Source organism: Terasakiella sp. (genome assembly GCF_048267425.1).
Taxonomy (GTDB): Bacteria; Pseudomonadota; Alphaproteobacteria; order Rhodospirillales; family Terasakiellaceae; genus Terasakiella.
In genome coordinates this window covers 173,014-288,356 of record NZ_JBLWXN010000005.1, presented here as the reverse complement: position 1 = coordinate 288,356, position 115,343 = coordinate 173,014, and the positions used below count along the sequence as shown (strand labels likewise).

115 protein-coding genes and 5 tRNA genes (2 of these 120 only partly in view) are annotated in these 115,343 nt (G+C 45.9%); 60 read left to right on the top strand and 60 right to left on the bottom strand.

The window, feature by feature from the left end:
* From ACN0VA_RS10605 to rnhA, 7 genes are all read left to right on the top strand, one after another.
* Positions 1-311, top strand: the 3' portion of a protein-coding gene (locus tag ACN0VA_RS10605) for a DUF6933 domain-containing protein (protein WP_417821122.1). It extends 217 nt beyond the left edge of the window; 311 of the gene's 528 nt are visible here — the last part of the coding sequence; its start codon lies off the left edge, out of view; it ends in the stop codon at positions 309-311.
* Between the two features lie 28 nt (positions 312-339).
* Positions 340-630, top strand: a complete 291-nt coding sequence (locus ACN0VA_RS10600) for a hypothetical protein (RefSeq protein WP_417821121.1) — start codon at positions 340-342, stop codon at positions 628-630.
* A gap of 624 nt (positions 631-1,254) precedes the next feature.
* Positions 1,255-1,800, top strand: a complete 546-nt coding sequence (locus tag ACN0VA_RS10595; protein ID WP_417821120.1) for a recombinase family protein — start codon at positions 1,255-1,257, stop codon at positions 1,798-1,800.
* A gap of 736 nt (positions 1,801-2,536) precedes the next feature.
* Positions 2,537-2,824 carry a Rha family transcriptional regulator gene (locus ACN0VA_RS10590; RefSeq protein WP_417821119.1) on the top strand — a complete coding sequence of 96 codons (288 nt, stop codon included), beginning with the start codon at positions 2,537-2,539 and terminating at the stop codon, positions 2,822-2,824.
* Positions 2,825-2,964: 140 nt separating this feature from the next.
* Positions 2,965-3,234, top strand: coding sequence for a hypothetical protein (locus ACN0VA_RS10585; RefSeq protein WP_417821118.1), 270 nt, complete (start codon positions 2,965-2,967; stop codon positions 3,232-3,234).
* Positions 3,182-4,486 (top strand): hypothetical protein, encoded by a 1,305-nt coding sequence (locus ACN0VA_RS10580; protein WP_417821117.1) that lies wholly within the window; start codon positions 3,182-3,184, stop codon positions 4,484-4,486. The genes ACN0VA_RS10585 and ACN0VA_RS10580 overlap by 53 nt, the downstream gene beginning before the upstream one ends.
* An 87-nt stretch (positions 4,487-4,573) precedes the next feature.
* A complete protein-coding gene (gene rnhA / locus ACN0VA_RS10575) occupies positions 4,574-5,017 on the top strand; it encodes a ribonuclease HI (protein WP_417821116.1) in 444 nt (147 codons plus the stop codon).
* Positions 5,018-5,548: 531 nt separating this feature from the next.
* Here the strand turns inward: rnhA and ACN0VA_RS10570 are convergent.
* Positions 5,549-5,625: transfer RNA gene (locus tag ACN0VA_RS10570), tRNA-Arg, on the bottom strand.
* Positions 5,626-5,647: 22 nt separating this feature from the next.
* Positions 5,648-5,944, bottom strand: coding sequence for an ETC complex I subunit (locus ACN0VA_RS10565; protein WP_417821115.1), 297 nt, complete (start codon positions 5,942-5,944; stop codon positions 5,648-5,650).
* Between the two features lie 182 nt (positions 5,945-6,126).
* On the opposite strand from ACN0VA_RS10565, the gene ACN0VA_RS10560 reads away from it, so the two are divergent.
* The gene (locus ACN0VA_RS10560) at positions 6,127-8,154 is read left to right on the top strand and encodes an ATP-binding protein (protein WP_417821114.1); all 2,028 of its coding nucleotides are present in this window, start codon (positions 6,127-6,129) and stop codon (positions 8,152-8,154) included.
* Positions 8,155-8,171: 17 nt separating this feature from the next.
* Here the strand turns inward: ACN0VA_RS10560 and ACN0VA_RS10555 are convergent.
* Both ACN0VA_RS10555 and ACN0VA_RS10550 read right to left on the bottom strand, forming a co-directional pair.
* Positions 8,172-8,248 (bottom strand) — tRNA-Pro (locus ACN0VA_RS10555).
* A 56-nt stretch (positions 8,249-8,304) separates the two neighbouring features.
* On the bottom strand, positions 8,305-8,913 hold the full coding sequence (locus tag ACN0VA_RS10550; protein ID WP_417821113.1) for a DUF192 domain-containing protein: 609 nt from the start codon (positions 8,911-8,913) through the stop codon (positions 8,305-8,307).
* 119 nt (positions 8,914-9,032) lie between these two features.
* Between ACN0VA_RS10550 and ACN0VA_RS10545 the strand changes: the two genes are divergently transcribed.
* From ACN0VA_RS10545 to ACN0VA_RS10500, 10 genes are read left to right on the top strand one after another with little or no spacing between them, the layout of a single operon-like run.
* Entirely contained in the window at positions 9,033-9,521 is a 489-nt protein-coding gene (locus ACN0VA_RS10545; RefSeq protein ID WP_417821112.1) for a Na+/H+ antiporter subunit E, read from the top strand.
* The gene (locus ACN0VA_RS10540) at positions 9,521-9,817 is read left to right on the top strand and encodes a monovalent cation/H+ antiporter complex subunit F (RefSeq protein WP_417821111.1); all 297 of its coding nucleotides are present in this window, start codon (positions 9,521-9,523) and stop codon (positions 9,815-9,817) included. The genes ACN0VA_RS10545 and ACN0VA_RS10540 overlap by 1 nt, the downstream gene beginning before the upstream one ends.
* Positions 9,817-10,176 (top strand): monovalent cation/H(+) antiporter subunit G, encoded by a 360-nt coding sequence (gene mnhG / locus ACN0VA_RS10535; protein WP_417821110.1) that lies wholly within the window; start codon positions 9,817-9,819, stop codon positions 10,174-10,176. The genes ACN0VA_RS10540 and mnhG overlap by 1 nt, the downstream gene beginning before the upstream one ends.
* Before the next feature lie 29 nt (positions 10,177-10,205).
* A complete protein-coding gene (locus ACN0VA_RS10530; RefSeq protein WP_417821109.1) occupies positions 10,206-10,760 on the top strand; it encodes a DUF4040 domain-containing protein in 555 nt (184 codons plus the stop codon).
* Positions 10,757-11,176, top strand: coding sequence for a Na(+)/H(+) antiporter subunit B (locus ACN0VA_RS10525; RefSeq protein ID WP_417821108.1), 420 nt, complete (start codon positions 10,757-10,759; stop codon positions 11,174-11,176). Before ACN0VA_RS10530 ends, ACN0VA_RS10525 begins: the two co-directional genes overlap by 4 nt.
* 3 nt (positions 11,177-11,179) lie before the next feature.
* Positions 11,180-11,548 carry a cation:proton antiporter subunit C gene (locus ACN0VA_RS10520; RefSeq protein WP_417821107.1) on the top strand — a complete coding sequence of 123 codons (369 nt, stop codon included), beginning with the start codon at positions 11,180-11,182 and terminating at the stop codon, positions 11,546-11,548.
* Positions 11,548-13,026, top strand: coding sequence for a monovalent cation/H+ antiporter subunit D family protein (locus ACN0VA_RS10515; protein ID WP_417821106.1), 1,479 nt, complete (start codon positions 11,548-11,550; stop codon positions 13,024-13,026). The genes ACN0VA_RS10520 and ACN0VA_RS10515 overlap by 1 nt, the downstream gene beginning before the upstream one ends.
* The gene (locus tag ACN0VA_RS10510) at positions 13,023-14,510 is read left to right on the top strand and encodes a monovalent cation/H+ antiporter subunit D family protein (protein ID WP_417821105.1); all 1,488 of its coding nucleotides are present in this window, start codon (positions 13,023-13,025) and stop codon (positions 14,508-14,510) included. Before ACN0VA_RS10515 ends, ACN0VA_RS10510 begins: the two co-directional genes overlap by 4 nt.
* Positions 14,507-14,758: a hypothetical protein gene (locus ACN0VA_RS10505; protein ID WP_417821104.1), complete on the top strand. Its 252-nt coding sequence runs from the start codon at positions 14,507-14,509 to the stop codon at positions 14,756-14,758. The genes ACN0VA_RS10510 and ACN0VA_RS10505 overlap by 4 nt, the downstream gene beginning before the upstream one ends.
* Positions 14,748-16,460 (top strand): Na(+)/H(+) antiporter subunit D, encoded by a 1,713-nt coding sequence (locus tag ACN0VA_RS10500; protein WP_417821103.1) that lies wholly within the window; start codon positions 14,748-14,750, stop codon positions 16,458-16,460. The genes ACN0VA_RS10505 and ACN0VA_RS10500 overlap by 11 nt, the downstream gene beginning before the upstream one ends.
* A gap of 73 nt (positions 16,461-16,533) precedes the next feature.
* On the opposite strand, the gene ACN0VA_RS10495 is transcribed toward ACN0VA_RS10500, so the two are convergent.
* The 5 genes from ACN0VA_RS10495 to ACN0VA_RS10475 all read right to left on the bottom strand — a co-directional run bounded on the left by ACN0VA_RS10495 (position 16,534) and on the right by ACN0VA_RS10475 (position 20,721).
* Positions 16,534-17,109: a Panacea domain-containing protein gene (locus tag ACN0VA_RS10495; RefSeq protein WP_417821102.1), complete on the bottom strand. Its 576-nt coding sequence runs from the start codon at positions 17,107-17,109 to the stop codon at positions 16,534-16,536.
* Positions 17,110-17,204: 95 nt separating this feature from the next.
* Positions 17,205-17,657 carry a hypothetical protein gene (locus tag ACN0VA_RS10490; RefSeq protein WP_417821101.1) on the bottom strand — a complete coding sequence of 151 codons (453 nt, stop codon included), beginning with the start codon at positions 17,655-17,657 and terminating at the stop codon, positions 17,205-17,207.
* Between the two features lie 155 nt (positions 17,658-17,812).
* The gene (locus tag ACN0VA_RS10485) at positions 17,813-18,340 is read right to left on the bottom strand and encodes a hypothetical protein (RefSeq protein ID WP_417821100.1); all 528 of its coding nucleotides are present in this window, start codon (positions 18,338-18,340) and stop codon (positions 17,813-17,815) included.
* A gap of 14 nt (positions 18,341-18,354) precedes the next feature.
* Entirely contained in the window at positions 18,355-20,193 is a 1,839-nt protein-coding gene (locus ACN0VA_RS10480) for an AsmA family protein (protein WP_417821099.1), read from the bottom strand.
* Positions 20,194-20,322: 129 nt separating this feature from the next.
* Positions 20,323-20,721, bottom strand: a complete 399-nt coding sequence (locus ACN0VA_RS10475) for a rhodanese-like domain-containing protein (RefSeq protein ID WP_417821098.1) — start codon at positions 20,719-20,721, stop codon at positions 20,323-20,325.
* Between the two features lie 99 nt (positions 20,722-20,820).
* Here ACN0VA_RS10475 and trmFO point away from each other — a divergent pair, with 99 nt between their 5' ends.
* Positions 20,821-22,173, top strand: a complete 1,353-nt coding sequence (gene trmFO, locus ACN0VA_RS10470) for a methylenetetrahydrofolate--tRNA-(uracil(54)-C(5))-methyltransferase (FADH(2)-oxidizing) TrmFO (protein ID WP_417821097.1) — start codon at positions 20,821-20,823, stop codon at positions 22,171-22,173.
* 15 nt (positions 22,174-22,188) lie between these two features.
* On the top strand, positions 22,189-23,406 hold the full coding sequence (locus ACN0VA_RS10465; RefSeq protein WP_417821096.1) for a threonine ammonia-lyase: 1,218 nt from the start codon (positions 22,189-22,191) through the stop codon (positions 23,404-23,406).
* Here ACN0VA_RS10465 and ACN0VA_RS10460 read toward each other — a convergent pair.
* Positions 23,403-24,233, bottom strand: coding sequence for a phytoene/squalene synthase family protein (locus tag ACN0VA_RS10460; RefSeq protein ID WP_417821095.1), 831 nt, complete (start codon positions 24,231-24,233; stop codon positions 23,403-23,405). The genes ACN0VA_RS10465 and ACN0VA_RS10460 overlap by 4 nt on opposite strands.
* Positions 24,234-24,302: 69 nt before the next feature.
* Between ACN0VA_RS10460 and ACN0VA_RS10455 the strand changes: the two genes are divergently transcribed.
* From ACN0VA_RS10455 to ACN0VA_RS10440, 4 genes are all read left to right on the top strand, one after another.
* Complete coding sequence (locus ACN0VA_RS10455; RefSeq protein WP_417821094.1) at positions 24,303-25,025, top strand: squalene/phytoene synthase family protein; 723 nt, start codon at positions 24,303-24,305, stop codon at positions 25,023-25,025.
* Entirely contained in the window at positions 25,022-25,858 is an 837-nt protein-coding gene (locus ACN0VA_RS10450) for a squalene/phytoene synthase family protein (protein ID WP_417821093.1), read from the top strand. Before ACN0VA_RS10455 ends, ACN0VA_RS10450 begins: the two co-directional genes overlap by 4 nt.
* A complete protein-coding gene (locus tag ACN0VA_RS10445; protein WP_417821092.1) occupies positions 25,851-26,972 on the top strand; it encodes a hydroxysqualene dehydroxylase in 1,122 nt (373 codons plus the stop codon). Before ACN0VA_RS10450 ends, ACN0VA_RS10445 begins: the two co-directional genes overlap by 8 nt.
* A gap of 98 nt (positions 26,973-27,070) precedes the next feature.
* On the top strand, positions 27,071-27,673 hold the full coding sequence (locus tag ACN0VA_RS10440; protein WP_417821091.1) for a superoxide dismutase: 603 nt from the start codon (positions 27,071-27,073) through the stop codon (positions 27,671-27,673).
* Positions 27,674-27,750: 77 nt separating this feature from the next.
* Here ACN0VA_RS10440 and ACN0VA_RS10435 read toward each other — a convergent pair whose 3' ends face one another.
* Genes ACN0VA_RS10435 through yajC form a run of 4 tightly spaced genes read right to left on the bottom strand, consistent with a single transcriptional unit; the run spans position 27,751 to position 31,088 of the window.
* The gene (locus ACN0VA_RS10435; RefSeq protein WP_417821090.1) at positions 27,751-28,131 is read right to left on the bottom strand and encodes an Mth938-like domain-containing protein; all 381 of its coding nucleotides are present in this window, start codon (positions 28,129-28,131) and stop codon (positions 27,751-27,753) included.
* Positions 28,131-29,084, bottom strand: coding sequence for a protein translocase subunit SecF (secF, locus tag ACN0VA_RS10430; protein WP_417821089.1), 954 nt, complete (start codon positions 29,082-29,084; stop codon positions 28,131-28,133). Before secF ends, ACN0VA_RS10435 begins: the two co-directional genes overlap by 1 nt.
* A 14-nt stretch (positions 29,085-29,098) precedes the next feature.
* Complete coding sequence (gene secD / locus ACN0VA_RS10425; protein WP_417821088.1) at positions 29,099-30,658, bottom strand: protein translocase subunit SecD; 1,560 nt, start codon at positions 30,656-30,658, stop codon at positions 29,099-29,101.
* A gap of 31 nt (positions 30,659-30,689) precedes the next feature.
* Entirely contained in the window at positions 30,690-31,088 is a 399-nt protein-coding gene (gene yajC, locus ACN0VA_RS10420) for a preprotein translocase subunit YajC (protein WP_188659927.1), read from the bottom strand.
* Positions 31,089-31,222: 134 nt separating this feature from the next.
* Here yajC and ACN0VA_RS10415 point away from each other — a divergent pair, with 134 nt between their 5' ends.
* Positions 31,223-32,080 (top strand): ATP-binding protein, encoded by an 858-nt coding sequence (locus ACN0VA_RS10415; protein WP_417821087.1) that lies wholly within the window; start codon positions 31,223-31,225, stop codon positions 32,078-32,080.
* Here the strand turns inward: ACN0VA_RS10415 and ACN0VA_RS10410 are convergent.
* Both ACN0VA_RS10410 and xth read right to left on the bottom strand, forming a co-directional pair.
* Positions 32,077-32,430, bottom strand: a complete 354-nt coding sequence (locus tag ACN0VA_RS10410) for a VOC family protein (RefSeq protein WP_417821086.1) — start codon at positions 32,428-32,430, stop codon at positions 32,077-32,079. The two genes, ACN0VA_RS10415 and ACN0VA_RS10410, sit on opposite strands and share 4 nt — an antisense overlap.
* Positions 32,431-32,434: 4 nt before the next feature.
* Positions 32,435-33,205: an exodeoxyribonuclease III gene (gene xth, locus ACN0VA_RS10405; protein WP_417821085.1), complete on the bottom strand. Its 771-nt coding sequence runs from the start codon at positions 33,203-33,205 to the stop codon at positions 32,435-32,437.
* 50 nt (positions 33,206-33,255) lie between these two features.
* Between xth and ACN0VA_RS10400 the strand changes: the two genes are divergently transcribed.
* The gene (locus tag ACN0VA_RS10400; RefSeq protein WP_417821084.1) at positions 33,256-33,942 is read left to right on the top strand and encodes a hypothetical protein; all 687 of its coding nucleotides are present in this window, start codon (positions 33,256-33,258) and stop codon (positions 33,940-33,942) included.
* A gap of 6 nt (positions 33,943-33,948) precedes the next feature.
* Here the strand turns inward: ACN0VA_RS10400 and ACN0VA_RS10395 are convergent, their stop codons facing one another.
* Positions 33,949-34,716: an SDR family NAD(P)-dependent oxidoreductase gene (locus ACN0VA_RS10395; RefSeq protein WP_417821083.1), complete on the bottom strand. Its 768-nt coding sequence runs from the start codon at positions 34,714-34,716 to the stop codon at positions 33,949-33,951.
* A gap of 109 nt (positions 34,717-34,825) precedes the next feature.
* Here ACN0VA_RS10395 and ACN0VA_RS10390 point away from each other — a divergent pair, with 109 nt between their 5' ends.
* Complete coding sequence (locus tag ACN0VA_RS10390; RefSeq protein WP_417821082.1) at positions 34,826-35,701, top strand: LysR family transcriptional regulator; 876 nt, start codon at positions 34,826-34,828, stop codon at positions 35,699-35,701.
* 7 nt (positions 35,702-35,708) lie between these two features.
* On the opposite strand, the gene erpA is transcribed toward ACN0VA_RS10390, so the two are convergent.
* Entirely contained in the window at positions 35,709-36,041 is a 333-nt protein-coding gene (erpA, locus tag ACN0VA_RS10385; protein WP_417821081.1) for an iron-sulfur cluster insertion protein ErpA, read from the bottom strand.
* 104 nt (positions 36,042-36,145) lie between these two features.
* On the opposite strand from erpA, the gene ACN0VA_RS10380 reads away from it, so the two are divergent.
* The 16 genes from ACN0VA_RS10380 (at position 36,146) to ACN0VA_RS10305 (ending at position 51,431) form a co-directional block, all read left to right on the top strand.
* Positions 36,146-37,336 carry a deoxyguanosinetriphosphate triphosphohydrolase gene (locus ACN0VA_RS10380; RefSeq protein ID WP_188659910.1) on the top strand — a complete coding sequence of 397 codons (1,191 nt, stop codon included), beginning with the start codon at positions 36,146-36,148 and terminating at the stop codon, positions 37,334-37,336.
* Positions 37,333-39,084 (top strand): arginine--tRNA ligase, encoded by a 1,752-nt coding sequence (argS, locus tag ACN0VA_RS10375; RefSeq protein WP_417821080.1) that lies wholly within the window; start codon positions 37,333-37,335, stop codon positions 39,082-39,084. Before ACN0VA_RS10380 ends, argS begins: the two co-directional genes overlap by 4 nt.
* A complete protein-coding gene (locus ACN0VA_RS10370) occupies positions 39,084-40,148 on the top strand; it encodes an SPOR domain-containing protein (RefSeq protein WP_417821079.1) in 1,065 nt (354 codons plus the stop codon). Before argS ends, ACN0VA_RS10370 begins: the two co-directional genes overlap by 1 nt.
* Positions 40,132-41,169 carry a beta-N-acetylhexosaminidase gene (gene nagZ / locus ACN0VA_RS10365; protein ID WP_417821078.1) on the top strand — a complete coding sequence of 346 codons (1,038 nt, stop codon included), beginning with the start codon at positions 40,132-40,134 and terminating at the stop codon, positions 41,167-41,169. Before ACN0VA_RS10370 ends, nagZ begins: the two co-directional genes overlap by 17 nt.
* Position 41,170: 1 nt before the next feature.
* Complete coding sequence (locus ACN0VA_RS10360; protein ID WP_417821077.1) at positions 41,171-41,863, top strand: site-2 protease family protein; 693 nt, start codon at positions 41,171-41,173, stop codon at positions 41,861-41,863.
* A 6-nt stretch (positions 41,864-41,869) separates the two neighbouring features.
* The gene (locus tag ACN0VA_RS10355) at positions 41,870-42,667 is read left to right on the top strand and encodes a segregation and condensation protein A (protein ID WP_417821076.1); all 798 of its coding nucleotides are present in this window, start codon (positions 41,870-41,872) and stop codon (positions 42,665-42,667) included.
* On the top strand, positions 42,668-43,309 hold the full coding sequence (gene scpB / locus ACN0VA_RS10350; protein WP_417821075.1) for an SMC-Scp complex subunit ScpB: 642 nt from the start codon (positions 42,668-42,670) through the stop codon (positions 43,307-43,309). It abuts the gene before it with no gap.
* A 109-nt stretch (positions 43,310-43,418) separates the two neighbouring features.
* On the top strand, positions 43,419-45,077 hold the full coding sequence (locus ACN0VA_RS10345) for an ABC transporter permease (RefSeq protein ID WP_417821074.1): 1,659 nt from the start codon (positions 43,419-43,421) through the stop codon (positions 45,075-45,077).
* A 12-nt stretch (positions 45,078-45,089) separates the two neighbouring features.
* A complete protein-coding gene (locus ACN0VA_RS10340; protein WP_417821073.1) occupies positions 45,090-46,145 on the top strand; it encodes an ABC transporter ATP-binding protein in 1,056 nt (351 codons plus the stop codon).
* Positions 46,146-46,239: 94 nt separating this feature from the next.
* Positions 46,240-46,467: a twin-arginine translocase TatA/TatE family subunit gene (gene tatA, locus ACN0VA_RS10335; protein WP_417821072.1), complete on the top strand. Its 228-nt coding sequence runs from the start codon at positions 46,240-46,242 to the stop codon at positions 46,465-46,467.
* A 33-nt stretch (positions 46,468-46,500) separates the two neighbouring features.
* Positions 46,501-46,896: a Sec-independent protein translocase protein TatB gene (gene tatB, locus ACN0VA_RS10330; protein ID WP_417821071.1), complete on the top strand. Its 396-nt coding sequence runs from the start codon at positions 46,501-46,503 to the stop codon at positions 46,894-46,896.
* Between the two features lie 11 nt (positions 46,897-46,907).
* A complete protein-coding gene (tatC, locus tag ACN0VA_RS10325) occupies positions 46,908-47,729 on the top strand; it encodes a twin-arginine translocase subunit TatC (protein WP_417821070.1) in 822 nt (273 codons plus the stop codon).
* A gap of 12 nt (positions 47,730-47,741) precedes the next feature.
* Positions 47,742-49,019 carry a serine--tRNA ligase gene (serS, locus tag ACN0VA_RS10320; protein ID WP_417821069.1) on the top strand — a complete coding sequence of 426 codons (1,278 nt, stop codon included), beginning with the start codon at positions 47,742-47,744 and terminating at the stop codon, positions 49,017-49,019.
* A complete protein-coding gene (gene surE, locus ACN0VA_RS10315; RefSeq protein WP_417821068.1) occupies positions 49,016-49,786 on the top strand; it encodes a 5'/3'-nucleotidase SurE in 771 nt (256 codons plus the stop codon). Before serS ends, surE begins: the two co-directional genes overlap by 4 nt.
* Positions 49,783-50,418 carry a protein-L-isoaspartate(D-aspartate) O-methyltransferase gene (locus ACN0VA_RS10310; protein ID WP_417821067.1) on the top strand — a complete coding sequence of 212 codons (636 nt, stop codon included), beginning with the start codon at positions 49,783-49,785 and terminating at the stop codon, positions 50,416-50,418. Before surE ends, ACN0VA_RS10310 begins: the two co-directional genes overlap by 4 nt.
* Before the next feature lie 38 nt (positions 50,419-50,456).
* Positions 50,457-51,431 (top strand): peptidoglycan DD-metalloendopeptidase family protein, encoded by a 975-nt coding sequence (locus ACN0VA_RS10305; protein ID WP_417821066.1) that lies wholly within the window; start codon positions 50,457-50,459, stop codon positions 51,429-51,431.
* Between the two features lie 46 nt (positions 51,432-51,477).
* On the opposite strand, the gene ilvD is transcribed toward ACN0VA_RS10305, so the two are convergent.
* The 7 genes from ilvD to ACN0VA_RS10270 all read right to left on the bottom strand — a co-directional run bounded on the left by ilvD (position 51,478) and on the right by ACN0VA_RS10270 (position 60,454).
* Positions 51,478-53,331, bottom strand: coding sequence for a dihydroxy-acid dehydratase (ilvD, locus tag ACN0VA_RS10300; protein ID WP_417821065.1), 1,854 nt, complete (start codon positions 53,329-53,331; stop codon positions 51,478-51,480).
* Positions 53,332-53,418: 87 nt separating this feature from the next.
* On the bottom strand, positions 53,419-53,934 hold the full coding sequence (locus tag ACN0VA_RS10295) for a hypothetical protein (RefSeq protein WP_417821064.1): 516 nt from the start codon (positions 53,932-53,934) through the stop codon (positions 53,419-53,421).
* Between the two features lie 77 nt (positions 53,935-54,011).
* Complete coding sequence (locus tag ACN0VA_RS10290; RefSeq protein WP_417821063.1) at positions 54,012-54,533, bottom strand: hypothetical protein; 522 nt, start codon at positions 54,531-54,533, stop codon at positions 54,012-54,014.
* 85 nt (positions 54,534-54,618) lie between these two features.
* Entirely contained in the window at positions 54,619-57,255 is a 2,637-nt protein-coding gene (locus ACN0VA_RS10285; RefSeq protein ID WP_417821062.1) for a valine--tRNA ligase, read from the bottom strand.
* A gap of 105 nt (positions 57,256-57,360) precedes the next feature.
* On the bottom strand, positions 57,361-58,080 hold the full coding sequence (locus ACN0VA_RS10280) for a DUF2497 domain-containing protein (RefSeq protein ID WP_417821061.1): 720 nt from the start codon (positions 58,078-58,080) through the stop codon (positions 57,361-57,363).
* A 96-nt stretch (positions 58,081-58,176) separates the two neighbouring features.
* Positions 58,177-59,559, bottom strand: coding sequence for a TolC family outer membrane protein (locus tag ACN0VA_RS10275; RefSeq protein ID WP_417821060.1), 1,383 nt, complete (start codon positions 59,557-59,559; stop codon positions 58,177-58,179).
* A 241-nt stretch (positions 59,560-59,800) separates the two neighbouring features.
* Positions 59,801-60,454 (bottom strand): protein-L-isoaspartate O-methyltransferase family protein, encoded by a 654-nt coding sequence (locus tag ACN0VA_RS10270; protein WP_417821059.1) that lies wholly within the window; start codon positions 60,452-60,454, stop codon positions 59,801-59,803.
* A gap of 265 nt (positions 60,455-60,719) precedes the next feature.
* Between ACN0VA_RS10270 and ACN0VA_RS10265 the strand changes: the two genes are divergently transcribed.
* The 4 genes from ACN0VA_RS10265 (at position 60,720) to ACN0VA_RS10250 (ending at position 61,738) form a co-directional block, all read left to right on the top strand.
* Positions 60,720-60,793, top strand: a tRNA-Cys gene (locus ACN0VA_RS10265).
* Positions 60,794-60,802: 9 nt separating this feature from the next.
* Positions 60,803-60,878: transfer RNA gene (locus ACN0VA_RS10260), tRNA-Asn, on the top strand.
* 38 nt (positions 60,879-60,916) lie between these two features.
* Positions 60,917-60,992 (top strand) — tRNA-Asn (locus ACN0VA_RS10255).
* A 281-nt stretch (positions 60,993-61,273) separates the two neighbouring features.
* Positions 61,274-61,738 carry a helix-turn-helix domain-containing protein gene (locus ACN0VA_RS10250; protein ID WP_417821058.1) on the top strand — a complete coding sequence of 155 codons (465 nt, stop codon included), beginning with the start codon at positions 61,274-61,276 and terminating at the stop codon, positions 61,736-61,738.
* A 55-nt stretch (positions 61,739-61,793) separates the two neighbouring features.
* On the opposite strand, the gene ACN0VA_RS10245 is transcribed toward ACN0VA_RS10250, so the two are convergent.
* Positions 61,794-61,973: a hypothetical protein gene (locus ACN0VA_RS10245; RefSeq protein ID WP_417821057.1), complete on the bottom strand. Its 180-nt coding sequence runs from the start codon at positions 61,971-61,973 to the stop codon at positions 61,794-61,796.
* 87 nt (positions 61,974-62,060) lie between these two features.
* Positions 62,061-62,789 carry a LuxR family transcriptional regulator gene (locus tag ACN0VA_RS10240; RefSeq protein WP_417821056.1) on the bottom strand — a complete coding sequence of 243 codons (729 nt, stop codon included), beginning with the start codon at positions 62,787-62,789 and terminating at the stop codon, positions 62,061-62,063.
* Between the two features lie 224 nt (positions 62,790-63,013).
* On the opposite strand from ACN0VA_RS10240, the gene ACN0VA_RS10235 reads away from it, so the two are divergent.
* The 3 genes from ACN0VA_RS10235 to ACN0VA_RS10225 all read left to right on the top strand — a co-directional run bounded on the left by ACN0VA_RS10235 (position 63,014) and on the right by ACN0VA_RS10225 (position 67,991).
* Positions 63,014-63,745, top strand: a complete 732-nt coding sequence (locus tag ACN0VA_RS10235; RefSeq protein WP_188659821.1) for a Crp/Fnr family transcriptional regulator — start codon at positions 63,014-63,016, stop codon at positions 63,743-63,745.
* A 141-nt stretch (positions 63,746-63,886) separates the two neighbouring features.
* Positions 63,887-66,556, top strand: a complete 2,670-nt coding sequence (locus tag ACN0VA_RS10230; RefSeq protein ID WP_417821055.1) for a GNAT family N-acetyltransferase — start codon at positions 63,887-63,889, stop codon at positions 66,554-66,556.
* A 112-nt stretch (positions 66,557-66,668) separates the two neighbouring features.
* Positions 66,669-67,991 carry a TolC family protein gene (locus ACN0VA_RS10225; protein ID WP_417821054.1) on the top strand — a complete coding sequence of 441 codons (1,323 nt, stop codon included), beginning with the start codon at positions 66,669-66,671 and terminating at the stop codon, positions 67,989-67,991.
* A 60-nt stretch (positions 67,992-68,051) separates the two neighbouring features.
* Here ACN0VA_RS10225 and ACN0VA_RS10220 read toward each other — a convergent pair whose 3' ends face one another.
* Entirely contained in the window at positions 68,052-69,998 is a 1,947-nt protein-coding gene (locus ACN0VA_RS10220; RefSeq protein WP_417821053.1) for a methyl-accepting chemotaxis protein, read from the bottom strand.
* A 170-nt stretch (positions 69,999-70,168) separates the two neighbouring features.
* Positions 70,169-72,412, bottom strand: coding sequence for a CHASE2 domain-containing protein (locus ACN0VA_RS10215; RefSeq protein ID WP_417821052.1), 2,244 nt, complete (start codon positions 72,410-72,412; stop codon positions 70,169-70,171).
* 181 nt (positions 72,413-72,593) lie between these two features.
* Here ACN0VA_RS10215 and ACN0VA_RS10210 point away from each other — a divergent pair, with 181 nt between their 5' ends.
* The 4 genes from ACN0VA_RS10210 (at position 72,594) to ACN0VA_RS10195 (ending at position 77,405) form a co-directional block, all read left to right on the top strand.
* Complete coding sequence (locus tag ACN0VA_RS10210; protein WP_417821051.1) at positions 72,594-74,390, top strand: peptidase domain-containing ABC transporter; 1,797 nt, start codon at positions 72,594-72,596, stop codon at positions 74,388-74,390.
* A complete protein-coding gene (locus tag ACN0VA_RS10205; RefSeq protein ID WP_417821050.1) occupies positions 74,387-75,676 on the top strand; it encodes an HlyD family type I secretion periplasmic adaptor subunit in 1,290 nt (429 codons plus the stop codon). Before ACN0VA_RS10210 ends, ACN0VA_RS10205 begins: the two co-directional genes overlap by 4 nt.
* Before the next feature lie 112 nt (positions 75,677-75,788).
* Complete coding sequence (locus ACN0VA_RS10200) at positions 75,789-76,586, top strand: motility protein A (protein WP_188659800.1); 798 nt, start codon at positions 75,789-75,791, stop codon at positions 76,584-76,586.
* A gap of 24 nt (positions 76,587-76,610) precedes the next feature.
* Positions 76,611-77,405, top strand: coding sequence for an OmpA/MotB family protein (locus ACN0VA_RS10195; RefSeq protein WP_417821049.1), 795 nt, complete (start codon positions 76,611-76,613; stop codon positions 77,403-77,405).
* Positions 77,406-77,476: 71 nt separating this feature from the next.
* Here the strand turns inward: ACN0VA_RS10195 and ACN0VA_RS10190 are convergent, their stop codons facing one another.
* The 12 genes from ACN0VA_RS10190 to ACN0VA_RS10135 all read right to left on the bottom strand — a co-directional run bounded on the left by ACN0VA_RS10190 (position 77,477) and on the right by ACN0VA_RS10135 (position 91,181).
* Positions 77,477-78,298 (bottom strand): MBL fold metallo-hydrolase, encoded by an 822-nt coding sequence (locus ACN0VA_RS10190; RefSeq protein ID WP_417821048.1) that lies wholly within the window; start codon positions 78,296-78,298, stop codon positions 77,477-77,479.
* Between the two features lie 81 nt (positions 78,299-78,379).
* Entirely contained in the window at positions 78,380-79,102 is a 723-nt protein-coding gene (locus ACN0VA_RS10185; protein WP_417821047.1) for an SAM hydrolase/SAM-dependent halogenase family protein, read from the bottom strand.
* Positions 79,099-79,887: a sterol desaturase family protein gene (locus ACN0VA_RS10180; protein ID WP_417821046.1), complete on the bottom strand. Its 789-nt coding sequence runs from the start codon at positions 79,885-79,887 to the stop codon at positions 79,099-79,101. Before ACN0VA_RS10180 ends, ACN0VA_RS10185 begins: the two co-directional genes overlap by 4 nt.
* On the bottom strand, positions 79,887-80,744 hold the full coding sequence (locus ACN0VA_RS10175) for a DMT family transporter (RefSeq protein WP_417821045.1): 858 nt from the start codon (positions 80,742-80,744) through the stop codon (positions 79,887-79,889). Before ACN0VA_RS10175 ends, ACN0VA_RS10180 begins: the two co-directional genes overlap by 1 nt.
* A 46-nt stretch (positions 80,745-80,790) precedes the next feature.
* Positions 80,791-81,480 carry a phosphate regulon transcriptional regulator PhoB gene (phoB, locus tag ACN0VA_RS10170; protein WP_417821044.1) on the bottom strand — a complete coding sequence of 230 codons (690 nt, stop codon included), beginning with the start codon at positions 81,478-81,480 and terminating at the stop codon, positions 80,791-80,793.
* A 6-nt stretch (positions 81,481-81,486) separates the two neighbouring features.
* Positions 81,487-82,197, bottom strand: coding sequence for a phosphate signaling complex protein PhoU (phoU, locus tag ACN0VA_RS10165; protein WP_417821043.1), 711 nt, complete (start codon positions 82,195-82,197; stop codon positions 81,487-81,489).
* 14 nt (positions 82,198-82,211) lie between these two features.
* Positions 82,212-83,072, bottom strand: coding sequence for a phosphate ABC transporter ATP-binding protein PstB (gene pstB, locus ACN0VA_RS10160; protein ID WP_417821042.1), 861 nt, complete (start codon positions 83,070-83,072; stop codon positions 82,212-82,214).
* 17 nt (positions 83,073-83,089) lie between these two features.
* Positions 83,090-84,376, bottom strand: coding sequence for a phosphate ABC transporter permease PstA (gene pstA, locus ACN0VA_RS10155; protein WP_417821041.1), 1,287 nt, complete (start codon positions 84,374-84,376; stop codon positions 83,090-83,092).
* Positions 84,369-85,751: a phosphate ABC transporter permease subunit PstC gene (pstC, locus tag ACN0VA_RS10150; protein WP_417821040.1), complete on the bottom strand. Its 1,383-nt coding sequence runs from the start codon at positions 85,749-85,751 to the stop codon at positions 84,369-84,371. Before pstC ends, pstA begins: the two co-directional genes overlap by 8 nt.
* An 85-nt stretch (positions 85,752-85,836) precedes the next feature.
* Positions 85,837-86,892 (bottom strand): PstS family phosphate ABC transporter substrate-binding protein, encoded by a 1,056-nt coding sequence (locus tag ACN0VA_RS10145; protein ID WP_417821039.1) that lies wholly within the window; start codon positions 86,890-86,892, stop codon positions 85,837-85,839.
* Positions 86,893-87,032: 140 nt separating this feature from the next.
* Complete coding sequence (locus ACN0VA_RS10140) at positions 87,033-88,127, bottom strand: ATP-binding protein (protein ID WP_417821038.1); 1,095 nt, start codon at positions 88,125-88,127, stop codon at positions 87,033-87,035.
* Positions 88,128-88,214: 87 nt separating this feature from the next.
* Positions 88,215-91,181 carry an EAL domain-containing protein gene (locus ACN0VA_RS10135; protein WP_417821037.1) on the bottom strand — a complete coding sequence of 989 codons (2,967 nt, stop codon included), beginning with the start codon at positions 91,179-91,181 and terminating at the stop codon, positions 88,215-88,217.
* Positions 91,182-91,336: 155 nt separating this feature from the next.
* Between ACN0VA_RS10135 and ACN0VA_RS10130 the strand changes: the two genes are divergently transcribed.
* Positions 91,337-93,283 (top strand): PAS domain S-box protein, encoded by a 1,947-nt coding sequence (locus ACN0VA_RS10130; RefSeq protein WP_417821036.1) that lies wholly within the window; start codon positions 91,337-91,339, stop codon positions 93,281-93,283.
* Between the two features lie 15 nt (positions 93,284-93,298).
* Positions 93,299-93,679 carry a response regulator gene (locus ACN0VA_RS10125; RefSeq protein WP_417821123.1) on the top strand — a complete coding sequence of 127 codons (381 nt, stop codon included), beginning with the start codon at positions 93,299-93,301 and terminating at the stop codon, positions 93,677-93,679.
* Here ACN0VA_RS10125 and ACN0VA_RS10120 read toward each other — a convergent pair.
* Genes ACN0VA_RS10120 through ACN0VA_RS10095 form a run of 6 tightly spaced genes read right to left on the bottom strand, consistent with a single transcriptional unit; the run spans position 93,669 to position 98,271 of the window.
* Positions 93,669-94,301: a response regulator gene (locus tag ACN0VA_RS10120; RefSeq protein WP_417821035.1), complete on the bottom strand. Its 633-nt coding sequence runs from the start codon at positions 94,299-94,301 to the stop codon at positions 93,669-93,671. The two genes, ACN0VA_RS10125 and ACN0VA_RS10120, sit on opposite strands and share 11 nt — an antisense overlap.
* A gap of 48 nt (positions 94,302-94,349) precedes the next feature.
* Positions 94,350-94,952, bottom strand: a complete 603-nt coding sequence (gene bioD / locus ACN0VA_RS10115) for a dethiobiotin synthase (protein WP_417821034.1) — start codon at positions 94,950-94,952, stop codon at positions 94,350-94,352.
* Complete coding sequence (locus tag ACN0VA_RS10110; RefSeq protein WP_417821033.1) at positions 94,953-95,711, bottom strand: methyltransferase domain-containing protein; 759 nt, start codon at positions 95,709-95,711, stop codon at positions 94,953-94,955.
* Positions 95,712-95,714: 3 nt separating this feature from the next.
* Positions 95,715-96,338: an alpha/beta fold hydrolase gene (locus tag ACN0VA_RS10105; protein ID WP_417821032.1), complete on the bottom strand. Its 624-nt coding sequence runs from the start codon at positions 96,336-96,338 to the stop codon at positions 95,715-95,717.
* Complete coding sequence (gene bioF / locus ACN0VA_RS10100) at positions 96,335-97,507, bottom strand: 8-amino-7-oxononanoate synthase (RefSeq protein ID WP_417821031.1); 1,173 nt, start codon at positions 97,505-97,507, stop codon at positions 96,335-96,337. Before bioF ends, ACN0VA_RS10105 begins: the two co-directional genes overlap by 4 nt.
* Entirely contained in the window at positions 97,504-98,271 is a 768-nt protein-coding gene (locus tag ACN0VA_RS10095) for an alpha/beta fold hydrolase (protein ID WP_417821030.1), read from the bottom strand. Before ACN0VA_RS10095 ends, bioF begins: the two co-directional genes overlap by 4 nt.
* A 91-nt stretch (positions 98,272-98,362) precedes the next feature.
* Here ACN0VA_RS10095 and hisI point away from each other — a divergent pair, with 91 nt between their 5' ends.
* Entirely contained in the window at positions 98,363-98,767 is a 405-nt protein-coding gene (gene hisI, locus ACN0VA_RS10090) for a phosphoribosyl-AMP cyclohydrolase (protein ID WP_417821029.1), read from the top strand.
* 3 nt (positions 98,768-98,770) lie between these two features.
* On the opposite strand, the gene ACN0VA_RS10085 is transcribed toward hisI, so the two are convergent.
* Both ACN0VA_RS10085 and mnmC read right to left on the bottom strand, forming a co-directional pair.
* Positions 98,771-99,412: a DUF1826 domain-containing protein gene (locus ACN0VA_RS10085; RefSeq protein WP_417821028.1), complete on the bottom strand. Its 642-nt coding sequence runs from the start codon at positions 99,410-99,412 to the stop codon at positions 98,771-98,773.
* Complete coding sequence (mnmC, locus tag ACN0VA_RS10080) at positions 99,409-101,340, bottom strand: bifunctional tRNA (5-methylaminomethyl-2-thiouridine)(34)-methyltransferase MnmD/FAD-dependent 5-carboxymethylaminomethyl-2-thiouridine(34) oxidoreductase MnmC (RefSeq protein WP_417821027.1); 1,932 nt, start codon at positions 101,338-101,340, stop codon at positions 99,409-99,411. The genes ACN0VA_RS10085 and mnmC overlap by 4 nt, the downstream gene beginning before the upstream one ends.
* An 87-nt stretch (positions 101,341-101,427) precedes the next feature.
* Here mnmC and ACN0VA_RS10075 point away from each other — a divergent pair, with 87 nt between their 5' ends.
* Complete coding sequence (locus tag ACN0VA_RS10075) at positions 101,428-103,713, top strand: alpha/beta fold hydrolase (protein WP_417821026.1); 2,286 nt, start codon at positions 101,428-101,430, stop codon at positions 103,711-103,713.
* 2 nt (positions 103,714-103,715) lie between these two features.
* On the top strand, positions 103,716-105,392 hold the full coding sequence (locus tag ACN0VA_RS10070; RefSeq protein WP_417821025.1) for a long-chain-fatty-acid--CoA ligase: 1,677 nt from the start codon (positions 103,716-103,718) through the stop codon (positions 105,390-105,392).
* Between the two features lie 151 nt (positions 105,393-105,543).
* Here ACN0VA_RS10070 and ACN0VA_RS10065 read toward each other — a convergent pair whose 3' ends face one another.
* The 10 genes from ACN0VA_RS10065 to ACN0VA_RS10020 all read right to left on the bottom strand — a co-directional run bounded on the left by ACN0VA_RS10065 (position 105,544) and on the right by ACN0VA_RS10020 (position 114,599).
* Entirely contained in the window at positions 105,544-107,187 is a 1,644-nt protein-coding gene (locus ACN0VA_RS10065) for a cytochrome c oxidase subunit I (protein ID WP_417821024.1), read from the bottom strand.
* 17 nt (positions 107,188-107,204) lie between these two features.
* Positions 107,205-107,936 carry a cytochrome c oxidase subunit II gene (gene coxB, locus ACN0VA_RS10060; protein ID WP_417821023.1) on the bottom strand — a complete coding sequence of 244 codons (732 nt, stop codon included), beginning with the start codon at positions 107,934-107,936 and terminating at the stop codon, positions 107,205-107,207.
* On the bottom strand, positions 107,933-108,697 hold the full coding sequence (locus tag ACN0VA_RS10055) for an SCO family protein (RefSeq protein ID WP_417821022.1): 765 nt from the start codon (positions 108,695-108,697) through the stop codon (positions 107,933-107,935). The genes coxB and ACN0VA_RS10055 overlap by 4 nt, the downstream gene beginning before the upstream one ends.
* A gap of 99 nt (positions 108,698-108,796) precedes the next feature.
* Positions 108,797-109,558 (bottom strand): cytochrome c oxidase subunit 3, encoded by a 762-nt coding sequence (locus tag ACN0VA_RS10050; protein WP_417821021.1) that lies wholly within the window; start codon positions 109,556-109,558, stop codon positions 108,797-108,799.
* A gap of 90 nt (positions 109,559-109,648) precedes the next feature.
* Positions 109,649-110,509 carry a heme o synthase gene (gene cyoE / locus ACN0VA_RS10045; protein ID WP_417821020.1) on the bottom strand — a complete coding sequence of 287 codons (861 nt, stop codon included), beginning with the start codon at positions 110,507-110,509 and terminating at the stop codon, positions 109,649-109,651.
* Positions 110,510-110,617: 108 nt separating this feature from the next.
* Complete coding sequence (locus ACN0VA_RS10040; RefSeq protein WP_417821019.1) at positions 110,618-111,067, bottom strand: hypothetical protein; 450 nt, start codon at positions 111,065-111,067, stop codon at positions 110,618-110,620.
* Positions 111,054-112,358, bottom strand: a complete 1,305-nt coding sequence (locus ACN0VA_RS10035; protein ID WP_417821018.1) for a cbb3-type cytochrome c oxidase subunit I — start codon at positions 112,356-112,358, stop codon at positions 111,054-111,056. Before ACN0VA_RS10035 ends, ACN0VA_RS10040 begins: the two co-directional genes overlap by 14 nt.
* A 6-nt stretch (positions 112,359-112,364) precedes the next feature.
* Complete coding sequence (locus ACN0VA_RS10030) at positions 112,365-112,796, bottom strand: DUF420 domain-containing protein (RefSeq protein ID WP_417821017.1); 432 nt, start codon at positions 112,794-112,796, stop codon at positions 112,365-112,367.
* Positions 112,797-112,799: 3 nt separating this feature from the next.
* Complete coding sequence (locus ACN0VA_RS10025; RefSeq protein WP_417821016.1) at positions 112,800-113,810, bottom strand: COX15/CtaA family protein; 1,011 nt, start codon at positions 113,808-113,810, stop codon at positions 112,800-112,802.
* Between the two features lie 9 nt (positions 113,811-113,819).
* Positions 113,820-114,599 (bottom strand): DUF2189 domain-containing protein, encoded by a 780-nt coding sequence (locus tag ACN0VA_RS10020; protein ID WP_417821015.1) that lies wholly within the window; start codon positions 114,597-114,599, stop codon positions 113,820-113,822.
* Between the two features lie 167 nt (positions 114,600-114,766).
* On the opposite strand from ACN0VA_RS10020, the gene ACN0VA_RS10015 reads away from it, so the two are divergent.
* Positions 114,767-115,072, top strand: coding sequence for an Hpt domain-containing protein (locus ACN0VA_RS10015; RefSeq protein ID WP_417821014.1), 306 nt, complete (start codon positions 114,767-114,769; stop codon positions 115,070-115,072).
* Here the strand turns inward: ACN0VA_RS10015 and ACN0VA_RS10010 are convergent.
* A protein-coding gene (locus tag ACN0VA_RS10010) for a response regulator (RefSeq protein WP_417821013.1) crosses the window boundary here: on the bottom strand, positions 115,069-115,343 show its 3' portion. The gene runs 109 nt beyond the window's last position; 275 of the gene's 384 nt are visible here — the last part of the coding sequence; its start codon lies off the right edge, out of view — the gene reads right to left on this strand; it ends in the stop codon at positions 115,069-115,071. The two genes, ACN0VA_RS10015 and ACN0VA_RS10010, sit on opposite strands and share 4 nt — an antisense overlap.

Genomic DNA, 115,343 nt, shown 5'->3' with positions numbered 1-115,343 from the left:
AAACTGTAGACCTATTTCGGGTACGCCTTGAGCAGATCACAAAACGCAAGCCCTCGGCTGACTTCACAGTCTGTAAGAATACTTCACGTTCTGTCATTGGCTGCATGAATGAGCTTGTCCATACAGTCATTTACGTTTCTGAGCGTATGCTTCAAGAGGACGGGGTGAAGTTTGAAGAAATAGAAGACTACTGGAATAACGGCATTATCAAAATGCAACGGCCTGTAGACAGCTTCAATGAGATGCTTGGGAAAGACAATGGGCCGATACTAAAAGAAACCTCAGTCCCGCATTTGCGTATTGTTGAGTAGTGTTTACGGCTTAACTAAGGAGAACCAAATGCCTTATTTAGTAGAGATTGACACAGATAAAGGATGTGACGCCTACAGTGTTGCTCAGAATGCCCTACCTAAAGGTCATAAGAAGAAATTAGCTAAAATGAATAATACCTTCTTATTCGATACTTTCTTTGACTTTTGTAATAGGGTTCATACATTAAACCCTGATTTTGTTGTTCTTAATATTGATAAAGAAACCTTCGCACAGTTTGAAAAGAACATGGAAGGTCAATTTTTCATAGCATGGGAATTTAAGAGACCTACGCTGACAGTAGCTTGTGATAGGACTTAAACACATCAGGTACTACCCTAGCAGACACAGAGCCAACCAAAGAAGAATGCCACAGATAGCCAAATTTAGAGCATAACGTCCGCTTCAACCCACAGCATAGGACCGAAGCCGAGCCTAAAGATATAACCTAAAGTAGCTACTTAAAGTTAAGCCTAAGGTTTAGCTTAAGGCGTCTTCCTTATTCCATCATTCATTAATGATAATATCCATAAGATAAACAGCATAAAGCAGACGTAAGGCTCTTCTGATGTCTTCTTTTAAAGTTGCTTTATTAAAGTCTTTGTTTTTGTGTTGAGTAGTAGCCCTAGGTGGCTCCTCCGCAAGCTGATTAATTTAGGGTCAAAAATGTGAGTGGGTATAATTAATATGGCGGTGGTTGGTTTTACCCCGTTGGGTACCCCTTCGGTATTTACCCACAGCATAGGATTATTATTGTTTTTGTCTTCATTTTCTTATGTCGTGGATTTACCTTTAACTCTTTGTCTACCTAACGTCATAGCAGGGTATACCTTGCTGTTACACTATGATATTACAGATAAAGTGTAAAAATAGGGTTGACATCGTATTGATGTTACACTTAAGATTCTGCATCTAGAACCTGTTATTACATTTATGGGGTGTGTTATGGCTATCTACGGCTATGCAAGGGTATCGACTACAGATCAAGACTTGTCGATACAACAAGAAGCATTGGCGAAAGCAGGATGTGAGATAATTAGGTCTGAAAAAGTAAGCGGGACCAGCCGACAAGGAAGGACTGAGCTTGAGACGCTCCTAGAATTTCTACGCAAGGGTGACACACTGGTTGTCACTAGGATTGATCGGCTTGCTCGTTCTATTAAAGACCTTCAAGACATAGTGTTGTCATTGAAAGATAAGGGTGTCTTACTCAAGGTAACAGAACAACCTATTGATACAGCCACAGCAGCAGGAAAGGCATTTCTTGATATGTTGGGCGTTTTTGCTGAGTTTGAAACAAATTTGAGAAAAGAACGGCAGCTTGAAGGTATCGCTAAGGCCAAAGCCAAGGGTATCTATAAAGGTGGTGTGAAGACAATCGCCAGAGACAAAGTTAAGGAATTGCACAGCAACGGTAAGACCCCAACCCAAATAGCTAATGAGTTGGACGTGTCCCGTATGTCTGTCTATCGAATACTCAAGGAGGCTTAAAGCCATGAATAAGCAGGATAAAGCATTCATTAAAGAAATGTTCGCACTCTTTCTAATGGGCGCTGCAACCGCTGGCTGGCTTTGGGTCGCTCATTTACTGGGCTGAACATCCATCTAAACAACTATCATTTATCAGATTTGCAACACTCCCATGTTGTCTAAGGGGTCGGACCTAAGTGTCCGGCCTCTTTCTTTATGTGTGGGTGTTTGCAAGAACCGACATGGGAAAACAATATGCAAAACAGAAAGAAGCCTCAAGACTTACCTAGTGTGGGTGATATCCAAGTAACTGCGGCACCTGTATCTATGCGAACAATATGATTGATGACGCTTTTCCTGATGAATTGTTTACAGAAGGGCGTGTCGTTCATAAAGATATCTCAAAGCATTAAGAAAAAGCTTAAACAGATCAAAGAAATGGGTGACAGACCTGCAACTCGTAAAGCGAGACAAGGTTTGAACAGTCTCTAGTTTTAACCCACAGCATAGGACTTTAAATTTCTCATTGCGCACTCAAAAGCGTTTTGGGATTGGCCCCAAGTTTTCCGTTTTTGGTTAGCTTCGGGCACCTTCTTTTAAAGTAACTTTATAAATCAACTGTCTGCTTATGAATCTATGAAGTAATCCTTTTTCTGAAACGGCAGTTACGTTCCAACCCATATCAAGAATGCAAGTTTATAATCTCAAAGGCCTGCTTTGGGAACCTACTATCATGTCAACTAAAGGAGAGATTACCATGACAAATCAAAACTTATTATCTATCTCAAGCCTTGATGCAGCGAAACACTTTAACGTATCGCACTCAGAGTTTCTAAAGACACTCAAAGGTGTTTTAAAAGATTCAACATTGAAAGAAAAGAAGGCGAATTTTACCAAGTTCAAGATTGATTCTAAACTTGCGTATCTAATGACAAGAACAGGTTACACTTTAGTTGCTATGCGTTTAGAGACAGTAGAGGCATATGATTTTAAGGTAAAAATGATTAAGCGTTTTAATGAAATGGAATCTCATTTGGGCCTCTAGTAATACGAACATTCCTTTAGTCGGTCTTTAAGTGACCGGATTGCACGCGGGAGGTTAGACCAAAGTGTCCGATTCTTCTTTCTGTATCCGGTTCTTAATCCGTCTATTTTATCTGAAACGGCAGTTATGAAAGGAAACACATGCTCGACAATGATGTAACACGAACACAGGTAAAACGTAGCTTCACAAACAAGACTAGAAATGTTGTTTTGAGCTTGCCTCATTATCGCTTGATGTCAGACATCCAAGGTATTTATCAAAGTAAATATCAAATTAAGAAAATCTCCCTGTCCACTATGACAAGACGTGCCTTAGAGTTGCTGAAGGTCCACTTAAACGCAGAGCATAATATTTACCTTGAGCGCCAGCGTACAGAAGACGCTAAACAAGGTAAGCTTAATCCTTGTTAAAATGGGGAGTGATAAACATTTCAACCCCTATTTGAGATCAAAATCAGAGGCTCTGAACAGTCTTATAAATACAATTCAGTTTAGCCTTGATGTTTACTCAAAGCGGTCACGTCACCGGGCTAGAAAGCAGGCGGACCAAAGCAATTACAGACAACAACTTGATACTATTATCTCCAACCTTGTTCACTGCTATTTATCTAAAACTTACCAGCGCATAGCGATATCTCGTTCAGCAAAGGATTATGTCAAAAGTCGATATCGGCCTGACAGCATAACCAAGAATATTCCTAGGCTGCTTGATGTTCTCGTTAAAGCTGGCTGGATTAAACAACAGCTTGGTCAATGGAAGGGGCTTAGGACTACTGTATGGCCTTCACGCCAGCTCGAAGTTCGCTTAAAGCACAAAGGGATATCCTTCAGTGACTTACAGACTATTGGTAAGCCTGAGACTATCATCTTAACCACATTGGATATGACCAAGCAAAGACAACAAGGGCAACCTCAACCTAAGAAGCTTAAGGATTACACAGAGACAGACCTGACAATTAATCTCCGTTCCGAGATGACCGTAATCAATAAACACCTTCAATCTTACGAAGTTACTTTAAGAGGCCCTCAGAACTATGATTTGACCAATAGAATGTTGGTTAGACGGTTTAATGATCAATATCTGAACCGGGACTTTCTTGGAGGTGGGCGTTTATGGGGTGGTGCTTGGCAATACATGACCAAAGCAGATCGAAGACAGCGTCTATTTATTAATGGGTGTTCAATTGCTGAGGTTGATTACAGACAAACCATGCCCTGCTTAATGTACATCCTCAAGCAACGACCTATCCCTGACGGTGATCTTTATGACATCAATGGATATGATCGAACAGGGATTAAGGCGATCTTTAATGCCATGACCTTTAAGGATGAACTCTTGTGGTTTCCAAAGGAGACAAAGAAATTTTTTGAACCTGAAGTCTGTATCCAAGATGTAACCCAAGCCATAAAGGAAAGACATAAAACTATTCGTTCATTGTTTTATTCCGGCATTGGGCACCGTTTACAATATCTCGAAAGCTCAATTCTGGTTGAGGTGATTCTGGCATTAGCAAATCAAGGTATTCCCTGTTTACCCATCCATGATGCTATTTTATGTCGTGAAAGTGACAAGGAAATAGTCAAAGGTACAATGAAACAAGTCTCTCTAGACCATACTGGTTATGAGTTAGAGGTAAGTATCACTGGCAATAACAACACCTGAAGGTTCCCACCCTAAGCAACACTTAGGTTACTACTTAGCATATGGGGAACCCGTAAGGTTTATAAAGTAACTTTAAAAAGGAGAAATATGGAAACATTACAAATCTACACAGACGGTTCTTGCAGTGGCAATCCCGGTCCCGGTGGCTGGGGGGCCGTTTTGATCAAAGGAAACAAGAGGAAGGAGTTACGAGGAGGAACAAAGCATACAACCAACAACCGAATGGAGCTTACAGCCGCTATACGTGCGCTAAGTTCTCTTAAGCGTAGCTATAAATCTATTTCAGTTTACACCGACAGCCAGTATGTCAAGAACGGTATCACCAAATGGATTAAGGATTGGAAAAAGAAAGGATGGAAAACTGCTAATCGAAACTCCATCAAAAATATTGATCTTTGGTTCCAACTTGATGAACTATGTTCTAAGCACAAGATCAACTGGATTTGGGTCAAAGGTCACTCAGACCACATAGAAAATGAACGTGCTGATACTCTAGCAAGGCTGGGCATGCAGCGTTTTATCTATCATTAACCCAGCAAGAAGAGACTCTAAGTACTGCTAAGGGCTTTTTTTGTTACATCCACCTAGAAATTAAGCCAGCTTAGTTATGCTAGGCTACACACCTACCAAAGGAAATAAGAATGGATGAAAAATCCACACCCACAAAGGGCACTCAATTAAGAGCTCCTAAAGACACACTTGTGCCATTCCCTATGGACGCTATTAAAGCCAAATGTCGAGAATGCTCAAACGGTGTTCCTTCAGAAGTTCGTTATTGTCCATGCACAGATTGTGCGCTTTGGCTGTTTAGATTTGGGTGCAACCCGAAGAACAGCACAAGGGGCGCTCAAGAAATCTTTGAGCAATAATTAAGGTAGTCCCTGAGCGTAAGCTTGGGGGCTATCTATTTTGTTTCTTCGAATCGAATACATTCCCCCTACCCTGCATAAAGAAAAAGCCCCCAGTGCGAACACTGAGGACTATAAAAAGTACCTACATTATGTACCTACTTTTTGTAGGCAGTCCTTTATAAGTCATTGTTTTTAAAGGACTTAAGAATGCTGGCGCGCCCAGAAGGATTCGAACCCTCGACCGTCCGCTTAGAAGGCGGATGCTCTATCCAGCTGAGCTATGGGCGCTAAATCTAATCAAGCACCGAAATTAATAAACGATGCGATTTAATGCAAAGTTATCGGCATAGTTTTTAATTTGCAATTTGCGTGCTTTGGGCTCTTTTACCACGTAAGAAAGCCCTTTTTTCTTGGCAAAGGCAATGGCTTGTTCTTTGCTTTCAAATTTCATTTGCAGCTGTTTGCGGGTATCGCCACCGCCTGTCCAGCCCATAAGGTCATCTGCGCGTTCCGCAGCAATAGGCATGAATTCCAAAATCCAGGTCTTTGTTTTTGCGCGACCGGATTGCATGGCATTCTTGGCGGGTTGGTAAATACGAACGTCCATAGTCAAACACCTTCCATATCTTTTCAGCCAATTGTATCAGCAGTCTTGGGTGAATGCCCCAATCTCGTCACGGCGTCAAATAAAAATTGCTTTAATTCTCTAAAAATATGCTTTTATAAACTATATGTCATGTATGAATTTGTCATCACATGCAGCATTGAGTAAGTCTATGGGTGTAATAAGTGATTGTCAGGGATGTGTGTAAGTTATCCAAACTATATGAGTTCTCACAAGCGGCAATATTTGTAGATTTAACGGGAGATATTCTGGACGTAAACCAGAATGTGCTGTCTCTGTTCGGTTATCAGGAAACCGATTTTCCAAAGCTTACATTAGGGACATTTTTTTCAAATCAAATCGTTCGCTTGATCAAAGATGGTTTATCTACAGGAACGCTCAAAAACAATAATTTCATCAAAAGCTTGTCAAAGCGTGAAGTTGAAACCCTGACTAAAAACTCAACTCTTTTGTTCTTGAGAGTAAATGTGTGTTTCTTACCCGCTGCAGATGCTGATGATGGCACTATTGCAGCCATCCTGATCAGGGAGACGTCCTTGGGCATCCAAGGGGAAAAAGAAAAAACCCTTTCCGAAGAAATTTTAAATGAAGCCATTGAAACCATAACAGACGGTTTTGTCATATATGATTGGCATGACCGCCTTTTTATTTGCAATCAGGCTTATCTCGAAACCTATAAAACCTCGGCCCCTGCGATTAAAAAAGGCGCTTCATTTGAAAGTATTATCCGTTATGGAATGGAGAAAGGCCAATACCCACAAGCCGGTGATACCTTAGAAGCACGCGAAAGCTGGTTAAAAGAACGGTTGAAGAAGCACCGGAATCCAACAAGAACGGTCGTTCAGAAGACAGATACAGGTGCATGGTTGAAGATTGATGAACGTGTCACTAAATCCGGTATGATTGTTGGTGTTAGAACAGATATTACTGATTTGAAAGATGCTGAAGAAAAGCTGTTGATCAATCAAAAAGAGTTGGAGCGCCAAAAACAAGATTTAGAACGACTTGCGCAAAGATATCTGTTGGAAAAAGAACGTGCCGAGGCGGCATCTAAAGCCAAAAGTGAATTTTCAGCTATCATCAGCCATGAATTACGTACCCCATTAACGGGGATTATGGGGATTGCTGACCTGCTACTTTCTTCGGATATGTCGGTTGAGCATAAAAAGTTTGTTGAAGGGCTGAAATCTTCTTCCAACAATTTATTATTATTGCTTAATGATATTCTTGATTATTCAAAATTTGAAGCAGAGCACATTCAATTTGAATATACCGTTTTTGACCTGCATCGTTTGATTGATGACCTTGTTGTATCGTTAACACCGACCATTCAGGAAAAGGGTATTACCCTGCGATATGAAAATTACGGGACAAGTTCCGACGTCATTTTAAAAGCCGATAAAACACGCCTGCGTCAAGTGCTCTTAAACTTCATTACAAATGCGATTAAATTTACGCAAAAAGGTGGGGTCGTTATTCGCTTACAGCAAGAAAAAGATGACGACAACCAAACACATTTGCGATTCGAGGTGGAAGATACCGGTATCGGTATTGCAGAAGACCAAAAAGAACGATTGTTTAAACCCTTTAGCCAAGGGGACAGTTCCACAACACGAAAATATGGTGGCACCGGCTTAGGGTTGGCGATTTCCAAAAAACTTGTAGACGCAATGGATGGCGAAATCGGTTTTTATAGTATTGAAAATAAGGGAAGTACGTTTTGGTTTGAAGCCAATTTTGAAAAAGGTCTGCTATCTGATTTATCACATGATCGTCTTTCGACCTTGGAAGTCAGTACAGAAGAAGAAAAAACAAACGGAGTGAAGCTTCTGCTTGCTGAAGATAATGACGTGAATAGAAAGGTCATTACAACGGTTCTGCGCAAGATGGGCTATGATATTGAAACGGCTGTTAATGGGCGTGAAGCATATGAAAAGGCTACAAATGGCGGTTTTGATCTCATTTTAACAGATTTGCAAATGCCGGAAATGGATGGTTGTGACGCCGCGATTAAAATTCGCCAACTTCCGGGGGATAAAGGACAAGTGCCTATTATCGCTTTAACAGCAGATGTGAAAGCCGAACAAAATGAACGTTATCTTAAGGCGGGTATAAACGCCTTTATTTCCAAACCCGTCGAATGGGTTCAGTTAGATGAAGTTATACAGAAATATAAAAACTGGAAAAAATAAGCTTTTCTAAAAAAAGCTGGTCGGGGAGACAGGAATTGAACCTGCGACCCCATGCACCCAAAGCACGTGCGCTACCAGGCTGCGCTACTCCCCGACGGCCGAAAACTATGAAGTTTCAGATCATAATGCAAGATAAAAATTAAAAAAAAATCAGTTTGGTAAAATCACCAGATCACCAACTTTAATTCCGTGGTTTTCCGCAGACCCCGCCGGAAGTTCCAGAACGGCTGAAATCTGCCCTCCCGAATGGATTTGGCGTGTGGAATTCGGCTGCGTTTTTTCTTCGATAAAACGAATACGGCCCATTTTATTTATAAAAAACATGTCCAGCGATAGGGGCGTATTTTTCATCCACATGGTGACCAACGTCGGTTTCTGGTAAATAAAGAGCATGCCTGTGTTATGTGGAAGCGACGTCCGATACATAAGGCCCTTTGCTTTTTCTGCCGGTGTAATAGCGTACTCTACCTTGAATTGAACGGTGCCTGATTGAGTTTTTATCTTTAGCTTCCCGCTGCCTGCTGCTTGTGTGGGAGTGGCCAAGATCGTTAAACAGATGGCAGTAAGAAGAGTACAAAGGAAAAGACCGCATTTTTTCAAGGGAAATACTCCGAATCCAATGGAATTTTGATGACATTTAAGCAAACATAAGCGGGGATTAGCAAGTTGAATAATAAGCTTGATCCTTCGTATTACGTAAAACTCAGTAGAAACACCCTCAAAAAGCAAAGAAAATGGGCTTCTTGCATGATCTAGCATTCAACGGCGCGTTTTAGATATTGATATCCCTTAACGAATTGTTATCTTTTAGGAACTGATGCATCGGTCTGAGTTCCATTCAGACTAACAACCATAATAACACAGTCAGGGGAAATCCTGTGGCAAGCTCTATTAGCCTTTGGGTCTTTTTGTATGCCTTCTGGTTTCTGCTTTCCGGACATACCGAGCCTTTGTTGCTCGGGTTCGGGGCGGTTTCCTGTACGCTTGTCGTTTACATCGCCCATCGTATGGATGTAATCGACCATGAAGGACACCCATCTCACCTCTCTCTCAAAATTCTCCCTTACTGGGCGTGGTTATCCTGGGAGATTGTAAAAGCGAATATCGATGTCGCGAAAGTTATCCTGTCACCAAAACTGCCGATCAGTCCGGTGATGTTTAAGACCAAAGCCAATCAAAAACGTGAATTAGGTCAGGTGATCTATGCCAATTCCATTACGTTGACACCGGGAACCGTTACGGTAAATCTCGAAGATGGTATTTTAGAAGTACACGCGCTGACTATTCAGGGTGCCAAGGATGTACTCAACGGCGAGATGGACCGACGCGTTTGTCAGGTTAAAGGTGAGATGGAGGGCAAGTACTGATGTATATTGCAGCTGTTGTCGCAATCTTAATCGCGATTGCTCTGGGGTTGGTGCGCGCCTCTCTCGGGCCGACAATCTATGATCGTATTCTGGCAGTAAACAAGATCGGTACATTGACCGTTTTGTTAATTGCGGTTCATGGTTTTTTAGCTGGTCGTCCAGAGTTTCTGGATATCGCACTTGTGTACGCGCTCATTAACTTTATCGGTACCATTGCGGTTTTGAAATATTTCCATTTTAAAGATCTGGGGCATGATGGACGCGATTCAAATGAAGCCCACAAGGAGGACGCATAATGATTGAGATGGTCCTCACCGGTTTTAGCTGGTTTTTTATTCTGTTGGGTAGTGCCATCATTTTGATTGGCGCAATCGGTGTTATACGCTTGCCCGATGTTTTTACCCGATCCCATGCCGCTGGTATGATTGATACAATGGGCGCAGGTATGCTCTTAATAGGTCTTATGTTTCAATCAGGTGGATTTAATCTGGTTCTGGTCAAACTAGTTATGATCGGACTTGCGCTGTTTTTCACAAGTCCGGTTTCAAGTCATGCGCTTGTTCGTGCGGCCATAACTGACGGTGCTAAACCACTTCTTAAAGAAGGCGTTGAACTGGAAGGCGCCCTAAAAGATGAAGGAGACAAGTCATATTAGAGATTATTGACATAGTCTTACTATTCTTTATGGCAGTAACGGCAATCGTTATCTTGCGTATAAAGAATTTGTTTACAGTGGTCATGTTGGGCGGCATATACAGTTTGCTGTCTGCACAGATGTTTGTAAACTTGGACGCCGTGGATGTCGCCTTTACAGAAGCAGCCGTTGGTGCGGGGGTTTCAACCGTACTGATGCTGGGTACACTTGCGCTGACATCACGTGAAGAAAAAAGTGAAAAGAAATCCTCTCGGACTTTTTGGCTCCCTCTTGTTGTCGTTTTTTCAACCGGTGTTGCATTGATATATGGAACGTTGGATATGCCAGATTATGGTGATCCGAATGCGCCTGTACATCATCACGTTGCCCCGCGTTATCTACTGGATTCAGAAGGTGAAGTCGGCATGCCCAACATTGTGACGTCTGTTCTGGCCTCTTATCGGGGGTTTGATACCTTGGGCGAAACAACGGTGGTCTTTACAGCCCTTGTCGGGGTGCTCATCCTGTTGGCAACGCGACGTCGGCGAAAAGACAATGATGCCCCAACCTTGGCAGATCTGGAAGAACAGGAGGATGACGCATGATGAAACGCAAACCCATTTTACGGGTTACATCTAAAGTCTTTATGCCGTTTATTCTGCTTTTTGCCCTTTATGTTCAATTTCATGGTGATTTTGGGCCGGGGGGTGGTTTTCAGGCGGGCGTTATTTTTGCATCTAGTTTTATTCTATATGCCCTTATTTTCGGCTTGCATGATGCCAAAATGGTTATGCCTGCCCGCGTGCTAGAAGTTCTGGCCGCACTCGGTGTCTTATTGTATGCCGGTGTCGGTGTCGTCAGTTTTTTTGTTGGGGATAATTACCTCAATTACAATTCTTTGGCACACGATCCCTTACATGGCCAGCATTATGGTATTTTGTTGGTTGAATTGGGCGTTGGAACAACTGTTTTTGCCGCGATGACCCTTATTTTCTATACCTTTGCGGGACGGGGGCGCTAAAGGATGCAATATCACGAAATGATTAACCCCGGCCTTTATAACTATTGGATCGTTATCTTTTTGATGATGATCGGTTTTTATATAGTTATTGCGCGGGGCAATCTGGTTAAAAAGCTGGTTGGTTTGAATATCTTTCAAACCTCGGTTTTTGTTCTGTACATCAGTATGGGTAAAGTTGTGGGTGGGACCGCACCGATTTTTGGTGAAGGTTTCGAGGTCTTTTCAAATCCCCTTCCCCACGTCTTAATTCTGACAGCGATCGTGGTTGGTGTTGCGACAACGGCTTTGGGTTTATCCCTTGTCGTTCGCATTCGCGAGGCATATGGCACGATTGAAGAAGAAGATATTCACGCTCAGGAGGAAGACTTTTAATGACGGCCCATCTTCCTATTCTGCAAATTTTGATCCCCTTGATGGCGGCACCTTTATGTGTCGTGTTCAGACATCGCGATATCGCATGGATCATTGTTTTGCTGGTCAGCCTGATTTCCTTTGCGATCTCGATAATGATCTTGGATCAGGTACTCACACAAGGTGTGATCTCTTATTTCATGGGCGATTGGCCCGCTCCTTGGGGGATTGAGTTTAGGATTGATGCAGTCAATGCATATATTCTATTAATCGTTTCTGCCATTGGGGCTATTGTCGCCTTTTATGGGCGTCATAGTGTCACACGCGAAGTTCCACGTGATCTTATTTATTTGTTTTATACGGCATTTTTGCTGTGTTTAACGGGTTTGCTTGGGATGACGGCAACAGGTGATGCGTTTAACCTGTTTGTTTTCCTCGAAATTTCTTCCCTGTCTACCTACGCAATGATTTCATTGGGGAAAGACCGTCGTGCTTTGACGGCTTCCTATCAATACCTCATCATGGGGACACTCGGGGCGACGTTCTATGTGATTGGTCTTGGTCTTCTTTATATGATGACTGGCACTCTGAACATTGTGGATTTACATGCCAAGCTTCTGGATATGGATGGATCCATCCGTACATTACAAGCCGCACTGGCCTTTTTGACCGTTGGCTTAAGCTTGAAGCTGGCCCTGTTCCCATTGCATTTATGGTTACCTAATGCCTATACCTATGCCCCCAGCAGCGTGACAGCGTTTTTGGCGGCAACGGCAACCAAGGTGGCTGTCTATGTTATGTTGCGCGTGTTCTTCACGATTTTTGGTGTCGATATCTTAGAAGAAACCGGTCTTGCACCTATCTTAATGACATTGGCGATTTCCGGTATGTTCGTTGCCTCCACGGTTGCGATTTTCCAAAATAATATGAAACGATTGCTGGCTTATTCTTCGGTGGCGCAAATCGGTTATATCATGTTGGGGATTAGCTTCCTGAATGTAACGGGTGTGTCTGCGGGTATTGTTCACTTGTTAAACCACGCCGTTATGAAATGTGCGGCTTTCCTTGCTATGGGATGCTTTATGTATCGCGTGGGGTCCGTACGTATCGAAGATTTGCATGGTATCGGTAAAAAGATGCCGTGGACGATGGCTGCTTTTGTGGTCGCAGGCCTCAGTTTGATCGGTGTGCCTTTGACCGTTGGTTTTATTTCCAAATGGTATTTGATCCAAGCAGCTATGGAAGCAGAGATGATGCCAATTGCCTTGCTGATTTTGCTTAGTTCTTTATTGGCTGTTGTTTACGTCTGGCGCTTTATCGAGGTTGCCTACTTTAAGGAACCTGCAAATCCGTCTCTCAAGATCAAAGAAGCACCACTCTCCATGTTAATTCCTTTATGGATCATGGCGGGCGCTTCCATCTACTTCGGAGTTGATACCGATATGACACTTGGTGTTGCACAACTCGCCGCAGAAATGCTGGTTGGAGGTGCGCCATGAGTATGGAACTTTCAATCATTCTCGCTATGGCTATTCCGGCTGTTGGCGCGGTTTTGATTGCTTTGAGCGGGCGCATGGCCAATTTGCGTGAAACAATTACCTTGATGACCGCGATTGCCTTGTTCCTGAATGTGTTAAACCTGCTTGGTCCGGTTTTGGATGGGGAACGCCCGGAAGTTCATTTATTGGACATGTTCCCGGGATTGGCGATTGCCTTTAAGGTAGAACCATTAGGTATGATGTTTTCCTTAATCGCTTCAGGCCTGTGGATTTTGAATTCCATCTATTCCATTGGCTATATGCGGGGCAATAAAGAGAAACACCAAACACGTTTCTATATCTGTTTTGCGATTGCTATTTCGGCTACACTGGGGCTGGCGTATTCCGCCAACCTTTTGACATTATTCATTTTCTATGAAGTGTTGACCTTCTCTACCTATCCGCTTGTTTCCCACAAAGGAAACGAAGCCGCAGTCAAAGGCGCGCGTACCTATTTGGGTATTCTGGTCACAACTTCCGTGGCTTTCCTGTTCTTTGCAATTGCATGGACTTACAGTGCAACCGGGACGTTGGATTTTGTCGATGGCGGTATTTTGGGCGGCAAGGTTGAAGGCCCGTTGATGGGCTTGCTTCTGATGCTGTTTATTTACGGGATCGGTAAGGCTGCGGTTATGCCGGTTCACCGTTGGTTGCCTGCTGCAATGGTTGCACCAACACCGGTTTCGGCATTGCTGCATGCGGTTGCGGTTGTGAAATCCGGTGTTTTTACCGTCGTTAAGGTCATTGTCTATACATTCGGTATCGATAATCTGGTCACTTCCGGTTCCGCGGATTGGTTGGTATATGTATCGGGCTTTACCATTATTGCCGCCTCTATGGTTGCGTTGCGCCAAGACAACCTGAAGCGTCGATTGGCTTATTCAACAATTTCGCAATTGTCCTATGTGGTTCTGGCGGCAGCCATCCTGACCCCCATTTCTGCTGTTGGGGCTGCGTTGCATATTGCCGCGCATGCTTTTGGGAAAATTACTTTGTTCTTTGCGGCCGGTTCGATTTATACGGCGGCGCATAAGACGGAAGTGAGCCAACTAAATGGTATTGGCTGGAAAATGCCGATTACGATGACGGCCTTTGCCATTGGTGCGTTGTCCATGATTGGATTGCCGCCAACGGCAGGCTTTGTCTCGAAATGGTATATCATTCAAGGGGCCATGAGTTCGGAAAACTTTGTGGCATTGGGGGTTGTTATCCTCAGTACTTTGCTGAATGCCGGCTATTTCTTGCCGATTATTTATGCTGCTTTCTTCAGACAAGCTGAACCCAAAGGGGCACATGATCATGGGGGACACCATGACAATCATGGTGAAGCACCATTGCCGATTGTCATTGCCATTACATCGACGGCGACATTGACAATCCTGATGTTTTTCTTCCCGGATGTTGCCTTGGAATTGGCGCAACAAATGATTGGGGGTATCCAATGAGCGACCAACATGACGTTCACTGGCTTTGCCGTCCGGCAACCATAAAAAAACTATGGATCGTTGGTATTGCTATTTTGGTTCTAACCGTTGCGTTGGAACTGACAATCCACCCTCATCCTTATTTCGGGATCGATGGCTGGTTTGGCTTTAACGCATGGTTCGGCTTTTTCTCCTGCGCAGCAATGGTTTTGTTTGCCAAATTGTTGGGCATTTTCCTAAAACGGAAGGACACCTACTATGATGATTAACAGTGCCCTTCCCCCTGGGCTTATCTTGATTGTCGGTTCATTGTTTTTGCCGGCTCTGGTTGGCAATGCACGCAAGACGTTGATGCTGCTTTTGCCGGTTCTGACCATGTATTTCATTTGGGCTGTCCCGGATGGCGTCCAATTAACCGTACCATTTTTGGATTACACGCTCGAACCGTTGCAAGGTGACAAGCTGTCGCGCCTGTTCGCAACCATCTTTACGTTAATGGCATTTGTCGGCGGCATTTTTGCACTCAATCAAAAAAGCCAGATTGAACTTCTGTCCGCTTACGCTTATGCCGGTGGTGCCGTTGGTGTCGCAATGTCGGGTGATTTGGTTAGTGTTTTCATCTTTTGGGAATTTATGGCAGTTGCCTCTACATTGGTGATCTGGTCTGCGCGCACGAAGGAAAGCTATCGCGCCTCCATGCGTTATGCGATTGTCCACCTGTTTGGCGGTGTAATTTTGATGATCGGGGTGATCGGTCAAATCTATCACTCTGGTTCTGTTGAATTTGGCGCGATGAAGGCGGATAGCTGGTGGACATGGATGTTGTTGGCCGGGTTCTTGATTAACGCAGGCGCCCCCCCCTTTTCAGCATGGCTTCCGGATGCTTATCCCAGTGCCTCGTGGTCTGGCAGTGTCTTCTTGTCAGCCTTTACCACCAAGACAGCCGTTTATGTTTTGATCCGGAGTTTCCCCGGCGAAAATGTTCTGATCTTTGTCGGCCTTTATATGGTGTTTTACGGTATTATTTACGCGCTTCTGGAAAATGATATGCGCCGTATTCTCGCCTACTCCATCATCAACCAGGTTGGTTTTATGGTAACAGGGATTGGCATCGGCACGGACTTGGCCATCAATGGCGCAGCTGCTCATGCCTTCGCTCATATCATCTATAAGGCATTGTTGCTGATGTCGGCCGGTGCGGTTATGTACGAGATCAACAAGCGTAAATGTACCGATCTTGGCGGGCTTTATAAGGCCATGCCGCTGACCATGATTTGTGGGACCATCGGTGCGCTTGCAATCTCCGGATTCCCGTTAACATCGGGTTTCACGACAAAGACCATGATTGCGTCTGCGGCTGCTGATCAACATATTGCCTATGCTTGGTTCCTGCTGGAAGCGGCTTCTGCCGGTGTTTTCCTGCATGCCGGTATCAAGTTCCCATGGTTTGTTTTCTTCCAACGCGCACCCGGGTATGTGGAGCGTGAATTTGGTGCAAAACCGAAAGATCCGCCATTTAACATGCGTTTGGCAATGGTGATCTTTGCTGCATTGTGCGTGGGCCTTGGGGTTTATCCTGATCCGCTTTATGCGATCTTGCCAAATCCGGTTGATTTTGTGCCTTATACATCGACCAAAGTCATTCACATGTTGGAATTGTTGCTGTTCTCAGGCTTTGCCTTCTTCGTCTTGTTAAAGATGATGAAACGGACATTGACGATTACGTTGGATTTCGATTGGTTTTACCGCAAGTTCTTTAATCTGCTTCACGAAGAATTTGTCGTTCGTCACGGTGGGGCTGCGTTTGCCAAATTCCGTCAGGCTTGTTTGAAACGTGTTGATATGATTATCAATCATATTTTCAAACATCATGGCCCGCATGGCATTTTGGCCCGTACATGGCCAACCGGTAGTATGGTTCTGTGGGTTGCAATCCTGCTTGGTCTGTATTTGCTGGTCTATTATATTTAAGCTCAGCTCAAACAAACAAAAAAGCCCTTGGATTTGTATCCAAGGGCTTTTTTTATAAGAAGAGATACAAGGGCTATTTTTTTACTTTTTTCTGAGATGGGAGCGGCGTTGCTTCCGCGACCTTTCGAAGTCCCGGTGCCCAGGATTTGACCTGAACGGGGCGTCCGGTTTGGGAACGCAGAACACGCGGCTTTAAGACCTTATCGATACTGGGCGCTTCCTTATGTTTGCTGAAGCTTGCGACCATGATCTTAAATTCAATTTCGGTGCGCCTGCCCTTTTTAATTGCCTTTTGATAGGCTGGTGTTTTTTTTGTGATATCGGATAGTTTATCAGCCGAGTAAGAGCCAAAACGCCGCCAGATACTTTCTAAAAAAGTTTCAATATGGGCCGGAAGATTTGTATTTAAATAAAACGAAGGTCGCCCCTGTTCAAAAGCCCGAAAAACATGGGGTTCAATTGGTCCCATATCGTCGGCTACAAACACACCGGGGGCAAGTTTACGACCATGATAGGCAATCGCAAAATAGCTTTGTGATAAAAACAATAAGCGATGCATTTTCATCGGTTGAAGATATTCGTTGTCATTTAAGGCATGGTCCATAAACCATGCGGCAACGTCATACATTGTCTCAACAGCGGCAGCCATAGAATATCCTTAGTCTTGATCTTGTAATCTGAATATAGCTTACACGCACAAACCTTTCCACCTGCTTAATCGTGGATCGGTGCATATGAGTTTATTTACATTGCGAGATTAATAGAACCGCCGCGATTTTTTAGCTCACCCTTAATTGCCCGTGTGCTGAGCTCATACGTAGATGTTGCCCGTTCCATATAGGCTTGGAAAGCCGGTTTTCCCGGACGTGCAAAAGGATCTGCGTTATAGGATGACTCACCAAGATTGCCAGCATCATAATCGGACTGGGCATCTTCAAATAACATTGCAAAGGTTCGCGATGTCCCATGCAGTTTTAAAGTGTGAGGTTGCTGTTGGCTTTGGTTTTGCTGACCTTGCCCTTGGCTGTAATTTTCAAAACTACGGCTTTCGTCTTCCCCTCTGACGCCAGCTTGAGCGTAGAGTTCGGAAACAGAATTATATTGTGAAGATGAAATTTGACGCGCACTACCGCCCGCCGGTCTGCTTGAAGGGACCGACGTGTTACCAGAAGCTATGGGCTTGGCAACGCTGGACATGCAAAAATCTTTCAACAGTTTCGAAACAACAGGCGGAAAAACCCACCTATAAATTAAACGTACGTAATAACTAATCTACTGGAGTACCCAAGCCTCGTCAAGGTAACGCCCGTAAAAGTTTCTAAATCAAAAGGATATCAAATTAACCCTTTGTATTACTGTGGTTTTAAATCTGCAGGAAGTTCCGGTGGTAATTCAATATCTTGCTCGGGCATTGGCATTGAAGAGCTGCCCTGTGCCGAATCGGTTGCATTGGGATCATAAAGACATTTGAATTTTATACGGTTCGGGGTTGCAATCGGGCATTCCCAAATATCATTTTCAAGGTATCCCAATTGAATGCTTGCAAGGATTGCTTTCAGTTTGCGTTGACGCTCCACCGGGCCTGCAAACACTTCGCCTTCGGCTTGATTAAGATATTTAACTTGACCAAGTTTTTTATATTCAACAAGGTTTTGCACTTCTGTCACTCGGGCTTTGCATTCTTGTCTGGCCTGATCGAGAACCTGTTGGCGACTATGGACCGTTTTGTCAAAACAAATGGCAACTTCGATCCCGTTTTTAGGGATCTCGCTTATACGCTCCCTATTCCAGTCTTCGACATATGGGGAAGAGGAACAGGCCTGTAAAAAAAGGAGGGCGGCCATCGGGAACAGTATTTTGCAGGATTTTAAAAAAGACACAGGTCAAAGTTCCATTAATCAAGAAGGTCTGTTTCTTCTATAACAAATTCTTCGTCGCCTAAAGCAGGTTGTTCATTTTCTTCTTCATAAGGTAACAATCCTGACAATAACCCGCGTCCCACCCCAAGTGATGTCTTTTCCCCTTTTGACGTTGCCAGCGACAAATCGTTTAACGGGCCGTCAATCTGAATATAACCGTTGGAGGGGCCTTCTTTTGTTTGGGTAATACTGTTGAGTGTGAGTGTAAGGGCATTATTGATGAAATCAAAGGTCATGCGTCCGTCTACGCTTACCGACGGGGCAACAAAGGATAGATTTTCGCTGACTAACTGCCCGCGGTTGCCTTGAACACGTCCTTTTAACTCCGCAAAATCAAATTGTTCGGATGGTCGGGCATTGAGTGCACGGGCGATTTTTGGGTTGGTAATTGAACCATCCAGCACAGAGAAATCTCCACGAATGTTCGCAGTTTCCATTAAGGCAACCAGTGTGGAGCCTTCGGATTGAATTTCGATAGAGGTATTCAACGCACCCAGCAGATTTACCTGTTGATCAAGTTCTTTCTGCAGTTTTTCCAAATTAATGCTACTCAGGTCAATTCGGGCATCCATATAGCCATTTTCCAAGCCTTTATGCCAACGAACGCGTGCACTGGCGAGCCCTCCTAACAAGTGCAACTGATCCACCGACAGGCTTAGTCGTCCGTCTTCGTGTCGGATCTTAAGCTTTGGTTTTATTATTTCACCTGATGATAATTTATATCCGCCATAAAGGACATCCACATTGGCCCGGAAAGTATCCAGAAAAAATTGATTGAGGTCGAGTGTGCGCAGGTGATCAAAATCGGGCTTAAGACCGGATAATGCATGTCCCGGTATTGTAATGGTCCCGGTGATTTCAGGTTTAAGCGTTTTGAAATCAACGACACCACGGGCTTTTGCCGAAAATGGTGATTGCGTATAGCTTGCGTCTTCGATTTGCAGACGTTGATCGCGGATTTTAAGATCGGACAAGATCAGCAAATTTCCCTGCTTGTCGGCGCATTTGTTTTTGTCTGTAAACCAGTTGCAGAAATCGAATAAGGAAGGAATATCAACTCGAAGATTACCTTGGGAGACAAACGTCTGTCGTTTTGCCGCACTGCCGTTGTAATCGATACGAATAGGGGCAGAATCGATCGCGAGTGTCATTTTGCTGCGATATCCGCGTAAGAAATCGTCTGGTTGTTCCAAGCGTATTTTTATATCAAGCGTTCGCTTATTAACGTACGCATTGCCCGTGATCGAAAAATCCTTGTTATGAGCGGGCTTTGTAATATCTAGCGTCGCTTTTTCAATATCGACCGTTGTTCCGGGGGTCTTTTTCCAAAGGAAACGCGCTTCTTCCACACGTGCGGTTTTAAAAATCGAATCTTCGATGAAATGTTGAAGAATTTCGATATAGCGAATTTCGTTTTTACGCGAAGCGCTTAAATTTGTACGTACCCAGTCGGGAATATAGGGGGTGAAATCCCCCTCGATGGTGATTTTAGGTTCGGCAATCAGGAAGTTATCGACGTTTATATCACCACTGAGAAATTTCCAAAGCTGCATATCCAGGTGAACACTCTGGATCGTGCCGACAACCTGAACATCTTGCCCGATCTTCCCGTTGAATAGGACATCTTTTGCGTCTAAACGGATGGTTGGTAACAAAGAGAACGAAAAACCATTGTTAAAATCAAAATCCAGACCTGTGGTTTCTTCAAGTTTGGTTTCAATCAGTTTTTTGTAGACGCCTGAGGGAAGTAAAAAAGGAATTGCAATAAAAATCAATAAGATACCGATTATGATAACCGGTACTTTTGTTTTCATGCCTTTGATTCCAATACCGTCGACTTTTAACATTTAAAACCTTAACCAATTGCGCATTTTGGCATTCTCTTGTGCGATTTAGCATTACTTTACATAGAGATAATACCTTTCACAACCGTTCAATGGTGCTTAGGTGACAGGAAGTTTACGTTTCTTCCAGAGGTTGAGGCCGCCCTTGACGACACTCACGTTTGTAAAGCCAAGATTTTTAAGGTTTTTTGCCGACATTGCGGCCCTTTGAGATGATAAACAAATCACATAAACTTTATGGTCGAGGAAGGCTCGTTTTGACTCTAAATCATCTCCAAGTTGATGGGGCTGCACATTGATACTGTCTAAAGCATGCGCCGTTGCAAATTCCTCCGGAGTCCGCACATCCAAAAGGACAGCATTTTCATCCTTTTGCATATGTTCATAAACTTTATCCGGGTCAACGAATGGAACACCGGCCACAAGGCGCGGGATCATGCGTAGGGAAAAAAACGAAACCACGATAACAACGGCAACAGCAATCAGTGGAGAGTCCATTTTGAAATCCTCAATATATCAGTTTGTGCTGTTTTACTTTGACTGCCTGTTTCATGCAAGAGGCTTGCTAATTGGGGCAACAATCTATATCTGGTTCTTATGACACAGACACTACATATCATTGGCGGCGGATTGGCGGGCAGCGAAGCAGCCTGGCAAGCTGCACAGCGCGGCGTAAAAGTCGTCTTACACGAAATGCGCCCGACACGACCGACAGAGGCTCATCATACAGACACATTGGCGGAGCTGGTTTGTTCCAATTCCTTACGTTCTGACGATGCGCAGTATAATGCCGTTGGTTTGATGCACGAAGAAATGCGTCGTTGCGGTTCCCTTATTATGAAATGTGCCGATGAAAACGCCGTCCCGGCAGGTGGGGCCTTGGCGGTTGATCGTGAAGGCTTTGCCCTTGCGGTACAAAGTGCACTTGAAGCCCACGAAAATGTAGAAATTGTGCGCGAAGAAATTACGGCATTGCCTTCTGAAGACTGGGAGCATGTGATCATTGCGACAGGTCCCTTGACGTCTGAACCCCTCGCCCAGTCCATTCGGGAATTAAGCGGCGAGGAATCTTTACACTTTTTTGATGCTATTGCCCCGATTATTGATAAGGACAGCATTGATTTTTCAAAAGCATGGTTCCAGTCGCGTTATGACAAAGGTGATGGCAGCGACTACATCAATCTAGGCCTGACCCGTGAACAATATGATCAATTCATCGACGATTTAATCGCGGGTGAAAAGATGGAATTCAAGGAATGGGAAAAAAATACGCCGTATTTTGAAGCCTGCCTGCCCATTGAAGTCATGGCGGAACGTGGTCGGGAAACTTTGGCGTTTGGCCCCATGAAACCGGTTGGCCTGCAAAACCCGAACGAACCGGATGCGCGATATGCGGCTGTAGTTCAACTGCGCCAAGATAATAAATTGGGAACGCTTTACAACATGGTGGGCTTTCAGACCAAATTGAAGCACGGGGAACAGGTACGTATTTTCAAGACATTGCCCGGTCTGGAAAATGCGACGTTCGCCCGCCTCGGCGGCATTCACCGCAATACGTTTATCAACTCCCCGCGCCTGCTGGATGGTACGTTGAAATTGAAAGCACGGGATAACATTCGTTTTGCCGGACAAGTCACAGGGTGCGAAGGTTATGTGGAAAGTACAGCTGTCGGCCTAATGGCTGGACGTTTCGTTGCGGCAGAAATTATGGGACAGGAAATTGTGACCCCGCCGGATGTAACGGCCCTTGGTGGAATTTTGAACCATATCACAGGTGGGGCGGATGCCATGACATTCCAGCCGATGAATATTACCTTTGGTCTTTTACCGCCGATGGATGTACGAAATGAACGTGGCAAACGCGTTAAAGGTAAAGAGAAAAAGGCTGCCGTTTCCGCCCGTGCCTTAAAAGCATTGGATGAATGGCTCAATAAAACCGACAAAGTATAAGAGAAAGTATTTGAGATGATTTCACTGGAAGTTCTAAAGCGTGCACAAGAAACCCTTGCGGGTAAAGTCAATGTAACGCCTATGATTTATTCTCAGGTTCTCTCAAATATGTCGGGTGCTGAGGTTTATTTAAAACTGGAAAACCTGCAAATTACAGGTTCTTTTAAATCACGCGGGGCTTTGGTGCGACTGGCAAGCTTATCCAAGGAAGAAGCCGCAAAAGGCGTTGTTGCCGCCTCCGCCGGCAATCATGCGCAAGGTGTTGCCTATCACGCGCAAAACATGGGAATTCCGGCGACAATTGTCATGCCACAAGGCACACCGTTTAACAAGATTTCCAAGACGGAAAAATTAGGTGCAAAAGTTATTGTCAGCGGGGAAACCTTTATTCAAGCCCGCAATGCCGCCCTTGATTTGGTCAAAAGTGATGGCCTGACCTATGTCAGCCCCTATGACCATGAAGATATCATGGCGGGGCAAGGTGTTGTCGGTCTGGAAATGATTGATCAGGTTGAAAGGCCCTTAGACGCCATTCTTGTTCCGATCGGCGGCGGCGGGTTATTGGCGGGTGTTGCCTCTGCCTTTAAACAGCTTTCGCCCAACACGGAAATTTTCGGTGTGCAATGTGATGCGTTTCCATCAATGGCAGACAGTTTCTACAATCAAAGCAACACCAAAGGCGGCTATACTCTGGCTGAAGGGATTGCTGTTAAAGAACCGGGCGAATTGACAGCGCCGATTATAAAAGAAACCACGACTGATATTTTTGTCGTGAATGAAATCCAGATTGAAGAAGCGGTCCTAAGTCTTGCGGAAAATCAACGCTTAACGGTTGAAGGGGCTGGCGCTGTTGGCTTGGCGGCCCTTTTGCAAAATAAAGAACGTTTTGCAGGCAAACGCGTTGGCTTGGTTTTATCCGGCGGAAATATTGATTCGCGAATTTTGTCGTCTGTGCTATTGCGTGGTCTTTATCGCGATGGTCGTATGGCGGTATTGCGCATAGCCGTGCCGGACCAACCCGGTCATCTCGCCAAGATTACAAAAATTATGAGTGACAATGGGGCCAACATTGTCGAGATTTATCATCAACGCATGTTCTTTGATCTATCGGTTAAACTGACCGAAGTGGATGTCGTCGTTGAAACGCTGGATCAAGACCATGTTCAACGTTTGATTAATCAGTTTGTGGGTGAAGGCTATAGCTGTCGGGAAATCAGCGAGAAGAACGCCTAATAACGGTTGCGCCACGCCTTGAAGGCCAGCTTGATTTGTTTGGATAGACGCCCCTGCCCTATATTGGGGTTAAACGGGTCGCAATCGACCTTTTTTAGACGTTTCAAGTAGTCTTCGAGACTGACTGTATTGAGTAAAACTGCATTTGGTGCCGCACCTAGTGTACGTGCGTCTGCAATTAGGCGTTCAATTTCGCTGACAAGTTCTGCGACAATATTCTTAAGCTCTGCGCTGCTTTCAAATTTATAAAAGCCGTTCAAATCCAGATTATGCTTTTTAATCAGCAAAAGCGGTAACTTGCAACGCGCGACACGGGATTGATGAGCCAAGGTTCGAATAATGTGACAAAGGGCATTTGCCGTTCCAACCTTAAGGCTTGCTTCGCTGAGCGGACAACCAATTGCTGCTTCTTTGATCTGTGCGCTTAATCCTCCCGTTGCCTCGCAATACCGCACAAGGGCGGACATGTCGTCGTGGGCGCGGTCTTCCATATCAAAGGAACGGGCATTGAAATAACGATCAAACAAAGCTTTGTCGATGGCACCCTTTGCCAGTGTTTGTGCAATTTCCTGATGCGTCCCGTTTTCTGCATCGGCTGATTTATCTCCGTTATAAATCCCGTCCACCAGATCACGCCACCATTGCAGGCGGATCAAACCCAGATGTGGGTCACTGACGGCATCGCGAATACGCAGAGTTTCCATATGGAAAAGCTGCATTGCGAAAAAATCTGTCTGACGGTCTTCCGGGGCAAACAGGCCACAGAGAAACTGGTCATGTTCATTTTTACGGATTTCTTGCGCACATAGGCTGAGGGAGGAGGTCATAAAACGTATTCATTTTTTGAATTGGAAAAACACATGTGTCATATAAGGGGTAGAAAAGGAAAAGGCAAAGTGTCAAAAACTGCAAATCAAGAAAATTTTCCGGTTGCCAGCCTGTTATTGGCCCCAAATGTGCGCAAACAGGTTATGGAATTTTATCAATTGGCACGGAGCTGGGATGATATCGCGGACTCCCCGACCCTCAGCCCGGAAGAAAAACATGCACAATTGCCAAATCAATGGGACAATCCTTTTTTGAACGATCTCTTGGTTGCCTTTCATCAGGATGCGAGCCAAAACCGCTATGAGGATTGGCAGGATTTACTGGATTATTGCCAATATTCCGCCAACCCGGTTGGTCGTTTTTTATTGAATGTTCATGGCGAAAGTGGGAGTGAAAATTTAAGCGATTCCCTGTGTAGCGTTTTGCAAATTCTCAATCACCTGCAAGATTGTCAAAAAGATTTTCAAGAGATGAACAGAATTTATCTTCCTCTGGAATTTTTGCCTGAAGGTGAAAGTTACGAAAATCTACTTTCACAACCAAGCTGTGCCCTACCTTTACGGAATGTTTTGAACACCTGTCTGGATCACGTGGATGAAATGTTGAAACCTGTCTTTAATCTACCTAGCCAGATTAAAAACAAACGGTTACGTTATCAATGCAAGGTTACCCTGCTTTGTGCGGTGGCTTTGGCAGGTCGATTACGTCGTCAGGATCCGTTGGCAAGACGGGTTGAACTCGGTACATTCGATAAATTTCTGATTGCCTACAAAGGTTTTTACCCTTTATGACACGTCCCAGCTCAGCCGATTTTGAATATGTCGAAAATATTGTGTGCGAGGCCAAAAGTTCCTTTGCGTTGGGGATGAAAGCCTTGCCTAAGGATCGGCGCGGTTATCTTTTTGCGATTTATGCCTATAGCCGCATGCTGGACGATATTGCAGATTGCCATGAGCCGCGTGAAGAAAAATTAAAGAAGTTGAATGAATGGCGCAAAAAGGTGACCCAATTGATTGAGGGAAAAACGTCTTGTGCTATCACCCGTATTTTGTACGAGGCTATAAACCGATACGCCCTCCCCAAAGACGAGTTTTATCAACTCATTGACGGAATGGAGGCCGACGTTCTGGGGCCAATCCATGCCCCGTCGTGGGATGTTTTGTATGATTATTGCCGCAAAGTCGCTGTCAGCGTTGGCTTGTTGTCTCTTCCCATTTTTGGACGGACAGACCAAGGGGCACAGGACTTTGCACTGGAATTGGGATACGCCCTGCAATTTACCAATATCTTGCGCGATGTGGTTGAAGACGATCAAGTTGGGCGCTTGTATTTACCCAAGGAATCTCTGCAAAAACATCAGGTGGAGAGAATCGCCTCACCGAACCTTAACCTGGTTCTCAGCGATGTCGCGGTTAAAACCGAACTGCATTATAAAAATGCAGAAAAGTTGCTGAGACAAATAGGAAGCACCAACTTAAAACCAGCTGTTTTAATGAAGCAGGCTTACCAAAAAATATTTAAAAAAATGCAGCGTCGCGGCTGGCATCAAATTACACCGCGTATGGGCCTAAGCAAGACGGAAAAAGCATTTTTGGTTATGGAATTCCTGAGGCGTCATGGTTAAGCATCTTCATATTGTCGGGGCTGGTTTAGCAGGATTAAGTGCTGCGGTTGAAGCCAGAAAAAACGGTGTTTCTTGCACGATATATGAAGCCACAAAAAAAGCGGGCGGACGCATTCGTCAAGCCCGAAACCATGACAATGGGACTCATTTAATCGTAAAAGGCTATGAAGCGACCTTTGCGTATCTGAACCAAATTGGCATGAGTGAAACGCTCTCTCCCTTTGGGAATGGGGCGTATTCTTTCACGGAACCAGCAAGTCACTTAAGCTGGAAAGTCAAAGCCAATCACTTTGTCTGGCAAGTAGCAAAGGGGAGTATTCCGGGGGTAAATGCAACAAATATTGTGGGGAAAACGGCAAAAGATCGCTTATGGGATCCTTTTTTTCTCGCTGTTTTTAATACGGACCTCAAAGACGTTCCCGCGGAACTGCGAAAGAATATGTTCTTTGAGATGTTGAAACAGGGGCCAAGTGCCTTGATCCCTTATTTTTGCCAAAACACACTTGAAGATACATTTGTACGCCCCCTCTTGGATCAGTTTGATATCAGGTTTGGAAAAAGACTAACCAACGTGGATGAAAATCAACTTGTTTTCAAAGACGAGCAAATCACCCTAAAAAAAACAGATCGGGTTATTCTGGCCTTGCCGCCTCAGGCTTATGCACAGATTACCTCTCCTTTTGATTTTTCAGCGATTACATGCAACCCAATCAGCAATTTTCATTTCGATCTAGATTCGGATGTGGAAGAATGTTTTGTCGGCCTGATCGGGACACGAAGCCAATGGCTTTATGCCAAAGGTCGGCATGCCTGTGTAACCATCAGTAATCAAAAATTCGAATCGTCTGAAATTTCAAAACAAATTTGGATGGAAGTTCGTCCACTTTTGGGGCTTGATGATTGTCAGATGCCACCGTGTCGACTTGTTGGCGAAAAACATGCAACACCTGCACAAAATATGGATTTTGCAACCCGTCGCCCTCAAACCAAAACACATATTGCAAATATTTTTCTTGCTGGTGACTGGATTGATACCGGACTTCCAGCTACCATTGAAAGCGCAATTAGGTCAGGCAAATGGGCTGTAAAAGGGGCAATTGATAATAAAAGATAATTTTTTATATCTTTTTTCATAAAAGCCTTCATTTTTACAATCATTCTGCCTATTTTTTAGAAGTATTCAAATTTACCAAACTCAGAAGAGGTCAACAAATGGCATTCGAACTTCCTGCCCTGCCTTATGCTCAAGACGCACTCGAGCCACATATCTCCGCTAACACTTTGAGCTTCCACTACGGCAAGCACCACAATACCTATGTTGTGAACCTTAACAACCTGTTGGGTGATGCTGCTGGTTCTTCACAAGCTGACCTCGAAGCCGTTATCAAAGATGCTGCTGGCGATGCGTCTAAGGCTGGCGTATTCAACAACGCGGCTCAAGTCTGGAACCACACATTTTATTGGAACTGTATGAAGCCGAACGGCGGCGGCGCACCGAGTGGTGAACTGGCTGCAAAAATTGATGCGGCTTTCGGTTCCTTCGATAAATTCAAAGAAGAATTTTCCCAAGCTTGTATCACCGCTTTCGGTTCTGGCTGGGGTTGGCTGGTCGTTGAAAATGGCGAACTGAAAATCACCAAAACAATCGGTGCAGACACACCGGTGGCACATGGTCAAACCGCGCTTTTGACATGTGATGTTTGGGAACACGCCTATTATCTTGATTACCAAAACCTGCGCCCGAAATACGTTGAAACTTTCCTCAACGAATTGGTCAACTGGGATTTTGTAGCTGAACAATTGGCAAACGCATAATCGCAGATCAATATGATCAAATAAAAAGGCCCGGCATTTAATCATGCCGGGCCTTTTTTACGTCTGTATTTAATACCTTAAACCGCGATTATAGCAGCCAATGTCCTGCGATCTTCAATTTGAAGAGCGCAAAATGTTCGGGCCGCTGCACCGGAATTCATCCATTCCAGTATGAGGCCTTTCTCTTTGACCGCTTCACGCAAGCCTTTGGGCGGCATCTTGGAGGTCTCCCCGCAACCAACCAGCAAAATATCGTAATTTTCAGCATGATCGAGAAGCGGTTGCAAGCTGTCCAACGTAATATCGGACGGCTCTGTTACATCCCACGGATCCACCCGGCCTTCATACAGCAAAATTGATCCCGCGACGATATGGCCGTTTACATCGAAACGACCATCGCCATAGGATACGATCATTAACCGGTTATCGGTGACAAGAGGGGTGATGTCCAAAGACATTAAACAGCCCCCTCGCCTTCGACTTTTTCGATTTCGCTATCTTCTTCATCTTCATCATCACTGCGACGAAGTACGAAGTAAGTCAAAATCGGAACAGCAAGACAGATAGATGAGTATGTCCCGATCAAAATGCCCCAGATCATGGCAAAACTGAAACCGCGAATGACCTCACCACCCAAAATATAAAGGGCAAGCAAGGCGACTAACGTGGTCACAGATGTCATGACTGTACGGGTCAATGTTTCGTTGACAGACATGTTCAACAGTTCTGCCAAATCCATCTTTTTATATTTGCGCAGGTTTTCACGCACGCGGTCATAAACAACCACCGTATCGTTAATGGAATAACCGGCAATTGTCAGAACAGCGGCAACAGTGGAAAGATTAAATTCCATCCCCAACAGGGCAAAGATACCGATAGTCGAAATAACGTCATGGATCAAGGCAACAACGGCCCCCATCCCGAATTGCCATTCGAAACGGAACCAGATGTAAACCAAAATCGCACCGATTGCCAGTGTAACAGCCATGACACCGTCCATGAAGAGTTCTTCGGAAACCTTCGGGCCAACGAACTCTGTTCGGCGGTATTCAACCGTATCTTTTAATTCTGACTTAACGGCTTCTACGGCGACCTGTTGTGCTTTTTCGTCCCCATCTTGGCGTTGAATTCGGATGAGCACTTCTTCAGGCTCCCCAAATTCCTGGATGGAAATTTCACCCAAGCCGAGTTTTGAAAGCTGAGTCCGCAAAGCCCCGACATCTGCCGGGCCACTATTGGAACGAACCTCCATCATGATACCGCCTTTGAAGTCGATACCATAATTCAAGCCATTGGTACCAAAAATACCGATAGAGGCAATGATCAAACAGAACGAAAAGGCAAAGAAAGCAATTTTCTTGCCGATGAAGTCGATTTTTGTCCCTGTCGGGATCATATGCAAACGACGCATGTGTAATCCCTCCTCTACAGTTCAAGTGTTTTGGGTTTGGTACGACGTAACCACACGACAACCTGCAAACGGGTCAACATAATCGCCGTAAACATGGATGTCAGGATACCGATGGCCAATGTCACAGCAAAACCGCGCACCGGACCAGAACCAAATTGATAAAGCAAGACAGCTGCAATCAATGTGGTGACGTTCGCATCGACAATGGTTTTAATCGCCCGCTTATACCCGGAATCAATCGCCGCAATCGGGCCAAGCCCGTTACGCGTTTCTTCACGAATACGTTCGAAAATCAAAACGTTGGCATCAACAGCCATACCGATGGTCAGGACAATCCCGGCAATACCAGGCAAGGTCAAGGTCGCTTGCAAAACAGAAAGGGATGCACCGATGAGAATAATATTAAACATCAATGCAATATCCGCATAGATCCCAAAACGTCCGTAGCTGGCAACCATAAAGATGATAACCCCCAACAAACCGATGACGGAGGCAACTTTACCCGCTTCAATAGAATCAGCACCCAAGCCCGGACCAACGGTCCGTTCTTCAAGAATGACCAACGGAGCCGGCAAGGCGCCCGCACGTAACAAAAGCGACAGATCATTGGCTTCCTGAACGCTGAAACGTCCGGTAATGATACCGCTGCCACCCAAGATCGGACCTTGAATATTCGGTGCACTGATGACTTTGCCATCCAAAACAATTGCAAGGCGGCGATTGACGTTTTTAGATGTGACCTGCCCGAATTTCTTTCCACCTAACGCATTGAATGTAAAGGAAACAACGGGCTGAGCATCTTGAAATGTCGGTTGACTGTCAATCAGCATATCGCCACTGACTTCGACTTTACGGCGAACGGCGATTTTGGCGCTTTCATTTTCCGCATCCGGCAAAGCAATTGTTCCCGGGGGAATGCGTCCTGCCAGAATATCTTCCGGTGTCACCGTATGATTGACCAGATGAAAGGTCATTTTTGCGGTTTTACCCAACAGGCGTTTAACATCTTCAGGGTTATCAATACCCGGTAACTGGATCAGGATACGATCGTCACCTTGGCGTTGAATATTAGGTTCTTTTGTACCGGTTTCGTCAATCCGGCGACGGACAATTTCGATTGATTGTTCGACCGCAGAGCGTTTTGCTTTCAAAACGGCATCTTCCGTCATGGTAATACTGATTTTACCATTTTCATTAACGGTCTCAGTACCCGCATCGATTTTACGAAGCAAATCATAGGCTTGTTCAACCTGATCCGGCTTTTTAATGTGGACGCTAACTTGAGAATCCCGAATGCCGAGCCCGGTATAGCGAATACGTTCGCTGCGCAGCGTTTGACGAATAGAATCGACAATAGATTCCAGCCGTTCATTGATAACGGTCTGGGCTTCAACTTCCAAAAGAAGGTGTGAACCACCGCGTAAGTCAAGTCCTAGACTGATCTGTTGATTGGGGAGCCAACCCGGTAGATTTTCCGTCGTGCTGCGGTCAAGCAGGTTGGGCGCAGCAAATGCCACGCCCAACAAGCAAACAGCGACCACGACGGCAATTTTCCATTTGGCGAAGTAGACCATGATATAAGGTCCCTTCCATTAACGTTCGTGATTAGTCTTTTTTACCGCCGAAGAGTTTTTTCAAACCACCGGCCTGTTCGGTTTTTTCTTCACCCTTGTCGGCGTCTTCACCTTTTGCGGGCTCTGTCTTGCTTGTGACGTGCGCGATCATATCGCGGCGCACTTTAACAACGATGTCTTTGGCGATTTCGACAGACAGCTCGGTATCGTTTTCGACTTTCGTCACTTTACCCAAAATACCGCCGTTAGTCACAATGTTGTCGCCGCGACGAACGGCTTCCAACATGGCTTTATGTTCTTTCGCACGTTTTTGCTGCGGACGGATCATCAAGAAGTAAAAGACGATGAAGATCAGGATAAGCGGCAAAAAGGCCTCGATGCCGCCACCGGCACCACCAGCAGCTTGAGCATAAGCCGGAGAAATGAGCATTGAAAACTCCTTGGTTGAAACAGAAATCTCGTTGGGTATTCCCCAAACTTGGCCGGGACTATACAATGCGGTGTTTACATTTTCTATATGAATCCTTAGCTTTCAGAGACTTTTTTCACCTATATGAGAGTAATATGAGCGAGCAACAAATCCTTTCCGTTCTTTTGCGAATTGCAGATGCACTGGAACGCCAATCCCCCAAGCCTGTTGCAAACAACGATCTTGATCATGCGGATGCCTTTGTATGGCATCCTGAAACCTGTGCTTTACATGCCATTCATCAGGTTAATCATGTGCCGCTTGATATGCTGCAAGGTATTGAATTACAAAAGAAATTACTTCTTCAAAACACACAGCAATTTGCCAATGGATATTCGGCAAACAATGCCTTGTTATGGGGCGCGCGCGGGACGGGGAAAAGCTCTATCGTTAAGGCGGTCCATGCCTATATTAATGCGCAAAAAGCACATAGCTTGTTGATTGTTGAAATTCACCGCGAAGACCTTTCAAGTCTGCCGGACTTATTGAAAGTGTTGAAACAAACGGATCGACGTTGTCTGGTTTATTGCGATGATTTGTCTTTTGATGGTGATGATACATCTTACAAATCGCTGAAAGCGGTTCTTGAAGGTGGAATCGAAGGCCGACCGGAGAATGTCATTTTTTATGCCACATCAAACCGTCGCCATTTAATGCCGCGCGATATGATCGAAAATGAACGTTCAACAGCCATCAACCCTGCAGAAACGGTTGAGGAAAAAGTTTCCCTGTCTGATCGTTTCGGCATGTGGCTTGGTTTTCACAATATGGATCAAAACACCTATTTCGCAGCAATTGCCGGATATATCGAACAATATAAATTGGATATATCCGAGGAAGACTGGAAAGCAGAGGCCATCGAATGGACAGTCACGCGTGGATCAAGGTCCGGGCGTGTCGCATGGCAATATATTCAGGATTTGGCCGGACGATTGGGGAAAAAACTTTCCTAAGTCTCAGACCAAACGGCGAGTTCATATCCGTCTAAGTCCTTAAACTGAAAACGTCGACCACCGGGGAAATCGAAAATCTCTTTGCTGATTTCCCCACCTGCGGCTGTTATGGACTTTTGCATCGCATTCAGGTCCGAGCCATAAAGCACAACTAAAGGCCCACCGGAAACCGGTGTGCCGTGGGCAAACCCACCCGTCATATGGCCATCATTAAATTCACAATAATCCGGCCCATAATCAGTAAAGGTCCAGCCGAAAACATCACCGTAAAATTTCTTTGATTGCGAAATATCCTGCACGAGAAATTCAATGTAATTGATTGTCTTATCTTTTGGGGGACAAAGCGTCATCTACTTAAATCTCCAATTCACACCAAACCGGCGTGTGGTCTGATGCTTTTTCCCAACCGCGTGGCGTTTTATCAATACCGGCATTGCTCAACAGGTCCGCCGCACGCGGGGATAACAACAGGTGATCAATCAGAACACCATGATCTTTAGTCCAGCCGCCTGCGCGATAATCCCACCATGAAAATTGACCCGGTTCAGGATGATAAAGTTTAAAGGCATTGGTTAATCCAAGGTGAAGGTGCTGACGATATAGGCGGCGTCCTTCTTCACGACAGATGGCATCATTTGCCATTTTTTGAATGTCGTACACATCGCCATTATCGGGGGCGACATTGTAGTCTCCGCCCAAAACAAAGGGAATTTCCTGACTTAATAAGTCTTTTGTGCGTTCGATAACACGTTCCATGAAATTCAGTTTGTAATCAAATTTTTCCGAGTCGACCGGATTACCGTTGGGAAAGTAAATGGAGGCCACACGCACGTCGCCTGTATCAACTTCCAGATAGCGTGCTTGTTCATCGTCATCATTTCCGGGTAAAGCGCGCAAAACAACCTCAATCGGTGATTTTGATAATACAGCAACACCATTGAAAGATTTTTGCCCAACATATTCAATATGATAGCCAAGCTCTTTCAACTCCAATGCAGGAACAGCATCGCCCGGTGTTTTTAATTCCTGTAAAAGCGCGACATCGGGATTAAAATCTTTTAACCAGCGCAACAAGTGTTCTGTGCGTGCATTAATCCCGTTTACGTTCCATGTTGCGATTTTCACAGGTCATTTCTCCATTGAGCCAACAGTCCTCCATAACATATACTGTCCTTATGAAGTTTCCAGTATTCCTTTTCCTTTTTTTTGCCGGGTTGTTGCTGTGTCTTACAGGGCAAGAAGCATGGGCCAAAAACGGTTGGCCCACCTGCCCCGAAGATGGTCGAAGTGTCGAGATTTACATGGAAACCTCTATGGGAAATCTGCGCTATCAAAACGGCTTTAATCCTGCGCAATTATCAAGAATAAAAAACAAGGTGCGTCGCCAGATGGGACCGCTTTGGGTGCCCAACGGCCTGACGGTTGCCGATGAAAACTATAATCTTGAATTGCGCACCCAAATTTATCAGCTTGGTCGGGACCGTTATTGCGCCGTTATTAAATCAGCAAAGCTTTTTATCGGGTATCGAAATATCAACGTTTATATCAGTTCAAAATACCCACAAGGGTCTTGTGAATATGAATCAATCTTAAATCATGAAAATATCCACGTGCAGATATTTCGCGATACGCTTTATCGACATGCGAATTCAATTGAAAGTGCCATTCGTAAAAAAGCACCACGCATAGGTCCGGTCTATTTACGTTCCCCAAACGCGGCGAGCCAAAAGTTGCGCGACCTGCTGGATGCCCAGATCAGGCCGCTTTTTAAACGAATGTCATCCGCTATTAGTCGCAAGAATGCGCGCATTGATACAAAAGCCAATTATCGCCGCGAACAAGCAATGTGTTCAAACTGGTAATCCAGATTAAAGCCACATACCACCGGAAACTTCAATACGTTGACCTGTAATCCATTTTGCTGCGTCACTACAGAGAAAGACGGCAACCTTACCCACATCATCCACCTCGCCTACGCGACCAAGTGCTGTATTTTGGCTGATTAAATCAATGACATCCGGGTTTTGTTCAAAGAACGATTTGTTGAAATCGGTATGTAATGCACCCGGGGCTAATGTATTTACTGTAATCTGGCGATGCCCCAAGGTTTTTGCCATATAGGTTGCCAACGACGTGACAGCAGCTTTTGTCGCCGCATAGGTAATATATGGCGGTAAGGAAAAACGGGTTAACCCAGAACCGATCATTAAAACACGTCCGCCATCAGCCAATGTGGGAAGCAAGGCCTGTGTCAGGAAAAAGACACTTTTGACATTTGTATTAAAGACAAAATCGAAATCTTCTTCTGCGATTTCCCCAATCGGTGCCTTGCGTTCAACGCCTGCATTGTTGATCAAGATGTCAAGTTTCGCGGTCATAGATATTTCCTGAACGGTTTTGTTCACTTCTCCCACAAAACGTTCAAGATCATGTGTCCCGTTTAAATCCACTTGTAAGGCGGTCGCAGAACGTCCCATCGCCTTAATTTCAGCCACCACTTTCGCGGCTTCCGCCTGATTTGTGCGATAACAAACAATCAAGTTGGCACCTGCTTCTGCCAACCGGAGTGCGATTTCTTTTCCCACTCCTCGACTGGAACCGGTTACGAGGGCTGTTTTACCGTTTAAGTTTGACATTGATACTCTCCTTTGTTGAATGGATAGGAAGAGTGTGTCAATTTTAGCTATCATTAAAAATAAATGTTTCTGTATAGTTATTATTCAAAAATAAATAGAGGAATAGTCATTGAAACTTGATTGGGATGATATTCAAATTTTTCAGAAGGTCGGGGAATTGGGCAGTTTCTCAAAAGCTGCACAAGTCTTGGATATTTCCCAACCGACAGTGAGCCGTCGCATGTATCACTTTCAGGAAACCCTAGGGGTATCTTTATTTGAACGCAGTGACAAAGGGCTGGTTTTATCTGAAAAAGGCAAAGTTTTGTTTGATATGGCGTTTGATATGACACGCAATGCCGATGCCTTTCAACTTGCGGCTCAATCTCTGATGCAAAAGTCCCAAACAGTGCGTGTCGCCTGTTCCCCACTTGTTGGTTTGGCCTTATCCGATAATCTGGATGAAGTGATCGCCGGTTTACCCGGTGTCCATATTGCCCTTTTGACGTCCGTAAATTTTGTTAATCTAGAAAAAGGTGAAGCCGACATAGCCCTTCGCAACCAACGCCCGGATAAGGGGAACTTACGGGTGCAATCCTTGGGGGGAAACCATTTTGGAATTTATGGAACATCAGAATTAAAGAAACGGTTTCATCAGGAAATTATGCAGGAAAACTGGCAGGCTTGCCCGTGGGTGGGGTATCACAGTTCTATGTCACAGATGCCATCAAGGCGTTGGTTAGCCAAAAATCTAGGCGTGACCTCGCCAAATCTTCAAGTCGATCATTCGCTTTTGATTTTAAATGCAGCCCGACGCGGGAAAGGGTTTGCAATTCTCCCGACTTTTACCGGAGAAATGGAAGGGCTAGAGTCCCTGCAACGCCCCCTGCCCGATCTTGTTTTTGAAAACTGGCTGGTGTCACATGAACAGACAACGCACAATAGCGCCATTTCACAGGTGAAACAGCGCTTGCACAAAAAATTGAAACGTATATTCGCTTTGTAATTACGGTTTAAACCGAGAAAGACGATCCACAACCGCACTCCGATGTTGCGTTCGGGTTGGTCATTTGAAAACTGGACCCCATTAAATCTGTCACATAATCGAGCTGCGCGCCTTCTACAAACGGTAAGGAGGCCTCATCCACCAAGACATCGACATCATCAAAGTTGAAGACTTGATCATCGGCTTTGACTTGGTCATCAAGGCTGAAGTTGTAGGAAAAGCCTGAACAGCCGCCGCTGGTAATCATAATTCGAAGCTTAAGGTCTGGATTACCTTCCTGCGCAATCAGTTTTTTAACTTGCTCGTTTGCGCTTTGTGTCAAACCAACTTGTGCAGTCATATCGAACTCCGTCCTGTAAAATATCTTTAGCCTTTTATGTAATCTATCTTTTGCATTTGTCAAACCCATTGCATATCAAGGCCCGCGAGGTTACCTTTCTTTCCATGAACCAACATATTTCACTTGCCCCATTTGCCAGCCTGCCAGAACAAAGCAAAGGCCGCTGTTTTCCTGAACCGGAAAGCGCGACACGAAGCTGTCACCAACGTGATCGGGACCGCATTATTCATTCTGCGGCCTTTCGTCGTTTGCAGTATAAAACGCAGGTTTTCGTCAACCATGAAGGCGATTTTTTCCGAACGCGATTGACGCATTCTCTTGAGGTCGCGCAAATCGCCCGAACAGCATGTCGTTACCTCAACTTAAATCAGGAATTGGCGGAATCGCTTGCCCTTGCCCATGATCTTGGCCATCCCCCTTTTGGACATGCGGGGGAAGATGCCTTGGACGAGGCCCTCGCGCCTTATGGCGGGTTTGACCATAATGCGCAATCGCTTCGTGTTGTCAGTGAACTGGAGCAACGCTACGCCGAATTTGACGGGCTGAACCTGACGTGGGAATGTGTGGAAGGTGTTGTCAAACATAACGGTCCCTTGTTGGGCTCTAAAGTTTTAAATCCCAAGCCGGTCCCGCAGGCGATACTGGACTATAACGAAAATGTTATGGATCTGGATTTGGAAAACTATTCCAGTCTGGAGGCTCAAATCGCCGCCCTTTCCGATGATATCGCCTATAACAATCACGATATTGACGATGCCTTGCGCGCTGAAATTATTCGAATCGACGACTTAAGTGATATTCCTGTTGTGGGTGAAACATTTGCACAAGTTGCCAAACAATACCCCGGTTTGGATGAATCTCGCCTGATTTACGAGGCTGTTCGCAGACTAATTGGCGATATGGTCAACGATCTCTTGCAGGAAACGCAACAGCGCATTAAAGATGCCTCACCAAAAGATATTGATGATATCCGTCATTCGAATGGACCGATTGCGTCTTTTTCCGAACGCATTCAAAAATGTGATCGGGAATTGAAGGCCTTTATGTTTGAAAACGTTTATCGTCATTACAAAATCAATCGGATGACCAGCAAGGCCCGCCGGGTGGTACAAAACTTGTTCACCTTGTTTATGGCAGAACCTAACTGTTTACCGACTGAATGGTACAAACTCACCGATGGCAAGCCGTCGGAACGCACCGCAAAGGTCGTTGCCGATTATATTGCCGGAATTACAGATCGTTACGCGTTGGATGAACATGCCCGTTTATTTGACGTACAGGCCAGAAACTCATGAATTTTTTTAAAGCATTTCATTCCGAAATTTCTTCTATCGTTGAAAAATTATCTGCTGAAGGCAAATTGCCCGACGGCATGGACCCATCCCGCCTGACGTGTGAACCACCGCGTGATGCCTCGCACGGTGATGTTGCCACCAATGCCGCAATGGTTCTGTGCAAGCAGGCCAAAATGAAACCGCGTGACTTGGCAGAGCTGCTGGCGGTGGAAATTGCCAAAATTGATCACGTCACCACTGTTGATGTTGCCGGCCCCGGTTTTATCAATATCCGTCTGGCGCAAGAATTTTGGCATGCAAAATTATGTGACGTACTTGCAGCAGGCACCGATTGGGGGAATTCCGATATCGGAAGCGGTCAAACCGTCAACGTGGAATACGTTTCTGCAAACCCGACCGGTCCGATGCATGTCGGACATGGTCGTGGGGCTGTGGTTGGTGATGCCCTCGCCTTGTTATTGTCCAAGGCAGGTTATAAAGTCACCAAGGAATATTATATCAACGATGCCGGGGCGCAAGTTGATGTCTTGGCCCGTTCTGCTTATTTGCGTTACCGCGAAGCTTTCGGTGAAACGATTGAAATCCCTGAAGGCCTATACCCCGGTGATTATCTGGTTCCGGTCGGTGAAAAACTCAAAGAAACATTTGGCGACAAATGGCTGAATGCCGAAGAATCTGATTATCTGGACGAGATTAAAGCCTTTTCAATCAAGGCCATGATGGATTTAATCCGCGAAGACTTAGCTATTCTCGGTGTGACGCATGACGTCTTTTCTTCCGAAAAAGAATTGGTTGAAAATGGCGGTGTTGATAAGGCACTCGCTTATCTGGAAGAACGTGGCTTGATCTATACTGGCGTACTTGAACCACCAAAGGGCAAAAAGCCCGAAGATTGGGAACCGCGTCCGCAATTGCTGTTTAAGGCATCCGAATTTGGCGACGATGTTGATCGCCCGCTTAAAAAATCCGATGGTTCCGGGACTTATTTTGCCTCCGACATCGCTTACCACTTTGATAAATTTCAGCGTGGTTCAGATCAATTGATCGATGTCTTGGGTGCAGATCACGGCGGGTATGTAAAACGGATGAAAGCGGCTGTTAAAGCCATGTCCGAAGGAAAAGCGGAACTCGACGTCAAGCTTGCCCAAATGGTGAACCTGATGGACAATGGCGAACCTGTTAAAATGTCCAAGCGGGCCGGTACATTCATTACATTGCGCGAAGTCATCGATAAAGTGGGTAAAGATGTTGTGCGCTTTATCATGTTGACACGTAAAAATGACGCGCAACTGGAATTTGATTTCGCCAAAGTTACCGAACAATCCAAAGACAACCCGGTTTTTTATGTTCAGTATGCGCACGCGCGCTGTCATTCTGTGTTCCGTAAGGCCGATGAAGAATTTGCTGAACTGGACCGGTCGGAAACCGCCTTGGCGAAAGCCGATTTGTCCTTGTTAAATGATGAATCTGAGCTAACTTTAATGAGATTAATGGCTGAATGGCCGCGCTTGATTGAAGCCGCAGCCGAAAGCCATGAGCCACATCGTATTACTTATTACCTGTACGATTTGGCGTCCGAGTTCCATTCCCTTTGGAACAAGGGCACCGGAGACGTCAGTTTGCGTTTCCTGCATGCCGATAATCTGGAATTGACCAAAGCGCGTCTTGCTTTGTTAAAGGCGGTTTCTTTGGTAATTGCGTCCGGTTTGTTGATTTTGGGTGTTGAACCACGTGAGGAGTTGCGTTAATGCCGCATAGGGATGATTTCGACGACGATTTAATGGACCCGTCTTCGGATGCCTATGATTACAAGCCCGTTTCGTCAAACGAAGGCGGCGGCGGTAAAGCTGTAAAGCTGCTGGTCGCTGCCACGGTCATTGCCGGTTTGGCAGGTGGTGCCTGGTATTTCGTAGGAACCGGGGTGCAAAACCAAGACGACGTGCCGCTTGTGCGCGCGATGGACAGCCCGACCAAGGAAAAACCGGATGATCCCGGCGGGATGGCTGTCCCCAACCGTGACAAGACGGTCTATGATCGTGTGGCCGGTGATAATACGGAACCCAAGCTGGAACGTTTGTTACCACGGGCAGAACAGCCTTTGGATAAGCCTGTTCAAAGTATCCCCCTGCCCGAAATGGAAACGCCACTCACGCCAAATGAAGATGTCGCTGCAACGGATACAACAGAGCAAGCAACACCATCAGAAACGGCGACACCGGCTTTACCCGAGGTGCCGTCAGAAGATTTGGCGAAAAATATATCTGAACCTGCGCCAGCCCCTGTCCAAATCGAAGATCCCAATTCACCACGTGCGTTGGTGAAACGCGGGATCGATGACGTCGCAACACCTGGTGATGAACAGGTTGATGCGCCACAGAACGCGCCGACGCAACAGGACAAAGAAGACCTGAATGCAAAAATTGCCGAAGCCCTTGGCGAAGAAAAACCTGAAACACAAGTAGAACAGCCGACAACAGCCACAGCCCCAAAAACGGCAATGGCAAAGGTAGAAGAAAAACCGAAAACTATTCCAAGTGAGATAAAGTCTCTGGATCAGGCCGGGTATATTCTGCAATTGCTGTCGTCGAAAAGCGAAAGTGGCGTGCAATCCACTTGGGATAAGATCAAAGCCAAAAACACCGATATCATCGGTGATCTTCCCGTCCATATCGTCAAGGCGGATTTAGGGCCTGAAAAAGGCATTTATTACCGTTTGCGCTTGGGACCGGTTCAAACTGCGGATAAAGCGAAGTCTTTATGTACGCAACTGAAAAAACGTAAAGTGGGGTGCTTCATTGTCAAAGTACGATAATGACAATCCAAATGCCGTCATCTTTGGCTGTGAGGGATTGGAACTGAATGACTGGGAACGTGATTTCTTTCGCGATGTAAATCCGCTTGGTTTTATTCTTTTTGCCCGCAATATTGATAACCCCTATCAGGTGCGTGAACTTTGTGATGATTTACGAAGTTGTGTGTCACACCCGGATGTACCAATCCTGATTGATCAGGAAGGCGGACGAGTTGCTCGCTTAAAACCACCGCATTGGCGTGCAGCCCCGACAGCGGCCAAGATCGGTGAACTGGCGGCTTTTAATCTGGAAATGGGATTGGAAGCGACACACTTGAACGCACGCCTGTTTGCCTCTGAATTGATGGACCTTGGTATTAACGTGGATTGTGCTCCTGTACTGGATATTCCAACAGAAGATGCCGATCCGATTATCAGTGATCGGGCTTATTCCACACACCCGGAAATGGCCGCTGTTTTGGGCCGGGCGGCCTGTCGTGGCTTCATGGCGGGCGGGGTGTTGCCTATTATAAAACATATACCAGGTCATGGGCGCGCAACTGTGGACAGCCATAAGGCTTTGCCCGTTGTCGATACCACCCTTGATATTCTGGAAAGTGTCGATTTCCGCCCCTTTATTGATCTGGCGGATATGCCTTGGGCGATGACAGCACATATCGTCTACAGCGATATTGATCCTTATGCACCGGCAACTATGTCGCCCCGCCTGATCGAAGATGTTATTCGCCGCCAAATTGGTTTTAACGGTATTTTGATTTCTGATGATCTTTCCATGCATGCACTGGAAGGTGATTTTACAAATCGGGCGGAAAGCGCCTTGGAAGCCGGATGTGACCTTGTCCTCCACTGTAACGGGGAACGCAACGAAATGCTGGCGGTTGCCGAAGGTTTGCGACCCATTAATGATCAAACCGATGATCGTCTGGAAGAAGGCTGGAAAATGTGCCGGGAAAATCTGGAAGAGATTGATTTCGACCAGGCCGAACACCGTTTTAACACCCTGATGGAATTGGTCTTGTAATATGGATTTTGCCAACATCGGTTTTATGATTTCAGTCTGGATCATTCCGATCATCATTGCCGTGACCTTACATGAAGCCGCACATGGCTGGGTGGCTTGGCGTCTTGGCGATCATACGGCCTACATGATGGGGCGCGTCACATTCAATCCCATTAAACATGTTGATCCGTTCGGCACGCTTTTGATGCCGGGGTTGATGCTGTTGCTGTCCGGCGGAAAAATGATGTTTGGCTATGCCAAGCCAGTCCCGGTTAATATGCGCAATTTTTCCAATATCCGGCGCGATATGGTACTGGTTGCGGCGGCGGGTCCGGGGGCAAATATCCTCATTGCAATTATCTCCGCCTTGTTATTTTATACCTTACCCTTAATGCCTCCCGATGTCGCAAACTGGCTAGGGCACAATCTTAAAAATTCTTTATATATCAATGTGATATTATGCGTTTTTAATCTAATGCCTTTACCTCCGCTTGATGGGGGGCGTATTGCGGTTGGTCTGTTACCACGCCCTCTTGCCATGCGTTTGGCAAGCCTTGAACGTTATGGCATGTTCATACTGTTGGGTATGATTTTTTTAGTACCCTATTTAGGAAGTATTGTCGGCTTAAACTTAAATATTTTTTGGTGGTTGGTTAAAGTTCCTGCTGATTATATTACTTACGGAATTGCCTATATGGTCGGTATCGCGGGGTAAAACGTGATGGCCAATCTCATTGATCTTGACCAGCATGAAGACGACGACCTACGCCCAAAACGTAAAAAATCGTCGTTGATTATTGATCTGGATGGGTTTGAAGGGCCACTGGATATCCTGTTGGAATTGGCCCGCGATCAAAAGGTTGATTTGATCCATCTGTCCATTCTGGAACTGGCCGATCAATATTTGTTGTGGGTGGCGGAAGCTCGTCGGCAAAACTTGGAACTGGCGGCGGATTATCTTGTTATGGCGGCGTGGTTGGCTTACCTGAAAAGCCGCCTGTTGATCCCGGCACAAGCCAGTGAAGAAGAACCAAGCGCCGAAGAAATGGCTGCCGCCCTCGCCTTTCAATTGCAACGATTGGAAGCTATGCGTAATGCCGGGCAGACGTTGCTGGAACGCAACGCTTTAAACCTCACGATTTTTCGCCGCGGCGAACCTGAAAATTTCGGCAAGCTTGATGACGTGACCTACGATGTTACGTTATATGATTTGATGAAGGCTTATGGCGATCAGATGAACAAGCATGTGGATCAAACTCTTCATATTGAACCTACAGATCTTTATTCTATGGACATGGCAATTGAACGGTTACGATCTTTCCTTGGTAAAATACCGGAATGGACGACGTTAATTCATTTCTTGCCCAAGGATTTGAAAAACAGTCTTCATACCCGGTCCGCAATTGCGTCCACCTTTGCTGCTGCCTTGGAAATGGCGCGCGATGGTAAAGTAAAAATCAGACAATCCGATACCTTCGGCCCGATTTATATCCAAAGCCCGGATATGGAGATCAAGTAAATGAGCGACGAACAGTTCACAGAAAACCTCCGCCTTTTGGAAGCCGTTCTTTTCGCAACCAAGGAACCACTGGGCGAACGCAAGCTTTCCAATTATTTTGAAGATGAAATTGACCTGAAAGCCATGCTGAAAACCCTTCAGGAAGAATATGTAAATAAAGGGGTCAATCTGGTTCGACGCGGCAATGCATGGGCGTTTCGCACAGCACCGGATTTGGCGGAAAAATTAAGCGAATATCGCGAAAACGTAAAAACTTTATCGCGCGCTGCTATCGAAACCTTAGCCATTATCGCCTATCATCAACCCGTTACGCGTGCTGAGATTGAAGAAATTCGTGGTGTTTCCCTTTCAAAAGGGACGCTAGATGTCTTGTTTGAAGCCGATTGGATCAAACCACGTGGACGCAGACGGACACCGGGCCGGCCCATGACATGGGGCACCACGATTGATTTCCTTGATCAATTCGGATTGGAACGGGTCGAAGATTTGCCGGGGATAGAAGAATTGAAATCAGCCGGTCTGTTGGATGCCCGTCCCGCCATCAATGCCTATACAGTGCGCGGAGAGATGGAACTGCCGTTTGACCATCCAGATCAACCGGAAGACGATACCGAATTGATCGAACCGCTTGCAGAAGAATAATCACAGAAAAATTGCCAGTATTTCTGCTGGACGGATCAACTTCTTTTGTATATTTGTTATTGCAAGTCATTTTCAAAAACAACAACCCTACAAATAAAAACGCGTGGCCATGAAACAATACGGATTGCAAAATCTCTTTAACGGCTGGACTATTTTCACCGTTATAACCGCGCTGATTATTGCCTCACCTGTTTTCATTGTTGTTTCCTATGTCTTTGTCCCCACTGGTGAAATCTGGTCACATTTGGCCGACACGGTGCTTGGGAACTATATCTATAATTCCGTTCTTTTATTGATTGGTGTGGGCACAGGTACGCTTGTGGTCGGTACGGGGTGCGCATGGATTGTGACCATGTGCCGTTTCCCGGGACAAAAGGTGTTTGAATGGGCGCTCTTGCTGCCCTTGGCGGTTCCGGCTTATGTGATTGCCTATACCTATACCGGGCTTACGGATTTTGCTGGTCCTATACAGACTGTTTTGCGCGAGATTTTCGGCTGGACTTCGCGGCGGGATTACTGGTTCCCTGAAATCCGTTCTGTTTGGGGGGCGATGACCATGTTTACATTGGTGCTTTATCCCTATGTCTATATGTTGTCGCGCGCCGCATTCCTTGAACAATCCATTTGTGTACTGGAAGTCAGCCGCACCCTTGGGCGCACCCCTTGGCAAGCTTTTAAAGACGTTGCCTTTCCCTTGGCACGTCCCGCAATTGCGGCAGGGAGCGCCCTTGCCTTGATGGAAACCTTGAACGATTTTGGTACCGTTCATTTCTTTGCGGTCGATACCTTTACCACGGGCATATACCGAACGTGGTTTGGCATGGGAGAACCGGCAGCAGCAGCACAATTGGGTGCATGTCTCCTTATTTTTATTGTCAGCTTAATCGCCCTTGAGCGTTATTCACGCGGTAAGGCGGCTTATCATCATACCACCGTGCGGTATCGGGCATTAAGCAAGTTGGAAATGTCGTTCCCGAAACAGGTCATTTGCATTCTGGTTTGTTTTTTCCCTGTTTTATTGGGTTTTTTACTGCCCGCAGGCATCTTGTTAAACTGGGCTTTTCAAACAACCGAATGGTGGATGAACCTGCAATTTGTCGAATTTGCCTTTAACAGTTTCATTCTTGCCTGTGTCGCGGCTTTGCTTGCCGTCTTCTTGGCTGTTTTAATGGCCTATGGCGCCAGACTTCGCCCGTCATTTTTTACCAAATTCGGTGTGCGTGCCGCGTCTATTGGCTATGCCGTGCCGGGGTCTGTTTTGGCGGTTGGCATTATGCTGCCGTTTGCCTGGACCGATAATCTGGTTGATAGTTGGGCGCGCGAACATCTGGGGTTTTCGACCGGATTGCTTTTGTCTGGAACAATCGTTGCCGTTGTTTTTGCCTATATTGTCCGGTTTTTGTCTGTTTCCTTTAATGGCATTGAAGCAGGATTGGGTAAAATTACACAAAATATGGATTGCGCATCACGTACGCTTGGACACAATCCGTCAGAAACCCTTAAAAAAGTGCATCTCCCGCTTATTCGCGCCAGTATGTTCAGTGCCGGGATTTTGGTCTTTGTCGATGTCATTAAAGAACTTCCGGCAACAATGATTATGCGCCCGTTCAATTTTACAACGCTGGCCGTTCGTACATTCGAACTCGCAAGTGACGAACAATTGGCCGAAGCTTCCAGTGCGGCGCTTGCAATGGTACTTGTTGGTATTATTCCGGTGATTATGATCAGTCGTACGATTGCGAAATCACGCCCGGGTCAAGAAAATTAGGACAGAACGAATATGGTTTTAAAGCTTGAAGATATAAGACTTTCTTTTGATGGTTTTTGCGTTCTGGATAATCTCAGCCTCCATGTGAAAGCCGGTGAATTTGTCTGTTTGCTTGGTCCCAGTGGATGTGGCAAGACATCAACCTTGCGTGTTTGTGCAGGTTTGGAAAGCCCGTTAAGTGGTCGGGTTATGCTCGGCGATAAAATCGTAACCGATGGCACGAAAGTCTTACCGCCGGAAAAACGTCACATCGGTTTTCTTTTTCAGGATTTTGCACTTTTTCCGCATTTGAATATTTTTCAAAATGTTGCCTTTGGCCTCAAAGGATATCGTAAGGAAGAAACTGAAGAACGTGTTCTCGAAGTTTTAAAACAGGTGCGTATGGATAAATACGCCTCTGCCCTACCCCATACATTATCAGGGGGGCAACAACAACGTGTCGCGCTTGCGCGTGCCTTGGCCCCAAAGCCGGGGATTATGTTGTTGGATGAACCTTTTTCCGGTCTTGATTCAGGCCTACGTGCTGATATACGTGATGAAACCCTACATGTTTTAAAATCAACAAATGTCGCAGCCGTGATGGTTACCCATGATCCGGAAGAAGCCATGTTTATGGCGGACCGTATTGTCTTGATGAAGGGTGGTTCCATTATTCAGGACGGGGCGCCGCACGAACTTTATACAAATCCGATTGACCATTTTGCAGCCTCCTTCTTTGGGGAGATCAATATCATTAAAGGGATTATCAAAGAGAGCACCGCCCAGACTATTTTAGGCAATGTAAAAACATCCGGCTTTAAGGAAGGTGAAATCGTTGATGTCCTCATTCGACCGGAGAACGTGATTGTCCGACCCAGAAGCGATGTTGATCAGCACTTTCATACAACAAAAATTGAAGCCGCCCGCTACTTGGGACGAGACAGCTTGCTCCATCTCTGTGTAAAAGATGAAACAGGAGCTTGCACACATTTGCATGCACGTATTGATAGTCAGCTTAAACCTATCGTAGATCAGAATATTGTCGCAACAATGGACCCTGCACGCGCCTTTGTATTTCGCGCCTGTTAAATGTAAAAAATTGTGCCTTTAGCATTGCCGGGCTTCCATCTTTCTGCTTATATGCTTGTCAACAATTGTATAACTAAAATCTTGGAGACCTCGCATGGGTATTGGTGTTTGGCAAGTTGTCCTTGTCCTTGTCATTGTTTTGATCATTTTCGGCGCAGGCAAATTGCCTAAAGTTATGGGCGATGTTGCAAAAGGCGTCAAAAACTTCAAATCCGGCCTGAAAGAAGGCGAAGAAGAAGCCAAAGCAGACGACCAAGCTGCGATCTCTAGCAAAGAAGAAGCGGAAGTTCCGGCGTCTTCCGAGAAAAAAGACGTCTCTTAAGCCCTTCCCTTTCCCTGAATCTGGATAGAATCGATGTTTGATATCGGTTGGACGGAAATTGTCACCATTGTGATTCTTGCTGTTCTCATCATCGGCCCACGTGATTTGCCCAAAGCAATGCGCGCAATGGCCAAGATGATCGGAAAAGCCAAGCATATGATGCGTGAATTTCAAAATAACGTCGATGATATGATCCGGGATACGGAATTGGAGGAGGTCAAGAAATCCATTCAATCCGCCCGTAATTTCGACGTGAAAAGCCAAGTTGCCAAGGCGATTGACTCAGATGGATCAATTGAAAAAGGAATGGACCTTTCGAAAGAGGCGGCCGCTTTCAATAATTCTATGAAAGAGCCATCCCCGTCGCAAGACGAACAAGTTGCTGCCCCAAAAAAGGAAGCAGTATCGGATCAATCAGAAAAGAAATAACGAGTTAGGCCGTGCAAGAACCTCAAGCCGCTGAAAATACGATGCCTTTAATGGAGCATCTGATTGAACTGAAAAACCGCCTGACTGTAGCGGTTGCCGCTCTGTTCGTCGCTTTTTTGGGTTGTTATTATTTTGCAAACGAAATTTACGGATTTCTGGTTCATCCACTGGCAGCTATTCTTTCAGAACTTGGCGGCAATCGCCGGATGATCTATACGGCGCTGCATGAAGCCTTTTTCACCCAAATCAAGGTTTCTTTCTTTGCAGCCCTGTTTCTTGCCTTTCCCGTTATTGCTACACAATTTTGGAAATTTTTGGCACCGGGTCTTTATAAAAATGAGAAAGCGGCTCTTGCACCTTATCTGGTTTTATCGCCTATCTTGTTCGCACTTGGCGGTGCACTGGTCTACTATTTCATTATGCCATTGGCCTGGAAATTTTTCCTCAGCTTTGAGACTTTAGGCACGGATGGTACCTTGCCCATTCAGTTGGAAGCCAAAGTAAACGAGTATCTGGCCCTCGTTATGAAATTGATTTTTGCCTTTGGTATCAGTTTCCAACTGCCACTGGTTTTGACTTTACTCGCGCGGATTGGGGTTGCTACATCACGTGGTCTTGCCGCAAAACGCAAATATGCCGTTGTCGTGACCTTTATCGCCGCAGCCGTTATGACACCGCCCGATATTATTTCACAAGTAGGGCTGGCAATTCCCATTCTGTTTTTGTATGAAATCTCTATCATTTCGGTGCGTAGCGTAGAAAAGAAACGCGGCGACATCGAAGATGAAGAAAATGACGATGAATTCGAAGAAACAGACTTCAATATGACTTAAGGCTTTGTAGCTATGTTCGATATTAAATGGATACGAGATAACCCTGATCAATTCGATACAGGGCTGGCACGACGTGGGCAAGAGGCACAGGCAGAACGTCTGATTGCGCTTGATACCGAACGCCGTGATATTTTAACGCGCGCCCAAGACGTTCAGGCAGAACGTAACAAGCTTTCCAAGGAAATTGGACTTGCCAAACGTGAAGGCCGCGATGCTTCCGATATTATGGAAAAGGTCTCGCAATCCAAAAATTTGCAAGCTGAGCTGGAAGAACAGGCCAAAGCCAAAGAAGCCGAGCTTGAAAATGCACTCATGTCCTTGCCGAATTTGCCTTACGCTGATGTACCGGATGGTAAGGATGAAGACGATAACGTTGAAATTCGCAAATGGGGCGACGTTCCGTCTTTTGATTTTGAAGTTAAAGAGCATTTCGATATTGGTGAAAAGCTTGGGCAGATGGATTTTGAAACCGCTGCCAAATTGTCCGGTGCCCGGTTCGTTTTGCTCTCCGGTGCCCTTGCCCGCATGGAACGCGCTTTGGCCTCATACATGCTTGACCTACACACCATGCAACACGGCTTTACCGAAGTAAACCCGCCTGCCTTGGTGAAAGATGCTGCCCTTTATGGTACAGGGCAATTGCCTAAATTTTCCGAAGACCTGTTTCGTACCGAAGAAGGGTTTTGGATGATCCCCACGGCCGAAGTTCCGCTGACAAATATTGTCGCTGGTGAAATTCTCTCTGAAGATTATCTGCCGCGTCGTTATACGGCTATGACATGGTGTTTCCGTTCCGAAGCGGGTTCCGCGGGTAAGGATACACGCGGTATGATCCGTCAGCATCAGTTTAGCAAGGTTGAGATGGTTTGTGTCACCAAACCAGAAGAATCGGATGCGGAACTGGAACGCATGACAGGTTGCGCCGAAGCGGTTTTACAAGGTTTAAAACTGCCCTATCGCGTCATTACGCTTTGTACAGGCGATATGGGCTTTAGCGCGCGACGCACCTATGACATCGAAGTTTGGTTGCCGGGTCAGGACCGCTATCGTGAAATTTCATCCTGTTCCACAACAGGGGATTTTCAGGCGCGGCGCATGAAGGCCCGTTACCGCGCGGAAGGCGAGAAAAAGCCGCAGTTTGTGCATACCTTAAACGGGTCCGGCCTGGCGGTCGGGCGGTGTTTGGTTGCCGTTCTTGAAAACTATCAACAAGCTGATGGCAGCGTCATTGTGCCTGAGGTTTTGCGTCCCTACATGGGTGGCCTTGAGGTTATCGAGCCAAACAAATGATCGACCTGTCCCAAGCCCGAATTTTGATATCAAATGATGACGGTATCCATGCACCGGGCTTGAAGGTACTGGAACATATTGCCAAAGAGGTAGCGAAAGAGGTCTGGGTGGTTGCGCCGGAAACGGAACAAAGCGCAACTGGACATTCCCTCACCCTTCGCCGCCCTTTGCGTATTCATAAACATTCAGATCGACGTTTCAGCGTGGATGGGACGCCGACCGACAGTGTTTTGTTGGCTTTGAATGAAATTATGAAAGATAACCCGCCCGATTTGGTTCTTTCCGGTGTGAACCGTGGCGGAAACTTGGGTGAAGATATCACTTATTCAGGCACAGTTGCTGCGGCGATGGAAGCCACCTTGTTGGGGGTGCCTGCAATCGCCTTGTCACAATTTTATGCTGATCCAGATCGGGTTAAATGGGCAACTGCCCAGACGCATGGCCCAGATGTCTTGCGAAAGCTGGCTGCGATCGGTTGGCCGAAAAATACATTGATGAATGTAAACTTCCCGGATGTGGTTGCAAAATCTGTACAAGGAATTGAGGTTACGCAACAAGGCCGACGTAAAATCGGGGATGATCTGGCCAAAGGAATTGATCCGCGCGGAGAAGAATATTTTTGGGTCGGTGCTTTGCGTTCTCAACAGACATTCCATGAAGGAACGGATTTATACGCGATCACGCACGGTAAAATTTCAATAACGCCGATCTCGCTTGATTTTACAGATTATTCGACACTCAAGGACTTACAGGGGGAACTGTTATGAGTATCGAAGCCCAGAAAATTCGCCTTCTCATGGAATTACGCCGACAAGGCATTACCGATACCAATGTGTTAGCCGCACTGGAGCGAATTCCACGTGAAAGTTTTGTTGCGCCAACCTTTCTAGATCAAGCTTACGACAATATTGCGTTACCGATTGGGTATAACCAAACGCTCAGTCAGCCTTATATCGTTGCCTATATGACGGAAAAACTTCAGCTCAATGACCGTATGAAGGTTCTGGAAATTGGCACAGGATCCGGCTATCAGGCTTTGGTTCTAGCAAAGCTTTGCCGACGTCTTTATACAGTTGAACGTTTTAAGCCTTTGTTGGAACAGGCAGAAAAACGTTTTCATGATTTTAGACAAACCAATATTACAACCCATTGTGGGGACGGTACGTTAGGCTGGCCTAAACAAGCCCCGTTTGATCGTATCATGGTCACCGCAGCGGCCGCAGATGTTCCCCCTGCCCTTGCCGATCAGTTATCTGTTGGCGGTGTTATGGTTTTACCGATTGGGGAAGATACCTCTGCACAATGGCTTATCCGCGTGACGCGTACCGAAGATGGTTTTGATGTTGAAGAATTGGAAAAGGTTCGTTTTGTCCCTCTTCTTCCCGGTTTGCCAGAATAAGTTTGAAACCCTGATTAAGCTTGGGCATAATCCGCATCATGTTTAGAACATCGCGACATATCGGCGTTTTCGCCTTGCTTTTAAGCCTTGCTGCTTGTGGTTGGGTGGAAGTCCCGTTTGAAGGACAAGGAAGCTATCGCCCACCTGCAACACAATCTGCTGAAAAAGAAAAGGCAGAACAGCCAAAAGCGATACCGGGAACGGTTGTGGTTCAAAAAGGTGATACGGTTTACGCCATTTCGCGCAAACACGATGTGTCCGTTCGGGGGCTTATCGAAAGAAACGCCCTGAAACCACCCTTTCATTTAAAGATCGGGCAACGGCTTTATCTGCCGCAAGGTCCGGTTCATGTTGTTCAACCCGGTGATACACTTTATTCAGTCTCCAGACATTATCGCACCGATGTTTATACATTGGCCAAAACCAACAATCTAAAATCCCCGTTTACCCTGACACCGGGACAGCGATTAAAGATTCCCAATTCAGGAAATTTGACCACTGCGTCTAAAAATCTGGATGTACCGCCACGGGTCAATGCCGAAGTTACCACCAAGCCTAAAAATAAATCCACAATGCGAGCGAAAGCGGAGCCGCGCCTCAATCGCAAAGCCATCCCCAAACCGGCACCACGATCCAGTAGCCGTTTTGCATGGCCGATCAAGGGGCGGATTATCTCTGGTTTTGGGACCAAACGCGATGGATTACGCAATGACGGTATCAATATTTCTGCCAAACGCGGTGCCCCTGTGAAAGCGGCTGAAAACGGCGTTGTTGCCTATAGCGGCAATGAACTGCGCGGTTTTGGCAATATGATCCTTGTCAAACATAGCGGTGGTTGGATTACGGCTTATGCCCATGTTGAGAAAATATTAGTTAAACGCGGCCAAAAGGTAACACGCGGTCAATCCATTGCAAGCGTTGGCAGCAGCGGTGGTGTCGTCACCCCTCAGCTCCATTTCGAAATTCGCCGGGGCATGAACCCGGTTAACCCCAATGGATTCTTAAAAGGATAAAAAAAAGCCCGCTGATAAAGCGGGCTTTTTTGTTTTGAGACGTTTCTTAACGTTCAAGCTTGCTAACGTCGCGAACCGCACCTTTGTCGGCACTGGTTGCCATGGCGGCATAAGCACGTAAGGCAGCGCTAACATTGCGTTGACGCGGTTTTGCCGGTTTCCATGCATCAGCGCCTTTGGCCTCCATTGCTTCACGGCGTTTTGCAAGATCGGCATCTGAAATCTTTAGGTTAATGGAACGATTAGGAATATCGATTTCAATCGTATCACCTTCTTCAATCAAGCCGATTGCCCCGCCGTTGGCGGCTTCTGGTGAAGCATGGCCAATGGACAGGCCAGCCGTCCCACCAGAAAAACGACCATCAGTTAACAAAGCACATTCCTTACCAAGGCCCATAGATTTCAGGTAGCTGGTCGGATAAAGCATTTCCTGCATGCCCGGTCCGCCTTTTGGTCCTTCGTAACGGATAATCACAACATCACCGGCACCGACTTCACCACCCAGAATGCGTGAAATGCCTTCATCCTGACTTTCGCAAACGCGGGCTGTCCCAGTGAAGGTCCAGATGCTTTCATCTACGCCCGCTGTTTTTACGACACACCCATCTTCGGCAATATTGCCATAAAGTACAGCCAAGCCGCCGTCTTTGGTGAACGCATCTTCAACACTGCGGATGACGCCCTTGGAACGATCACGGTCCAAATCACGATAACGTGCCGCCTGTGAAAAGGCTGTTTGTGAGGGAACGCCCCCCGGTGCAGCCTTATAGAATTTGTGAATTTCGGCATCTGAGGTCCGGCTGATATCCCACGTATCAATTGCCTCGCCCAGTGTTTTACTATGGACTGTGGAGACATCACGTTTTAACAAACCAGCATCATCCAAACGCCCCAGTAAAGACATGATACCGCCGGCGCGATGGACGTCTTCGATATGAACATCGGGAACGGACGGCGCGATTTTAGACAGGCACGGCACCTTGCGGGACAAACGGTCCATGTCTTTCATGGTGAAGTCAACACCGGCTTCCTGTGCAATAGCCAACAGGTGAAGAACCGTGTTTGTGGATCCCCCCATTGCAATATCCAATGTCATCGCATTTTCAAAGGCATCATATGTCGCAATACCGCGCGGTGTGACACTGGTGTCATCGTTTTCATAATATTTTTTACACAGATCAACCACTAAACGTCCGGCGCGCAGGAACAGTTCTTTGCGATCTTCGTGTGTGGCAACAACGGTCCCGTTCCCCGGTAAAGACAGGCCCAAGGCTTCGCTCAGGCAATTCATGGAGTTCGCAGTAAACATGCCAGAACATGACCCGCAGGTTGGGCAGGCGCTACGTTCAATCGCATCGACTTCTTCATCGGACACATTGGGATCAGCCGCCTTAACCATTGCATCAACCAGATCAAGGGAATGTTCAATATCATCAATGGTGACTTTCCCAGCTTCCATTGGACCACCGGATACAAATACCGTCGGGATATTCAGGCGCATGGACGCCATCAACATCCCTGGCGTGATTTTATCACAGTTTGAAATGCAAACCATCGCATCGGCGCAATGTGCGTTGACCATATATTCGACACTATCTGCGATCAAATCACGAGACGGCAAGCTATAAAGCATGCCGTCATGGCCCATTGCGATCCCATCATCCACGGCAATGGTGTTGAATTCTTTCGCAACGCCACCGGCCTTTTCAATTTCACGGGCGACCATTTGCCCCAGGTCTTTAAGGTGGACATGGCCCGGTACAAATTGGGTGAATGAGTTCACAACGGCAATAATGGGTTTTTCAAAGTCGGCATCTTTCATCCCTGTCGCGCGCCAAAGGCTGCGCGCACCTGCCATATTGCGGCCTGCTGTCGATGTACGTGAACGATATTCGGGCATAATCCAATCCTTTTGGTATTATAATCAGAACGCTTCCCTAAGAAGTGCGGCAACTAACATAAACATATCGTTTGAGTTTGGAAAGGTTTATACGCTGGCAGCGACAAAGTCTGGTGAAAGCCTAAATGACTTTTGGTCAAGAACACCATTTCCATCTATTAATAAGGATTTGAATCCTTTGACTTTGGCTTGTGCGACTTCATTTAAAACATCACTGCAAACCAAAAGAACACGTTCCGTGCTTACAAACGGAAAGGGGCGTTCCAAATTATCCAAATCATCGCGTAGAAGAACACGATTATTGGTAATGGAATACCCGCATCTATTCAATTGAGCTGTCATATCATCGCGACACGCATCACCGCTTAAACAAAAGACGCCAACCCGTTTATCCAGTTTGCGTAGTTGAGGAACCAAAGACGCACCCGAGGGCACCGTCAAACCATTTCGGATCAAAGTTGCATGGATACTAAACAGAAAAACATCATAATCGCGCACAAGATCCATCACCCCGTCGACCTTAACAGTCAGGGTGTCGTCATCTTGAAGAAAGCCAACTTCTTCTGTGCCCAAGTCATTTCTCAGGCCAAATCGATCATGCATATAGATATCGCCTCCCCTTCTTAAGCGTACCCCTTAAGTAAGAAGACGTAGTTGATATTTCAATACGCGATGCGTGTTTATTTTTTGTCAGAGGGCTGAGGAACGGCCCGGCCCACTGCCCCTAAGGTTTTTTCCAGTTCTTTGGCTTTGTTTTTTAATTCTTTTTCCATTTGTTTGATCTGTCGATCCAAGGAAACGGCATTGTTATACGCACGTTCCCTTTTTTTGGCTTGGGCTTTTTTCCACATAGAACGCGTCATCCATTCCCCGGCGTGGGCAATGACGATAATCCCTGCAATCAGGCAAATCATCCCGGCCAACATATAATCAATCCGACCAAAAGCAGCAGCGACTCCCCAAAAACCGATGGTGGCAATGGATGAGCCGATAATAAAAAGCATCCGTCTTGTCACTTGGTTTTGATCGTATTGTGATTTTTCGTAATCGCGCAAGGAATTGGAAATTTCACTACGGGCAAGTTGTTGCCACTTGTTAAAATTCATTCCTTTAAAAGGTTCGCGGTTTTCCCGAATAAACAATTCAAGGCGCTTTACAATATATTCCGCACGTTCATCGGGGGTAGGATCGTTTTTTGCCATCTTAATTTTCGTTCACTCAACATGAAAAAGCCCCACCAAATTCTGGTGAGGCTTCTATCATAAGTGTGAACTTGCAAACAATCAGTTAAAGCGCCGATGTCAAACGTGCCAAGGCTTCTTTGAACTTGGCATTTTTCTCGCTGAGTTCTTGGACTTTTTGGCGTTCTGTTGCAACGACATCAGCTGGTGCATTGGCAACAAATTTTTCGTTTGCCAATTTTTTTTCTTTGCCGCCGATGATTTTATCCAGATTGGCAATTTCTTTTTCCAAACGGGCTTTTTCCGCCGCCACATCCATATGATCAACCACATTGATAAAGACAGTAGATTCGCCCACGACTTCCTGAACACAGCCCTGTGCAACGGCTTCATCAACCAAGTCGATAGATCCCAGGCGAGCCATGCGTTTGATCAGGTTTTCATTGCGTGCCAAACGTTGGGCCGTCTTTTCATTGGCACCTTGCAGATATACAGAAAGGGCGACACTGCCGGGCACATTCAATTCCGAACGCGTTGTACGGATTGTAGAAATCAGCTGAACCAGCCAATCCATTTCCTCGTTGGCATCGCTATCATCTAACAATTTTTCCGGCCAAGTGGCACTGATCAATTGCATATCGCGCTCATCCGCCATCGATTCCCATAACTCTTCGGTAATAAACGGCATTATCGGATGCAGAATATGGAGAATTTGATCAAAAACCCATGCGGTTGTGGCCCGTGTTTCCTCAATCGCGCTTTCGTCATCCCCATTTAAGATAGGTTTGGTGAATTCCAGATACCAGTCACAGAATGTGCCCCAGGCAAACCCATAAATCGCATTGGCCGACTCGTTGAAACGATAGCCGTCAATTGCCGTGCCAACTTCGCCAGCGACCTCACCAACCTTGCCAACAATCCAACGGTTAACGGGGTGCTTAACACTTGCCGCATCAAATTCTTTAACCGGTTTACACCCGTTTATTTGACAGAAACGTGCCGCATTCCAAAGCTTTGTTGCAAAATTGCGGTATCCTTCGACACGGCTGGTGGCAAGTTTGATATCACGCCCCTGTGCAGCCATTGCGGTCAGTGTAAAGCGCATCGCATCAGCACCATACTGATCAATCAATTCTAACGGATCAATAACGTTACCTTTGGATTTAGACATCTTCGCCCCTTGTTCATCGCGAACAAGCGCGTGGATATAGATGTCCTTGAACGGAACTTCGCCCATGAAATGAATGCCCATCATCATCATCCGGGCAACCCAGAAGAAAATGATATCAAACCCGGTGACCAGAACATCCGTTGTGTAATAATGATCGAGCTGCGGTGTTTTTTCCGGCCAGCCCAATGTAGAGAACGGCCAAAGTGCAGAAGAGAACCAAGTATCAAGCACATCGGTTTCACGGGTCAGCTTAACCCCCTCTCCTGCGACCTTCTGCGCAGCCTCTTCGGTCATTTCAACATAGACATTGCCATCTTCGTCAAACCATGCCGGAATTTGATGCCCCCACCAGATTTGACGGGAAATACACCAAGGCTGGATGTTGCGCATCCATTCATAATACGTATTTTCCCATTGTTTGGGAACAAACCGGGTCTTGCCGGTTTCGACCGCTTCCAAGGCTGGTTTTGCCAACACGTCTGCTTTTACAAACCATTGATCCGTCAACCAAGGTTCGATCACAACCCCGGAACGATCCCCATAAGGAACCGTCATCGGGTTTTCTTCGATCTTCACCAAAAGGCCGAGTTCTTCCATTTCGGCGACAACTTTTGTACGGGCTTCAAAGCGTTCCATACCTTGATATTTTTCAGGCACATTTTCATTTAAATGTGCGTTAAGGTCTAGAACGTTGATAATTTCCAGATTGCAACGTTTACCAACTTCGTAGTCATTAAAATCGTGACCCGGTGTAATTTTTACAGCCCCCGATCCCTTTTCAGGATCGGCATATTCGTCGGCAACAATCGGGATCGCACGATTTACGATCGGCAAAATAACATTTTTACCAATCAAATCCTTATAACGCTCATCATCGGGATGAACCGCAACGCCTGTATCACCGAGCATGGTTTCCGGGCGCGTGGTTCCAACGGTAACAAATTTACCGTCTTCGCCTTCCAGCGGGTAGTTGAAGTACCACATTTTACCGTTGACTTCGCGTTGTTCCACTTCCAGATCTGAAATTGCGGTATGCAGTTTCGGGTCCCAGTTGACGAGTTTTTTATCGCGATAAATCAGGTCTTGTTTATAAAGTTCGACGAAGACTTTACGGACAGCTTCGGACAAACCTTCATCCATCGTAAAACGTTCTTTCGCCCAATCGGCAGAGGCACCAAGGCGACGCAATTGATTAACAATTGTCCCACCTGATTGCGCTTTCCATTCCCAAATTTTATCAATAAATTTGTCGCGTCCCAAATCGTGGCGGGTCACACCTTCGGCTTCCAAACGGCGTTCCACCACCATTTGTGTTGCGATCCCCGCATGGTCGGTTCCGGGCTGCCACAGAGCATCTTTACCCTTCATTCGGTTATAGCGGATCAAAATATCTTGCAAAGTAAATGTCAGGGCGTGTCCCATATGCAAGCTACCTGTCACATTGGGCGGCGGCATCATAATTGTATAGGGTTCTTTGCCGGCTTCGTGATTGGCGGCAAATGCATTTTTCTCTTCCCAAAGCGTATAGTGTTTTTCTTCAACTGCCGCCGGGTTGAATGTCTTGTCGAGCATTTTAAGACACAGCCTCTTATCTAAATGAAAATTTATAGCTTTAATAAACGCGAAAACGCCCGAGGACAAGCCCGGGCGCTGTAATTTCGCAAGATTAATCGTGTTTTAGTCTTCCAGACGTTCCGCACGGTTAATCATGATATCGATTTCTTTTTTGACCAATCGTTCAATCAAGTAAGGCAAATTGCGATCAAGCCATTCTTTGAGCAAGGGACGCAACATTTCGCGGGTCAAGCCTTCCAGCGTAATATCGCGTGTCCCAACTGCAATATCGCGTTGATCCAAAATTGCTTTTGCCAGTTCTGACAAAACATCAGTCGATGCATCAGCCGTCGGTGGAGAAACAATCCGATTGGCAACATCGGATGCCAAAATGGGTTGTGGTTCAAAAACAGGTTCCGGTTCCGGCTCCGGTTCTTCTTCCTCAATCATCATATCAGATGTTAAATCCAGGATATCATCATCGATATCGATTTCTTCAATCTCTTCAATGATTGGTTCGGGGTCTTCCAATTCAATCACAGGCTCAAGTTCCGGTTCCGGCTCAGGCATTGGTTCTGGTTCCGGCTCGGGCATTGGCTCCGGTTCTGGTTCCGGCATTGGTTCCGGTTCGGGTTCCGGCTCAGGCATGGGCTCCGGTTCTGGTTCCGGCATGGGCTCCGGTTCGGGCTCAGGCATTGGTTCCGGTTCGGGTGTTGCTTCTTCAGTCGGAGCAGCCTCGGCACCTTCTTCATCATCCTCAGAAAGAATACGCCGGATAGAGGCTAGAATATCCTCCATCGACGGCTCAGCGCCGTCACCTGCTTCTGTATTTTCGTCACTCATCTCAACTTCACCCGATTATATTTGCGTATGTATTCATCAAAAAAGTTTCCAATGTAAATATTATACGCGTCCTCACCTTAATGAATTGTTATCGACTTATTCTTTTTCGTCAACATCGCCGACAGACGATGTGCCGATCCACGCATCGCGAACTTCATCATAATGGACTTTCGGGTCATAAATCCCGGTGTCCAGCCCTAATTTTTCAGCCGTTAATTCACCTACGGCCTGCTTTAATTCATAAACGGCAACCAGTTCATCACGTTGTGCCCGTACCAAACTTACTTTAGCATCCAACAATTCTTGTTCGGCATCAAGGACATCAAGAACGGTACGTGAACCGACAGCGGCCTCACGTTGCACCCCATCCAGTGCCACTTCAGCGGAGCGAATTTGTGCCAAGAAAGACTGGATACGCGCTCTTGCGGTAACGAGCCCTTCCCAACCTGTACGGCCACTTTCCACAGCACTGCGACGGGCTTCTTCCATATCCATGCGTTTTTCAGCGGCTGTTTGTTTAGCTTGACGAACCTGAGAATATACCGTCCCTTTCTGATAGAACGGTACTTTCAAGGACAGACCGATGCTTGCCGACTCGGTCCGGCTATTACGCGAAGATGATTCAAGTGCCGTATCCGTAGATGCGGTTAGGTTTAATTCCGGTAATAATTTCCCGGCCATTTCCTCGATATTCTCCATTGCAGCTTTTTCATCCGCAATAGCTGCCAGGAAAGTCGGGTTACTTTGCTGTGCCCGTTCGATCACTTCTTCAACTGTTGTTGGGATATCACTCGGCAAAGGAGAGGGAATCGGTTTACTCGGAATTTCACCAATTATTTTTTGATAAGTCGCCCGAGACGATTCGAGATCTCCTTCGGATTGGATGCGGTCAGCTGTTGCTTTCGCAAAACGGGCTTCAGCCTGACTGACATCCGTACGGGTGAGTTCCCCAACTTCAAAACGATCATTTGTTGCTTCAAACTGGCGACGTAAAACCTGTTCGTTATTACGATTGAGTTCAAGAACGGCTTCATCACGTACGATATTAGAATAGGCCAAAACCGCATCCATCAGAACTTCTTGTTCTTTTTCCAGCAAGCGGGCGCGTGCAGCATCCACTTTGGACTCGGCTTCCGCTGTGGCGGCTTCGGTCTGGAAACCACGGAATAAAGGCTGGGTTATAGAGAAAGAACTGGTCATCGGGGTGAGCGTTTGCTCCCGGTTTGAACCCGAACGCGAATTATTGTCACTACGTTCCTTGGCAACGGTTCCTGTCCAAGTTACTTCCGGGCGCCAATTGGCTAACGCCTGAGAAACACCCTCGTCTGTTGCGCGTACAGTTGCCCGTTCAGAATTTAGCGCAGGATTATTCATATAGGCTTTAACGAGGGCCTCTCTAAGAGTCTCGGCATTCGCTTGCGAACTAAAAGCCATCGCGCCCAAAGCAACGCCGATTAGAAAGTTTTTTCTCAGGTTCATTTTATTACCCATAACACTTACATAAGTTTCGCACAGTCTAACCATCTGCAACATGAAAGGCAAAGGATTCAGACACTTGTAAATTAATGTTTTTTAACAGAATTATCTAAACTAATTCTTTACAACCGATTACAAGGCTAAAAAAGTGAATTACCTCACATATAGATAAATCTTTTTTTCAAAAAAAATGCCTCGCGCGATTAGTGTCGAACAAGGCATTTAAAATATTATTTTCAAAGGCTTAAAAAGTAAAGGCTGCTTCTTTCTCAAAGCCTGGCAAAGTTGCTACGCCCGCTTCCATAATATCGTGTTTTGAAAAAATATCGCCATTGCGTGTATATACGCAGACATTGGACATTGTGGCTTTGCCTTGCTCAATAACCAGCAATCGCCCGCCATCAGCCAATTGATTTTTAATGGAATCCGGCAGATGGGAAACTGCGCCGTTGAAAAGAATCACATTGTAAGGGGCCTGCTTTTCAACACCCTCTTTCATGTCACCCGTAACCACCACGGCGTTATCAATCCCGATTTGGCTCAAGTTATTTGTGGCCGCTGTTGCAAGTTCTTCATCACTTTCGATAGCGACAACCATGCTGACAATCTTGGCCAGAACAGCCGTTGAGTAACCAGTATTACATCCAATATCGAGAACGATATCGTTTTCATCCAGTTCGGCAGTTTCCAACATTCTCGCGAGAACCATAGGTTCCAGAACGAAACGACCGTTACCAACCTCAAGCGCATCATCAATATAAGCGACACCTTTTTTGGATGTCGGCACAAACACCTCACGGGGAACCGCACCCATCGCATCCAAAACATAAGGGTCGGCGACCCGGTTGGTTTTTATCTGACCTTCAATCATATTCGAACGGGAAAGCGCATAATCCATAGTGGCACCGTAAAAAGTGTTAAATCAATAAACTCGTCGATGACGAACAGGATCACTTTAATTTTGAGCAACCTGCGCATCTCATGTGCCGTTTTATAATCCTCATTCGTCTCTATGACAATGGTGTAGAACGAATAAATCCCAGTTTTTTAGCCACAATTCATAAAAAATGAAAAAAAATGAAAAAAATGGATTGACCCCGAGAGGTCATCCGACTAATTTCCGCTCCGCCGATGGTTACAGCCAAACCGAAGTGATTGGATCTGGCGCGGTGGTAGAGTGGTTATGCAGCGGATTGCAAATCCGTGAACAGCGGTTCGAATCCGCTCCGCGCCTCCACATCTCCGATCCGCCTTAGTTCAGTTGGTAGAACGGTGGACTGTTAATCCATATGTCGCTGGTTCGAGCCCAGCAGGCGGAGCCAATTTTGGTTCTGGATGTAATCATCGGCTATAGCTCTGATCCGCCTTAGTTCAGTTGGTAGAACGGTGGACTGTTAATCCATATGTCGCTGGTTCGAGCCCAGCAGGCGGAGCCAATATTAAAAGCACTCTCAGCATTATGCGGGAGTGCTTTTTTATTACCCCCATGAATAGTGTTTTAGAGTCCTTTTGATCGGAAATCGGTACGTATATACACCTAGCGCAGCATTGACGCCCAAAAAAATAGGTAATAAACCACTTGTGATTGCGTTTTCTGCGAGACAAACGAATAATGTCTCGCTATAATACAACCCAACCCGAGTTGATAGAGGTTGCCACTTACTATCGTATGGGTATAGAGAACTACAAAACAGCCGAGTAACCAAAGGAAAATTAAATGGTAAAAACTGCTACAAAAGATATTTTGCCGGGCACACGCGGAAGCGATACCCCTCACCCGGTTGATGTACATGTGGGGCAACGTGTTAAGTTGCGTCGCACACTCATGGGGATGACACAAGGCAAACTGGGTGAAAGCATCGGTCTGACATTCCAGCAAATCCAAAAATATGAACGTGGCGCAAACCGCGTGAGTGCCAGCAAACTTTGGCAGCTTGGCAATGTATTGGATGTGCCTGTATCTTTCTTTTTTGAAGATATGCCCGATAGCGTTCGCGAATCATTCCCGGGTTATCAAGGTGAAACCGCAGAAAGCGATATTCCTGAAGAACACCTGACACTTCACCGTCGTCAGACTTTGGAATTGGTTCGCACATTCTCACGTCTTCAGGATCCAGTTATCCGCAAACGTGTTATTGATGTCGTGCGCGCCATTGCCGAAAGTGAAACCGTTAACGGTTAATCACAAAAAGAAGATTAAAGAACAAAGGAACGGTCAAAAAACCGTTCCTTTGCTTTTATTTATGCAACAAGTCTGTTGTTGCCATATTTGCCAATGACAAAAGATCGGAAACTTCGCTAAATCCAGATTTTTCAGCTTCTTTTTGAAGGTAACCGATGCATTTGACGAGTTCATCTGCTGAAATACGCTCAAACGGCGTGTAATTGCGATAATCATCAATATTTACAACTGTCATCTATCCGCTCCCCAGCTTCATAAATTTTAAGGGAAATTAGACAGTATTTTGATATAGAAATCATCCTGTAGAATCCTACAGGTTTTTTTATGGATAAATAATATGGTGTGCAATCGCCTTGACAGTCGCCTGAAAACGACCATTCACGCCTAACTTCGTACACGCATTTCCAATATGAAAAGTTACTGTGCGTTCAGCGACATTTAATATATTTGCGATTTCCCAGTTACTCTTGCCCCGCGCCGTCCACAACAGGCATTCTCGTTCCCGCGCGGTTAATTTAATCTCTTCGCTCTCCCCCACTGCTTCCGTAAATTTTTCAATAAACGCATCATGGCAATAATCGGCAATAAAACGAACGATGGGAACGCTATAATTCATCAAGTCGTTCCATTGCCCTTTATTTGCATTCGCACATACACTGACGAGGGCCAATTCATTGTTTGCTCGACGAATGGGAATTGTCATGCCCCGCTTTGAAATACCAAAATCCTGTGCACGTTGCATAAAGGCCTGTTCTGTCTTATTTTTTTTCAGGCTTTCCCAAATATAGGGCGTATGCGATTTTTGGGCTGCGCGTACAATCGGATCACAATTTATGCAATCTTCGGAAAAATAATAATCCAGCCATTCATTTTGGTAACTACATGCAACCAAGGGATCCCGCACTTTGACATTCGGAGAGTTGAAAATAGCATAGGTGAAATGGTCAAACCCCAGATGATCTTTTAGCGTCAAGAGAAAGTCGCTAAAATCCTGTAAGTTATCAATTTTGTCTAATTGAGTTACCGAATCTTGAATGGAAGTCGTCAGCATTTTTAAGTCCTATCTATACGCCGATTATTCCATTTAACATTGATAGAAGCAATTAAAAATTGTTCACCTTCCAATTTCAGATTGAAGGTTTTACGTGACATAGATCAATTTTCTATTTCATTTCGCCAAATTGTTAGTAAGATGTAATTTACCAATAAGGAGAATGACTATAAGAAGTTATTCAAGGCATTGAAAAAATTAGCTGAGCGTCGTTGAGAGGCAAAGTGGGTATAGAAGGCAAACCGATCACTGTCACGAAATGCGGTACCTGTGGGGGAGGAAAAGACGATTCCTCACTATGCGGGCTTGCCCGTTCTGGCCTTGAATCTGATCGTTTACAACGCACACATCGCAGTTATGATATCGGACAAAATATTTACCTCGAAGGGGATAATTGCGAAGGTGTCTATTGCCTGAAAGCCGGTTTGATTGCCATTCGTAAAACCGATGTAAACGGTAACTCTGCTGTCGTCCGACTGGTTCAACCGGGGGAAGCCTTTGGTCATCGGTCATTTCTGGCCAACGAGAGGCATGCCGGAACGGCAGAGGTTTTGGTGAAAAGCAAACTCTGTTTTATCCCGCGTGCCAGCCTTGAACACTTATTGTCTCAATCTCCCGATGTTGCCATTCGTTTCACCCGGCGGGTTGCGCGTGATTTACGTGAAATTGAAGAATTATATCTGCTGACGACCACACAACCTGTTCGCAAAAGACTTGCGCATTTGCTTCTCAGTCTTAAAACGCGTTATTCAAGTAACGAAAGCGAAGATGATGAAGTTGTCATTGAGCTTCCCTTATCGCGTCAGGAATTGGCCGCGGCCATTGGGACACGCCCGGAAACAATCGCCCGTACGATCAAGAAGCTGGAAGAAGACCAATTGGCTTTCTTTAAAGGTCGCCAAGTGACAATCCCAAGCCTAGATCTTCTTCAGGAAGATTTTGAAGCAGAAGCATAGCTTAGATTAAAGATAGCCATGCGCTTTACGCGCAGCACTGTCCCATCTTTGTAACTTGTTTTTACCCTGATTTTAGATACGCTCCGAACCACGAATATATATTTGTATAATGTTTGCTTTTTCAAATGGGGGAAAAGAGCAATGGGAATCCGTAATCTCGATAAAATGTTTGCCGCCAAATCAATTTGCGTTATTGGCGCAACGAACGAGGAAGGACAGTGCGGCAACGTTGTTATTCGAAATTTGATAACGGGCGGCTTTCAAGGCCCTATCATGCCGGTAAGTGCTGATTATAAAGCCATTGGCGGCATTTTAACCTATCGCGATATCCCTGCCCTGCCCGAAACACCTGACCTTGCCATCGTCTGTACGGAAGTTGCCGCACTTGAAGAGACAATGCAGGCACTTGGCGAGAAAGGCGTTAAAGCGGCTATTCTTGTAAGCCATCAAACCAGCTGTATTGATGAAGAAACACCGGCTTTCTTGGGTGAATTACACAAAAAATACGGCATGCGTATTTTGGGCCCTAACAGTATGGGCGCTGTTGTTCCGGGCAAAAACTTGAATGCAAGTACCCATCACCTTCCCATTAAAGGGGGGAAGATCGCCTATGTCTCCCAATCGTCAACAATGTCGAGCACGGTTCTGGATTGGGCCAACGCACATGGTGTTGGGTTCTCCCACTTTATTTCTATCGGGAAATGCACCGGACTCGATTTCGGCGATATTATCGACTATCTCGGCAGTGATCCTTTTACCCGTGCCATCCTGCTTTATATGGAATCCATTCAAGATCAACGAAATTTTATGTCAGCCGCCCGTTCAGCAGCGCGTAACAAGCCCATACTCGTTATGAAATCCGGTCGTCACGAGATTGTCAACCTGACAACGCAAACCCATTCAGGCGCAATGGCTGCCAGTGATTTGGTCTATGACGCGGCCTTTAAACGGGCCGGTATGTTACGGGTAAACAGCATTGCCGAACTTTTTGCAGGTGCGGAAACCCTGTCGGTGACAAAACCTTTTAAAGGTAACAAGCTTGCCATTGTTTCAAACGGTGTCGGGCTTAACCTCATTGCTGCAGATCATCTGCTGGAAAGTAATGGCAAACTAGCGATCCTATCAGAAGAAACCCATCAAAAACTGAATGATATCATCGGCAAATGCGATGTATTATCCAAAACCAACCATACCGGCATTCGTTGTCGTGCGCAGGATTTCCCACAGGTTTATGAAGTTCTGAAAAAAAGCAAAGAGGCCGATTGTATCTTATTTCTGTATTCGCCCAACATTCAGGAAAACAGCACAGAAAGTGCCCGTCAGTTAGTCGCAACGCATAAAAAACTGAAAGGTAATATTTTAACCTGTTGGGTTGGTGAAAAAACCGTTCAGGAAGCCCATCAAATTTTTGAAGAAAATGCCATTCCGGCTTATTCCTCTCCCCGCATGGCAATTACCGCCTTTATGCATATTGTAGAGTATCTGAAGAACCAGACCACATTGATGGAAATCCCCGAGCGTGTCCCCGCCGAGATTAAGCCTGCCCGTGCGGAAGTACGCCAAATCATAAATGAAGCCCTTGAAAACGGTGAAACATGGCTAAAAGAAACGGATACAAAAAAAATATTGCGGGCTTATGGCATAAATACAGTTGAATCCCGGCTTGCAAAAGACGCAACCGAAGCCCAAAAAGTCGCAGTCGAAATTGGTTTTCCCGTTGTTGTTAAAATCTTGTCCCCTGACATTGTTCATAAATCCGATGTGGGCGGGGTCGTTCTGTCCCTTGAAAACGAGCGCGCCGTTGAAGAGGCGGTCAAAGCTATTAGCAACCGCGTCCATAAGTTTGATAAAAAGGCGCAAATTACGGGCTTTATCATTCAAAAAATGGTTCATCAGCCCCGTTGCCACGAGTTAATAGCCGGCATGGCACACCACCCTATATTCGGCCCTGTTCTTCTTTGCGGTGAAGGCGGAACGGCAACCGAAATTATTGCTGATCGTGCCATTGCTTTACCGCCCTTAAATATGAGACTGGCTGACGATCTCATTTCCAGAACAAAAATCAATAAATTGCTGAAGGGGTACCGCGACACGCCGCCGATTAATCGTAATGCCTTATGTCAGGCCTTGATTGAACTTTCTGAAATTTGCATTGATTTTCCGGAAATTCAGGAATTTGACGTGAACCCGATTTTTGCATCCAAGGATGGGGCGTTGGCGGTTGATTCCCGAATGCGTATTAAAAAGATAACCCATAAACATCCAAACCGTCGACTGGCTATTCGATCCTATCCTGCATCCTTGGAAGAAGAGTTTACGCTTCGTAATGGACGTAAAGTCTTGATCCGCCCGATTAAGCCGGAGGACGAACCCGCCCATAACGAATTTATGACCCATGTGTCACCAGAAGATATCCGTTTCCGCTTCTTTGGTTCTGTTCGTGAATTACCGCATACGGAAATGGCGCGTCTGACCCAAATTGACTACGACCGGGAAATGGCTTTTATTGCACAAGCCCCGAACGAGGAAGACGGTCATATGGAAACGCTTGGCGTTGTACGAACTGGGACCGATCCGAACAACGAAGATGCCGAATATGCCATTTTGGTTCGTTCCGACCTTAAAGGTCAGAAACTGGGATGGAAGCTACTCAATAAAATGATCGATTATTGCCGTTCTCGTGGTACGACTTACTTTACCGGTCAAATTTTACGTGAAAACAGAACCATGCTTGAAATGGTAAAAGCAATGGGATTTGAAGCAAAAACAATCATTGAAGAAGACATCGTAGAAGTAAAACTTAAACTATAAACCCGTTTTAAAATATGAAACTATATCCTATTACACTGATAAGGTTTGACGGATTGAATGTATCGCACTAAAATCCGCAGTTAATTATACTTATTGGCTGGAGGGAAGTCCTGTGAGGACCCATTATTTCTTAGGGACGTGTTTAGGGGCATTGCTCTGTATTGTAAACACAACGACATCGCATGCGGCAAGTTTGGAAACTGAGCTCAGCAATATGCTGGTCGAACATCCGCAATTGAAAGCAGCCACAAAAACCACCAAGGGTGCTGAAAAACAAATAGAGGTTCAAGAGTCTGCGAACCTGCCCACAGTCGCCTTCACCGGTGATTACGGGTACGAGTGGATCACCAACCCGACAGAACGGGCCAATTCGGATGGAAAGAATGATTCCTCTCTTATGCGATCTGTCGCTGGCGTAAAAGTGACCCAAAATCTGTTTGACGGTTTCGCAACGGACTCAGCCATTCGCAGCGCAACCCTGACGAAGGAAGAGACAGAAAAAGGCGAAGAATCAACACGTCAAAACCTTCTGATCGAAGGTATTACTGTTTATCTAGAAGTCCTTAAACAAGCCCGCCGCATCGAATATGCGCGCGAGAATGAAGCAAACATCAAAACCCAGATGGAACTGGAAGATGAACGCGTCAGACGTGGTTCCGGTATCGGCATTGATGTTTTAAATGCCAAATCTCGCCTACAAACAGCGAAAGATACGCGCGTGGGCTATGAAGGTGATCTTGCACGTGCAGCAGACCAGTTTATGCAAGTCTTCGGTCATGCCCCGGACATTGCCGCCATGTTGGACCCCAATCCACCGCTGAATTTATTGCCGACAAGTCTGGATGAAGCCGTTCAACTGGCATTAAAAGAGAACCCAAATTTGCAAAAAGCTGATTTAACATCTGAAATTGCAAATGAAAATAAACGCGGTATTTATGCGGAATATATGCCCAGCGTCAACCTTGTAGGATCGATGAATTTTGAAGAAAATAAAAACGCCACCATCGGTGTTCGCCGCGATTATTCCGTTCTCGTTGAAGCAAACTGGGATCTGTTCAGTGGTTTTTCAACTGAATATGCGATGAAGAAAGCAACATTCGATTACGCTGCCAGCAAAAGCACCTACGATTATACATCACGTAAAACCATCGAAGCTGCCAGACAGGCATGGCATACGCTGGAAACTAATCAGGAGCGCCTTGCGCTTAAAGAAAATGATGTCATCTTAAAGGAAGAAATTTTTCTGGATACACGTAAGCAGCGCGAAAATGGTGCCGAAGGTGTGGATGTTTTAAATGTTTTGGACCGTGAAAAAGAAGTTTACGAAACCAAAATTAAATATGCCGAACTCTTTTATGATCATCGTCTTTCAATATACACAGTCCTTTATACCACGGGTCAACTCACACCCGATGTTTTAGGGCTTGGGTCCTAAGGAACTTATTAAAAAAACCGCCTGATCAAAGGCGGTTTTTTTTTTATGCTTGTACGGTATTTACTCGTTTTGTCGCACGGTGGATAAGAAATCAACAACCTCCGTCTTCAGAAGGTTTGACAAGGAAAGCATCTCATTGGATGCGCTCAATAAACTGTTTGCTTCTTCGCGCAGGGCATTGGACGCCTCAGAAACAGCCGTAACATTACTGGAAACTTCCTGTGTCCCAGATGCAGCACGTTGAACGCTATCGGATATTTCCTGTGTCGCAGCCCCTTGTTGTTCAACCGCGGCTGCGATTGCACTCGCATATTCGCTAATTTGGGCCATGATTTGACTGATCCCCGTAATCGCATTAACAGAGTTTGTACTGCTTGTTTGAATGCCGCCGACTTGGGATTGTATGTCACCTGTCGCGCGGTCTGTTTGCGTCGCGAGGTTTTTAACTTCGCTGGCCACAACTGCAAACCCTTTTCCGGCTTCCCCTGCCCGCGCGGCTTCAATCGTTGCATTAAGGGCCAATAAATTCGTTTGTCCTGCGATATCTTGAATAAGGCTGACAACTTCGCCAATTTTATCGGCGGCCCCGGCAAGTTCGGTAATGGTAGAGTTTGTATTTTCCACATCTTCAACGGCTTGACGGGCAATTTCAATAGACTGGGTCACCTGTCCGCCAATTTCACGGATAGCCGCGGAAAGTTGCTCCGTAGCTGCCGCAACAGTTTGCACACTTTGTGTTGTTTCTTCTGCTGCATTGGTCACAACGTTGGCTCTTTGACTGGACTCTTCTGCACTTTCCTGAACGCGACGGGCAACATCTTGTGTTTGTTCTGATGATCTTGCGACATTTTCAACAATTGAAAGAACCTTACTTTCGAAAGAGTCTGCCATGTCATTTAAGGTTTTGCGTCGCTCTTCTGCCATTCTGGCACTGGCTTGTTCATTTTCGCGTGATAACTCTTCCATCTTTATGGCATTTTCCTTGAAGACTCCCAATGCCTCCGACATTTCACTTAATTCGTCTTTAAACGAACTTTGGGGAATGGATACATCAAGGTTACGATTGGCAAGCTCACTCATCGCCCCTGCCATCTTCAAAACAGGACGAGAAACCCATATTCTAACCAAAATACCCATCAGGCCGATAATCGCACCGACAGCAATCAATGTCATAACAATCGCGGTTTTACGAAATGAAGCCAATGCAGCAAAGGCTTTGTCGCGATCAATCGCAAAACCAAGATACCAGTTGACAGTTGGCAAGCCTTTTACTTTTTTAAATAAATAAAGCTCTTTATGGTCACTATCCAAAATGTGATCATTTCCTTCCTGAATCTTGGGTGTATGTTCAGGAAAGACTTCCGTCATGGGCTTTAAGGTATTTTTCACATCCGGATGAATTAGGACAGTCCCTTTATCATTGGCAAGAAAGGCATAACCAATACCGCCAAGATCGACACTGCGAATTAAATCCCCCAAGTCGGTAATGTCAATGTCACCACCTACAACACCTAAGGTCTTACCGTCCTTTTCAATGGGATATGCCGTCGTTACAATCAGGTTGCCGGACGTGGCATCAACATAAGGTTCCGTCAGGGTGGCATTTTTTGCGGCAACAGCATCCTTATACCACGGACGTTGACGTGGGTCGTACCCTTCGGGTAACTCATCCGGCGGGGCCATTGTCATCACCCCTTGTGCATCCCCGAAATAGGCATATTTGAATGTGCGCGCCATGACGGGACGATTGGCCAAGCTCATTACTTGATCAACACTGTCCCCCTCATTAATGACTTGTCCAAAATTTTCAATAAGACGCCGTCGGATATCAATCCAATTTGAAATGGTATTGGTTGCAAGTTCCGATGTTTCTGCCAAATCGGATGTCAAAGTACTACGGATGGCCTGACGTTGATTAAAATCGAAATAAAGAATAAATGCCGTAAAGGTCACAACAACAATCAACGCTGCGACCGTCAACAATCGGCTGCCAATATTCACAAACATAACATACCCTCACACATTGTTTTTTAGGGTAGTAAATTGATCCGCAAATAGTTTATTTATGTCTTCAGTCATCTACCCCTAATTTAAAATATGTAGGGAAGGAAAAACCATATTCAATATGAGTGTATTAAATAAAAAAAGCTCTGGTAAATTACAGAGCTTTTTTTTACTTATTTTGTTGTTGCAACAAAGACACCATCCCAGTCCGGGCCTGGTGGTTCGGCTTCATAAGCGATCATACGTTCTTGGTAAAGATCATAAAGGCCGTGATGCTCCATACCCAATTTATCAATCATTTCATTTGCTGTTTTAATATCCTGGCGTACTTTTTCCCAATTTTGCTGGCGATAATCTTTTAACAAAGTTGCATGATGTTTGGCATATTCAATAAATTCAGGTTTCTGTGCAACTTGATCATCACCTAGAACGGAATAAATACGAACAGCCTCGGTCTTGCCTTTTACTTTAATCAAATCCAGCTCAATACAGGCCAAGTCCGGCACATTCACATAAGTGTTTTCACCAATAACAATTGTCACACCATATGTTTTGGATTGCCCCTCAAGACGCGAGGCCAGATTTACGCTATCGCCTAGAACGGAATAATCAAAACGTTGGTCAGACCCCATATTTCCCACACAACAGGTTCCGGTATTCAAACCAATACCGATTTTCAAGGGGATATGGGGGCGCCCTTCTTCTTCGGCTTCTTTTTCCAATCGTTCATTAACCACGACAAGGGAGTCAATCATTTCAAGGGCGGAGAGACACCCATTGCGTTGATGGTTCGGATCATCCAACGGCGCATTCCAGAACGCCATGATACAATCGCCCATATATTTATCGATCGTTCCCTGTCTTTGTAAAATCACGTTTGTCAAAGGTGTTAGGAACTTATTGATCAATTTGGTGAGACCTTCGGCATCAAACAATTCTGAAATAGAGGTAAATCCACGAACGTCGCAGAACAACAACGTCATTTCGCGGTTTTCGCCCCCCAATTTCAATTGACCGGGGTCTTCCGCCAAACGTTCCACCAAGGCCGGTGACATATAATGTGAAAAAGCCGAACGCACTTGTTTTTTCTGCGCTTCCTCTGCCGCGTATCCCATATAGGTCAATTGTATGTAAATACCGAGTGTTGAAATCATTGCAAAGCCGGCATCAAACAACATTTTTTTCTCGCTAAACAGATACCACGATGAAGCACCCGAACCGCCGGCAATAACGAGAAAAAGGATCAATGTCCATTTCGCCCCGATCATCGGAACGAGAATAATCATAACCAATCCGGCAAACAACGTCAGAAGGAACTCGGCACCGTCCATATTGGGTGGACGGCTGAGAAAAGCATTGTCAAACACAGCCTCAATAACGTTTGCGTGAACCTCCACCCCGGGTAAGGTTTCTTCAACCGGTGTGGAACGAATATCAAGCAAACCAACGGCTGATGTCCCAACAATTACGAGCTTACCGCGCACCATAGCTGGATCAACAACACCGCTTAAGACATCGCGTGCCGAAACATATTTTGCCTTATCGCGTTTGGAAAAGTGAGGCCAGACCCGCCCTTTTTTATCGGTTGGCAGAATTAAACCTTTTGCAATAGCGACTTTTTCGACACCCAGTTCGTTGGAGGTTACGAGAATTGTACGTCTGCCCGTTGCAACACGCAGCATCTCTACTGCCAAGCCTGTATAAATTTCATTATCATATTGAAAAAGCGTCGGAACACGTCGAACAACCCCATCCGGTTCCGGGAATAACGAAAAGAAACCGTGGCCGGCTGCAACTTCTTCAATTTCAGGAATATTGCGCACTAGCGAAGGCAGTGAAGGTACAAATACGTGCGGTTTTTCCCCGCGAAAAGCGATTGATTTTTTAACAGGCGGACGATGAACTTGATCTTCGATTTCACGATCAAACCCTGCTTGTCCTAAAACAACGCGTGTTTGTTTAATAATATTGGCAAAATAGGCATCGTTACTGGGCAATTGGCGAATGGTTTCTTCAATCGACGGATCCAGTCCACTTACGTTATCTGCGATCATATTAGGCGAGAGACGATCCGGTTCTGGGAATGCCATATCGAAGGCGACAACCCCCGCCCCCATCCGAAACAAATTGGCCACCATATCTGCAATGATTGTGCGCGGCCACGGCCATTGCCCGACTGTCGCAAGGCTTTCTTCGTCCAAGTCCACGATGGTCACAGGGCGGGTTTTAACTTCACGCGGTTGAGCACGTTGATACATGTCAAAGATTTTGACCCGCAAAAAATCGACCGGATAAGGATTAGTGACCTGAACGCCCAGTAAACCAAGGAGAAGCAGAAAACCGACCATCCGCGCCATCGAGAAAAACTTACGTATTCTGCCCGGTTTCTTTTGTTGTTTAGACACACCTTCAGCCACGTGACAATCCCCTCGTATTTGTGCCAACTTATAGGTATGACACCAGCTAAGCCATCGCAGGTCAAGAAATCATGGCATTTATTTGAAATAATGCTACAAAAAACAGATATATACAGTCGTTTTTCAGATAAAATTAAGGTACTTTCACGTTTATAAATCAATAGGGCAAATGGAATCGCAAATGCTGCCACAGAGTTTCAACTGGCTAAAACCCATCGTAAAACCGCTACTAAAGACCTTTCGCGAAGTCATGGGCATGTCATTTTTTATCAACATGTTAGCCTTGGCAGTCCCGGTTTTCGTCTTACAGGTCTATGATCGCGTGGTTTTCAACGGAGGCATTGAAACGTTAAAAGGGCTCCTTATCGGTATTGTCCTTGTTCTGGTCTTTGATTATTCGTTGCGCCAAGCCCGATCCAAAGTCATGCAGCGCGTTGCCCTGAAAATTGATGTGGAAGTGGGGCGAAAGTTGTTTAAACAATTTACACAAGTCCCCCTTCATACATTGGAAAGTAAACCAGCGGCCTATTGGCAAACCATGTTTCGTGATGTGGATACCGTTCGTAATACACTCAGCGGCGGCACGGCAATTCTGCTGGTTGATCTGCCCTTTGTATTTCTCTTCCTTGGTCTTATCCTTGTTCTTGCCTTACCGATTGCGTGGGTTTTTCTCATTATTTTACCTTTATTCTTGCTGGTTGCCTGGCGTTCCGGAAAAGTGATCAGCAATGCCAGTCAGGAAGAAAAAAAGACCGCCCTTAGCCGGGATGATCTGATTGCCGGTGTGATTGCCGGACGAACGACAATCAAAGCCTTGGCAATGGACAAAACATTGGAAAAGACGTGGGAAGATCGCCATGCCGACAATATTGAAAATTCGATTATTCGAGGCGGTAAAGCTGACGCATACACAAATCTGGGTATGACGCTAACATTAATGACAACCATCTCACTGACCACAGTCGGTGCTATTGCCATCATTAATCAGGAACTGACAATGGGTGCCCTTATCGCAACCAATATGTTATCTGGGCGTTTGCTGGGGCCGATGAACCAATTGGTCGGTTCATGGCGAACCTTTGGCGGTTTTAAGCAATCAGTCGAACGCTTAGGCGCACTCTTTGAACTCCCCGTCGAACGTCAGGAAAGTTCCGTTGAAATGGGACGTCCAGAAGGCTTAATCAGCTTAGATAAAGTTTCATTTGCTTATGGGCAAGACCAGGCCCCTGTCGTGAGCGAGGTCAGCTTTACACTTAAACCCGGTGGTTTAACAGCACTTGTCGGTCGAAACGGCAGTGGCAAAACCACCTTGGTCAAATTAATACAGGGTCTTTACATCCCACAAAGTGGGCGGGTGCTTCTGGATAAAGCAGATATTAAACAATTTACACGCAGCCAACTGGCAAGCTGGATTGGTTATGTCCCGCAAGAATGTGCGCTTTTACATGGCAGTGTGCGTGATAACCTTGCTTTTTCCCGCCCCGAAGCCAGTGATGACGAAATTATTGATGCCTGTAAGGCAACGGGTGTTCACGACACTATTATTGATTTACCCGATGGTTATGCCAGTGATATCGGCGAAGCGGGACGACGTCTTTCAGGTGGTCAACGTCAACGCCTGACCATCTCACGTGCACTTCTTGGTGATCCCCCCGTGCTTTTGCTTGATGAGCCATCGGGCAGTCTGGACCGTCAGGCCGAAGAAGAATTGCGCGACCTTCTCGTCAAGCTTGCCAAAGATCATACAATCATTCTCGTCACGCACAGCCCAATCCTGTTGGGGGCATGTGCAAACATGATCGTGATGGATCAGGGCCGAATTGCCCTTGCCGGGGCAACCAAAGATGTTTTACCCAAACTTGCACAAAACACACAGCAAAAAAGAAACACGCCCAATGCGGCACAACCGCCTATCCCCCGATCCAATCCTTCCTCTACTCCCGTAGCTACCGATAAAAAGGGAGAACCGCAACCATGACACGTCTTGATCAATTGGTGAAAGAAAACCCGGTCCAAACGTTTAAGCCCGTTGCTTATGGCATCATGTTTGCCCTTGTTGTATTCATTTCATGGGCTGTGTTTACCGAGTTAGAAGAAGTTTCCGTTGCCATCGGCGAAGTTGTCCCCCAAGGAAAAGTCAAAGTCGTTCAACACCTTGAAGGTGGGATCATTACGGATATCTACGTTCAGGAAGGTGATCTTGTCAGAACGGGAAGTGAATTGGTCCAGCTTGATCTCGGTACGGGCGGGGTCAATAAAGAAGAACTGGAAGTCCGCCTTGATGGATTATTGTTAAACCGTGCCCGCCTTCTTGCCGAAGCTAATGGGACCGATGTCGAATTTCCACAAGATATTGTCGTAGCCCGCCCCCAAATGGCCGCTGCGGCTAAGCAGTCTTATCAAGCGCGCTTACGGGATTTAAACTCCCGCTTAAACGTGCTCAATGACAAATTACGCCAAAAAGAATTAACCGTAGATGAGCTGGAAGACAAACTTGAAAGTGCCAAACGTAACCTCAGGCTTGCCCGACAACGTTTTGCCATGTCTACAGATTTGTTGAAAGACAAGCTAACGTCCAAAATGGATCATCTGAAACTGGAAGCCGAGGCACAAAAACTCGAAGGTGAGAGAAGCAGCTTATTAAACTCAATCCCCAAAGCAAAAGCCGCGATTAAAGAAGCACAGAGCACTATAAACGAAGAAAAAACAGCTTTTCAACGTGAAGCGATTGAAGAATTGGGGACCGTGGAGCAAAACATTGCACAAACACGCGAATTATTGAGCAAAGCAACAGACCAAGGATTGCGCGCCCTGATTAAAAGCCCGATTGATGGCGTGGTTAAAAATATGACATACAACACCATCGGTGGGGTGGTCACTGGCGGCGAACCTATTATGGAAATTGTTCCTGTCGGTGAAAATTTGGTTATTGAGGCCCGTTTGAAACCCATTGACCGTGGTTACGTAGAAGAAAATCAGGATGCGGTCGTAAAAATCAATACCTATGATTTTATTCGATATGGCAGTCTTGATGGTAAAGTTATTCATGTTGCCCCGGACTCAACAACATCACCCGAAGGTGAAACGTATTTTCGCGTTATCGTCCAAACAGAGAAAACCTACTTGGGTGAAAAGGAAGGCTTGTATGAAATTACACCGGGTATGGAAGCCACGGTTGATATTCATACCGGGACAAAATCCGTTATCGAATATATGGTTAAACCCGTCCTGAAAATGAAACATGAGGCGTTTCGAGAAAGATAAATAACAATTTGTTATGATTCTATTAGGATTTTTACGCCAAAATGAGGTTTAATAGCTTATTCTATGAATAACTAAATACGATTAACAAACGAAATAGGGCAGAGGCTAAAAAATGTCGTTTGCAACAATAATCGGGATCCTTGGGGGGATTGGGCTTTTCGTCGGGGCTATTTTGCTCAGTACGGACAATTTCCTGATGTTCCTGGATTTACCAAGTTTCATCATGGTCATCGGCGGCACGTTCGCAGCAACTTTTGTTTCTTATGAACCACGTTATGTCATGCTGGCGCTCAAACTCATTGGTCGACTGGTCTTTGCACCCAAAGTTGCCCGTAACATTTTGACAGCCGAAGTCGGGCGTATCATCAAATGGGGTTATACCGTTCAGAAAAACGGCATTCCGGCTTTGGAACAAGAATCCAAAAAAGCCGCCCGTTCGGATCGATTTATTGGTTTTGGTATGGATATGGTGATCAGCGGATATACCGGACAGGAAGTCCGCGAAATTCTGACCAATACCATTGAAACCACCTTTGTGCGCAACACCATTCAGGCCAGAATCCTGCGTGAAATCGCCGCAACCTGCCCCGCTTTCGGTATGATCGGGACCTTGATTGGTCTTATCATTATGCTGGACAACATGGGGGGGGATCCCACACAGCTTGGTGCAGGTTTGGCCGTTGCCTTGTTGACCACACTTTACGGTGTGATCTTTGCCCGCATGATTTTCCTACCCGCGGCAAACAAAATTCAGCAGCGTGAGGAAATTGTGCGTTTTAGAAACTACCTTGTCGCAGAAGGGCTCTGCTTACTCGCTGACAGGAAAAGCCCGCGCTATATTCAAGACCGTATGAACAGCTTCCTTGACCCGGCTATTCATTACAATCTTGATAAGATGATGAGAAAATAACTTCATTGAATTGAGGGAACCGAAATGGCACCTCCACCGCCGCCACAAGAAGAACCAGCAGACGAGTCTTGGCTCGCCACATATGCGGATGCGATTACCCTGCTCATGGCATTTTTCGTTCTTATGGTTGCTGTGTCCAAAGTTGACCTCGCCCTTTATGAACAAGTTGCCGAAGGGATCAACGAACAGGTCAATAAAAAGGAACGCAAGGCTCCTATTAAGGATTTCAAGGAAGATGCTGCCGAAGTTGTTCAGGAATTAACTGACGGGAAGGTTCTAAAACTCGGCGTTGATGACAGCGGAATTGTACTGGAATTTGACAGTTCAACATTCTTTCTTCCCGGTACGGCGCAAATCGTAGATGCAGCCTATCCGGTTTTGACAGCGGTTGCTGAACTCGTAAACGCCCCGCAATATGAAATGTTTAATCTCGATCTGGAAGGTCACACCGATGATGACCCGATCAGTACCGTTCAATTCCCATCCAACTGGGAACTTGGTGCGGCACGGGCAGCTTCGGTTCTGCGGGTTATGAATGAAAATGGGACCAAGATTGATCGCATGCGTGTCTTATCTTATGCCTCCACCCGTCCCAAAGCCCCAAACCGGATGGAAGACGGTACACCAATTGCGGAAAATAAAGCAAAAAACCGCCGTGTTGTTATGCGTATTCACCAAAAACCATTTGAATACTCACCACCCAAATATGTTCCGGTTACCTCTATTGCCCGCGAAGGCACAGAAGTAGAACCAACAGCCGAGCAACCCGCAGCCCCAACCGAAACGCCCCCGAATGCCCCGGCAGCACAAAACCAATAAGAAATAACGGATTATAAAAAAAAGCCTCTAATCCAATTGGGTCAGAGGCTTTTTTTATGGCTGAAATATATCTAAACCTCAACAACCATGCGTTCTTTTGCGACAAAACAGGATGACCATTCGGCTTTTGCAGCCTCCTCAACCTCATGCATGATATCGTCGGTATGTTCGGGGTCATGGTGGAAGATGGCCAGCTTTTTCACCTGTGCGGCACGACATAATCGAATGCCTTCCTGCCAGGTGGAGTGCCCCCACCCTATCTTGCTTTCAAATGTTTCATCACTGTACGTGCTGTCATAAATAACAAGATCGGCACCTTCGATCAGGTTTAAAATATTTTGATCCGGCTTGCCGACAACATGTTCGGTATCGGTCACATAACAAATAGATTTTCCATCAAATTCAATACGGTAACCTGTCGCACCGTTCGGGTGGTTGAGAGGTGCTGTCACAATTTTAATTTGATCGTTCAACATAAAGCTATCGCCGGCGCGAAAATCTTCGAATGTCAAATTCGCCTGCATCACTTCCAAAGGTACAGGAAATGTCGGGTTTGCCATTTGGCTGGCAAGTACTTGGCGAATGCCGCCCACATCCATCAAATGCCCAGCCATAACATGAAAACTGTTTCCCGGTACGTAGGCCGGGGCAAAAAATGGAAAACCGTTAATATGATCCCAATGGGTATGTGTCAGAAGAAGGTGCGCTTCCTTAATGCCTGATTTCAGGAATTCTTGCCCCAAACTGCGAATACCCGTGCCCGCATCCAGAATAAAACGATATTCACCCGCACAGACTTCGATGCAGCTTGTATTGCCACCATATTCGATATGTTCCGGTGAAGGACAAGCAATCGATCCACGTACGCCCCAAAATTTGACTGCGAAAGACATCGTTCTCTGGCTCATTTTATTTCAACATTTAAATGATAAAGCGAAATTCTTTAAACAAAAGTGAAATATTCTCATTCTTACTTAGTTTCTGTTTACCTGACTTCCAAGCATCAGACCGAAAATTTGCGCCGCATTTCCTTGATTAATCGCGATTTCCACAAAACCTGATGAATTAAAGTACCAAAAGGCATGCCCTTCTTCTGTGTCACAGAACACATCTGCATATTTTAACGTCTGTATTCCGATCTTTAAAGTTTCCGATGTTGCTATGTCATTATGACGAATATCTGTCCAACAATTGCCATAACCATCAATATAGATAACTTCCCCCGCCACTGTTTCCGATAAAGTCACAAGATCGTCAACCGGCACAGCGGATTTATCGAAATCTATATTCTGTGCCAGCATTGCAGCAACTGGCGCAAAAAGATCGCGCCCATGAAACGACTTTGAAAGCACCGCACCTCGCCACAAAATTTCAAAAGCCTGCACATTCTGGCTTGATTGAATAATATAGTGAAACAGACCATTGTCCGGGCCAACAAACCAACGTCCATCGCATTGCAGGCAAATGGGTTTGCGTTGCCCCCCTACACCGGGATCAACAACACATAGATAAACCGCCTCTTCCGGCATATTTTCAACAAGGCCCGCAAGCAGTTTTGCGCCATATGCGATTTGGAAAGCGGGAACATCGACCATTAAATCAACAATTGGCTCGCATGGGGCATATTCCAGTAAACGGGCTTTCATTTGACCCATATAAGGGCCTGTAATACCAAAATCAGTAAAGGTAACAATCATGGTTCTTTTTTACAAAAAGGTTGAATAATCATTTTTCCTAAACGCAATTGGGCAGGATCACGAAAATATTCCAGACCGATTTGCATGGTTTCATGTCCGTCTTGCGGTTGTGCGGTATAGGTCCGGCACAAACGGTCCCACAAACTGATATTAAAACCGTAATTGCTGTTTGTCTCAGCCTGTATGGAAGAATGGTGAACCCGGTGAAAATCAGGTGTCACGATAAACAATCGTAAAACAGTGTCCAATTTTAAAGGCAATTTGAAATTCGCATGATTAAACATCGCCATTGCATTTAAGATAACTTCAAGAAGGATCACTGATAAGGGGTCTATGGCAAAGATCAAAATAATCGCCATTTTAAATAGCAGGGATAAGACAATTTCAATGGGATGAAATCGAATACCCGTTGTGACATCATAATCCAGATCGGCATGATGCAAACGATGTAAGCGCCATAACACGGGGATTTTATGCATAGCAACATGTTGTAGATAGATACAAAAATCCAAAAAAAGGATACCGACAACAACGGGAAGAACCGGTTCAAACAAAACCGGGTTTTGTTGTGTGTAGAATGCAACACTTACCGGAACCCAAGGCAGGATTAGGCGTGCGCAAACTGCCCCGATAGCCAGAATTGCAAAATTGGAAAACCAGCGTTTTTGACGGGAAAAAGATCGTTTTCGGCGTGGGCCAACCGTTTCCAAAATAGCCATCAGGCAAAACAGCCCGATAAAAGCCGAAAGCCGTATCGCCCCTTCATTTTCCAAAATGAACTGCATTATGCCTTATGCCTTCTCATTTGTCGGAACTGAATAATTGCAACCCCCGTGATCGTCATCAGACCACCCAACAGCTTATATATAGTAAAGCTTTCCCCCAAAAGAACCACGCCTGCCCCAACACCGATCACCGGGGCGATTAAGGTAAAAGGAACAACCTGATTCACATCCAGACGATCAATGAGGCGATACCAAAGATGATAGGCAAAAATGGACGAACCAATAACCGTATAAGACAGCAGCATCCATGCCACGATTGAGGCCTCTTGAACGGCCTGAATTTGGTTTTCTTCCCAAAACCAGGACATAATGCCAAGAACAGGCATGGCAAATAAACTCATCCATCCCATAATTGCCAATGGTGGGATGCCCTTTAATTTTTTAATCAGGATATTAGCCCATGCCCAGCAGAAAGCACATGCAACAACAGACACGATACTTATAATCGTTCCGCCTTGTGGCTCCCCCGCCAAAAAGGCTGCACCGACAAAGGCCATTGCCAGCCCCGCAATTCGTTTCGGACCGAGTGTATCCTTAAAAAAGATAGCCGCCAAAATACAACTGAAGGGAACACCCAGCTGCAACAACAAGGCAACCGTCGCGGCATCTGCCCCGCGAAACCCGACAAAGAATAAGCCAAAATGCCCGACGCCAAGAACGAGTGCGACAGGAACAACCTGCTTTAATTGAACGAAAGACAGCCGAAAAAACGGCAATAATAAAATCGCCGTTATGCCAAAACGTATAATGGTCAGGGTTAAAGGCGGGATTTCACCGACCGTGACTTTGATGGCGGCAAAATTAAACCCCCAGATAATCACGACGCATAACGCCTGCAATGTATCACGGAGGTTCATTTTTTGTGTCCTTAGCCTGCAAATAAGACGCAGACTATGGCATGATTTAAACGGTTGAGTCTAATGAATAACCTGCTGCTCGAACGGTCCGAATAAAATCAGGACGATCATTAATGCTCAGGGCTTTGCGCAAGCGCCGGATATGAACATCAACAGTACGGACTTCCACATGAATGTCACGTCCCCAGACCTTGTCCAACAATTGTTCACGTGAAAACACACGCCCCGGACGTTCCATCAGAACGCGTAATAAACGATATTCTGTCGGGCCAAGGTGAACAGGTATTTCATCGCGCAAAACTTTATGTTCCGTCAAATCCATTGAAATATCTTCATAGTTCAATTTATCCTGCGCCAAGGCCGGGCTGGATCGGCGTAAGACGGCCTTTGCACGGGCCAGTAATTCGTTCGGAGAAAAGGGTTTCACGATATAATCGTCTGCCCCGCTATCCAATCCCCGAATACGGTCGCTTTCTTCACCGCGCGCTGTCAGCATGATGATCGGCAAAGATTTTGTGCTTTTGCGTTCGCGCAAACGGCGGCACACTTCAATGCCGCTTAATCCCGGCAGCATCCAGTCCAGAATAACCAGATCGGGTTCTTCTTCCTCAACCAGCAACATGGCTTCTTCGCCATCACCGACGCAAAGGGCACGAAAGCCTTCTTTTTCAATATTATAACGGACCAACTCTGCCAAAGGCGGTTCGTCTTCAACGATCAAAACAAGTGGTTCCATCGTCTTTTATCCTTCAAGGCCAGTAAAGCTGGTTTCGTCATCCTTGCGACGCTCGTCTTCCGGGTGCGCTCCCGTCACAAGGAAATACACATTTTCTGCAATATTGGTTGCATGATCGCCTGCACGTTCCACGTTTTTAGCGATAAACAACAAATGTGTACAGGATGTGATATTGCGCGGGTCTTCCATCATATAGGTCAGAAGTTCGCGAAACAGGCTGGTATGCAGTTGATCAACGACTTCGTCTTGCTGGCGGATATCCAAGGCTTTACGCTCGTCCCGTTCCAGATAGGCGTCCAGAACATTATGCACCATAGACTGAACCAACGAGGCCATACGTGCAATTGTATGAACCGCCCCAATCGGCGTCCCGCTGGACAATGTAATGGTTCGTTTGGCAATGTTTTTAGACAAATCACCAATACGTTCCAGATCCGAAGATGTTTTAAGTGCAGAAATAACCGTGCGCAGGTCATCGGCAACAGGTTGACGCAAGGCCAAAATGCGGGTTGCTTCGGCATTGATTTCTGTTTCCAGTTCATCCACTTTCAGATCATCATGGATAACATCGGCAGCCAATGCTGTGTCACGTTTTACCAACGCCTCGGACGCTTGACCGAGAAGAGATTCCGCCATACCGCCCATGCGGGCAATCGCGTTGTCCAGTTTGGTTAATTCGCTGTCGTAGGATTTTACAGTATGTTCTACGTTATTCATTTTTTATACTCGCCTTAGCCGAAACGCCCTGTGATATAGCCTTTAGTGCGCTCATCAACCGGTGAAGTGAAGATTTGTTCAGTCTCGCCATATTCCACCAGATTACCAAGATGGAAAAAGGCTGTTTGCTGGGACACACGCGCCGCTTGCTGCATAGAGTGCGTCACGATTACGATCGTGTAAGATCCGCGCAGCTCATCGATCAATTCCTCGATTTTTGCCGTTGCAATCGGGTCAAGGGCGGAACAGGGTTCGTCCATCAACAGGATTTCAGGATCAACAGCAATGGCGCGTGCGATACACAAGCGTTGCTGTTGCCCACCGGATAAACCGGTTCCCGGTTCTAACAAACGATCCTTGACCTCTTTTAACAAACCGACTTTTTCGAGGCTGATTTCAACGATCTCGTCCAGTGCGTTTTTATCAGTTGCCAAGCCGTGAAGACGCGGGCCGTAGGCAACGTTATCATAAATCGATTTGGGGAACGGGTTCGGTTTCTGGAAAACCATGCCGATTTTGGCCCGCAACAAAACAGTATCCACCTGTTTTGAAAGGATATCTACATCGTCAACCATGATTTTACCAGTGACGGAGCACCCATCAATCGTATCATTCATACGGTTTAAGCAACGCAGGAACGTTGACTTCCCGCAACCAGATGGGCCGATGAAGGATGTGACCTTACCCTTTGGCATATCAAGGTTAATACCGAACAAGGCTTCCTTTTCGCCATACTTAACGCGAACATCCCTGGCTGCGATTTTGACTTCGTCTTGCGACAGTTTCACGGAATTGACACCTTTCGAGACATTTCCATTGCTGAGATTGAGTTCCTTCTCAATATCAACTGCATTATCTTTTGTCATTGGTTTCATAGCTTTCATTTCCATTTTTACCAACGTCGTTCCAACTTTTTACGCAAGAGGACGGCCAAAGCATTCATTGTAATCAGGAACCCCAACAGGACCATGATTGCGGCGGAAGTTTTTTCAACAAAGGCTCGTTCGGGGCTATCGGCCCACAAATAAACCTGTACAGGCAAGACGCTTGCCGGATCAAACGGCGTGCTTGGTACATCGGCGATAAAGGCAACCATACCAATCATCAGCAAGGGGGCGGTTTCACCCAAGGCCTGTGCCATACCAATAATCGTACCTGTCAGAATCCCCGGCAGCGCCAATGGCAATTGATGGTGGAAGACCGCTTGCATTTTAGAAGCCCCTACCCCAATCGCCGCTTCCATAATGGACGGTGGAATGGATTTAAGGGCCGCACGTGCTGCAATGATGATTGTCGGCAAGGTCATCAAGGCCAGAACCATACCACCCGCCACAGGCGCAGAACGGGGCATACCAAACAGGTTCAGGAAAATCGCAAGCCCCAACAAACCAAACACAATCGAAGGAACAGCTGCCAGATTGTTGATGTTGACCTCAACAAGATAGGTAAACTTGTTTTTTGGTGCAAATTCTTCAAGATAAATCGCCGCCATCACCCCCAAAGGGAAAGACAAGGCCAATGTGACCAACATTGTTAAGGCTGAGCCGACAAGCGCACCTTGTATACCGGCTTGTTCCGGTTCACGGGAATCCCCTGAAGTAAAAAAGTTGGTATTGAAACGCGATTCAACACGTTCTTCTTTTTCCAAAGTTTCCACCCATGCAATTTCTGCATTTGAAATCGGACGAGTACTTTCCGGTTGCGTGCGATCAAAAACGCCTTTGATCAACATATCCACTTCGTCAGAGGCCATCACCCAAACGGATTGTGTCGTACCAATAATCGAGGGATCATTCAAAACCATATCGCGAAGGTCAAAACCGGCACTTGAACTGATCAAACCATATAGTTTTCGTTTGTCACGACGGTTGGTCACATCCGGGAATTTGGTTTTCAATGCCGTTTTTACCAAGGCATTATAATTCGAAAACCTCATCTTTGCCGGATCACGAGAGCCATCCGGATCGATGATCGTCTCATCCATCACGAAATCAAGCTGAATGTAGCTTTGCTTAAAGCCCGTGTAACCATTTGAAATGATGCTGGTAAACAACATCAGGACACAAAGAAAAGCAAATGCGAGAGCGCCGACACCAAACATTTTGAAACGTTTTTCTGCCGCCCGACGTTTTTTCAAACGTGCATGGGCTTTTTGCATAGATTCTTTTAACTCAGTCATATTTCTCTCGGTATTTTGCAACAACGCGAAGCGCGATGACATTCAAACAGAGGGTGACGCAGAACAGAACCAAACCAAGGGCAAAGGCTGCCAATGTTTTTGGACTGTCAAATTCCTGGTCACCGACAAGAAGGGTAACCATCTGCACCGTCGCAGTCGTAACAGCTTGTAACGGGTTGGCCGTTAAATTGGCAGATAGGCCGGCTGCCATAACCACGATCATGGTTTCCCCGATTGCGCGTGAAATTGCCAACATGATACCGCCAACAATCCCCGGTAACGCCGCAGGAAGAATAACTTGTAAGACCGTTTCCGATTTTGTCCCGCCTAACGCATAAGATCCATCCCGTAAAGCTTGCGGAACCGCACGAATAACGTCATCGGATAAAGAGGAAACAAATGGGATAATCATAATCCCCATTACCAGGCCAGCAGCCAATGCACTTTCCGAGGCAACTTCCAGTCCCCAACCTTCGCCAATATTGCGGATGGTCGGCGCAACAACGAGGGCCGCAAAGAAACCATATACAACAGTTGGGATACCCGCCAGTATTTCAAGAACCGGCTTACCAAGACCACGGACTTTCGGCGTTGCATATTCAGACATATAGATCGCCGACAGCAAACCAACCGGAACAGCCACACACATTGCAATAAAGGAAATCAACATTGTGCCTGCAAAAATCGGAACGGCACCAAAGGACCCTTGGCTGGCAACCTGATCTTTACGCAACGCGATTTGCGGGCTCCACTCCAATCCAAACAGAAACTCGCTTAAAGGAACTTTTCCGAAGAAACGAATGGCTTCAAATAACAAGGAAGACACAATCCCGATGGTTGTCAGAATGGCAACAACGGAACTTGCGAGCAACAAAATCCGAATGGCTTTTTCAACCTGATCACGTGCCTTGAGTTTTTCACCGATATTTTTGTTGCCGATTACCAGACCAACAATAGCAAAGGCCAGAACAGCCACACCAAGACAGGCAATGCCAATCTTTTTCAGTGCAAGGTAATGATCGGCTGCGGCAATCATTTCCGGTGTAGCAGATTTAACGTTGGTTCCGTTTGCAGCGATGAATTTAATATCACTAAGGATACGGGCAACCATCGCGCTTGATGTCTCGTCATTGATAGCCGTGACATTATGGAGAACCAGACTGTTAATAATCTGCGGTTCAAAAATAAACCAAAGAATAAATAAAAATAATGTCGGGAGACCGCACCATAAAGAGACGTAATACCCATAATGGCGGGGCAGAGAGTGCAACTGACGGATATTCCCCCCAACGGAAGAAACCGCACGCGCACGCCCCATATAAAAGCCGATTACAGCCAGAAGCAGAACGGTAAATGTAAAAATCGTGGTTTGCATATCTCAGCGATCACAATCAATTAAAGTGGATAGAAAAAGGAAAGGCGACGTTCAAACACCGCCGCCTTTCACAAGGAACGGTAGATTAGCTGCCAGCACCCAGTGCTTGAACGGCTGCTTTGTATTTCGCACGTTCTTCAGTCGGCATCGGGATCAAACCTTTGTCTGTCAGGTAACCTTCATCACCCCAGGCTTTGTCATTGGTGAATTCAGCCAGATATTCCAGGATACCCGGTACAGAACCGATGTGTGCATTTTTGACGTAGAAGAACAACGGGCGGGAAACCGGATAAGAACCATCCGCAATGGCTTCAAACAGCGGCTCTTTACCGTCAATCAAAGACCCTTGAACAGTGTCAGAGTTTTGATCAAGGAAGGAGAAACCAAATACGCCGAATGCATCCGGGTTTGCGTTCAATTTCTGGATAATCAGGTTATCGTTCTCACCCGCATCGATATAAGCACCGTCTTCGCGGATAGAATGACAAATGGCCTTATATTTCTTTTTGTCTTTTGCGATACCCATCTTGTCATCGCCTTTTTTCAAAGCTTTGATTTGCGGGAATTGCTTACAACCACCTTCAAGTGCCAGCTCGGCAAACGCGTCACGTGTACCGGAGGTCGGCGGCGGGCCGAGAACTTCAATTTTTGTATCCGGCAAAGACGGGTCAATATCGGACCATTTCTGGTTCGGGTTCGCAACCAACTTGCCTTCCGCATTCGGAACATCCTTGGCCAAAGCCAGGAAGATCTGCTTGCGGGTGATTTCCATGCGCTTACCTTTTTTGGAGTTCGCCACAACGATACCGTCATAGCCAACTTTAACTTCGGTAATTTTTTCAACACCGTTTTTCGCGCAACGTTCGATTTCGGACTTTTTCACAGCGCGAGATGCGTTTGTGATATCCGGGTGTTCTTCACCAACACCGGCGCAAAACAGTTTGAAACCGCCGCCAGAACCGGTGGATTCAATAACAGGTGTTTTGAAACTTGTTGTTTTACCGAATGTTTCAGCAACAGAAGTTGCGAACGGATAAACAGTAGAAGAACCAACGATACGGATTTGATCGCGTGCTTCAGCAGCGCCAGCGGCAACAACAGAAGCTAAAGCTGCGACAGCAAGAGTCTTCTTAAGTGACATAAGGAATTCTCCAAACAAAGTAAGTGAACTGAGATTCAGTTTGTAAACGCTTTTTCGTTTACGTCAGTGAGCACACAGTATTTTTACTTGGATACGATTTTATTACGTTAGTATTACGCTTTTGTGACACAGCTAAATTTTCAGACTTTTTGCGGCAATATAACTGTAAAGGTGGACCCGACACCGATCTTACTTTCAACATTCAGGCGGCCACGGTGACGCATGATGATATGTTTCACAATCGCGAGTCCCAATCCGGTCCCCCCCAATGTTCGGGACCGCGCCTTATCAATACGATAGAAACGCTCGGTCAAACGGGGCAGATGTTCTTCTTCAATCCCTTCGCCTTGATCTTTGATTTTGACAGAGATTCCGGGAACGGCACGGTCCGGCATTCGGTCCAGAAAATGACAGGTGATTTCAACCGGTGTGCCAGATCGACCATACTTTATCGCATTATCGATAAGGTTCTGAAAAACCTGCGTGATCTGATCAGAATCACCAGCAACCCAATATGCACGATCCACCGCATTTAAAATCAGTGGCATATCGCGTGCCTCTGCCTTCAGGCTGAGAATATCCACAATATTTTGCAAGATCAGGGTCAGATTGACTGCTTCGGCAGGGACAACATGTTCCTGTATCTGCACCCGTGATAAAGAGAGTAAGTCATCGATCAGGCGCGCCATTCTGTTAGCTTCTTGTATCATAATGTCCAGAAAGCGAACTCGGGCCTCTTTATCATCTTGCGCCGGACCTTGCAGGGTTTCGATAAACCCTAACAACGCGGATAAGGGTGAACGTAATTCATGGCTGACATTCGCAACAAAATCAGAATGCATTTCTTCCGTGCGTTTTTCTAAAGTAGTATCGCGCACGGTAATCGTTACTCCGTCGCCATCACCAACCAAGGCCACATGCAAACTTAAATGACGTTCCACCGGTGCCGGGAACTTAGCCTCCCCAACCCACGTTTTTTTGTGATTAAAAACATGTTCGACCGCCTCTACCACATGGGGTTGACGTAAACATTGCACAATATTACGCCCGATTAAAACGCGGCCGAATAAATCCATTGCGGCTTTATTGGCATATTTCACGACACGCTCGCGATCCAAAACAATAATGGGTTCTGCAAGCGATGCTAAAATAGCAGCCGTTTCATCAACGCGCTTTCTTTCTTCAATTTCGGGTAGCCGAGCCTGTACAACCGGCTTTTTTTTACGAAAAAGCACAATATCCTCTTGTGATAACGGAGCAAAAATAAATGAATGCACCGTAATATATGTAATTCTTATTACATTTTTGTGACGGTGCGTGCTTTATTCTTTGAATTCCTCAATCATTCGATGCCACACAAGCGGGACTTCCCCACCTGCACATGGTTTAGCATATAGGAATCCTTGCACCACATTACAGTTAATCGAACGTAAGAATTCGACTTGCTCCTGTGTTTCAACACCTTCCGCAACAACGTTTATTTCCAGTTTTTGTGCCATTGACACAATCGCAGAAACAATGGCGGCATCGTCATTGTCAACCGTCAAATCCCGAATGAACGTTCGATCAATTTTTAAGGTATCCACAGGGAAACGTTTTAAATAGCTAAGCGAAGAATACCCGGTTCCAAAATCATCAATTGCAATTTTAAGGCCCATCTCCTTGATGTCATTTAAAATGCGAATAGCATCTTCCACATCATCCATAACCATATTTTCCGTCACCTCAACTTCAAGTGAAGTCGGATCAATACGGTTATCTTCGATCGCTTCTTTGATATCATTCAGCAAATTGGCATCCCGAAACTGTTGCGCGGATAGATTGACCGCAACACTGCCAAATTCAACATCCATATCCTGCCACATTCTGATTTGAATACAGACCTGATTAAGAACGGATTTTCCCAATCTTCCAATTAATCCATGTTCTTCAGCCACAGGGATGAAATGAACGGGTGAAATGGGTTTCCCTCTTTCATCATTCCACCGGGCCAACGCTTCCAGACCAACTGGTTTTCCTAACTGAGTATCCACTTTCAATTGATAGTGGGGATGAATAATTTTTCGATTCAGGGCAACGCGTAATTTATTGGCCAATGATAATTGTGATTGCGCTTTCTCATTCATCTCAGCATTGAAGAATTGATAGTTATTGCGCCCTTTTTCTTTTGCGTGATACATCGCAACATCGGCGTGACGTAATAAATCCACGCTATTTTCACCATCGGTTGGATAAATGGCAATGCCAACACTGGCAGACACAAACAATTCGTGTCCTTCAAAGAAATACGGCGCCCCCAGTGATTTAACGATACGGGAGGCGATCAGTTCCACGGCTTCAATGGAAGATATGTCTGTCAAAATCACCGTAAATTCATCACCGGATAAACGAGCCACCGTATCAATTTCGCGAATACTAAATAACAAACGTTTAGAGACTTCTTTCAGAAGCAAATCCCCAACGCGATGGCCTAAAGTGTCATTGATTTGTTTAAAACGATCGAGATCGACAAACAAAACGGCAAGATGGGCTTTTTCACGTCGCGAACGGGCCAACGCCGTGTGTAATCGATCCTGAAAAAGAATACGGTTTGGTAAACCTGTCAAATGATCAAAATGGGCCAATTGCTCCAATTTTTCTTCATCTGCTTTTTTATCTGTAATATCGGAAAAAACGGCAACATAATGCGTCAGTTTCCCCTTTTCATTCCGACAGGCATTAATGGATAGCCATTTGGGAAATTCCTCGCCATTTTTGCGCCGGTCCCAAATTTCACCTCGCCAAAATCCATTGGTATTGAGTTTGCGCCACATTTCATCATAAAATTCTGAAGAATGACGCCCCGATTTCATTAAACGGGGATTTTGCCCAATGACTTCTTCGCGGCTAAATCCGGTAATTTCACTAAAGGCGGTATTAACATCAATTATTTCCGCATTATGATCGGTAATGATAATACCTTCTGCCGTGTTATCGAAGACAGTGGAAGATAAACGTAAATTACCTTCCGCAAGGCGGCGCTCAGTCACATCCTGCCCTATACAGATCACACCGGATATATTCTCCTGTATATCTCTGACCGGCGTAATACTCCAAACAATGTAATAAGTACGATTGTGTGTTTTTGTAATAGTTTCCAAGGCTGGTGTTGCCTTACCCGCATGTGCATCCTGACAAGCAACACGCGCATCACTATCAGGATAAAGCGCGAAGAAATCATCTATCGTCTTTATTTGATCTATATTGTTCAGATCAAAAATACGTTGCATCGCATTATTCATAACACGAATCGAGCCATCTTTATCCCAAGCAATTATGGGAGAATTTCCGGCTTCAAATATGTCCGTGATATATTTTGACTGTTCGGATAATTCGCCGACCATCTCCTCAATAACTTCACCAACACTATTAAATTCATAAATCGTGCCCGGCTTATAACGAATGTCCTGACGTCCCATTCGTACACCTGCCGCATAATCCAAAAGCTTGCGGATGGAATGGTGCGTCCAGAAATGCAGGAAATAAGTTCCGGCGATGCAAATAACCAGTGAACAAAGCAGCCCGAATAAAATAGTTCGTTTAAAACTTTCCTGCCAGTTCTGGCTCCCTTGTGTTGTCGATACGGTTACCAGATGCAAACCGCTTTTCCCGTCTTCTAATCGCAGGGGTAAAATATCGCCACTAAAAAATTCCCCCAATTGCGCAAAGACCGGATCTTTATGTTCCAAAACCAGCTGTGCCGTTTCTTCAACCCCTTCTTCCAGAGACAAAGAGGATACAAGAACCGTGCTATCTTGAATAATATAATGGGCATAGGCATGGCTGGCCGAACGCAATCCATGCACAAGTGAAAAATTGTTTTTGAGGTATATACCGCCTTTTACGAGGCTGTTTCGCTTTTCGCCATTCTTATTTTCGCTAACAACATGTATTTGGATCACCAGAGCGGGACCCTTCGGAGTTTGCTCTAATTCCCAATGCTCATTTTTAAATAACAGGGTTTGTGCGCCTTCAACAGGAGAACCGAATGTTTTCTTTAAAACAGGCCCCTCACCTTGTTCCAATTCAAACCAAAGAGCATAATCAAGGATTGTGTTTTTTAAAGGGTTAAATGTCATCTCATCATTGGAAACAGAACCAATCGTTACCAAGGATTGCTTGGCTTCCTTCAATCGAAAATTTAAATATTGCTGCGCAATTTCATGTGTCCGGGAAAGCTGTTCAATCTGTTCAAACTGTAGGGCTTCCTTAGCGTTTTTATAGGACACCTGCAATAATAAAACGCTCACCCCGAAGAGAGCGCCCAAAAATAAAAATAAAACAACCGGAGTAAACCGGAAAATCATTGTGTTCCCCTTTTATCAAACGAATTGATAAGCTACACTGTTTCCCCAAGGAATAATTCGCAGATGAACTATTCAATCTCTATTAATATGTGGGAACAATGAATTCTACAAACAATAATGCGATATTAAAAAAAGAAAAATCGTCCTACATACTGGATAGAGAAATATCACGCAGAAAACAAATCGAAGATTGTGCCCAAATCGCCGGGTTGGAATGGGATATTGAAACGAGTGAGTTTTGGTGGTCCCAAAACCTATATAAAATTGTCAATCTCGACATTCAAACGCTGCCGCCTTCTTTAAACGCATTAATCGGACTTTTCCGCCCCAGCGATCAGGCAAAAGTGCAAAAACATTTTGAAACTCTATCTCAGCAAGGTGGTAGTTTTCGTTTTTATACACATACTTTATCCCGACAGGGTCAGGAAACCCCTGTGCTCCTCATGGCGAAGATGGATGCACATACAAATAAGATGATTGGCTTTGTCCAGGATGTCGGTACGGACTTTAAAGAACGTGAATCCTTACTCGAAACACTTGCCAAATATCGCGGCGTTATGTCTGGCGCAGGTGATGCCATCATATTATTATCCCACGAAGGCAATATCATTGAAGGAAACCCAAAAGCCGCCGAACTTTTGGAAGTTTTACCGGACAATATCTCTCAGCTGAGTGTTGACGATATCCACGATCAACAAGAACTTGATATAATGATGGGGTATTATCAAGGGTTTCTATGGGGGCAAGACCAGTCTGCACGCAGTACTATAATCGGCAAAAAAGGTAAAAGAACACCTGTTGAAATTTCGGGGCGTTCAATCGAAATCGGCTCTCAACAGATGCTTGTGGTCATTATGCGTGACATAACGGTCCAACAACAGGCCCAAAACGCCCTGATCCGTAGCGAACAACGTTATCGTAGCCTTGTAGATGAAGCCCGCGAAGGTATTATGTTGTTGACATCCGACGGCAATATTCTTGCTGTCAATCCAAAGCTGTGTGAAAGCACAGGATTGAAACGGTCTGTCTTGCTGCAAAGTAATTTTCGCGACATAACTGATTTCGATATGGAGATCAGCCCGACCGAAATTCTCATGGAAGCCAATACGCGATCCTCCATCCATATGGAAGGTAATTTGCAGACCGCAGATGGAAAACTTCTGCCAACCGGATTTAATGTGGCGCGTTATAAAGACCAAGGTCAGGTTCAGTTTATTGTAACCGCATATGACCTGACCAATGTGCGTTCCAGCGAAGAAGACAGACTAGAACTGCAAAAACAATTGTTTCAAGCACAAAAACAAGAATTATTGGGTCAAGTCGCGGGTAGCCTCGCCCATGACTTTAACAACCTGCTGTCCCCTATTCTTCTGGTCAGCGAAATGTTGATGGAGGACGCGCAGGAAGATCCTTTCCTTCATGGCAATTTGCGCAATATTCATCAGGCAGCTGAACGGGCACGCCGTCTTGTTCACCGTATTTTGACTTATACACGACCAGAAGAAAGCGAGCCGACACGTATAGAACTTCGCCATGAAATGGAAGAAACCCTCGCACTTTTACGTTCCTCCATTCCGCAAACGATAAAAATTGAAGAAATCTGCAACGACGAAAGCTATTATTGCTTTGCCGACCCTGATCAAATTCACCAAGTCATTATGAATACGGGTATGAATGCCGCGCAAGCCATTGGTGAGGAAAAGGGCGTCATCACCTTTGCAATGCAAAAAATCTATGTGGATGAAAATTCGGAATTAATCAGTCGCTTTGAAATTCCGGAAGGCGACTACGTAACCGTTTGTATCAGCGATACAGGTCCCGGCATTCCGGAACACATTCTCAATGAGATCTTTGATCCTTTCTTTACGACCAAAACGCAAACAGACGGCTCCGGTCTGGGACTTTCAGTTGTCCGCCAAATTGTTGAAAATCACGGCGGCGCTGTCGAAGCCATTCCTCAAGGGGGGTGCCTCTATACCAGTCAAAACAAGGAACCGACTATAGGTGCCTGTATTTGTATTTATCTGCCCCTGTTAAAGGAATAACCACCCGTGACACATATGCCTACCCTGAAAGCTTTAATTGTGGATGACGAAGATCTTGTACGCAACGCTGTTGCGATGGTCTTGAGGCGCAATCAATTTGAAGCAATGGCCGTTTCATCAGGAGAGCAAGGCCGGGAAGCCTGCCGAAAGAATACCTTCGACATTATTCTGACCGATCTGGTTATGCCACAAATGGATGGCGTTGAATTTATTCAGGCGTTGCGTGCGGACGGGATTACAACCCCGATAATCACCTTTACCGGGGGCGCACGCGTCGGACATCAAAATCTATCCAGTCAGGCAATAGAATCCGGTGCCTGTCTGACTTTGCGAAAACCTGTAAATAAACAGCAATTACTTGATGCAATCGCAACGGCTTTAGAAATTAGCCGGTAAAACCGCTTCTCAAAGCCAGACCAACAGCTTGGGTACGGCTGGAAACGCCCAACTTTCTGAACACACCTTTTAAATGTGCGCGAACCGTGACTTCTTGAAGTTCCAGAATACTAGCAATCACTTTATTAGAATGCCCTTCAACCAGATATTTCAAAACTTCCCGTTCACGGGTTGTTAATTCATCAAAAATATGGGAATCGGTATCATCTTCGATTAATTCTTCTTCGGTCGAACAGATCACAGACGGGATAAATTTTTCGCCGTGCAAAACCAAATTAATCGCATTGATCATGGCCTGCCCACCCAACGTTTTAGGGATAAAACCCGAGGCCCCTTTATCAATACAGGTCAGCACATCCACGCGACGATAAGCCCCGGACATAACCACAACAGGCTGTTTCCCGGCAAGGCCCACAATCTTTTGCACGCTATCCAGACCGGAAACACCCGGCATCTTCAAATCAAGCAAAATAAGGTCAAAATCATCGCCTGCACGCAATTTGGCTTCCGTTTCCGGAAGGGTTTCTGCCTCAACAACTTGAATGTCCGGTTGCAGTTTATTGAAGATCAACTTGATCCCCTCTCGAAAGAGACCATGGTCGTCTGCCAATAAAAATTTCATTTATCCTATCCTTCTAAGCCGGATATGCTATTCGTTATCCTAAGTACGTCAGATATCGAAGATCGGTTTTTCTATTCCTGAAAAATTCAGTTCTTCAATATACGGAATTTCCCCTAGAATACGCACCTTGCCAAATTGTTCAATGGCATTTTTATTGTCTGGATTTAATGGGCCGTTCAAAACAACCCCTTTTACGGGTATTTTGTAATTTTGCAACGCATGTAGCGTTAGCATCGTATGATTGATGGTCCCCAAACCACTCCGGGCAACGACAATGACTTCGCAATCCATTTGCTTGATCAAATCGATCATTAAATTATGATCATTCAGGGGGACAAACACACCACCGGCCCCTTCAATGACCAGAGGGGCATTGACCTGTGGCTTGATAATTTTTGCCAGATCAATTTTCACACCATCACGGCGCGCGGCTTCGTGCGGTGAAAGAGGTTCGCGTAATTCATAAGCACAAGGTAAAATCCGTTCCGGCGCAATGTTCCCGATCTTCTGGACCGTTTCTTTATCTTCAATATCGATAATACCGGACTGCACAGGCTTCCAGTAAAACCCATCAAGCTGCTGAGTTAAAAGGGCGGACACAATCGTTTTGCCGACATCTGTGTCTGTACCCGTTACAAAATAAGTCGTCATTTATGCCTCTTTGGTAATTGTACCAACCAGAATATCGTAGGTCATGGCGCAACTTCCGCCTTCTTCCAATGTCTTGATAACTTTTCTCATTTGCCCCGGTGATAACGGTTGATAACCGGGCTGTGGCGCCTGCGCCCCGATCGCCTTTAACGCCCGTAGAAAGGCAAGACCGTTCTCATAGGGCTGCAGGCGCTTTTGACGAGCGAAACTCACCTGATACCCTTTAATGGCAATTTGTTGCATATCTTCCAGCAAGGGATAATCATGCAATCCAACCGCCATACCTTGTTGGATTAAATGATCGCGCCACTGCTGAAAGGTTTCTTGTCCCAAGGTTGTGAAAAACAGTCGACCACCCGGTTTTAATAAACCGCTCAAACCTTTTAAGGCACTTTCCAAATCTTGAAACCATTGAAAGGCCAAGCTACTGACGATTAGATCAAATTTCTTTTCCAATGCGGGATGTTCACCATCCATAACCTGATAGGAAACACCATCACCAATACGCGCCCGGCAGCTTTCCAGCATATCCGCTGACAAATCTGTAATCAGCCAATTGGCCTGCGGAAATAAAGTCATCATTTCTTGCGTTAAGAAACCTGTCCCGCAGCCGATTTCCAGACAATCGGCGGGCTGTTCAAGGTCCAACCCTTTAATCACCTCAGCCAAAAATCCAGCCGTCCATTTCTGAACGGGGGCGTCTTTTTCATATGTGTTTGACGCTTTGCCAAACGACTGCGCAATAAGTTTTTTATTCACGGATTAACGGTCCAAAAATCGGCGGATGTCTGTAGCCAGTTTTTTTTCTTCAAACAGGGGCAGCAGGTGATTGCCCCCTTTATACCAGATTACGTCCTTACCGAAAGAGGCATGTGTTAATTTTTCAGGAACGATCCTGTCTTGATCCCCGGCAATTATCAATTTATCCGCGGGCAATTCTTTAAACTTTGTACGAATGTCACAATCGCGCAAATACCGAAGTCCTCCTGACAAGGCATCTGGCTTTGCCGTCGCTGGATAAACCGGATCAATCGCACCACAATTTTTCATAAATTCCATCCATACAGTTTCCGGTGCACGATCAAATTGACGGATCATACGTTCCAACATCCGCAGGGGCACACCGGCCGACCAATTTTCATCACGGCAAAATTTGGTAAAACCATTAATCGCAATCACGGCTTGGCAGCTCGGCACCTGTTCAACAACCCATCCCAATCCCATGGAATGCGTGATATAAACGGCATCTGGATCCTTTATCGAATGAACATCATTTATAAAGCCAAGATCCACAAACGCACATGTGAAATCTGAAAACTCCGTCGCCAACCCGCGCCAAAACTCAGGCGAAAACCCCCAACCATGAACGAAAACGAGTTTTTTCATCGTGCAAAGCTTTTCACAACATCACACAGTTTGTCGATATCCTCATTGCTATGGGCGGCACTCAGGGCAAATCGGATACGGCTTGTGCCGCGTGGTACGGTTGGCGGGCGTATGGCAATGCCCAAAATGCCCGCGTATTCCAAAGCTTTTGCCATTTCCAATGTATGGTCTTCTTCCCCAACAATCAGGGGGATAATTTGCGTTGTCGATCCACCGACATCAAATCCGCTTTCGATAAAGCTGTCGCGAACTTTTTGTGCATTTTTCAATAAACAACGGCGCGTTTCATCCATGCTTGGAACCAGTTCCAAGGCTGCATCCATCGCCCCCAAAACCGCAGGCGGCAACGAGGTGGAATAAATAAATCCGGTGCATCGGTTTACAAGATAGTCTTTCACCGCCTTTGAACAAACCAGATAGGCCCCAAAACCACCTAATGCTTTCGAAAAGGTCCCCATTTTGAAAGCAACATTTTTTCCGGCACATAAACCAAAACCACGCTGACCAAGAACCCCTGTTGCATGGGCTTCATCCAGATAAAGCTGCGCACCATATCGGTCTGCCAAGGCAATCAATGCGTCTACATCGCTTTGGTCGCCGTCCATACTGAAGACGCTTTCACTCAGGATAAAACGGTCCCCCGGCTTGCCTTCGTGTTTTTGCAGGAGTTCTTCCAAATGGTTCAAATCATTATGACGATAGCGAATTTGGCGCACGCCAGCGGCCTTTAATCCATGATGCATGCTGGCATGGTTTAAACGGTCACAAAAAACCAGCGGCTCCGTCCCCAGAATATCCTTATCAAACAAGGCTGATAAAATTGCAGAATTTCCTTGAAAACCGGAATTAAAGATCAGGGCCGCTTCCCCACCCTTGGCCGCAATCAATCGATCTTCCACCTGTTCGTGCAGTTCCATCGTGCCACAAACAAGGCGTGACGCCATAGATCCCGTCCCCCAGTTCTGCGCCCATTGACACGCGCGTTCAATCAACACAGGATGTTGAGCCAGCCCCATATAGTTGTTGGACGAAAAATTAATAATATCGCGTCCCTTAAATTGCGTATGACCGTTGCGGGTTTGGCCAACTGTGCGCAAACGTCGACGCAAGCCTTGCGCATCAAGTCCGTTTACGTACGCCGACAGCTTATTGTTGAATGTATCGCTCATGGCAGAAAATCATAAAGTGCGTTCATAAAATCATGCGGCTTTTCGGCGTGAACCCAATGGCCCGCATCTTCAATCGTTTTAAATTTTACCTGCGGGAATAAATGACGGATCAATTGATGATGAGAAGACTGTACATAATCCGATTGCGCCCCGTTAATAAACAAGGTTTCACCCGTATATGTGCTATCTGGTCGAATGGCGGGTACACCTCCGATAGTTTCCATTTCCCGGCCCAGCGTTTCCAAGTTCACCTGCCAGCGTAAACCGTCCTTTGTTGTTTCCAAATTCCCCAGTAAAAAGGCGCGAACCGCAGGGCTTTCAATGACGTCTGCAATCAATGGGTCAACTTCGCTACGGCGTTTTACCCCGGTTAAATCCACAGACTGTAGTTTTTCTACGTAGGATTTAAATGTCATGCGCGGGTATTTGACTGGGGCGATATCGGCAACCACAAGACGATCCACCCGTTCTTGTGATTTCAGCGCCGTGGTCATGGCAACTTTTCCACCCATTGAATGACCAACAATGGCGGCTTTGTCCAAACCACGTTGATCCAGAAACTCCACTACATCTGCGGCCATTTCCGTATATGACATCGTATCCGTCCAAGGGCTGGATCCATGATTGCGTAAATCGAGCGTTAAAATACGGTATTTACGCGCCATTTGTTTGGCAATGGAATTCCAGTTTTTGGCCGCCCCAAACAACCCATGCAGGATAATGACCGGGTATCCTTCGCCTATATCTTGATATGCCAGTTCCATAGATGGTTTTGCCTTGTCTCAATCACGCTCTTGTCCTATTTAGAACATAGATACTTATTCGCCAACCCTTCTCTTTTAAAGGTTTTATATCATGTGTTCGAAAACAGACAGTCCCGAAAATATCGTTGATGCGCTGAAATACAACAGCGACGGCCTCATTCCGGCGATTGCACAACAACATGATAGCGGCGAAATCCTGATGATGGCATGGATGAACAAAGAAGCAGTTGCTGAAACCTTAAAAACAGGTCGTGTTTGTTATTATTCCCGTTCACGCCAACAATTATGGCGCAAAGGCGAAAGTTCCGGTCAACAACAGGAACTTATCGATTTTCGCACCGATTGTGACAAAGACACCGTTCTTGTCAGCGTCAACCAAACAGGTGTCGCTTGCCACACAGGACGACGTAGCTGTTTTTCGTGGGCTGCGCGTGACGGCAAAATCGAGACTGTGGAAGAAGTTATCGTCTCCCCCGACGAACTTTACAAAAAGTAAGATTTAGATGCCAATCCGGCGGCGTTTAGAATGGGGTTCAATCGTCACATAAAACGGTTGGTCCCCATTTGTTTTTGCGCGCCACTCAACCGGGCCTTCGTACGATTTTCCGCGAAACAGCATCACACCATAGGGACTGACGCTGCGCTCATCACTATCTTTTGGCTGACGAAAGGTCACATCCAATCCACGATAACTGATGATCATTTTTAAGGCAGCTGGATCAGATTGAAAATCGGTTGGTAACGCGTCACAAACCCGGATCCGATAATCGCGTGATCTTGATTGCGTGATCATAACCCGCATCCAATTTGCGATATCATTGATCAAAAATTTCCGACGCAGATCGTCCGCGTCATCGGCAATGGGCAGGCACTTGATCAATTCACTGCGCAAACGGCTTTGTGCGCAAACTAAATCTTTTACTTTAAAAACACCTTCCAATGCATTGTTAAAAAAGGTTTCTATCGCGCGTATTGGGCGACGCCTCAAAACCACACCATTGACTTGCGCATCATGGATTGCTTTCCAGTGACTTTCATGTCGGCAATCAATCACCATCATTTTTTGTGGTTGCCCGCCGCCATTACGGGGGCGTAAATTTTTCATAGATTGTGGGGAAACAACGCTCGGGCGAAGGGTCATGTCAAACGGTCCTTTCGAATATCACGGATAAGGAAACGGGCCGGGTGCAAGGCCTCACGAAAACTGTTTTCCAGTGGACAAGGTGTGCCGGAAATATAAGCGGCAAGAACGTCCGCCAACAAAGGCGCAGTTTGCACACCACGCGCACCAAGACCACAAAGGGTATACAACCCGTCAACATATTGCGCATCTGAGAAAGCCTTTCCTTTGGGACCATGTTTCAAATGGGCATAAGCCTCTTTATACCAGGCCTCATCAAAAACAGGCCCGACAATCGGCATATGGTCCGGCGTCATGGCGCGGATGGAGGCTCTCCCCCCTTCAACCGCAAAATCCATGTCGGGGAAATAATCACGTAATTTATTACGGTTCTTTTCGTGGCTTTGCTCTGTTACCTCGCGATAACTTTTATCAAAGAAATCCGGCCAATGATCAAAAGTTGCTCCGACAATATGCTGTCCATTTTTGGCAGGGATGAAATAACCGCCGCAGGTTAACGGGCATTGTGTTTTTTCACTTTCCTTTGTTGCACGGACATAAGAAACCTGCCCGCGCCGACCCCGCATAATCATTTTACTATAGGGGTTTAAGGCCGCATTTTCGCCCGCCGTGGCCAACACAACGCTATCCCCTTCAAAAACGACATCCTCGCCCGACTTCAGTTGCCAGCCGTCTGTATGACGGATCAAGGCGGTAATATCCGTACTAAATCTTGTTTGCATATCCGCACTTAGGGCCTGACACAGGGCGGAAGGTTCCACATATCCTGCTTTGGTAAACCATAACCCGCCGCGCGGCACAGACACACCAATTAACGCACTGGCTTCTTGTGCCGTGACAAGACGCATATGATCCGGTGGCAAAATCTCTTTTTCCGCCAGCAATTTTAATTTCAAACGGTCTGCTGTATCCTGTTCCATCTGAAACAGGCCGCGCGCACCTTGCCACGGTGTAACATCAAGATGATCATAGTAATAAAGCGCATGCAGGTACGTTCGGACATTAAACCAACCTTCCTGCGTTAATCGTGGTTTGACCAGACCTAACCGATTACCGGACCCTTCTTGCCCTGCCCGGTCATTTCGATCAAATAAAGTCACATCATGACCATCTGCGATTAAACGCCGGGCGGTTGCACATCCGGCAATCCCTGCGCCAATGACCGCAATTTTTTGTTTTTTAAATTCTTTCTGCGGTTTGCTGAACCACGGTGCAGGTTGTCTTTTTTCATCGCCTTCGAATACACCAATCAAGCTATCGCGCTTGCGTCCAAACCCCCGGCGTTTTGACATATCGAACCCCACATCACGCAAACCTCGTTTGACAAAACCTGCCGCCGTAAAGGTAGAGAGAACGCTGCCGCATGTGGATAAACGCCCGATTTGTTCAAAGACGTCGTCGCGCCACATTTCAGGGTTTTTTGCGGGGGCAAAACCATCCAGATACCAGGCATCAATTTGCCCGTCCAATTGCCCAAACATATCGGCGGCATCCCCAAGCATCAGGGTCAGCTTAACCTTGCCACCTTCCAAAACAATATGGTGAAATCCCGGATTTAGTGTTGGATAATGATCTAGAAATTCAGCGGCAAAGGGAACGAGGTCGGGAAAACTTGCATAAGCCTGTTTTAGTTCTTCCTTATCCAGAGGAAAAGCTTCCACCGAAAAATAGTTTAACTGACAATCTGTTTTACTTTCTTTCCAGACTTGCCACGTCAAAAGAAAATTTAACCCTGTCCCAAACCCGGTTTCCGCAATGTTAAATGCTTGCTTGCCCTCAAATGCCTCAGGAAGACCGCAACCATGCACAAAGACATAAAGAGATTCCGCAAGGCCATCATCCACACTGAAATACACATCATCAAAGCGTCCGGATACAGGGGTTTTGTTTTCTTTCCAGCCCAATTGTGCAGAACCCAGTTCTTTCATTGCTATCTTACTCAAAAATATGTTGTTTTTACAGCCCCCCTCCCTACATACTAACACAGGGGAACTATGGAAAGGGTCAATCCCGGAATGCAACATTTCAGCCCGCCTGATATTAATCCGCAAACCTATGGCTGGTCCGTGCGTGCTTTTTCCACGGTCAAGCGTATGCTTGGGGTTAACATCAAACTTCATGCTGATCGCAATCAGGTCGAACAGGGTCATATTTTTCTGTTCAATCATTTTGCCCGCTTTGAAACCTTTATTCCCCAATACCTGATTTATCAAGAGCAAAAAGCCTATTGCCGCTCTGTCGCCTCTGCTGAATTCTTTAGCGGGGATGAACGGTTCACCAATTATCTGCATGCCGTCGGCGCCCTGCCCAACAATATGCCAAACCTGTTATCCGTACTGGCAAAAGATATCCTGCGCGGGCGCAAGGTCATTATTTTCCCTGAAGGCGGCATGGTCAAAGACAAAAAAATCATGTCGGCGAAAGGGGATTATTCCGTCTTTTCCCCAACCGCGCTTGAACGCAGAAAACACCACAGCGGAGCGGTCCGTCTTGCCCTTGTGCTTGATCAATTCAAACAAGCCGTTCAATGCGCCCATCAACGCAATGACCATGATCTTTTAGAACATTGGGTGGAAGAAATTGGTCTGGACAGTGTTGAAACATTGCTGGAACGCTGCCACGAGCCCACACGGATTGTTCCCAGCAACATCACCTTTTACCCCATCCGCATCACCGAAAATTTCCTTAAAAACAGCGTCGAACGATTAACCGGCAAACTTCCCAAAAAATATGCCGAGGAATTGCTGATTGAAGGCAACCTCATGCTGAAGGATACCGATATGGATATCCGCATGGGCAAACCGATTGAAATGGCACAATTTTGGACATGGTGGGAAAAGATCGTTGTTCGCCAAGCTGTTGAAGGTATTACCGGATTAAACGATTTATTTGCAATGGGCCCACAAAGTGAACAGTTCCTCAAACGTCTTGCCGGAACGCGCCTTCGCAATAAAACCGAACAGGTGCGCGATCAGATTATGGAAGACATGTATCGTCTGGTGACGGTCAATCTTTCCCATATCGCCTCAGCCCTTATTCTGGAATTTCTGGACCGGGGCACAGACACTCTACCTCAATCAGATTTCCTGCATGTACTGTATCTGGCAGCGCGTTACGTCAGCCATGAACAAGGGATTCATTTGCACAGATCCCTTTTATATGCCGAAACATACAGAAATCTGCGCGATGGGCATTGCGAGGAAATCAAGCAATTCCTGACATCGGCACAGCGGGCAAACCTGGTCGAAATCAAAGACGACAATATCCATTTTTTACCCAAGCTTAAACTTGAACACGATTTCCACGATGTACGTATGGAAAACCCGATTTGTGTTTACGCCAACGAATGTGCCCCTGTCGACGGGATCAAAACAGCAATTCATCGTGCCCTTAATCATAAACAGGAACTTACACTGGATCATTGGGCGCAATACTTTTTTGAAGATGAAGTACATGCGTATCGTCAGGCAAAAGAACGTTTTAGCGCCCCGGCCTATGAAGAGATTAACACCCAACAGACGGCCACTGCTGATGCCAGCCCGTTTTATCTTGCCCCGACCGGAAAAGAAGTCAAAAAAACCTCTGTCCTCTTGGTTCACGGCTTTCTAGCCTCACCTGCAGAAATGATCGGGCTGGGACATCAATTGGCAGAAGAAGGATACTGGGTTTATGGTCCCCGTCTCGAAGGTCATGGAACGTCACCGTGTGATTTGCGTGAACAAAGTTGGCAAGACTGGATGCGCTCTCTCAAACTCGGGTACGATCTTTTATCCATGCGCAGTGAAAAAGTCATCATTGTCGGTTTTTCAACCGGTGGCGCCCTGACCTTGCGTTTTGCCGCAGAACACGATCCAAAACTTGCGGGGATATGCGCAATTTCCACTCCTTTGCGCTTTGCCAATCCCAACTTGATGTTTGTGCCCCTGATCCATCATGCCAACCGACTGGCAAAATGGTTGGCGGCACAAGAAGGGATCCTGCCCTACATCATCAACGAGTCTGAACACCCCGATATCAATTACAAACATATCCCCATCCGGGCCTTACATGAATTGCGCCTTCTGGTCGATGATATGGAACAAAACCTTTATCGTGTAAAATGCCCGACCCGTTTAATACAAGGCGATCAGGAAAAAGTCGTAAAACCGGAAAGTGCGCGACTAATTCGTGCTGAAATGGCGGGCACAACGCCGGAACTTGTTATGGTGCCTTCAACCCGACATGGTATTGTGACCGAAGATATTGGCGGGACACGTCAGCACATTATTGATTTCGTCAACCGCATTGAAAGGAATTTGTGATCATGGCTGAACATAGTTTTCCTTGGTTAAAGGCTTATGCCGATGGTGTGGATGCTGAAATCACACAGGATATGCGCCCCTTGCACGCTTTTTTCGAACAAGCTTGTGCTGAATATAGTGATCGTCCCTGTCTGGATTTTTTAGGCCGCAAGTATAGCTATAGCGAAATTGCCGATCTGGTTGGCCGGGCGGCCAAGGGATTTCAGCTTCTTGGGGTTCGCCGTGGCGTAAAAGTCGGCCTATGCCTGCCAAACTGTCCTTATTACGTCATTTGCTATTACGCTATTCTGACTGTGGGCGGAACAGTCGTGAATTACAATCCGTTATACGTTCGCAAAGAACTGGAATTTCAGGTCGAAGACAGCCAAACAGAAATCATGGTGACACTAGACCTGCAACAGCTCTACCCCAAAGTTAATGAACTGATCGACACGACACCGCTTAAAAAAGTTATCGTATGTTCGATGAGTGATATTCTCACACCGATGAAAAGCGTGTTGTTCAGTGTTTTCAAACGCAGTGAAATTTCCCCTTTTGAAAAAGACCTGCAACATATCACCTTTGATGATTTGGTGAAGAATGATGGTCAACCGGACCCGGTTTCTGTTGATGCCACAAAAGATGCAGCCGTCATCCAATATACCGGCGGGACAACCGGCGTCCCCAAGGGCGCAGTCCTGAGCCACGTCAACCTTGTTGCCAATTTAAAGCAGGTCCGCGCCTGGTTCCCGGGTGTTCACAAGGGAAAGGAACGCATTTTATGTATCCTGCCCTTCTTCCATGTCTTCGCCATGACAGTAGAATTAAATCTGGGACTTATGAGTGGAATGGAACTCATCATGGTTCCGCGTTTTGAATTGAACGCTGTCCTTAAAATAATTGATGAAAAACGCCCGACCTTATTTCCTGCGGTTCCGACAATCTATACAGCGATTGCCAATCATAATGACATTGATGATTATGATCTGACATCCATTCGTTTTTGTATCAGTGGCGGTGCGGCCCTCCCCCTTGAAACCCGCAAAAAATTTGAACGCCTGACCGGATGTTCGTTGGTAGAAGGTTATGGTCTGAGTGAAAGTTCCCCTGTTGCCACCTGCAATCCCATTGGCGGAATTTCAAAAGAAGGATCCATCGGTGTTCCGCTGCCGTCCACCGAAATCATCATTCGAAATATGGAACCGCCTTATGATCTCGTCCCAAGGGGGGAAACCGGCGAAATATGTATAAAAGGTCCTCAGGTTATGACCGGGTATTATCACCGCCCAAACGCCACAAAAGAAACGTTTCATGGGGATGAATTGCGCACCGGTGATGTCGGATATATGGATGAAGACGGTTATATTTTCCTGATCGACCGGGCCAAGGATTTGATTATTTGTTCCGGCTATAACGTCTTTCCGCGCGCGATTGAAGAAGCCATCTATCAACACCCGTCTGTGGCAGAAGTCACGGTCATCGGTATTGATGATGAATATCGCGGACAGGCCCCCAAGGCCTTTGTTCGTTTAAAAGAAAATGAAAATATCAGCGAAGATGATCTCAAAACATTTTTAAGAGATTATCTGTCCCCGATCGAACGGCCCCGCCATATTGAATTTCGCGACGAACTGCCCAAGACCATGATCGGGAAGCTCTCGAAAAAAGAACTGGTGGCAGAAGAAAGGGCCAAAAAATGACCCTTTCTTCACCCCCTCCTCAGGGTCCAAAGAAATAGACCCTGACGTAAACCCCGATATACGCCGCCAATGCGATTGCCACTAACAACAGGGCAACCTTGGTTTTGGAGGGTAAATTGGGTTTTTCACTCATTGAATGTTCCCTCATTTCTTACTCCGCAGGTTTTGCCGCACCGGGAAAGCCCGGATCGGTCGTTGCTTTCATATTAGCTTCACGATCTGCATAGCCATAAGGTGACCAATCGGCCGTAACGGTTGGCGGATTAGGGAAGTTCCCGGCTTGCGGACAGTTCGGTGCATGCGTCCATTCCAACGAACATGACTTCCACGGGTTTTCAGGCGCAACCTTACCTTTGAACGCACAGACAATCCAGTTCAGAATGGTCACCGACATACCCGCCGCCACCATAAAGGCACCAAGAGTTGCCACCTGATGATAAGGTTCAAACTGCGGGAACATTTGGTAATCCCAATAACGGCGCGGCATGCCTTGCGCCCCGATGATAAACAGCGGGATAAAAGTTACATGAACGCCGACGATATTAAGGATAAAGCCAGTCGTTGCCCATTTGCCATCGGCGTAGCGCCCAAACATTTTTGGGAACCAGTAATAAATCCCGCCAAACATAGCGAAGGCAGAAAACATCGCCATGATAAAATGGAAGTGTGCATGGACAAATGACGTTTCAGACAAATGAACCGTAATTGCTGTCAAGGCCAAGGGGATCCCCGTCAATCCACCGGATAAAACAAGGAACAAACACGATATCGCATAAAGCATACCGGTATTAAACGTAATCGCTGCCTTATAAAGCGTGCCCCACATGGACATGACCATCAGCCCCACAGGGACCGAGATTAACAAAGTCGTGACCATTTGTCCGATACGCAACCAATCCGGCATCCCGGACACATAAAGGTGATGCACCCATACAAAGCCGGAAATCCCGACAATGCCCCAAACACCGCCATAAACACAGGCTTTATAATTGAAGACCCGGTTTTTACACATGGTGGTAAAGATTTCGAACAAGATCCCGACTGCCGGCAAGAAGATGACGTAAACGGCAGGGTGCGAATAGAACCAGAATAGGTTTTGATAAAGAAGGACATCACCGCCCGCCTCAGGATTAAAGAAATTCGTTCCAAGGTATTTATCAAACAGCAACATAGTGACGGCAGATGCCAGAACCGGAATAAAGACGAGCTGTAAAACAAACGCGGCAACAGTTGTCCAAGTGAAGATATTCAACTGGTTCCAGCCAATCCCCGGTGCGCGCATATAAATAACGGTCACAAGGAAGTTCACGGCACCTAATACGGAACTGAATCCCAACAAATGAAGGGTGAAGACATAATAAGCCGTATTCCCCATTGTTGTGATTGAGTAAGGCGGATAGCCTGTCCACATAATGTCCGGCGGGTCCGGGATCACGAAGCTCAGCAACGCCAGAATAATCGCGCCATAAAACAACCAGATGGAAAAGGCATTAATGCGCGGAAAGGCAACATCCTGTGCGCCAATCATCAAAGGCAGAAAATAGTTGGCAAAAAAACCGGTCAACCCCGGAATAAGGAAAGCCAAAACCATAGCCGCGCCATGAAAATAGAGCCATTGGTTATATTCGTTGGGGTTATCGGTAATGGTTGGCCCCAATTGGGACTGTTCCAGACGGATCAACAACGCCATCATCCCGGCAACCACAAAGGCTGTCATGGACCCGATGAGATACATGATCCCGATCCGTTTATGGTCTGTTGTAAAGAACCATTCTTTGAAAGTCTGCATGCTCATTTGATGTGCATCCTCCCTCAGCTTTGTGTGTTGTTGGGTAAGGAATTGGCGTTTGCCTCTTCCTTGATTTGATTGAACCATTCGTCATATTCGTCCTGTTCCAGAACGCGAACGGTTGTGTACATCTCAGCATGCGCTGTCCCACAATATTCGGTGCAGGTATGAACATACTCACCAGTTTCTTTCGGGTTAAACCAAACATAAGTTACCCGCCCCGGCATGACATCCTCTTTGACGCGAAATTCAGGAATGTATAATGAATGCAACACATCTTCCGATGTCATTCGCAAAACAATCGGTTGGCCTTTAGGGACAACAAGTTCTTCAGATACAATTTCGTCACCATAATCAAATTCCCAGTACCACTGATATGCAGTGACCCGGATTTCCTTGGCTTCATCGGGGATGCGGCGATAGTCATTCCACAATGTCCAGCCCTTGGCAGACAGGAAAAAATCGTCCGCCATAAATATAGATGCCGGTATCAAAGCCCAAGCAAGCGCGGCTGCCGGTGTTAGCTTTGGCCCCTTCCCCACTTCATTTTCATTTTTAGCGCGGTACTTCCAAACCATATAAATAGCGGCAAGGCTGAAAATCACACCAATCACCGTAATATCGACAATGATTTCATGCCAGAGATGATCCCAGCCTGCTGCTGGATCTCTCTCGTACCCCTCGTCTTGCGCGAACGCGGGTCCAACTGCAAAAACACCCGACAGGGCTGCAGCTTTCCCTAAAAACGTCCTCATGCCTTATCCTCCCTTTTCTTCTGTCTGCGCTTAAAGGCAAATACCGATGTTCCCAAGGCACTGATGCCAACAAACAACGAACCAAAAGCCACAAACATGGGAATATTGAAAACATAGCGCCCTTCTTTGTAATTGTAGCTGTAACACAAAGAGACCGCGTAATTGATTATCTCGCCGGGTTTGAAATTCCCGTTTCGGGATTCCAGTACGGCGAGTTCAATGTCACTTTTATCAATGTCGTGTGCGTATAGAATGCGTGCTAAACGCATTTCCGGGGACAAGATCATATAGACCGTCGGATGATAAAATGTTCTATCCTGCGGGGACCAAAAGAAACGAAAATCAAAACGATCTGTAAAAACTTTGATCCGTTCGCGATCTTCAGGGCGCACGACAGAAAAAGTCCATCCCTGTGCAACGCCCTTATCCAACCCGACGTTCTTTCTAAAACGTTCAAGCGTTTCTAAGGTATCGTTCTTGTCGAAAGAAAGTGTAACAACGTTAAAGTCATTGCCCGGTTTTAATCGTCCATCTTTTTCCAACTGGCTTAGACGTTCACCCAATTCAATATTAACGGAGGAACAAACGCCATCACAGCTGTAATAGGACAACACCAAAACCAGCGGTTTGCCTTCGTAATCGTCAAAGGTAAAAGTCTCACCTTCCTGATTTAAAAAGGAAAAACCTTTTTTAGGTTTTAGTCCCAGAACTTTGGCTTCGCTAATGCGCAAGGCCTCCGGGTCGATATCTGAATCAGGCACCCGAAAAACCTGCGTAGCTATTGCATTAGATTGAAAAGCCAACAGGAAAACCACAGTAACCGTCAAAACGCTGACTATGCGACACACATTTTTCATACGTCACCAGAAATAAATCTGAGAAACGACGAAAAACCAGACAACATCCACAAAATGCCAATAGATCGATGCACAGGTAATAAACGTTTTATTGGTTCGCCCCCGTAACGCAGGAAGCAACACACAAACAAATATCCCAAGCCCGCCGATCACATGACTGGCATGGAACCCAGTCAAACTGAAAAAGATCGTGCCAAATGCATTTGTATCTGGATAGAACTCTTCATGGAAAAGATGGTTATACTCGTAAAAAGTCATACTGATAAATATCAGTCCCAAAAGCATGGTCAAAACCAGCCATTTGACGAAACCGCCATGATCATTATGGGCGTATTTTTCTTCCGCGATATGAATGGTTACGGACGAAGACACCAATATGACTGTCATAATCAACGGTAACGTGACCGGGAATTCCGGCGTCCCTTCCGGTGGCCAGACATCCGCCCCCAATCGCATCATCCAATAAGCGACAAAGAAGGAAAGAAAGATAAAAATTTCAGAAATAATAAAGATCGGAAGACCGATCCCGGCCACGTCAGCAATCAACGGTTTGACCGTCAATCCTTCATTGACCCACATCGCAATCCCGGCCAAAAGCATGGGCGTACCCAGACCTGCAAAAATGGCGGCCAAAAGTGGATTTTGATATTGAAAATAGGCTGCAAATGTTAAGGGGACGAGAAAGAAAACGCCCGCCACCACCCAGAATGGCGCTTGGCTCCATTCCCAATGATGTTCATGTGCATGTGAACTCTCTGCCGACATACGGTTACCTCCCAGATGTCGTTGTTTAACCAATAAACTTAGGGCAAAATCGTCTTTGACTATTATTATACGGCTTGGTCATCCCCTCCCTTACAGAGGAAGATGAACATCCATTATGACGACAAGGAAAAGCCCCCCCAGATATTTCATAGATGCAAAAAAGTTGGTCATGGCCGTTTTCTCGTCCGGCTCTTTTATCAAGGCCCAGTTGCATCGCAAAAGGTAGACACCCAGTGCCAAGGCACCGATGCCGTAAATGTTCCCAAGTTCCCCCAAGAACCAAGGTAACAAGCTGGAAAAAACCAGCAAAAGGCTGTTAATTAAGATATAGCGCGATGTCCGTACGTTTCCGACGACAACGGGTAACATCGGCACACCGGCCGCAGCGTATTGGTCTTTCAAACGCATTGCCAAGGCCCAGAAATGTGACGGTGTCCAAAAGAACAGGACAATCGCCAGTAACATCGGCAAAAACCATTGATCCGGATTAACGGCCGCAGCGCCTGCCAACACGGCAAAACTGCCAGCCAAACCACCAATGACGATATTTAACCAATTGCGCCGTTTCAGCCAGATCGTGTACACAACCCCATAAAAAAACGCACCCAAAAAGAGGTGCGCGGCAACAGTCGGATTAAAAACATAAGTGGCCATAGCACAGCCAAAAACCAGCAAACTTGCGGCAATCCAAAGTACGAACTGAGGACTGGCGACACTGCGTACAGCAAAAGGCCGCTGGCAGGTCCGTTTCATCAGTCGATCGATATCTCTATCGTAGAAATGATTGAATATACTGGAAGAAGCAGAGCCCATCATCATTGCGAGACTTAACACCAAAAGATGAGACAAATTAACCTCACCCGGTGCCACTGTCGCAAGATAGCCGGTCACTGCCGTCAAGGCGATCATAACCCCAATACGAGGCTTCGCCAATTGAAAGTATCCTCCCATAATATACCCCTTTGCATCAGGTTATATTAAGAACTTTATAATTATTATAATTTTATGTTACAGGTATTTTAAGATAAATCAATTGGTATTTTTTATTATACTTACCAATTACTTACGTACAATTATACGACTACGCATCTTATTGTGTTCAATTCCACAATATTGCGTGCACCCTATGGCATATTGGCCTTCCTGTTCAATTTTCAAGGGAATAATGTATTCGGTTTTTGGTTGTAACAGAACGTCAATCGATTGTCCTGTTGCCCCCTTTTCCAGATGAAAGGCATGTTGAATATCTTCGCTGGCAACGTGAAGGATATACGATTGCCCCACTTTTAATTCCAATGCGGGTGACCATTCCCATTGACGTGCCACCAGATAGATATCCTCGTCATTGAACGATTGTCCTTTAACCTTATCGTTGAAATCAGACCAGCTTTCTATCGCGCGGTATGTGACATTCTTTTGTGTCTTCCCAAAACTGGATGCAAGTTGATACCCAAAGAAAATCGCCATCAAAGCAATTAAAAAAAGGATAGCGTAATCACGCCGTTCCATGAATGCGCCCTCCCTTCACAATCCAGTTCAGGGTCATAACGACAAAAAGCACGCCCCCAACAACAGCAATCAACCCGCCAATACCCATCAAGCCCATCGACAAAATTTTATCTATATTATCAAGACCTTGTGCCGCACCCGCGGTTTTCCGGGGAACACCTTGCAAACCAGCAAGAAACATACCGCTGGCATGCATGATTTGTCCTAAACCATAGAACCAATATTGCAATGTCAACCAACGCCCATTCACTGGTTGAATACCGATGAATGGCAGAACAATACGGTGATAGAAAATCATAAAACCAAGATTTATCCCACCGATAACCGCATGATAATGCGCAGGTACACGTGTATCGGTTCCATCCAGAAACAAGCCATAAAGGCCGCCGAGATTATAGGTCAGAAGTGACAACCACAGGGCCGTTTCCATCAAGCGGTCCTTATGTTCGTTCTGTTCAAACAAAAGAAAACGTATCAAAAATACACTGGCAATAACAGAAGGCAACGGCAAGCCGTAGCGCAATAGGGCGGTATAAAAATCACGGTTTGCCTGACTTAAAATATCACTGAACATATAAACAAATGGCCCGCTGCCCGCAAAGACAAGCAAGATGCTAAAAACTGACCATTCATATGGTCCCTCAATCAGTCGTTTTTTAACAACAGCAGACCAGACAAGTACCAGCAAGGCCGTATTGACAAATTGCAGAATATGCCCCCCACCCCAGAACAATTGTTCATTAAAACTGGGTTCTGCCAATTCGGCAGGTAATGCGTACCATGCCCATAGAAAACAGGTACAGGCAATCAGATAAATAAACGCACAACAAGAAGAAACATCAAGCAGCCTGAGCTGACGTAAAGAAACAAGCGCTAATGAAAGAAACAATAAGATCAAGCCCGCATAATAAATCGGATGGTTCATCACAGGCACATAATTGTTAAGTTCAGCCGTTCCCAAATCAAACAAAGCCGGAATCATCAGACAAACACAACCAAGAACGGCAAGACCGATGCTCAGCGGCCCCAGTTTCGTGAATGCGTGTTTTGCTTGATGATTGACCAGTCGATAAGTGAAAACAGCCCCCATCGTTGCCAAGAACCAAACGACAAACGAGAAAATGACGTGAACGACCAATCCCTTATGAAAGAAAGACGCCCACGGCCAAGGTAACAGATCCTGCACATAAGGTGTGCGTGACAACACCAACAACAAGGCAAATACACCCGCAATCGCCAAGGCCCCAACAGACAGTATTGTCCATGCTTTGCATTCTTGCTTCAACGTCATAATCGGTTAAACCTTCGCGTAGATATGAAACGCCATGACATAAACAACGATACCGGATGAACAGACAAACACCCAGATGGGAAAGGTAATCCGTGCAATTCGTTTATGTGCGACAAAATCCTTACGCACCAAAGCCCACCACACCGCCATGATAATCATTACCAAAACAAGGGCGGCAAAGCCAATATGAGTAAATAAAATGGTGAAATATATAGGGCGAACAATGCCCTGGCCTTCGAAAGGAACATGACCGATATGGGCATGGTAATATAAATAAGAAACAAGAAAGACACCGGAAACCGCCAAAGCCGAAACCATCAACTGTTTATGACGGGTCGTATGACCCGATTTGACAGCCCAAAAAGCAAAACAAATCAGGATTAACGACGTCGCATTTAAAAAGGCCTGAAAATGGGGCAAAAAATCCAGAATATCCATGTATCACCCTTTTATTTCGTAGTTCAGCCACGTTATCGCGCTAAAGACGATTAAACCACCAGCCTGATGTAGGGATGCCAGCGAAACAGGGACGATATGCAGCAATGTTGCAATCCCTAAAACCACTTGCAACACAACAACCACAGCACAAAGTCTTGTCTGTAGGCACGGCGTATTTGTTGCCCATATCCATAAGGTAAAGCACAAGGTTGTTATACCCAAGACACGATGCTGGAATTGCACAGTCGTAATATTTTCAAAGTGATTGATCCACCACGGGTCTTGCATAAACAATCCGTCAGGCACCAAATCCCCATCCATCAAAGGAAAGGTATTATAGGTCAGCCCGGCATCCAATCCCGCAACCAATGCCCCGGCAAGGATTGTTAAGAAACTCAAGCCCCATAATACCCGGCTCTGTTGTCGAAAACGTGCAAGCGCCCTTAGCGATTTTTCTTTTACAAATTTAATACCACACCAAAGCAAGGCACCATATAAGGCAAAAGCAAACCCAAGATGCGCCATAAGGCGGTATTGACTGACTTCCGGTTCATTAATCAAACCGCTTTTGACCATATACCAGCCCAGCCCCCCTTGCGCGCCCCCGAGCAGAAACAAGACAAAAAGCGGCAAACGCATCTCGCGTGAAATCCATCCCCGCAGGAAAAAAAAGACCAGCGGTAAGCCAAAGGCTAAACCGATCAAGCGCCCCCACAAACGGTGAAAATATTCCAGCCAGAAGATTTCCTTAAATTCCGCCAATGTCATGCCGAAATTGATTTCTTTATATTGAGGTGAATGTTTGTATAAATCGAAAACCTGCTGCCATTGCCCCTCTGCTAAAGGCGGCAACCATCCGGTAAGTGGTCGCCAATCTACCATAGACAACCCCGACCCCGTCAGGCGGGTTAAGCCGCCAAGGACAACCATGATAAAAACCATAGCTGCAACACAAAATAACCAGTATCCGACAATTTTGTTTTGTCGGGTATCAATCGAATTCGATTGTGTCATAAGCCCTCTTTATTCAACGGGAACCAGATCACGATAAGCATGCCAACTGGCATACCCCAGCACAGGCATCGCAACGATAAGCCCAATGAAGAAAGACGCCAAAGCAAACCATGCAATAATGGCGATTGTGAACGCCCAGCTCCACATGACATGGCTATTTTTCATAACCGTCTTCACACTAAATGCCATTGCCTCGAATGTGCCGATTTCACGGTCCAGAATAAGAGGAACTGAAACAGCCGTTAAAAGAAACACAAGGCAAGCAAAGATCAACCCAATCGCCGATCCAACCGTTAAAAATGCAAGCCCGTCTGTATGGGACAGCAGGTCAATGCTGATACTTTCAAGCGACAGTGACGCGTTGCCAAGCATCAAAGCATACAAAACAACCGCAACCTGCGTCCAAACCATCATAATCAACAGCAAGACAAAAGCCATCAATCCCAAACGACGTGGCGCCTTTTTCCATGCCATACATGTATTGGCAAAGGTCGGTGTTTCGCCTTTTTCTCTCAGGCGTGAAACTTCATAAAGCCCCAATGCCAACCAAGGGGCAAAAAGAATGAAGCTGCCACTTAAGGGCAAAATAAGATAGGTTAAGTTCAGGGCAGTTAACCCCCAAAACAAACCATACCCCGCCAAAACAAAAATGGCGCCGTAGGTCAATCCAACCCCGGGCGCCATTTTAAAATCATGCCAGCCTGCACGCAGCCATTTGGCCGGTGCTTCTATATGAACCTTATTTGCATGAGGTTCATTTAAGGAATTGAGTATCACAGCATCTGACATTGTGCCTCCCCCGTGTTAATATTAAGCTTGTCGATATGCTTAGTTTAGAACAATGCTAACATAAAATTTTGGAATAGCTCTAAATATTTTCAATACCTGCCTTCAACTTTATATTTCGAATATCTTAAATATTATTCGCAGATTGCTGTAACAAGTGAGATCAAAGAATGTCCACCCCTGAAATCACAGACAAACTTGCCGCCTTAACAGAGCGTTTCAAACAAAGATTACGCGATACACAGGAATATATTTCGCAATGGCAAAGCGCAGAACATCTTAACGAATTAATCGAAATATCACATAAGCTTGCCGGGACAGCGGGGACTTATGGGTTCCACGAACTGAGCCCCCGGATGAAAGAACTGGAGTTACATCTTCTAGAGATTTCAGATCAAACAATCACAGAAGAACAAGCTTTCGAGTTTTATGAAAAAGCACAAACCCTGTTGGATGAAGCCTTACGGACCCGTTAAGCCCGATCCCAAAGTTCGCGCACCTGATCCGATAAGGTCATGGGGTCAAAGGGTTTCGCAATCACACCAATTGCCCCTAAGTCCAGAAAGGTTGCAATATCACTATCCATCAACTTGGCAGTCAAAAAAGCGATAGGAATATCCTGAAACCCTTTCATTTTGCGGATTTCTACAAATGTGGTTGGTCCATCCATGCCCGGCATCATCGCATCCAGCAGCACCATATCCGGTTGAAATTCATCAATAATATCCAAGGCAAGTTGCCCGCCCT

What these genes read in the sequence shown, in the direction of transcription:
- ACN0VA_RS10600 (WP_417821121.1), top strand. Translation starts at nt 340, where the DNA reads ATGCCTTATTTAGTAGAGATTGACACAGATAAAGGATGTGACGCCTAC.
- ACN0VA_RS10595 (WP_417821120.1), top strand. Translation starts at nt 1,255, where the DNA reads ATGGCTATCTACGGCTATGCAAGGGTATCGACTACAGATCAAGACTTG.
- ACN0VA_RS10590 (WP_417821119.1), top strand. Translation starts at nt 2,537, where the DNA reads ATGACAAATCAAAACTTATTATCTATCTCAAGCCTTGATGCAGCGAAA.
- ACN0VA_RS10585 (WP_417821118.1), top strand. Translation starts at nt 2,965, where the DNA reads ATGCTCGACAATGATGTAACACGAACACAGGTAAAACGTAGCTTCACA.
- rnhA (WP_417821116.1), top strand. Translation starts at nt 4,574, where the DNA reads ATGGAAACATTACAAATCTACACAGACGGTTCTTGCAGTGGCAATCCC.
- ACN0VA_RS10565 (WP_417821115.1), bottom strand. Translation starts at nt 5,944, where the DNA reads ATGGACGTTCGTATTTACCAACCCGCCAAGAATGCCATGCAATCCGGT.
- ACN0VA_RS10550 (WP_417821113.1), bottom strand. Translation starts at nt 8,913, where the DNA reads ATGCTAGATCATGCAAGAAGCCCATTTTCTTTGCTTTTTGAGGGTGTT.
- ACN0VA_RS10540 (WP_417821111.1), top strand. Translation starts at nt 9,521, where the DNA reads ATGTATATTGCAGCTGTTGTCGCAATCTTAATCGCGATTGCTCTGGGG.
- mnhG (WP_417821110.1), top strand. Translation starts at nt 9,817, where the DNA reads ATGATTGAGATGGTCCTCACCGGTTTTAGCTGGTTTTTTATTCTGTTG.
- ACN0VA_RS10530 (WP_417821109.1), top strand. Translation starts at nt 10,206, where the DNA reads ATGGCAGTAACGGCAATCGTTATCTTGCGTATAAAGAATTTGTTTACA.
- ACN0VA_RS10525 (WP_417821108.1), top strand. Translation starts at nt 10,757, where the DNA reads ATGATGAAACGCAAACCCATTTTACGGGTTACATCTAAAGTCTTTATG.
- ACN0VA_RS10520 (WP_417821107.1), top strand. Translation starts at nt 11,180, where the DNA reads ATGCAATATCACGAAATGATTAACCCCGGCCTTTATAACTATTGGATC.
- ACN0VA_RS10515 (WP_417821106.1), top strand. Translation starts at nt 11,548, where the DNA reads ATGACGGCCCATCTTCCTATTCTGCAAATTTTGATCCCCTTGATGGCG.
- ACN0VA_RS10510 (WP_417821105.1), top strand. Translation starts at nt 13,023, where the DNA reads ATGAGTATGGAACTTTCAATCATTCTCGCTATGGCTATTCCGGCTGTT.
- ACN0VA_RS10505 (WP_417821104.1), top strand. Translation starts at nt 14,507, where the DNA reads ATGAGCGACCAACATGACGTTCACTGGCTTTGCCGTCCGGCAACCATA.
- ACN0VA_RS10500 (WP_417821103.1), top strand. Translation starts at nt 14,748, where the DNA reads ATGATGATTAACAGTGCCCTTCCCCCTGGGCTTATCTTGATTGTCGGT.
- ACN0VA_RS10495 (WP_417821102.1), bottom strand. Translation starts at nt 17,109, where the DNA reads ATGGCTGCCGCTGTTGAGACAATGTATGACGTTGCCGCATGGTTTATG.
- ACN0VA_RS10490 (WP_417821101.1), bottom strand. Translation starts at nt 17,657, where the DNA reads ATGTCCAGCGTTGCCAAGCCCATAGCTTCTGGTAACACGTCGGTCCCT.
- ACN0VA_RS10480 (WP_417821099.1), bottom strand. Translation starts at nt 20,193, where the DNA reads ATGAAAACAAAAGTACCGGTTATCATAATCGGTATCTTATTGATTTTT.
- ACN0VA_RS10475 (WP_417821098.1), bottom strand. Translation starts at nt 20,721, where the DNA reads ATGGACTCTCCACTGATTGCTGTTGCCGTTGTTATCGTGGTTTCGTTT.
- trmFO (WP_417821097.1), top strand. Translation starts at nt 20,821, where the DNA reads ATGACACAGACACTACATATCATTGGCGGCGGATTGGCGGGCAGCGAA.
- ACN0VA_RS10465 (WP_417821096.1), top strand. Translation starts at nt 22,189, where the DNA reads ATGATTTCACTGGAAGTTCTAAAGCGTGCACAAGAAACCCTTGCGGGT.
- ACN0VA_RS10460 (WP_417821095.1), bottom strand. Translation starts at nt 24,233, where the DNA reads ATGACCTCCTCCCTCAGCCTATGTGCGCAAGAAATCCGTAAAAATGAA.
- ACN0VA_RS10450 (WP_417821093.1), top strand. Translation starts at nt 25,022, where the DNA reads ATGACACGTCCCAGCTCAGCCGATTTTGAATATGTCGAAAATATTGTG.
- ACN0VA_RS10445 (WP_417821092.1), top strand. Translation starts at nt 25,851, where the DNA reads ATGGTTAAGCATCTTCATATTGTCGGGGCTGGTTTAGCAGGATTAAGT.
- ACN0VA_RS10440 (WP_417821091.1), top strand. Translation starts at nt 27,071, where the DNA reads ATGGCATTCGAACTTCCTGCCCTGCCTTATGCTCAAGACGCACTCGAG.
- ACN0VA_RS10435 (WP_417821090.1), bottom strand. Translation starts at nt 28,131, where the DNA reads ATGTCTTTGGACATCACCCCTCTTGTCACCGATAACCGGTTAATGATC.
- secF (WP_417821089.1), bottom strand. Translation starts at nt 29,084, where the DNA reads ATGCGTCGTTTGCATATGATCCCGACAGGGACAAAAATCGACTTCATC.
- secD (WP_417821088.1), bottom strand. Translation starts at nt 30,658, where the DNA reads ATGGTCTACTTCGCCAAATGGAAAATTGCCGTCGTGGTCGCTGTTTGC.
- yajC (WP_188659927.1), bottom strand. Translation starts at nt 31,088, where the DNA reads ATGCTCATTTCTCCGGCTTATGCTCAAGCTGCTGGTGGTGCCGGTGGC.
- ACN0VA_RS10415 (WP_417821087.1), top strand. Translation starts at nt 31,223, where the DNA reads ATGAGCGAGCAACAAATCCTTTCCGTTCTTTTGCGAATTGCAGATGCA.
- ACN0VA_RS10410 (WP_417821086.1), bottom strand. Translation starts at nt 32,430, where the DNA reads ATGACGCTTTGTCCCCCAAAAGATAAGACAATCAATTACATTGAATTT.
- ACN0VA_RS10400 (WP_417821084.1), top strand. Translation starts at nt 33,256, where the DNA reads ATGAAGTTTCCAGTATTCCTTTTCCTTTTTTTTGCCGGGTTGTTGCTG.
- ACN0VA_RS10395 (WP_417821083.1), bottom strand. Translation starts at nt 34,716, where the DNA reads ATGTCAAACTTAAACGGTAAAACAGCCCTCGTAACCGGTTCCAGTCGA.
- erpA (WP_417821081.1), bottom strand. Translation starts at nt 36,041, where the DNA reads ATGACTGCACAAGTTGGTTTGACACAAAGCGCAAACGAGCAAGTTAAA.
- ACN0VA_RS10380 (WP_188659910.1), top strand. Translation starts at nt 36,146, where the DNA reads ATGAACCAACATATTTCACTTGCCCCATTTGCCAGCCTGCCAGAACAA.
- argS (WP_417821080.1), top strand. Translation starts at nt 37,333, where the DNA reads ATGAATTTTTTTAAAGCATTTCATTCCGAAATTTCTTCTATCGTTGAA.
- ACN0VA_RS10370 (WP_417821079.1), top strand. Translation starts at nt 39,084, where the DNA reads ATGCCGCATAGGGATGATTTCGACGACGATTTAATGGACCCGTCTTCG.
- ACN0VA_RS10360 (WP_417821077.1), top strand. Translation starts at nt 41,171, where the DNA reads ATGGATTTTGCCAACATCGGTTTTATGATTTCAGTCTGGATCATTCCG.
- ACN0VA_RS10355 (WP_417821076.1), top strand. Translation starts at nt 41,870, where the DNA reads ATGGCCAATCTCATTGATCTTGACCAGCATGAAGACGACGACCTACGC.
- scpB (WP_417821075.1), top strand. Translation starts at nt 42,668, where the DNA reads ATGAGCGACGAACAGTTCACAGAAAACCTCCGCCTTTTGGAAGCCGTT.
- ACN0VA_RS10345 (WP_417821074.1), top strand. Translation starts at nt 43,419, where the DNA reads ATGAAACAATACGGATTGCAAAATCTCTTTAACGGCTGGACTATTTTC.
- ACN0VA_RS10340 (WP_417821073.1), top strand. Translation starts at nt 45,090, where the DNA reads ATGGTTTTAAAGCTTGAAGATATAAGACTTTCTTTTGATGGTTTTTGC.
- tatA (WP_417821072.1), top strand. Translation starts at nt 46,240, where the DNA reads ATGGGTATTGGTGTTTGGCAAGTTGTCCTTGTCCTTGTCATTGTTTTG.
- tatB (WP_417821071.1), top strand. Translation starts at nt 46,501, where the DNA reads ATGTTTGATATCGGTTGGACGGAAATTGTCACCATTGTGATTCTTGCT.
- serS (WP_417821069.1), top strand. Translation starts at nt 47,742, where the DNA reads ATGTTCGATATTAAATGGATACGAGATAACCCTGATCAATTCGATACA.
- surE (WP_417821068.1), top strand. Translation starts at nt 49,016, where the DNA reads ATGATCGACCTGTCCCAAGCCCGAATTTTGATATCAAATGATGACGGT.
- ACN0VA_RS10310 (WP_417821067.1), top strand. Translation starts at nt 49,783, where the DNA reads ATGAGTATCGAAGCCCAGAAAATTCGCCTTCTCATGGAATTACGCCGA.
- ACN0VA_RS10305 (WP_417821066.1), top strand. Translation starts at nt 50,457, where the DNA reads ATGTTTAGAACATCGCGACATATCGGCGTTTTCGCCTTGCTTTTAAGC.
- ilvD (WP_417821065.1), bottom strand. Translation starts at nt 53,331, where the DNA reads ATGCCCGAATATCGTTCACGTACATCGACAGCAGGCCGCAATATGGCA.
- ACN0VA_RS10295 (WP_417821064.1), bottom strand. Translation starts at nt 53,934, where the DNA reads ATGCATGATCGATTTGGCCTGAGAAATGACTTGGGCACAGAAGAAGTT.
- ACN0VA_RS10290 (WP_417821063.1), bottom strand. Translation starts at nt 54,533, where the DNA reads ATGGCAAAAAACGATCCTACCCCCGATGAACGTGCGGAATATATTGTA.
- ACN0VA_RS10285 (WP_417821062.1), bottom strand. Translation starts at nt 57,255, where the DNA reads ATGCTCGACAAGACATTCAACCCGGCGGCAGTTGAAGAAAAACACTAT.
- ACN0VA_RS10280 (WP_417821061.1), bottom strand. Translation starts at nt 58,080, where the DNA reads ATGAGTGACGAAAATACAGAAGCAGGTGACGGCGCTGAGCCGTCGATG.
- ACN0VA_RS10275 (WP_417821060.1), bottom strand. Translation starts at nt 59,559, where the DNA reads ATGAACCTGAGAAAAAACTTTCTAATCGGCGTTGCTTTGGGCGCGATG.
- ACN0VA_RS10270 (WP_417821059.1), bottom strand. Translation starts at nt 60,454, where the DNA reads ATGGATTATGCGCTTTCCCGTTCGAATATGATTGAAGGTCAGATAAAA.
- ACN0VA_RS10250 (WP_417821058.1), top strand. Translation starts at nt 61,274, where the DNA reads ATGGTAAAAACTGCTACAAAAGATATTTTGCCGGGCACACGCGGAAGC.
- ACN0VA_RS10245 (WP_417821057.1), bottom strand. Translation starts at nt 61,973, where the DNA reads ATGACAGTTGTAAATATTGATGATTATCGCAATTACACGCCGTTTGAG.
- ACN0VA_RS10240 (WP_417821056.1), bottom strand. Translation starts at nt 62,789, where the DNA reads ATGCTGACGACTTCCATTCAAGATTCGGTAACTCAATTAGACAAAATT.
- ACN0VA_RS10230 (WP_417821055.1), top strand. Translation starts at nt 63,887, where the DNA reads ATGGGAATCCGTAATCTCGATAAAATGTTTGCCGCCAAATCAATTTGC.
- ACN0VA_RS10220 (WP_417821053.1), bottom strand. Translation starts at nt 69,998, where the DNA reads ATGTTTGTGAATATTGGCAGCCGATTGTTGACGGTCGCAGCGTTGATT.
- ACN0VA_RS10210 (WP_417821051.1), top strand. Translation starts at nt 72,594, where the DNA reads ATGCTGCCACAGAGTTTCAACTGGCTAAAACCCATCGTAAAACCGCTA.
- ACN0VA_RS10205 (WP_417821050.1), top strand. Translation starts at nt 74,387, where the DNA reads ATGACACGTCTTGATCAATTGGTGAAAGAAAACCCGGTCCAAACGTTT.
- ACN0VA_RS10200 (WP_188659800.1), top strand. Translation starts at nt 75,789, where the DNA reads ATGTCGTTTGCAACAATAATCGGGATCCTTGGGGGGATTGGGCTTTTC.
- ACN0VA_RS10195 (WP_417821049.1), top strand. Translation starts at nt 76,611, where the DNA reads ATGGCACCTCCACCGCCGCCACAAGAAGAACCAGCAGACGAGTCTTGG.
- ACN0VA_RS10190 (WP_417821048.1), bottom strand. Translation starts at nt 78,298, where the DNA reads ATGTCTTTCGCAGTCAAATTTTGGGGCGTACGTGGATCGATTGCTTGT.
- ACN0VA_RS10185 (WP_417821047.1), bottom strand. Translation starts at nt 79,102, where the DNA reads ATGATTGTTACCTTTACTGATTTTGGTATTACAGGCCCTTATATGGGT.
- ACN0VA_RS10180 (WP_417821046.1), bottom strand. Translation starts at nt 79,887, where the DNA reads ATGCAGTTCATTTTGGAAAATGAAGGGGCGATACGGCTTTCGGCTTTT.
- ACN0VA_RS10175 (WP_417821045.1), bottom strand. Translation starts at nt 80,744, where the DNA reads ATGAACCTCCGTGATACATTGCAGGCGTTATGCGTCGTGATTATCTGG.
- phoB (WP_417821044.1), bottom strand. Translation starts at nt 81,480, where the DNA reads ATGGAACCACTTGTTTTGATCGTTGAAGACGAACCGCCTTTGGCAGAG.
- phoU (WP_417821043.1), bottom strand. Translation starts at nt 82,197, where the DNA reads ATGAATAACGTAGAACATACTGTAAAATCCTACGACAGCGAATTAACC.
- pstB (WP_417821042.1), bottom strand. Translation starts at nt 83,072, where the DNA reads ATGAAACCAATGACAAAAGATAATGCAGTTGATATTGAGAAGGAACTC.
- pstA (WP_417821041.1), bottom strand. Translation starts at nt 84,376, where the DNA reads ATGACTGAGTTAAAAGAATCTATGCAAAAAGCCCATGCACGTTTGAAA.
- pstC (WP_417821040.1), bottom strand. Translation starts at nt 85,751, where the DNA reads ATGCAAACCACGATTTTTACATTTACCGTTCTGCTTCTGGCTGTAATC.
- ACN0VA_RS10145 (WP_417821039.1), bottom strand. Translation starts at nt 86,892, where the DNA reads ATGTCACTTAAGAAGACTCTTGCTGTCGCAGCTTTAGCTTCTGTTGTT.
- ACN0VA_RS10130 (WP_417821036.1), top strand. Translation starts at nt 91,337, where the DNA reads ATGAATTCTACAAACAATAATGCGATATTAAAAAAAGAAAAATCGTCC.
- ACN0VA_RS10125 (WP_417821123.1), top strand. Translation starts at nt 93,299, where the DNA reads ATGCCTACCCTGAAAGCTTTAATTGTGGATGACGAAGATCTTGTACGC.
- ACN0VA_RS10120 (WP_417821035.1), bottom strand. Translation starts at nt 94,301, where the DNA reads ATGAAATTTTTATTGGCAGACGACCATGGTCTCTTTCGAGAGGGGATC.
- bioD (WP_417821034.1), bottom strand. Translation starts at nt 94,952, where the DNA reads ATGACGACTTATTTTGTAACGGGTACAGACACAGATGTCGGCAAAACG.
- ACN0VA_RS10105 (WP_417821032.1), bottom strand. Translation starts at nt 96,338, where the DNA reads ATGAAAAAACTCGTTTTCGTTCATGGTTGGGGGTTTTCGCCTGAGTTT.
- bioF (WP_417821031.1), bottom strand. Translation starts at nt 97,507, where the DNA reads ATGAGCGATACATTCAACAATAAGCTGTCGGCGTACGTAAACGGACTT.
- ACN0VA_RS10095 (WP_417821030.1), bottom strand. Translation starts at nt 98,271, where the DNA reads ATGGAACTGGCATATCAAGATATAGGCGAAGGATACCCGGTCATTATC.
- hisI (WP_417821029.1), top strand. Translation starts at nt 98,363, where the DNA reads ATGTGTTCGAAAACAGACAGTCCCGAAAATATCGTTGATGCGCTGAAA.
- ACN0VA_RS10085 (WP_417821028.1), bottom strand. Translation starts at nt 99,412, where the DNA reads ATGACCCTTCGCCCGAGCGTTGTTTCCCCACAATCTATGAAAAATTTA.
- mnmC (WP_417821027.1), bottom strand. Translation starts at nt 101,340, where the DNA reads ATGAAAGAACTGGGTTCTGCACAATTGGGCTGGAAAGAAAACAAAACC.
- ACN0VA_RS10075 (WP_417821026.1), top strand. Translation starts at nt 101,428, where the DNA reads ATGCAACATTTCAGCCCGCCTGATATTAATCCGCAAACCTATGGCTGG.
- ACN0VA_RS10070 (WP_417821025.1), top strand. Translation starts at nt 103,716, where the DNA reads ATGGCTGAACATAGTTTTCCTTGGTTAAAGGCTTATGCCGATGGTGTG.
- ACN0VA_RS10065 (WP_417821024.1), bottom strand. Translation starts at nt 107,187, where the DNA reads ATGAGCATGCAGACTTTCAAAGAATGGTTCTTTACAACAGACCATAAA.
- coxB (WP_417821023.1), bottom strand. Translation starts at nt 107,936, where the DNA reads ATGAGGACGTTTTTAGGGAAAGCTGCAGCCCTGTCGGGTGTTTTTGCA.
- ACN0VA_RS10050 (WP_417821021.1), bottom strand. Translation starts at nt 109,558, where the DNA reads ATGTCGGCAGAGAGTTCACATGCACATGAACATCATTGGGAATGGAGC.
- cyoE (WP_417821020.1), bottom strand. Translation starts at nt 110,509, where the DNA reads ATGGGAGGATACTTTCAATTGGCGAAGCCTCGTATTGGGGTTATGATC.
- ACN0VA_RS10040 (WP_417821019.1), bottom strand. Translation starts at nt 111,067, where the DNA reads ATGGAACGGCGTGATTACGCTATCCTTTTTTTAATTGCTTTGATGGCG.
- ACN0VA_RS10035 (WP_417821018.1), bottom strand. Translation starts at nt 112,358, where the DNA reads ATGACGTTGAAGCAAGAATGCAAAGCATGGACAATACTGTCTGTTGGG.
- ACN0VA_RS10030 (WP_417821017.1), bottom strand. Translation starts at nt 112,796, where the DNA reads ATGGATATTCTGGATTTTTTGCCCCATTTTCAGGCCTTTTTAAATGCG.
- ACN0VA_RS10025 (WP_417821016.1), bottom strand. Translation starts at nt 113,810, where the DNA reads ATGACACAATCGAATTCGATTGATACCCGACAAAACAAAATTGTCGGA.
- ACN0VA_RS10020 (WP_417821015.1), bottom strand. Translation starts at nt 114,599, where the DNA reads ATGTCAGATGCTGTGATACTCAATTCCTTAAATGAACCTCATGCAAAT.
- ACN0VA_RS10015 (WP_417821014.1), top strand. Translation starts at nt 114,767, where the DNA reads ATGTCCACCCCTGAAATCACAGACAAACTTGCCGCCTTAACAGAGCGT.